98 protein-coding genes and 1 riboswitch (1 of these 99 running past the window's edge) are annotated in these 115,343 nt (G+C 44.4%); of the genes, 42 read left to right on the forward strand and 56 right to left on the reverse strand.

The window, feature by feature from the left end; genetic code table 11:
• The first annotated feature begins 492 nt into the window (after positions 1-492).
• A complete protein-coding gene (locus R7P64_RS13165; protein WP_017633488.1) occupies positions 493-1,296 on the forward strand; it encodes a MetQ/NlpA family ABC transporter substrate-binding protein in 804 nt (267 codons plus the stop codon).
• 95 nt (positions 1,297-1,391) lie between these two features.
• On the opposite strand, the gene R7P64_RS13170 is transcribed toward R7P64_RS13165, so the two are convergent.
• Complete coding sequence (locus R7P64_RS13170; RefSeq protein ID WP_005383040.1) at positions 1,392-1,667, reverse strand: hypothetical protein; 276 nt, start codon at positions 1,665-1,667, stop codon at positions 1,392-1,394.
• A gap of 229 nt (positions 1,668-1,896) precedes the next feature.
• On the opposite strand from R7P64_RS13170, the gene R7P64_RS13175 reads away from it, so the two are divergent.
• Positions 1,897-2,946: a DUF4382 domain-containing protein gene (locus R7P64_RS13175; protein ID WP_318123593.1), complete on the forward strand. Its 1,050-nt coding sequence runs from the start codon at positions 1,897-1,899 to the stop codon at positions 2,944-2,946.
• Between the two features lie 43 nt (positions 2,947-2,989).
• On the opposite strand, the gene R7P64_RS13180 is transcribed toward R7P64_RS13175, so the two are convergent.
• The gene (locus R7P64_RS13180) at positions 2,990-3,709 is read right to left on the reverse strand and encodes an SIMPL domain-containing protein (RefSeq protein ID WP_005379714.1); all 720 of its coding nucleotides are present in this window, start codon (positions 3,707-3,709) and stop codon (positions 2,990-2,992) included.
• 233 nt (positions 3,710-3,942) lie between these two features.
• On the opposite strand from R7P64_RS13180, the gene R7P64_RS13185 reads away from it, so the two are divergent.
• The 5 genes from R7P64_RS13185 to dhaR all read left to right on the forward strand — a co-directional run bounded on the left by R7P64_RS13185 (position 3,943) and on the right by dhaR (position 12,202).
• On the forward strand, positions 3,943-5,706 hold the full coding sequence (locus R7P64_RS13185; protein ID WP_258657542.1) for a lysophospholipid acyltransferase family protein: 1,764 nt from the start codon (positions 3,943-3,945) through the stop codon (positions 5,704-5,706).
• Positions 5,707-6,301: 595 nt separating this feature from the next.
• Positions 6,302-8,254 (forward strand): PTS mannitol transporter subunit IICBA, encoded by a 1,953-nt coding sequence (locus tag R7P64_RS13190; protein WP_167415667.1) that lies wholly within the window; start codon positions 6,302-6,304, stop codon positions 8,252-8,254.
• 111 nt (positions 8,255-8,365) lie between these two features.
• Positions 8,366-9,514, forward strand: coding sequence for a mannitol-1-phosphate 5-dehydrogenase (locus tag R7P64_RS13195; RefSeq protein WP_222712325.1), 1,149 nt, complete (start codon positions 8,366-8,368; stop codon positions 9,512-9,514).
• An 86-nt stretch (positions 9,515-9,600) separates the two neighbouring features.
• A complete protein-coding gene (locus R7P64_RS13200) occupies positions 9,601-10,131 on the forward strand; it encodes an MltR family transcriptional regulator (protein WP_005379708.1) in 531 nt (176 codons plus the stop codon).
• Positions 10,132-10,276: 145 nt separating this feature from the next.
• Positions 10,277-12,202: a dihydroxyacetone kinase operon transcriptional regulator DhaR gene (gene dhaR / locus R7P64_RS13205; protein ID WP_318118480.1), complete on the forward strand. Its 1,926-nt coding sequence runs from the start codon at positions 10,277-10,279 to the stop codon at positions 12,200-12,202.
• Positions 12,203-12,282: 80 nt separating this feature from the next.
• Here the strand turns inward: dhaR and ptsP are convergent, their stop codons facing one another.
• Genes ptsP through dhaK form a run of 3 tightly spaced genes read right to left on the reverse strand, consistent with a single transcriptional unit; the run spans position 12,283 to position 16,393 of the window.
• The gene (ptsP, locus tag R7P64_RS13210) at positions 12,283-14,682 is read right to left on the reverse strand and encodes a phosphoenolpyruvate--protein phosphotransferase (protein WP_318118481.1); all 2,400 of its coding nucleotides are present in this window, start codon (positions 14,680-14,682) and stop codon (positions 12,283-12,285) included.
• Position 14,683: 1 nt separating this feature from the next.
• Positions 14,684-15,319, reverse strand: coding sequence for a dihydroxyacetone kinase subunit DhaL (gene dhaL / locus R7P64_RS13215; RefSeq protein ID WP_005379705.1), 636 nt, complete (start codon positions 15,317-15,319; stop codon positions 14,684-14,686).
• 15 nt (positions 15,320-15,334) lie between these two features.
• Positions 15,335-16,393 carry a dihydroxyacetone kinase subunit DhaK gene (dhaK, locus tag R7P64_RS13220; RefSeq protein WP_054574262.1) on the reverse strand — a complete coding sequence of 353 codons (1,059 nt, stop codon included), beginning with the start codon at positions 16,391-16,393 and terminating at the stop codon, positions 15,335-15,337.
• A gap of 353 nt (positions 16,394-16,746) precedes the next feature.
• On the opposite strand from dhaK, the gene R7P64_RS13225 reads away from it, so the two are divergent.
• A complete protein-coding gene (locus R7P64_RS13225) occupies positions 16,747-17,829 on the forward strand; it encodes a glycerol dehydrogenase (RefSeq protein WP_206953639.1) in 1,083 nt (360 codons plus the stop codon).
• A gap of 213 nt (positions 17,830-18,042) precedes the next feature.
• Here the strand turns inward: R7P64_RS13225 and R7P64_RS13230 are convergent, their stop codons facing one another.
• The 6 genes from R7P64_RS13230 to R7P64_RS13255 all read right to left on the reverse strand — a co-directional run bounded on the left by R7P64_RS13230 (position 18,043) and on the right by R7P64_RS13255 (position 24,102).
• Positions 18,043-18,957: a hypothetical protein gene (locus R7P64_RS13230; RefSeq protein ID WP_318123597.1), complete on the reverse strand. Its 915-nt coding sequence runs from the start codon at positions 18,955-18,957 to the stop codon at positions 18,043-18,045.
• Between the two features lie 33 nt (positions 18,958-18,990).
• Positions 18,991-20,190, reverse strand: a complete 1,200-nt coding sequence (locus R7P64_RS13235; RefSeq protein WP_318123600.1) for an ImmA/IrrE family metallo-endopeptidase — start codon at positions 20,188-20,190, stop codon at positions 18,991-18,993.
• Between the two features lie 10 nt (positions 20,191-20,200).
• Positions 20,201-20,485: a type II toxin-antitoxin system HigB family toxin gene (locus R7P64_RS13240; RefSeq protein WP_318123602.1), complete on the reverse strand. Its 285-nt coding sequence runs from the start codon at positions 20,483-20,485 to the stop codon at positions 20,201-20,203.
• Between the two features lie 117 nt (positions 20,486-20,602).
• On the reverse strand, positions 20,603-22,114 hold the full coding sequence (locus R7P64_RS13245; protein WP_318123604.1) for a Tn7-like element transposition protein TnsE: 1,512 nt from the start codon (positions 22,112-22,114) through the stop codon (positions 20,603-20,605).
• Positions 22,115-22,145: 31 nt separating this feature from the next.
• Positions 22,146-23,741 (reverse strand): TnsD family Tn7-like transposition protein, encoded by a 1,596-nt coding sequence (locus R7P64_RS13250; RefSeq protein ID WP_318123605.1) that lies wholly within the window; start codon positions 23,739-23,741, stop codon positions 22,146-22,148.
• Between the two features lie 49 nt (positions 23,742-23,790).
• Positions 23,791-24,102, reverse strand: a complete 312-nt coding sequence (locus R7P64_RS13255; protein WP_318123607.1) for a helix-turn-helix transcriptional regulator — start codon at positions 24,100-24,102, stop codon at positions 23,791-23,793.
• Positions 24,103-24,207: 105 nt separating this feature from the next.
• On the opposite strand from R7P64_RS13255, the gene R7P64_RS13260 reads away from it, so the two are divergent.
• Positions 24,208-24,714 (forward strand): hypothetical protein, encoded by a 507-nt coding sequence (locus R7P64_RS13260; RefSeq protein ID WP_318123609.1) that lies wholly within the window; start codon positions 24,208-24,210, stop codon positions 24,712-24,714.
• Here R7P64_RS13260 and R7P64_RS13265 read toward each other — a convergent pair.
• The 10 genes from R7P64_RS13265 to R7P64_RS13310 all read right to left on the reverse strand — a co-directional run bounded on the left by R7P64_RS13265 (position 24,685) and on the right by R7P64_RS13310 (position 39,483).
• The gene (locus tag R7P64_RS13265) at positions 24,685-25,518 is read right to left on the reverse strand and encodes an ATP F0F1 synthase synthase (RefSeq protein ID WP_318123610.1); all 834 of its coding nucleotides are present in this window, start codon (positions 25,516-25,518) and stop codon (positions 24,685-24,687) included. The two genes, R7P64_RS13260 and R7P64_RS13265, sit on opposite strands and share 30 nt — an antisense overlap.
• Before the next feature lie 2 nt (positions 25,519-25,520).
• Positions 25,521-26,066 (reverse strand): hypothetical protein, encoded by a 546-nt coding sequence (locus R7P64_RS13270; RefSeq protein ID WP_318123611.1) that lies wholly within the window; start codon positions 26,064-26,066, stop codon positions 25,521-25,523.
• The gene (locus R7P64_RS13275) at positions 26,066-27,349 is read right to left on the reverse strand and encodes a restriction endonuclease subunit S (protein WP_318123613.1); all 1,284 of its coding nucleotides are present in this window, start codon (positions 27,347-27,349) and stop codon (positions 26,066-26,068) included. The genes R7P64_RS13270 and R7P64_RS13275 overlap by 1 nt, the downstream gene beginning before the upstream one ends.
• Complete coding sequence (locus tag R7P64_RS13280) at positions 27,342-28,976, reverse strand: class I SAM-dependent DNA methyltransferase (protein WP_318123615.1); 1,635 nt, start codon at positions 28,974-28,976, stop codon at positions 27,342-27,344. The genes R7P64_RS13275 and R7P64_RS13280 overlap by 8 nt, the downstream gene beginning before the upstream one ends.
• Before the next feature lie 33 nt (positions 28,977-29,009).
• Positions 29,010-32,123 (reverse strand): type I restriction endonuclease subunit R, encoded by a 3,114-nt coding sequence (locus R7P64_RS13285; RefSeq protein ID WP_318123617.1) that lies wholly within the window; start codon positions 32,121-32,123, stop codon positions 29,010-29,012.
• Positions 32,124-32,179: 56 nt separating this feature from the next.
• On the reverse strand, positions 32,180-33,769 hold the full coding sequence (locus R7P64_RS13290; protein WP_318123619.1) for an ATP-binding protein: 1,590 nt from the start codon (positions 33,767-33,769) through the stop codon (positions 32,180-32,182).
• The gene (locus R7P64_RS13295; protein ID WP_318123621.1) at positions 33,762-35,843 is read right to left on the reverse strand and encodes a Mu transposase C-terminal domain-containing protein; all 2,082 of its coding nucleotides are present in this window, start codon (positions 35,841-35,843) and stop codon (positions 33,762-33,764) included. Before R7P64_RS13295 ends, R7P64_RS13290 begins: the two co-directional genes overlap by 8 nt.
• Positions 35,833-36,639: a TnsA endonuclease N-terminal domain-containing protein gene (locus R7P64_RS13300; protein ID WP_318123623.1), complete on the reverse strand. Its 807-nt coding sequence runs from the start codon at positions 36,637-36,639 to the stop codon at positions 35,833-35,835. The genes R7P64_RS13295 and R7P64_RS13300 overlap by 11 nt, the downstream gene beginning before the upstream one ends.
• A gap of 139 nt (positions 36,640-36,778) precedes the next feature.
• Positions 36,779-38,611, reverse strand: a complete 1,833-nt coding sequence (gene glmS / locus R7P64_RS13305; protein WP_033906046.1) for a glutamine--fructose-6-phosphate transaminase (isomerizing) — start codon at positions 38,609-38,611, stop codon at positions 36,779-36,781.
• 110 nt (positions 38,612-38,721) lie between these two features.
• Positions 38,722-39,483, reverse strand: a complete 762-nt coding sequence (locus R7P64_RS13310; protein WP_005379701.1) for a DeoR/GlpR family DNA-binding transcription regulator — start codon at positions 39,481-39,483, stop codon at positions 38,722-38,724.
• Positions 39,484-39,916: 433 nt separating this feature from the next.
• Between R7P64_RS13310 and pykF the strand changes: the two genes are divergently transcribed.
• Entirely contained in the window at positions 39,917-41,329 is a 1,413-nt protein-coding gene (gene pykF, locus R7P64_RS13315; protein ID WP_005392243.1) for a pyruvate kinase PykF, read from the forward strand.
• 160 nt (positions 41,330-41,489) lie between these two features.
• A complete protein-coding gene (locus tag R7P64_RS13320; protein WP_080773736.1) occupies positions 41,490-42,176 on the forward strand; it encodes a GntR family transcriptional regulator in 687 nt (228 codons plus the stop codon).
• 54 nt (positions 42,177-42,230) lie between these two features.
• Here the strand turns inward: R7P64_RS13320 and R7P64_RS13325 are convergent, their stop codons facing one another.
• The 8 genes from R7P64_RS13325 to R7P64_RS13360 form a co-directional block, all read right to left on the reverse strand.
• Entirely contained in the window at positions 42,231-44,111 is a 1,881-nt protein-coding gene (locus R7P64_RS13325; RefSeq protein WP_318123625.1) for a diguanylate cyclase, read from the reverse strand.
• A 110-nt stretch (positions 44,112-44,221) separates the two neighbouring features.
• On the reverse strand, positions 44,222-44,716 hold the full coding sequence (ilvN, locus tag R7P64_RS13330; RefSeq protein WP_005379697.1) for an acetolactate synthase small subunit: 495 nt from the start codon (positions 44,714-44,716) through the stop codon (positions 44,222-44,224).
• 1 nt (position 44,717) lies between these two features.
• Positions 44,718-46,442, reverse strand: a complete 1,725-nt coding sequence (locus R7P64_RS13335) for an acetolactate synthase 3 large subunit (protein ID WP_005379695.1) — start codon at positions 46,440-46,442, stop codon at positions 44,718-44,720.
• A 449-nt stretch (positions 46,443-46,891) separates the two neighbouring features.
• On the reverse strand, positions 46,892-48,700 hold the full coding sequence (locus R7P64_RS13340; RefSeq protein WP_005383062.1) for an AMP-dependent synthetase/ligase: 1,809 nt from the start codon (positions 48,698-48,700) through the stop codon (positions 46,892-46,894).
• Between the two features lie 293 nt (positions 48,701-48,993).
• Positions 48,994-49,953 (reverse strand): LysR family transcriptional regulator CalR, encoded by a 960-nt coding sequence (gene calR / locus R7P64_RS13345; RefSeq protein ID WP_005379693.1) that lies wholly within the window; start codon positions 49,951-49,953, stop codon positions 48,994-48,996.
• A 555-nt stretch (positions 49,954-50,508) separates the two neighbouring features.
• Entirely contained in the window at positions 50,509-51,555 is a 1,047-nt protein-coding gene (locus tag R7P64_RS13350) for an MJ1255/VC2487 family glycosyltransferase (RefSeq protein ID WP_042522415.1), read from the reverse strand.
• Between the two features lie 3 nt (positions 51,556-51,558).
• Positions 51,559-52,107, reverse strand: coding sequence for a phosphatase PAP2 family protein (locus R7P64_RS13355; RefSeq protein WP_256903143.1), 549 nt, complete (start codon positions 52,105-52,107; stop codon positions 51,559-51,561).
• A 152-nt stretch (positions 52,108-52,259) separates the two neighbouring features.
• Entirely contained in the window at positions 52,260-53,057 is a 798-nt protein-coding gene (locus R7P64_RS13360) for an SH3 domain-containing protein (RefSeq protein ID WP_158157193.1), read from the reverse strand.
• A gap of 519 nt (positions 53,058-53,576) precedes the next feature.
• On the opposite strand from R7P64_RS13360, the gene leuA reads away from it, so the two are divergent.
• From leuA to R7P64_RS13385, 5 genes are all read left to right on the forward strand, one after another.
• On the forward strand, positions 53,577-55,124 hold the full coding sequence (gene leuA, locus R7P64_RS13365; RefSeq protein WP_005379685.1) for a 2-isopropylmalate synthase: 1,548 nt from the start codon (positions 53,577-53,579) through the stop codon (positions 55,122-55,124).
• An 82-nt stretch (positions 55,125-55,206) separates the two neighbouring features.
• Entirely contained in the window at positions 55,207-56,298 is a 1,092-nt protein-coding gene (gene leuB, locus R7P64_RS13370; protein ID WP_005379683.1) for a 3-isopropylmalate dehydrogenase, read from the forward strand.
• Positions 56,299-56,483: 185 nt separating this feature from the next.
• Positions 56,484-57,884 carry a 3-isopropylmalate dehydratase large subunit gene (leuC, locus tag R7P64_RS13375; RefSeq protein WP_005383069.1) on the forward strand — a complete coding sequence of 467 codons (1,401 nt, stop codon included), beginning with the start codon at positions 56,484-56,486 and terminating at the stop codon, positions 57,882-57,884.
• An 11-nt stretch (positions 57,885-57,895) separates the two neighbouring features.
• Positions 57,896-58,498: a 3-isopropylmalate dehydratase small subunit gene (leuD, locus tag R7P64_RS13380; protein ID WP_005379679.1), complete on the forward strand. Its 603-nt coding sequence runs from the start codon at positions 57,896-57,898 to the stop codon at positions 58,496-58,498.
• 335 nt (positions 58,499-58,833) lie between these two features.
• The gene (locus tag R7P64_RS13385; RefSeq protein WP_262637901.1) at positions 58,834-59,616 is read left to right on the forward strand and encodes a DUF547 domain-containing protein; all 783 of its coding nucleotides are present in this window, start codon (positions 58,834-58,836) and stop codon (positions 59,614-59,616) included.
• A 138-nt stretch (positions 59,617-59,754) separates the two neighbouring features.
• On the opposite strand, the gene djlA is transcribed toward R7P64_RS13385, so the two are convergent.
• Positions 59,755-60,609 (reverse strand): co-chaperone DjlA, encoded by an 855-nt coding sequence (gene djlA / locus R7P64_RS13390; protein ID WP_005383076.1) that lies wholly within the window; start codon positions 60,607-60,609, stop codon positions 59,755-59,757.
• Between the two features lie 266 nt (positions 60,610-60,875).
• Between djlA and lptD the strand changes: the two genes are divergently transcribed.
• The 6 genes from lptD to apaH all read left to right on the forward strand — a co-directional run bounded on the left by lptD (position 60,876) and on the right by apaH (position 67,636).
• Complete coding sequence (gene lptD, locus R7P64_RS13395; RefSeq protein ID WP_005379673.1) at positions 60,876-63,221, forward strand: LPS assembly protein LptD; 2,346 nt, start codon at positions 60,876-60,878, stop codon at positions 63,219-63,221.
• Positions 63,222-63,280: 59 nt separating this feature from the next.
• Positions 63,281-64,564: a peptidylprolyl isomerase SurA gene (gene surA, locus R7P64_RS13400; protein WP_005379672.1), complete on the forward strand. Its 1,284-nt coding sequence runs from the start codon at positions 63,281-63,283 to the stop codon at positions 64,562-64,564.
• Positions 64,554-65,552 (forward strand): 4-hydroxythreonine-4-phosphate dehydrogenase PdxA, encoded by a 999-nt coding sequence (gene pdxA / locus R7P64_RS13405; protein ID WP_005383085.1) that lies wholly within the window; start codon positions 64,554-64,556, stop codon positions 65,550-65,552. Before surA ends, pdxA begins: the two co-directional genes overlap by 11 nt.
• On the forward strand, positions 65,549-66,358 hold the full coding sequence (gene rsmA / locus R7P64_RS13410; RefSeq protein ID WP_005379669.1) for a 16S rRNA (adenine(1518)-N(6)/adenine(1519)-N(6))-dimethyltransferase RsmA: 810 nt from the start codon (positions 65,549-65,551) through the stop codon (positions 66,356-66,358). Before pdxA ends, rsmA begins: the two co-directional genes overlap by 4 nt.
• A 75-nt stretch (positions 66,359-66,433) precedes the next feature.
• Positions 66,434-66,814: a Co2+/Mg2+ efflux protein ApaG gene (gene apaG, locus R7P64_RS13415; protein ID WP_005379668.1), complete on the forward strand. Its 381-nt coding sequence runs from the start codon at positions 66,434-66,436 to the stop codon at positions 66,812-66,814.
• 15 nt (positions 66,815-66,829) lie between these two features.
• Positions 66,830-67,636, forward strand: coding sequence for a bis(5'-nucleosyl)-tetraphosphatase (symmetrical) ApaH (gene apaH, locus R7P64_RS13420; RefSeq protein WP_042522430.1), 807 nt, complete (start codon positions 66,830-66,832; stop codon positions 67,634-67,636).
• Between the two features lie 269 nt (positions 67,637-67,905).
• On the opposite strand, the gene folA is transcribed toward apaH, so the two are convergent.
• The 6 genes from folA to rplU all read right to left on the reverse strand — a co-directional run bounded on the left by folA (position 67,906) and on the right by rplU (position 71,841).
• Positions 67,906-68,385 (reverse strand): type 3 dihydrofolate reductase, encoded by a 480-nt coding sequence (folA, locus tag R7P64_RS13425; protein WP_005379666.1) that lies wholly within the window; start codon positions 68,383-68,385, stop codon positions 67,906-67,908.
• A 9-nt stretch (positions 68,386-68,394) separates the two neighbouring features.
• Positions 68,395-68,868 (reverse strand): threonine/serine exporter family protein, encoded by a 474-nt coding sequence (locus R7P64_RS13430; protein WP_005379665.1) that lies wholly within the window; start codon positions 68,866-68,868, stop codon positions 68,395-68,397.
• A complete protein-coding gene (locus tag R7P64_RS13435) occupies positions 68,868-69,668 on the reverse strand; it encodes a threonine/serine exporter family protein (protein ID WP_005383089.1) in 801 nt (266 codons plus the stop codon). The genes R7P64_RS13430 and R7P64_RS13435 overlap by 1 nt, the downstream gene beginning before the upstream one ends.
• Positions 69,669-69,863: 195 nt before the next feature.
• Positions 69,864-71,039: an Obg family GTPase CgtA gene (gene cgtA, locus R7P64_RS13440; RefSeq protein ID WP_005383091.1), complete on the reverse strand. Its 1,176-nt coding sequence runs from the start codon at positions 71,037-71,039 to the stop codon at positions 69,864-69,866.
• 212 nt (positions 71,040-71,251) lie between these two features.
• Positions 71,252-71,509 carry a 50S ribosomal protein L27 gene (gene rpmA / locus R7P64_RS13445; protein WP_005383095.1) on the reverse strand — a complete coding sequence of 86 codons (258 nt, stop codon included), beginning with the start codon at positions 71,507-71,509 and terminating at the stop codon, positions 71,252-71,254.
• Positions 71,510-71,529: 20 nt separating this feature from the next.
• Positions 71,530-71,841: a 50S ribosomal protein L21 gene (rplU, locus tag R7P64_RS13450; RefSeq protein WP_005383096.1), complete on the reverse strand. Its 312-nt coding sequence runs from the start codon at positions 71,839-71,841 to the stop codon at positions 71,530-71,532.
• Between the two features lie 256 nt (positions 71,842-72,097).
• On the opposite strand from rplU, the gene ispB reads away from it, so the two are divergent.
• The gene (ispB, locus tag R7P64_RS13455) at positions 72,098-73,069 is read left to right on the forward strand and encodes an octaprenyl diphosphate synthase (RefSeq protein ID WP_064353590.1); all 972 of its coding nucleotides are present in this window, start codon (positions 72,098-72,100) and stop codon (positions 73,067-73,069) included.
• Positions 73,070-73,162: 93 nt separating this feature from the next.
• Here the strand turns inward: ispB and R7P64_RS13460 are convergent, their stop codons facing one another.
• Together R7P64_RS13460 and mdh are read right to left on the reverse strand one after the other, a co-directional pair.
• Positions 73,163-73,354, reverse strand: coding sequence for a hypothetical protein (locus R7P64_RS13460; protein ID WP_005379661.1), 192 nt, complete (start codon positions 73,352-73,354; stop codon positions 73,163-73,165).
• Positions 73,355-73,467: 113 nt separating this feature from the next.
• Positions 73,468-74,403: a malate dehydrogenase gene (gene mdh, locus R7P64_RS13465; protein ID WP_005379660.1), complete on the reverse strand. Its 936-nt coding sequence runs from the start codon at positions 74,401-74,403 to the stop codon at positions 73,468-73,470.
• Positions 74,404-74,762: 359 nt separating this feature from the next.
• On the opposite strand from mdh, the gene argR reads away from it, so the two are divergent.
• The 4 genes from argR (at position 74,763) to R7P64_RS13485 (ending at position 79,961) form a co-directional block, all read left to right on the forward strand.
• Positions 74,763-75,233, forward strand: a complete 471-nt coding sequence (gene argR / locus R7P64_RS13470) for a transcriptional regulator ArgR (RefSeq protein WP_005379659.1) — start codon at positions 74,763-74,765, stop codon at positions 75,231-75,233.
• 405 nt (positions 75,234-75,638) lie between these two features.
• Positions 75,639-76,607, forward strand: a complete 969-nt coding sequence (locus R7P64_RS13475) for a TAXI family TRAP transporter solute-binding subunit (RefSeq protein WP_005379657.1) — start codon at positions 75,639-75,641, stop codon at positions 76,605-76,607.
• Between the two features lie 291 nt (positions 76,608-76,898).
• Positions 76,899-79,478: a TRAP transporter permease gene (locus R7P64_RS13480; protein WP_005383099.1), complete on the forward strand. Its 2,580-nt coding sequence runs from the start codon at positions 76,899-76,901 to the stop codon at positions 79,476-79,478.
• 45 nt (positions 79,479-79,523) lie between these two features.
• On the forward strand, positions 79,524-79,961 hold the full coding sequence (locus tag R7P64_RS13485) for a universal stress protein (protein WP_005379654.1): 438 nt from the start codon (positions 79,524-79,526) through the stop codon (positions 79,959-79,961).
• Positions 79,962-80,023: 62 nt separating this feature from the next.
• On the opposite strand, the gene R7P64_RS13490 is transcribed toward R7P64_RS13485, so the two are convergent.
• Positions 80,024-81,100: an alkene reductase gene (locus R7P64_RS13490; RefSeq protein ID WP_222712321.1), complete on the reverse strand. Its 1,077-nt coding sequence runs from the start codon at positions 81,098-81,100 to the stop codon at positions 80,024-80,026.
• Positions 81,101-81,192: 92 nt separating this feature from the next.
• On the opposite strand from R7P64_RS13490, the gene R7P64_RS13495 reads away from it, so the two are divergent.
• Positions 81,193-82,140, forward strand: coding sequence for a LysR family transcriptional regulator (locus R7P64_RS13495; protein WP_213867115.1), 948 nt, complete (start codon positions 81,193-81,195; stop codon positions 82,138-82,140).
• A gap of 18 nt (positions 82,141-82,158) precedes the next feature.
• On the opposite strand, the gene thiQ is transcribed toward R7P64_RS13495, so the two are convergent.
• The 5 genes from thiQ to mpl form a co-directional block, all read right to left on the reverse strand.
• Positions 82,159-82,863, reverse strand: a complete 705-nt coding sequence (gene thiQ, locus R7P64_RS13500; protein ID WP_005379648.1) for a thiamine ABC transporter ATP-binding protein — start codon at positions 82,861-82,863, stop codon at positions 82,159-82,161.
• Positions 82,863-84,449 (reverse strand): thiamine/thiamine pyrophosphate ABC transporter permease ThiP, encoded by a 1,587-nt coding sequence (gene thiP / locus R7P64_RS13505; protein ID WP_222712320.1) that lies wholly within the window; start codon positions 84,447-84,449, stop codon positions 82,863-82,865. Before thiP ends, thiQ begins: the two co-directional genes overlap by 1 nt.
• Before the next feature lie 41 nt (positions 84,450-84,490).
• The gene (gene thiB / locus R7P64_RS13510) at positions 84,491-85,483 is read right to left on the reverse strand and encodes a thiamine ABC transporter substrate binding subunit (RefSeq protein ID WP_222712319.1); all 993 of its coding nucleotides are present in this window, start codon (positions 85,481-85,483) and stop codon (positions 84,491-84,493) included.
• Between the two features lie 72 nt (positions 85,484-85,555).
• Positions 85,556-85,692: riboswitch (TPP riboswitch) on the reverse strand.
• A 37-nt stretch (positions 85,693-85,729) separates the two neighbouring features.
• Positions 85,730-86,368: a flavin prenyltransferase UbiX gene (locus tag R7P64_RS13515; protein ID WP_033906022.1), complete on the reverse strand. Its 639-nt coding sequence runs from the start codon at positions 86,366-86,368 to the stop codon at positions 85,730-85,732.
• 5 nt (positions 86,369-86,373) lie between these two features.
• Complete coding sequence (gene mpl / locus R7P64_RS13520) at positions 86,374-87,732, reverse strand: UDP-N-acetylmuramate:L-alanyl-gamma-D-glutamyl-meso-diaminopimelate ligase (RefSeq protein ID WP_213968492.1); 1,359 nt, start codon at positions 87,730-87,732, stop codon at positions 86,374-86,376.
• Between the two features lie 312 nt (positions 87,733-88,044).
• Here mpl and fbp point away from each other — a divergent pair, with 312 nt between their 5' ends.
• Positions 88,045-89,061: a class 1 fructose-bisphosphatase gene (gene fbp, locus R7P64_RS13525; RefSeq protein ID WP_005383114.1), complete on the forward strand. Its 1,017-nt coding sequence runs from the start codon at positions 88,045-88,047 to the stop codon at positions 89,059-89,061.
• A 127-nt stretch (positions 89,062-89,188) separates the two neighbouring features.
• Positions 89,189-89,719, forward strand: a complete 531-nt coding sequence (gene ppa / locus R7P64_RS13530; RefSeq protein ID WP_005379635.1) for an inorganic diphosphatase — start codon at positions 89,189-89,191, stop codon at positions 89,717-89,719.
• Between the two features lie 73 nt (positions 89,720-89,792).
• Here ppa and R7P64_RS13535 read toward each other — a convergent pair whose 3' ends face one another.
• From R7P64_RS13535 to R7P64_RS13550, 4 genes are read right to left on the reverse strand one after another with little or no spacing between them, the layout of a single operon-like run.
• Positions 89,793-90,155, reverse strand: a complete 363-nt coding sequence (locus R7P64_RS13535) for a DUF2799 domain-containing protein (RefSeq protein WP_017633454.1) — start codon at positions 90,153-90,155, stop codon at positions 89,793-89,795.
• Positions 90,156-90,204: 49 nt separating this feature from the next.
• Positions 90,205-90,552, reverse strand: coding sequence for a gamma-glutamylcyclotransferase (locus tag R7P64_RS13540; RefSeq protein ID WP_033906019.1), 348 nt, complete (start codon positions 90,550-90,552; stop codon positions 90,205-90,207).
• A gap of 44 nt (positions 90,553-90,596) precedes the next feature.
• Entirely contained in the window at positions 90,597-94,361 is a 3,765-nt protein-coding gene (locus tag R7P64_RS13545) for a translocation/assembly module TamB domain-containing protein (protein ID WP_213898416.1), read from the reverse strand.
• Positions 94,358-96,070: an autotransporter assembly complex protein TamA gene (locus R7P64_RS13550; protein WP_064353584.1), complete on the reverse strand. Its 1,713-nt coding sequence runs from the start codon at positions 96,068-96,070 to the stop codon at positions 94,358-94,360. Before R7P64_RS13550 ends, R7P64_RS13545 begins: the two co-directional genes overlap by 4 nt.
• A gap of 167 nt (positions 96,071-96,237) precedes the next feature.
• Here R7P64_RS13550 and msrA point away from each other — a divergent pair, with 167 nt between their 5' ends.
• Positions 96,238-96,876, forward strand: coding sequence for a peptide-methionine (S)-S-oxide reductase MsrA (msrA, locus tag R7P64_RS13555; RefSeq protein ID WP_005379620.1), 639 nt, complete (start codon positions 96,238-96,240; stop codon positions 96,874-96,876).
• 70 nt (positions 96,877-96,946) lie between these two features.
• Here msrA and R7P64_RS13560 read toward each other — a convergent pair whose 3' ends face one another.
• Positions 96,947-97,147, reverse strand: coding sequence for a DUF1107 domain-containing protein (locus R7P64_RS13560; RefSeq protein WP_005379612.1), 201 nt, complete (start codon positions 97,145-97,147; stop codon positions 96,947-96,949).
• 215 nt (positions 97,148-97,362) lie between these two features.
• On the opposite strand from R7P64_RS13560, the gene R7P64_RS13565 reads away from it, so the two are divergent.
• From R7P64_RS13565 to R7P64_RS13595, 7 genes are all read left to right on the forward strand, one after another.
• Positions 97,363-97,914, forward strand: a complete 552-nt coding sequence (locus R7P64_RS13565; RefSeq protein WP_005383122.1) for a YtfJ family protein — start codon at positions 97,363-97,365, stop codon at positions 97,912-97,914.
• Positions 97,915-98,141: 227 nt separating this feature from the next.
• Positions 98,142-98,441, forward strand: a complete 300-nt coding sequence (locus R7P64_RS13570) for a DUF2607 family protein (protein WP_080996158.1) — start codon at positions 98,142-98,144, stop codon at positions 98,439-98,441.
• Between the two features lie 134 nt (positions 98,442-98,575).
• On the forward strand, positions 98,576-99,220 hold the full coding sequence (zrgA, locus tag R7P64_RS13575) for a zinc uptake protein ZrgA (RefSeq protein ID WP_053349701.1): 645 nt from the start codon (positions 98,576-98,578) through the stop codon (positions 99,218-99,220).
• Between the two features lie 52 nt (positions 99,221-99,272).
• Positions 99,273-100,001 (forward strand): ABC transporter ATP-binding protein, encoded by a 729-nt coding sequence (locus R7P64_RS13580; protein WP_053349702.1) that lies wholly within the window; start codon positions 99,273-99,275, stop codon positions 99,999-100,001.
• Complete coding sequence (locus tag R7P64_RS13585) at positions 99,998-101,257, forward strand: ABC transporter permease (protein ID WP_053306844.1); 1,260 nt, start codon at positions 99,998-100,000, stop codon at positions 101,255-101,257. Before R7P64_RS13580 ends, R7P64_RS13585 begins: the two co-directional genes overlap by 4 nt.
• A 4-nt stretch (positions 101,258-101,261) precedes the next feature.
• A complete protein-coding gene (locus R7P64_RS13590; protein ID WP_005379600.1) occupies positions 101,262-101,756 on the forward strand; it encodes a DUF3299 domain-containing protein in 495 nt (164 codons plus the stop codon).
• Between the two features lie 322 nt (positions 101,757-102,078).
• Positions 102,079-102,984 (forward strand): TIGR03899 family protein, encoded by a 906-nt coding sequence (locus R7P64_RS13595; protein ID WP_005379599.1) that lies wholly within the window; start codon positions 102,079-102,081, stop codon positions 102,982-102,984.
• Positions 102,985-103,073: 89 nt separating this feature from the next.
• Here the strand turns inward: R7P64_RS13595 and cysC are convergent, their stop codons facing one another.
• The 5 genes from cysC to cobA form a co-directional block, all read right to left on the reverse strand.
• The gene (gene cysC, locus R7P64_RS13600; RefSeq protein WP_005379598.1) at positions 103,074-103,691 is read right to left on the reverse strand and encodes an adenylyl-sulfate kinase; all 618 of its coding nucleotides are present in this window, start codon (positions 103,689-103,691) and stop codon (positions 103,074-103,076) included.
• Between the two features lie 24 nt (positions 103,692-103,715).
• A complete protein-coding gene (locus R7P64_RS13605; protein WP_005379596.1) occupies positions 103,716-105,440 on the reverse strand; it encodes an SLC13 family permease in 1,725 nt (574 codons plus the stop codon).
• 251 nt (positions 105,441-105,691) lie between these two features.
• Complete coding sequence (cysN, locus tag R7P64_RS13610; protein WP_017633444.1) at positions 105,692-107,122, reverse strand: sulfate adenylyltransferase subunit CysN; 1,431 nt, start codon at positions 107,120-107,122, stop codon at positions 105,692-105,694.
• Between the two features lie 18 nt (positions 107,123-107,140).
• A complete protein-coding gene (cysD, locus tag R7P64_RS13615) occupies positions 107,141-108,049 on the reverse strand; it encodes a sulfate adenylyltransferase subunit CysD (protein WP_005379592.1) in 909 nt (302 codons plus the stop codon).
• A 59-nt stretch (positions 108,050-108,108) separates the two neighbouring features.
• Positions 108,109-108,984, reverse strand: a complete 876-nt coding sequence (gene cobA / locus R7P64_RS13620) for a uroporphyrinogen-III C-methyltransferase (protein ID WP_031780800.1) — start codon at positions 108,982-108,984, stop codon at positions 108,109-108,111.
• 275 nt (positions 108,985-109,259) lie between these two features.
• On the opposite strand from cobA, the gene cpdB reads away from it, so the two are divergent.
• Both cpdB and R7P64_RS13630 read left to right on the forward strand, forming a co-directional pair.
• Positions 109,260-111,221 (forward strand): 2',3'-cyclic-nucleotide 2'-phosphodiesterase, encoded by a 1,962-nt coding sequence (cpdB, locus tag R7P64_RS13625; RefSeq protein ID WP_262579997.1) that lies wholly within the window; start codon positions 109,260-109,262, stop codon positions 111,219-111,221.
• 97 nt (positions 111,222-111,318) lie between these two features.
• A complete protein-coding gene (locus R7P64_RS13630) occupies positions 111,319-111,897 on the forward strand; it encodes a Crp/Fnr family transcriptional regulator (protein ID WP_017820293.1) in 579 nt (192 codons plus the stop codon).
• A 54-nt stretch (positions 111,898-111,951) separates the two neighbouring features.
• On the opposite strand, the gene dbpA is transcribed toward R7P64_RS13630, so the two are convergent.
• A complete protein-coding gene (dbpA, locus tag R7P64_RS13635) occupies positions 111,952-113,331 on the reverse strand; it encodes an ATP-dependent RNA helicase DbpA (RefSeq protein WP_318118484.1) in 1,380 nt (459 codons plus the stop codon).
• A gap of 142 nt (positions 113,332-113,473) precedes the next feature.
• Here dbpA and R7P64_RS13640 point away from each other — a divergent pair, with 142 nt between their 5' ends.
• Positions 113,474-113,935: a GNAT family N-acetyltransferase gene (locus R7P64_RS13640; protein ID WP_017820295.1), complete on the forward strand. Its 462-nt coding sequence runs from the start codon at positions 113,474-113,476 to the stop codon at positions 113,933-113,935.
• Positions 113,936-114,026: 91 nt separating this feature from the next.
• Here R7P64_RS13640 and R7P64_RS13645 read toward each other — a convergent pair whose 3' ends face one another.
• Positions 114,027-114,623 carry a LysM-like peptidoglycan-binding domain-containing protein gene (locus R7P64_RS13645; RefSeq protein WP_017820296.1) on the reverse strand — a complete coding sequence of 199 codons (597 nt, stop codon included), beginning with the start codon at positions 114,621-114,623 and terminating at the stop codon, positions 114,027-114,029.
• 232 nt (positions 114,624-114,855) lie between these two features.
• Between R7P64_RS13645 and R7P64_RS13650 the strand changes: the two genes are divergently transcribed.
• Positions 114,856-115,343, forward strand: the 5' portion of a protein-coding gene (locus tag R7P64_RS13650) for an FKBP-type peptidyl-prolyl cis-trans isomerase (RefSeq protein WP_222712343.1). 133 nt of this gene lie beyond the right edge of the window; the window shows 488 of its 621 coding nt (coding positions 1-488); the start codon lies at positions 114,856-114,858; the stop codon falls past the right edge of the window.

Raw genomic sequence — 115,343 nt, forward strand, 5'->3', positions numbered from 1 at the left:
CTGTCTTTCCAACACAGTTTTCTACATTTCCTCGTCGGCGTCGTCGTACTAATCTCGGCCAACAATCCCCGTCGTCGACGTCAGTAAAATCATGCGGGTAATCAGGTGATGTGATTTTGCTGGTGAATTTCGGAGTGATTCGGAGCAGGGTTTCTATGTTGATTGTGCGGTGATATTGCGTCAGACCTTCGCTCATAATCGATTGGTCCGCAGTTCAAGTCTGCGAGGGGCCACCATATTTCGAAAGGCGTAGCAGGTTAATACCTACTACGCCTTTTTTGTATCTTATATCTTTGGGTACAGTTGCGGTAACTCGTCACTAACCTCGTAATAGCTTTTCCTCTTCCCCTCTTCTTTAACTATTATCTGGCTCTCTATACGAGCAATAGAAACAAAATGTCTGCTCGTGATTTAAACCATTGACCCTCAGACAACTTCTGATAGGATGGACATGCAAACGTATGGACGTCTAAAACAAAAAATGGAGCTACAATGAAAAGTATTGGTCACTTAAAGAAACTAGCTTTGATTCTCACGGCAGTAGTCGGCTTAAGCGCTTGTGGAGAAAAAGATGACTCTGTCATTAAAGTGGGAGCGACAGTTGGGCCACATGCACAAGTAGTCGAGGCGGTAGCGAAGGAGGCAGCGAAGCAAGGTTTGAATGTCGAAGTCATTGAGTTTTCTGACTACGTGACACCTAATGCCGCTCTTAGCGATGGTAGCATCGATATTAATAGCTATCAGCACCAGCCATTTTTAGACAACTTCAACAGTAGCCATAACGCCCAATTAGTATCAATTGGTCAGTCCATTCTTATGCGTATGGGGCTTTATTCCAATAAGTATCGCTCACTGCAAGAGCTTCCAAACAATGCACGTATAGCGCTTCCAAATGACCCTACCAACGGTGGTCGTGGTCTGTTGCTACTCGCCGATGCAGGTTTAATTGAGCTGAAACAGGGTGTTGGCCATAAAGCCGCCCTAACTGATATCACAAAAAACGCAAAATCATTTGAATTTGTCGAGGTAGATGCCGCTCAGCTACCAAGAACATTAGATGATGTGGACGCGGCTGCGATTACAATGAACTACGTAATGTCTTCTGGTTTAGATCCGAAGAAACAAAGTATCTATCTTGAAGCAAAAGACGCCCCATTAGCAGTCATGGTCATCGCCACTCGTGACGCAGACAAAAATAATGAAGCGTATAAAAAGTTCGTTTCTATTTATCAATCTCAAGCGATTCGTGATTATCTCGATCGCACTTTCAAAGGCACAATCGAAGCAGCTTTTTAATCAATAAAGCAGCGAATACTTTGCCCCACGAATCAGATAGAAAAGAGGCTAATGTTTTCTCATAGCCTCTTCTTTTCATTACTCACTAAATCGACTCATTGTCGACTTTCAGCCTCTAACTTCATTGCCAAATAAGCTTGGTCAGCAGAAACCAATTCAGGACGGTTAATCAACTTCCAGAGGAAGTATGGTGGGATTAAAAATACGATGAAGTAGAGAGATTCATGGAAGAAAACATCGGCTATCGTTTGCTGATGCTCCCAAAGTGCCGTCAGTGCAAAGAGCTCTAACATCACGCCTAATACGCCAAAGACGACAGAGACAACAATCGCTAAACCCAGTAGTTCTCTAATAAAGTGCTTGTATGCCATGATACTAATTCCTTCTAGCAATAAGTCATACTAACTTACGCTCATAAGAAAGAAGCCAGCTTGACTATCATCAAACTCCCCTCATCACAGTTAAGAACTTAGTTTTATAAAAAAGGACTTGTATATAGCACCATTGAAGATTGACCTCTCTATCACAATACAATGACATCATTTCTCGACTTTGAGACTAGCCTTTTACATTTATCAGCAGTGTAAACAAGAGGTCATAATGAAAAAATATACCTATCCTTTACTTGCTATCTCAGGTGGTCTTTTATTGACGGGCTGCGGTAGCGACGACTCTTCATCCGATACAGAAGCAGCCACTTTTTCTCTCAGCGTTTCCGATGCTCCTGTCGACGATGCCAACAAAGTCGTTTTAGCGTTTCAAGATGTTGTCCTTGTACCATTTGACCCTGAAACTGGCGAGCAAACTGGAGAACACATTCTGTTAGATGCTAGTGACAATGGAGCACTACACCAAGTTGATCTAATGGAATATCAGGGAAGCAACGCTAAAACGATCATTCACGAACAGGACATCGCTCCTGGTGATTATGCTATGTGTGTGTACGCTAAAGACGGCAAACAATTAAACGATACAACACTGTCATACGTAGAGAAGACAGACGGCAACATCAAAGGCTTAGTTGTACCTAGCCGAGGAAGCTGTTTTGGTTTTAAACCAGATACGAGCGATCAAGGTCGCTTAAAGTTTTCGCAAAAAGGTCAGTATGTAAAAGTTCATACTGGTCATAATAGCTATGTTGTCGAGTTTGACTTACGCAAAGGTCTGGCGGATCCAACAGGCAAAGATTACATGAACATGAACTCTAATGCGGTAAGCTTAGTAAACGCATCAGAATCAGGTCATATCGGTGGTGAAGTCAGTGAAATTCAGTATCAAGCGTGTGAAGCAGACAGTGCCGCATCAAATGCAATAAATGACGTTCCTGCCGTTCACTCTGTTTACCTATATGCAGGTTCAATGGATCGCTCAACCATGGGCGATATGGGTGCGGCAGATCCACTCAACGCGCCAGTTGCGGTAGCTAACGTGAATGAATCGCAAGACGAAGAAGGTAATACAACCTACAGCTACGAGTTTGGTTACATCGGCCCGGGTACTTACAGCATTGGCTACACATGTACTGCGTATATTGATACGCCAGACGCTCATGAAACTTCAGAAGACGGTTTCTTGATTTACCAGCACTACACGCCAGTTGATGTTGTCGAGGCAGAACTGACAACTCAGGACATTAATCCAATTCTTTAAGTCACCATATTAAAAAAGCCGCTCGTACTGAGCGGCTTTTTACTTAGTCAGAAAGGTAATATTGAACCGTCGATACCACTCGTACTTTCTTAATGTAAGGCGTGTTGCTGTCTCGGTCATAAATCGAGAACTGCCCTTGAGTTGCACGTTTGATCTTACCCAGTGAACTCTGTGAGTCTTTCGCAAATTTCTCAGCCACTTCACGCGCATTCTTAGTCGCTTCTTCGATCATGTCTGGCTTCACATCATTCAGCTTAGTAAAGCTGTACTCAACACGATTTGCATAAGGATCTTGGTTAAGCAAAACGCCTTGTTTTCCTAGCTCACCTATTTCATTGATTGCCGCTCGAACAACATCAACACTCTGGCTGTAAACCGTAACGGTTCGCGAGGCCAAATAACGATACTCAATGTCTTGCTCGCTCCCATATTGCTGTGCTTTTCTGTCAATGACCGCTGGGGAAGAGAGGGAAACGCTGGTTTCAGGAAGCCCTTTGGCACTTAGAAAGTCCAAAATCAAACGGGTTTGCTGGTCAATTTCATCAAACATGGCCCCCATATCATTACTCGCTAGAGTAAATTGAATCGGCCAAATCACCGTATCAGCAGGATACTCACGCTCCGACAAACCTTTTACTGTCACGACTCTTTCATAGGCTCGGTATTTCACCGCCGTCTGCTGCATAAAATAGCCAAGGATGCCAAGACCAAGTATCAAACTTAGCCCAATCCAAAGTGCTGCTTTATTGGAAACTCGTTCCATTATTTCCCCCTGATAAATATCAACTTAGCTTAATCTTTGTTCTAGATAAGATAGCCTATCTATTATTTTAAGAGGGAGACATAACGCGAGTTTTGATTCATAGCACAGTGATATACCGTTTTCTTTAGTCAATAAAGCTTCATTGGTTTGTCACCAAAGGCTCATGCTTTTGCCTCTTAACTGTCATCTGTAATTTCTACTATCCAATCAGCAACTTGTACGCTGAGGTAAATATGGATAGTTCAACCCCTTTTCGTCTCCCTCGTAAAACGCCGTTTGGCATTGGTGAAAACGTTGCTGAATGGGCAACCGGTTTAAACCAACTTGATAAGTTCTACGCCCAACGCCCCGTTAATGCCGATACCAAAACTTTTCTCCGCTTCACGCTGGATATCTTAGGTATCGATTATCGCATTGCTCATGGTTCACTCGACTCAGTACCTAAACAAGGAGCTACCGTCATTGTGGCGAACCACCCGCTTGGTTGTGTGGAAGGCGTCATCTTGGCCGAACTCTTGTTGATGGTACGAGACGATATCCAAATTCTAGCCAATCAATACCTGAAAACCGTACCAGAGTTAGATCAGCTCTTCATTGGTGTCGATGTGTTTGAAGGCAGAGACGCCGTCAAATCGAATATGAAGGCCCTCAGAGCGGCTAATAAACACCTCGCAAGTGGCGGCTTATTGCTTGTCTTTCCTGCCGGTGAGGTTTCCCAGTTAGTCGATGCCAAACAGCAACGCTTGGAAGACAAAGCGTGGAGTCGAAGCGTAAGTAGCCTGATCCGCAAAAACAAAGCAACGACAGTTCCAGTATTCATCAGTGGTCAGAACTCGAAACGCTTCTATATGGCAGGGAAAATCCATCCACTTTTGCGTACCCTAATGCTCGGGCGGGAGCTACTGAACAAACATGCACAAACCATCAACTTGTCTTTTGGCCAAGCGATTAAATTCAAAGAGCTCAACACACTTAACGATGATCAAGTGGTGAACTATTTGCGGCTCAACACTTACTTGCTCAATCGTGAAACCCAATCAGTTAAGCCTTCTTCTTCATCAGAACTGCTCTCTCCAATAGCGGCAGGGTTACCCGTAGGCGAATTGCTTGAAGAGCTGAACAACTTACCAAAAGAGTCCAAGCTGCTAACAAGTGGTGAGTTCGATGTTTACTGCACGGAGTCGCAGAGTATCCCTTCCCTACTGCATGAAATTGGTCGCCTACGTGAGCTCAATTTCCGACAAGTTGGCGAAGGGACTGGACTAGCAATAGACATTGACCATTTCGATCATGATTACCTGCATCTGTTTGTGTGGGACAGAGAGAACCAATGCTTGGTGGGCGCGTATCGTTTAGGTCTGGTTGATCAACTGATTGAAAAGCGCGGCGTAGCAGGTCTGTATTCACGAACGTTGTTTAACTATGACCAACGCTTTATCGACCAAATGGGTAAATCCATTGAGATGGGGCGCTCTGTGATTGCACAGCAATATCAAAAGAGCATGAGCGCGCTACTGTTGCTGTGGAAAGGCATCGCAACCTTCGTTCATCAAAATCCTGATTACACGCACTTATTTGGCCCAGTCAGTATTAGCAACGACTATAGCGATACTGCACGTCAATTACTGGCTCAATCAATGACACTGCACCACTACGACAACAACTGTGCAGAATACGTCACGCCTTCTAACCCACTTCCTGAGCACCACCGTGACTGGAATACCAGCATGCTCACCGCTCTGGGTGATTTACAGCTATTGTCACGTGTCATTGCCAGAATCGATGAAGGGAAAGGAGTGCCCGTTTTGCTGCGTCAGTACTTAAGCCTCAATGGCAAGCTGGTATGCTTCAACGTCGACCCTGCATTCAATAACGCTCTAGATGGATTGATTATGGTGGATTTGCGCGATGTTCAAGAAAAGACGTTGGCAAGGTATATGGGACGCGAGCAAGCTCATGACTACCTCGTCTATCATACTAATAGCAACGATGATTAAGAACAGTGATTAAGTAGAGAGTTGGGAATCACAAGAAGAACCGTGTGGCGACCCTCTTTATTTACCCTTTCATCAACTAATTAGGCGTGCTCCGTGAAGTGCGCCGAAAAGACTCTCATAGATACAATCTATCGAAAGATCTAGATAGCATTTATCTCACCAATTCCGTCACAAACTTTCACAAAAAACAAAAACAGATCCAGGTCACACTTTAAATCCACCACAACTCAACACAAAACGTGACATTGATCATTACAAGTATTTAATTCGAATTTCAAAAAAAATCAAAAGTGATCAAAGTCACAAAGTATTTTGATTTTAAATTTGTCAGAAGATCGGATTGATCACTAAGATTTTTATTGACAGATTTAAAAGTGGCTTTTTGTTATTAAGTTACAAGTTAATAAGTTGAACTTGGTCACTTAAAAACCGTTTCTCAGCCTAAGAAATGCGGGCGTAGATCACGAAAAACCCGTTGTCAGTTCCAATTGGAAAATGTGTGGTAAATTGATTGGGTACTAAGCAATCAAACAAACGGTTTTGGCGAACCGTTTACTACAACAAGATTCATCAGAACATCGAACGGGGAATTGTTATGATATCACCAGATGCCAAGATCAAGATACAAAATTTTGGTCGTTTTCTGTCAAACATGGTAATGCCAAACATCGGCGCGTTTATCGCGTGGGGCTTTATCACTGCTCTATTTATCCCAACTGGATGGCTACCAAACGAAACGTTAGCCTCTATGGTTGGCCCAATGATTACCTACTTGCTGCCACTACTTATCGGTTACACCGGTGGTAAATTAGTTGGTGGCGATCGTGGTGCGGTAGTCGGTGCAATCACAACAATGGGTGTGATTGTCGGCACAGACATCCCAATGTTTATGGGGGCAATGATGGTCGGCCCAATGGGCGGCTGGGCTATCAAGAAATTCGATAACTACATCGATGGTAAAGTAAAAAGTGGCTTCGAGATGTTGGTTAACAACTTCTCTGCGGGCATCATCGGCATGCTATGTGCGATCCTTGCCTTCATCTTTATCGGTCCATTCGTAAAAATTCTTTCTGGTGGCTTGGCGGCTGGCGTTAACTTCCTAGTTTCTGCTCACCTACTACCACTGACTTCAATCTTCGTTGAACCTGCGAAGATCCTGTTCCTAAACAATGCGATCAACCACGGTATTTTCTCTCCACTGGGTATCCAACAAGCGTCTGAAACAGGTCAATCGATCTTCTTCCTAATCGAAGCAAACCCAGGTCCTGGTCTAGGTATCCTGCTAGCTTACATGGTGTTTGGTAAAGGTACGGCTCGTCAAACGGCAGGTGGTGCATCAATCATCCACTTCTTCGGCGGTATCCACGAGATTTACTTCCCATACATCCTAATGAACCCTCGCCTAATCCTTGCGGCTATCGCAGGTGGTATGACTGGCGTATTCGTTCTAACTATCTTTAACGCAGGTATCGTTTCTCCAGCATCACCAGGTTCAATCTTTGCAATCTTGTTGATGACTCAGAAAGGCTCAATCGTTGGTGTTCTAGCGTCTATCGCAGCAGCAACAGGCGTGTCATTCGCCGTAGCAGCACTGCTAATGAAGACTCAAACGTCAACAGAAGAAGACGGTGATGAAGCAGCACTAGAAAAAGCAACATCACAAATGAAAGACATGAAATCTGCATCTAAAAACGATGCGGTGGTAAACAGCCAAAGCAAAGGTGACGTAGACCTAGCGACAGTACAAAGCATCATTGTCGCTTGTGATGCGGGCATGGGCTCGAGTGCAATGGGCGCGAGCATGCTACGCAAAAAGGTTCAAGACGCAGGTCTGAACATCCACGTAACCAACCTTGCCATTAACAGCTTACCAGAGAGTGCAGATATCGTGATTACTCATAAAGACTTAACGGATCGTGCACGTAAGCATGCTCCAAACGCACACCACATTTCATTGACTAACTTCCTAGACAGCGAGATGTACAACCAGCTAGTCACCAAACTACTAGCAGCGCAAAACCAATCCGCAGCCAATGACGACCAAATGGTAAAAGTTTCGCTCGTGGCAGCAAACGACGACAACTTCGAGCCACAGCAAACGTCGGTGTTCCAAATCCAGCGTGAAAACATTCACCTAGGTTTGAAAGCAGCCAACAAAGAAGAAGCGATTCGCTTCGCGGGCAACAAGTTGGTCGAACTTGGCTACGCAGAACCAGAATACGTAGACGCGATGTTTGAGCGTGAAGCATTGGTTCCAACTTACCTAGGCGAATCTATCGCAGTGCCTCACGGCACGGTAGAAGCGAAAGACCGCGTGAAGAAAACCGGCATTGTAATCTGCCAATACCCATCGGGTATCCAATTTACTGAAGACGACGATGATGTAGCGAAACTGGTTATCGGCATTGCCGCTAAGAACGATGAGCACATCCAGGTGATTACCACCATTACGAACGCGCTCGATGAGCCGGAGGCAATTGAGAAGCTAACCAGTACCAACGATGTGGAAGAGATTCTGAACATCCTTGGCTGTCAACAAGCGGCTTAATTACCCCTTTAATTTGCTCCTGAGGCAAATGAGGTCAGCTGTCACCCCCTATGCGGTTGGCCTCCCCCTAGTTTCGTAAGTCAACATTTTAGACATTGGTAGGTAAGAATTATGAAAAACGCAGTTCATTTTGGCGCAGGTAACATTGGTCGTGGCTTCATCGGTAAACTATTAGCAGATGCAGAAGTCGAGGTCACATTTGCAGATGTAGACGCACCACTCGTCGATCAACTGAGTCACAAGCAAGAATACAAAGTAAAAGTGGTCGGTACTGAGTGCCAAATCGACACAGTAACTCACGTCACCGCGGTAAACTCAGCCAGTGAAGATGTCATTGACCGCATTGTAAAAACCGACTTGGTCACAACAGCGGTTGGCCCTAACGTACTGGACATCATTGCAAAAACCATCGCTACCGGCATAGCTAAGCGCTTTGCAGCAGGTAACGATAAGCCATTGAACATCATCGCGTGTGAAAACATGGTTCGTGGCACCACACACCTAAAAGGTGAAGTGTACAAACACTTGGATGAATCATTGCACGCGAAAGCAGACGAATTGGTTGGCTTTGTCGATTCAGCGGTAGACCGCATCGTGCCACCAGCAGAAGCAGCGAACGATGACCCACTAGAAGTGACGGTAGAGAGCTTTAGCGAATGGATTGTGGATGAGCAGCAATTCAAGGGCGAAATCCCTGACATAGCTGGCATGGAAAGAACCAACAACCTAATGGCATTCGTAGAACGCAAGCTATTCACTCTCAATACAGGCCACTGCATTACCGCTTACCTAAGTTGCTTGAAAGGCCATCGTACTATTCGTGAAGCGATTGAAGACCCAAGTATTCATGATGAAGTAAAACAGGCGATGCAAGAGAGTGGTGAGGTGTTGATCAAACGTTACGGCTTCGACCGTGACATGCACAATGCTTACATCGAGAAGATTCTAGGACGCTTTGCCAACCCATACTTAGTGGATGAGGTTGATCGCGTAGGTCGTCAACCAATTCGTAAATTAGGTGCAAACGATAGATTAGTGAAGCCTTTACTCGGTACAATTGAGTATGGCACTGAAAATCAAACACTTTTGAAAGGCATTGCCGCTGCGTTGAAGTACACTAACGACACTGACCCACAAGCCGTAGAGCTACAAAACTCATTAAAAGAAGTGGGAGTGAAGAAGACGCTAGCGACATACACAGGTCTTGCAGAAGACAGCGATGAAGTGGCTCAAATCGAGACACTTTACAACCAACTTTGATTTACCTAGGGGAGCTCGGCTCCCCTTCTATGTCCTTCTCTGCTTGAAGAGTTGGGATAGCTAATAATTAGAAATGTATTCAGTATATGGCAGATAACATCAACGAAACCGAGATCATTGAGCGATTAAACAGCGCACCATCGGTACGAGGCTTTTTCATTGCAGCAGTCGACGTTTTTAACGATTCGATCGACGGGTTGGTGCAAAGAATCTTTCGTAAAGATAACTTCGCTGTTCAATCGGTTGTCGGTCCGCTGCTACAAGACTCTGGACCACTGGGCGATCTGTCTGTTCGTTTGAAGTTATTGTTTGGCTTGGGAGTGCTCCCCGATGACATTTACCACGACATCGAAGACATCATCAAACTCAAAAACCAACTCAATAGTGACGCTTCAGATTACGAATTCACTGACCCGAATATTCTAGAACCAATTAAGAAACTGCACTTGGTGAAGAAAATGGGCATGGTACAACTGGAAGTCAGCGAACCAGATGACGACATCGACCTTGAGTTTTATCAGCTACAACTGCAACGTCAACAACAAATCATTAAGTCAGGGCTCTCACTTGCCATTGTCGAGATTTGCAATGAGCTCGGCAAAGACAGCCCTTTTTAATCGAAAAACTGGCAAGGAAGCCTCCTCAACTCGCCCCTCTTTTTGCACATTCTTCTATACAACGTGCGTGAAAGCCATCACAGTCCATATTCCGATGTCTCTGTAACATCAGACCAATCTATCGCTAGTATTGAAACGGTATCGCATGCTTTCAATCGAAGACACTAAAACTAAGTGGGAGTTTTTCCAGAAACACCACTGGGTATCTCCAGAATTTTCCCGCACTCCCGTCCTCGAGTCGTGGGAGCGTTGCATAAAGCAATGCAGCCCTTACACCTGGTCAAAACCACATATTGCCTCTGGATTTACCTTCTCATCTCTAATGAAGCGCAACGAACATCTCATCGAATGCGCCACGACCGTACTTGAAGATACGTACGATATGCTTGGTGACGAAGACCTGGTATTGATGGTAACCGATGGCAACGGCTGTATTCTCTCCACCGTCGGGCACGACTCTATGCGACAAGAGATGCAAACGCTCGGCATAAAACAAGGCTGTTTTCTCTCCGAAGGAAAGATAGGCACAAATGCAGTCAATCTCTGTATCAACACTCATATCCCGTGTGAAGTTTTTGCTGCCGAACATTTCAATCGCCACTTGCACTCTTATGCCTCTGTAGCGGCGCCTGTTTTTGACCAATTTGGCAAATTACGCGGTACAACATGCCTTTTCAGAAAAGCGGAAAGCTATAAGAAAGAAGACTTAGTCATCATCGCGTCGAGCGCGAAAGAAGTCAGCTTGCAAATCCACATTCAGTCGGAACAAGAAAACATGAACCGCCTCACTTGTGCGCATAACGCAACGTTAGAGTGCATGGATGACGGCCTTCTAGCGTGGGATGAAGAAAATCGCATCACCATGGTAAATCACCAGTCCGAGCGTTTGTTAAACATTGAAGCCAGTCAGGTCTTGGATAAAGAAGTCTTTTCTGTTTTACGCTTCCCACCGAATGTCCTTACTAGTATTGAGTCAGGTGCGAGCATAAACCGTAAACTCACAACGGTAGAGGTTCGTGGCGAGTTTGTTGAAGCGATCATCACCTTGCGTCCACTCAACGACGGCACACACTTATTGTTCTTGCACCCTATCGATAAAATTCGCGAACTTGCTCAACAACAAATAGGTGGCAGTGCGCGCTATACGTTCAGCACTTTGCCCGTCATTTCACGAAAAATGAAGCATGTCATTACCGTGGCAAAACGGGCCATAAAGTCCAAATCACCGATTCTAATTACAGGTGAAGAAGGCGTAGGAAAAGCCACTCTCGCCATGGCGATTCATAACGAAAGCACCTACAAAGAAGGGCCGTTCATTACGCTCAACTGCCGCTCCATCAATACAGAGCAACTGGTCAAAGAAACCCTGGGGTATGACGAAGGGCAAGGCATGCCTTCAAAGTTTGAGCTCGCCCATGGCGGTACGCTCTTTTTAGAAAAGGTGGAATATCTGTCACCCGATTTACAAGCCGTGCTACTTAAGTTGTTAAAAACTGGGCTCGTCAGCCGCAGCGACAGTTTGCGATTGATCCCCGTAGATTTTCAACTTATTACCAGCACCGCTTCAGAGATCAGCGAGTATGTCACTCAGCGCTCATTTGGTCGGCAACTTTATTATGAAATCTCCTCGAACGAGCTGCATATTCCACCACTACGAAAGCGTAAAGAAGACATTGAATTTCTCGTCCAGCAGCTTATCAGCCATTACGAACGCCGCCACAATGTGACGATCTCGATAGAGCCAGTCGCACTGGAAGCGTTGATGAATTTTCGTTGGTCAGGCAATAACTCCGAATTAAGAAACCGAACTGAGCGAATTTTGCTGAACCGCAGTTCGAACTTAATCAAGCTGAACGATATTCCTGAAGACATTAAACTGAATTCTCGCCATACCGCAGAAAATACGCCAGTAATCACGTTAGAAGAAGCCGAGAGAAGAGCGATTGTTCAAGCTTGGAATCAGTGTGATGGCAAAATGCATGATATGGCGAAAGCATTGCAAATTGGCCGCACGACCTTATGGAGAAAAATTAATAAGTTTAGGCTACAGGAGCAAATGAAGCTGTATTAAGTCGTGAAATGGCGTTCCTATAACAAAAGTAAAACCGGCGTAAGCACGCCGGTACAGATGTACTAACGATAAGATATCGATTAAACATCGACAGACAACTGACGAATCTGCGCTTTTAGTCCCGGGAGCATACTCGAACTGGCGCTGAATTTTCGCAACCCCACGCGAAGCAATGTTTCTGTGGCATTTGGATCGCCAGCCATCTCACCACACATACTAACCGGTATGCCCGCGCGATCGCCTGCTGCACACGTGAGCTCAATGGCTTTTAGTACCGATGGTTCAAAGTAGTTCACCAATTCAGCAACAGCGGCGTTACCTCGATCGGCGGCCATAACATATTGAGTCAAATCATTGGTGCCAATAGAGAAAAAGTCGACTTCTTGGGCTAACGCATCAGCATTTAACACCGCGGCTGGCACCTCAATCATAATACCAACGGGCAAATGAGTCGCATCCAAGCCGAGTTGGTTTGCTTGATGCGCCAACAGCGCTTTTACTTTTCTCACTTCTTCAACCTGAGCCACCATCGGTATCATCAATTGAATATTCGGTTGCTCGTGAAAGGCTCTCAGAATGGCTCGAAGTTGAGCGGTAAACAATGACTCATGTTGAAGGCACAACCGCACCCCTCTCAAACCTAAAAATGGATTATCTTCTGCTGGCATAGGATAAGCGGCTAAAGGCTTGTCACCGCCAACATCTAGACTACGAATCGTAAGTGGCTTATCACCAAGTGCGGCAGCAATATCACGATACACTTGATATTGCGCTTCCTCAGTCGGCAACTCATCACTGTTTTGAAATAGAAACTCAGTCCGAAATAGACCAACGCCCTCAGCCCCCGATGTTAGTGCATCATCAATATCTTTCGGTCCACCAATATTGGCGAATACTGGAATATGGACACCATCACAGGTGACTGCGGCTTGCTGAGCACTCGCTAATGCACGTTGTCGGATGCTTTGCCACTCAATTTGCTGAGCTTCTAATTCCTGCTGTACGGCATCTGAAGGAGAGAACCATAAATGCCCTCGGAAGCCATCAATAGTCACCACTTGACCAGCACGCACAGCATCAAGGCAGCCCTGAGCTTTAACGATGGCAGGAATCCCCATCGCACGAGCAAGAATCGCACTGTGAGAGGTTTTCCCTCCCTCACTCAAACAGATACCAAGCACTTTCGATTTATCAAGCCCGGCCACATCAGAAGGCATCAGGTCGCGGCCCAACAAAATACTCGGTTCCTGAATGTCGATGGCATTAGGCGTTACGCCTGTCATTTCGACCATAACTTGGCGTGCGATATCATGCACATCTGCTTCACGCTCCCGCATGTACTGACTTTCTGCCTGGCGAAACTCTTCGGCCAACGTTTGCAGTGATTCTATCCAAGCTTGCTCGGCTATCATGCCCGTTTGAATTCGCGCCTCAACCGATGCCCATAACTCTGGGTCACTGAGCATCATGCTATGAGCAGAAAATATTTCCCCTTTCGGCTGCTTCGCTTGCTCCTGCAAATGTTGAACAACCACGCCTATCGCATGCTTAACCCGTTCAATTTCATCTTGTTCACTTTGGAAATCACGTTCAGGCACAGCTGGCATTTCATGAGTAAAAAGGACAACTGGAGCAGTAGCGATACCGTCATTGACTCGAATACCAACAACAGCACCTTCAATCTGATTTGGGACCATGTCATCGAGCAAAGTATCCGTGCTCTCTTCAGATTCGATAATGCCTTGCTCAACCGCCTCTTTTTCTCCGAAGTGCTCACTAGCTAAGGCTTCAAATGCCTTGATTGCTTCACTGGATTGAGGTCCAAGTGCGCACAGCGTGATCGTCTCTTGGCTACAAACGCCAAGTTTCGCAATGCTGTTTAAGCTTTTTGCGTTCACACGGCGCTCGCCTTTTTTCAACCATAATTGGCAGTCAAAAGGCGCGAGTGCACCAACAATGGCCGCAGCGGGACGAGCATGTAATCCATGCGGATTTTGCACCACCCAATCAAATGTCCGTTCTTGCTCAAAGTTCTCTGATACTGGCGCTATCTCAGCGGATGTTAGTGGCTGATCACCAAGGTGCTCTTGTTTTACGCTTAACGCATTCTGTGCCTCTTCGACTACCGTCGATAAAGGTAGTCCGGCAGCAGCAGCCACCGACGCCGCCATGGTCCCTTCAACAATAGGGGCCGAGATAAGGGTGACATTTTCCCTCACATGATCATCAACCAGATCCAGAGCCATTTCCGTGCTAAGCAACGCGCTGCCAAGATCCATCAACACAACAACCCCTTGTTGATCTTGTACCTGCTCAATCGCTTCCATCACGGCAATGGCATCGGTTCCGATCGGGTTCTCTGGATCATCAATCCCAGCAGCAATCGCAAGCTTGGCTTTGCCTTGCGTCATTTGGGTGGCAAGTTCTGCCACCCCTTCTGCAAGTCGACGACTATGAGATACAACTACAATTCCCACCATCTTAATTACCTGCTATTGCCTGCTGTAGTGCTTTAATCATTAACAAAGAAGAGGTTGCACCGGGATCTTGGTGACCAATACTGCGTTCACCTAAATAGCTTGCTCGCCCTTTTTTCGCCAACATTTCAATCGTGGCAACCGCGTTCGTTTCTGCTAGCTCAACCATTTCATTAAGTAAGTGATCGGCGCTCATGCCATTTTCTAACGACGCCTTCACGCTAACTAAAACGGGTAACCAAACATCACACATGGTTTTATCACCCAGCTCTGCTTTACCACGAGACACCACGCCATCCACACCGCTTTTTAGTGCATCGACCAACTCTTCAAACGTTAGTTGCTCTCGGGTTCCGACAGCGGCAGCCGTGCGAATAAACAGCGTGCCATACAGCGGGCCACTTGCCCCACCGACACTAGAAAGCAAGGTCATGCCCGTATTCTTGAGAATGCTGCCGATATTTTGGTCCGCAAATTGCGGCAGTTTTTCAGCAACTTTTTTAAAGCCACGGTTCATATTGAGACCGTGGTCGGCGTCACCAATATCACGATCAAGGTCGGTCAGAAAATCTTGATTCTCTTGATACGTTTTTGCACATAACTCTAGCCAGTGAACGATATGTTGTTTTTCAATTTGCATGTTTGCTCTCCCCTGTTACCACTTGATCGCGGCCGTATCGACAGGAGCATCAAACAGCTCCAACATCTCTTTGTCTGCCTTCAGCAACGTAATCGAAACGCCTTCCATATCGAGTGACGTACAGAAGTTACCAACCATATTACGCACGATACGGAACCCTGCTTGCTCACAGTTATGAGCCAGACGGCGGTACACTCCGTAAAGCTCTGAAGTTGGCGTACCACCCATACCATTCACCATCACGATGTAGTCGTGTTCAGCGGCGAAAGGCTCAATGCTGGATTCCACTTCATCCCATTCACCTTCGTCACGATTCCAAATACGCAATGTGCGCTGATAAGGCGTGTTTTCAGCAACTTCAGCAAACATCTCATCCACTAACGTATCGGCGTCGGTGTATTTCACTCGCTTGATACCTGGTTCACCATGGATACCAACACCAAACTCAACTTCATCATCTTCCAGAACAAAAGATGGTTTACCCGCCGCTGGTACAACACAAGCATTAAGTGCCACACCAAATGAACGACAGTGATTATTCACGCGACGAGCCAGTGCTTCACATTGCTCCAGCGAATAACCTTTGTTCGCGGCAGCCCCAACTAACTTTTCAACCAATACCGTTCCAGCAACGCCACGGCGACCAGCGGTGTATAGGCTGTCTTTGACTGCAACATCGTCATCCACCAACACCGACCCAACTTTGATACCATCGGTATGAAGCAGCTCCACAGCCGTTTCAAAGTTCAACACGTCTCCGGTGTAGTTTTTAATGATAAACAGCACCCCCTCACCGGTATTCACTTGGTTACCACATTCGTACATTTGATCAGGCGTAGGTGAAGTAAATACCTCTCCTGGGCAGGCGCCTGTCAGCATGCCTTTACCAATAAAACCAGCGTGCAAAGGTTCATGACCACAGCCACCACCAGAAACCAGTGCCACTTGCCCCGGCGTTTCCTCGTGCCACATGTAACGAGGCTCGTAGTTGGCTTTTAGCTCAGGGCGGGACAATGCCAGGCCTTCCATTTGCTGCAATACAACATCATCGACTTGGTTAATTAACTTTTTCATCGTTCTATCTCATTCCATTTATATTTTTATGTAGGGTATGAATTCATCTTAAACAGAGAAAAAACGTGCTCAACAAAAATCAATCTGTTTCATATTGAAACAACGACTTCGGTATTTTCGTTTCAATATGAAACGAAAAACGACAGATTCGCTTGAATAGTGATCGGCGCCATAAAGCATGCTGATGCTTATTACTTCTGACAGTCGGTTTGACACAGAGGTCATAAAAGCATGGAAAAAAACCAGAGATATCCTTCACCACCTACCACACCAAACCTAATATAAACCTTATCCCTACAATGGATATTCATTGCAGTCCAAAACACACATAAAAAAGGTTAAAGGTTTGAATTATGGACAAAATTATTATCAGCCCAAGCAAATACGTCCAAGGTGAACAAGTACTTACATCTATCGCTCACTATGTGAAAACATTAGGTGAACGTCCGTTAGTAATTGCCGATGAGTTCGTGACTAACCTGGTTGGTGATGACGTCAAGCAAAGTTTTGCTGACGAAAAGCTTCCACTCACTATGAACATTTTTGGTGGCGAATGTTCGCGCGTTGAGATTGAACGCATCACGGACATTTGTGCCACTCAAAAACACGATGTCATTGTCGGTATTGGTGGTGGTAAAACGTTAGATACAGCAAAGGCTGTTGCGTTTTACACCAAAATTCCTGTCGTGGTGGTTCCTACGATTGCCTCGACTGATGCGCCAACCTCAGCGCTTGCGGTGATATACACACCTGAAGGTGAATTTGCAGAATATTTGATGATCCCTAAAAACCCAGACATGGTCATCATGGATACGTCAGTCATCGCCAAAGCCCCTGTTCGCTTACTTGTATCGGGGATGGGCGACGCGCTTTCCACCTACTTTGAAGCTCGTGCCAACATGACTTCTGGTAAGGCAACAATGGCTGGTGGGTTAGCGACGCGTTCAGCACAAGCGCTTGCGAAACTTTGCTATGAAACCTTGCTTGAAGATGGTGTAAAAGCAAAAGCTGCGGTAGAAAATGGTGTGAGCACCAAAGCGGTAGAAAACATTATTGAAGCCAATACATACCTAAGCGGTATCGGTTTTGAAAGCAGTGGTCTAGCGGGTGCTCACGCTATTCATAACGGCCTAACTAAGCTTGAAGAGTGTCATCATCTCTATCATGGTGAGAAAGTCGCGTTCGGCACACTTGTTCAGCTGGTACTAGAAAACGCAGCGATGGAAGAGATTAATACGGTTCTTGCATTCTGCCGCTCTGTAGGTCTACCAACCAACTTATTTGATATGGGCGTTAAAGATCTTAACCACGCTAAGTTGCGCGAGGTCGCCGAAGCCTCAACGGCCGAGGGAGAAACCATCCACAATATGCCATTCCCAGTGACGGCAGAAAATGTCTACTCTGCAATTCTAACCGCTCACCAGTTGGGTCAATAACTCACCCCCTTAAAGTGGGCTTAAATAAAAAAGCGGCACATACTCTCGCATGTGCCGCTTGGTGTAGGCAGATAATATAGTTTGATCATAAATGGCCTCAATTTAAGGCCATTTATTGCTTCTTAACTGGTAAAGTTTGATCTTTTTTTCACAAAGACAACTATATAGAAATCAAATACAGATAATAAAGTTTGATCACTTCATAGCAACTTCTTACCACACTAGCTGGCCAGTGAACTCATTCATGTTGGCTATTTTTATATTCTCATAATTATAGAACCCATATCCATAATGTTCTCGTATAGCAACTTGACTAACACATTTATGTTCCAACTTTGCATCAACAGATTCCGGTTTGAGAGCAATCACTGGCTCACCCTTTGATGCAACTGAAGAGTAAACAATGCCGTCTATATTCTTTGAATCAAGCATAATTTGACTTGCAATAGACGTAACGCTGTATAACCTATCAGAACCATTCCTGCACATAATTTCAGCGAGAAATCTATCAGTTAATCTGTAAGCTAAAAGAAGTTCTTTGCTAAAAGCATTAGACATCTCTTTGAATGCTAACGAATAGTACTCATAAACATTTTCAGACATGTAGCTTGGTTTGATATTTTGTCGGATGTAATCCCAAACCCCAATAGATCTAAGATTGAGATCCATCCCTGATTTCTGATGTGAACGTAAAATGCTAAGTTGATCCATCTTATGTGCGTTAGCTTCTGATAAAACAACATGCAATCCTTTATCGCACTTAGAATCAATTATTGCTGCATAGAACAAAGGGATACCAGGAGCATTTAAACGACCTAATCGAGGGAAACTCACGCTTGGTTTATGAATATATGACAGCTCGCTTACATTTGAAAAAGGTTCTTTTTCACATTTTCTAGCTCTTAATAATTCTAATTCTACGTATGGTAAATCAAGAGTTAATGTCATGCATCCAATTAGAAAATCGAGTTTTTTCTCGATTTCACTAACTGATAATTCAATATTTCCACTTAGATAACTGTCTAGCTGTTTGATAAAACTTGAAACATATAAGAGATTAGTAACGCCACATTCTTTAGTGGCTTTTTCATGAATCTTACCTATCAGTCTTGACTCTAACTGTAACATTGACCTTTATCCCTCTGAGATCAATCACATCATTTAAGAAAAATGATGTCTGACTTTATCTCTAAACAATTGACCAAACATTGAGTGATTGCCTGACTCATGGCGAATTCTTCCTGAAATGATACAGGGGGATATCTCTAATTTTTGAGATAATTGCCTTACACTATCCGCATCAATGAGTGTTTGTGTTTTCCATACATCTGACGGAATCAAAGCCTCTCGCGCTAAAGCATCTGCTTCTTGCTCTATCTCACTCCCACCTAATGAGTCGAGATCATCAAGATACCAAGTTTCACTATGATCTAGATGTAAAGCTATGTGTGCCAATTCATGCATCAACGAAAACCAAAAACTATCTAATCGATCATACCTCAATGTTATTGCAACAACAGGATTACCATTAGGAGTTAAACATACAGCTCCATCAAGATAAGTTTTTGGCAAATGCTGTTCAATAATCAAATGGATACCGTTTCTATTTAGGTATTCAACAGCCAATAGAGGCCCTTGTGCTGACCAAGAAAGTCGAGCTAGTTTTTGCATCCATTCTAGAGTTACAGATCCTACCTTATAGTTAGTTTGTAATGTATTTTCTTTCGCTCTTTGAAGCACTCTAACTTGCCAAGCCCAGAGAGCATATGGATCAGCTTCTTTATCATTACAGTTAAGATTTGCAGACGACCTTAGAAGAGCAGGCTGAAGCTCTAGCCCCGATTTAACGGAAGAAAGAAACATCGTAATTTGTTCGGCTGCATATTCTTTTAGCTCGCCGAGAGTTCCACTAAACCCTTCAAAATAACCACGTTTACGCATATCAGCTAATGGGAAGGCATACCAATCAATCTCAGCTTCACATGCGCTTTTCTGCTCTGATGATTTAATCAAAATATCAGCTGAAATACCTAACCCTTGACTCAACTTACGAATCATATTCAAGCTAAGATTTCTTTTTCGATTCAGAACTTCCGATACCTTTGGTGCAGACCCGATATAAGGAACCAGATCCTTATTAGTTAGCCCCTGCTGATCCATTCTAAATTTTATAGCTTCTATAGGATCTGGTTGTTCGATAGGGTAAGTTTCTTCCTCAAATTTCTCAATTAATACAGCTAAAACGTCAATTTCATCTGATTCTATGCTATTTGGTTCAGGATCCATCTCCATAAGCGCCATCAAGCGAGCAAGCGCTTGTTCATGGTCTTGTTCTGATTTAATCAGCTTAATGTGATTCATGCCCTACTCCTTAAAAGTCCTGCTTGTCGTACTGCGCATGGGTTCCAACCCACTCAACAACAGCAATCCCATTTTGATACCTTACCTTGACTACCAACCTGTAATGATTACCTTTAATGTTAAAAATAACTTTATTATCAGCTAGAAAGTCTGCACTTCCGTATCTATTTTTAATATCCTGCGGTGTTTTCCATGCAGCTTTCTCCGCTTCGGCAAACCACGCTTCCAAAGCAGATTTAGCATTAGCATGCTTCTTGTAAAATTTTACTAACTTATCTCTTCCTAAGACTTTCATTTAACCCCGCAAGTTCCCTTCAAGGGAATTATATATACAGTTACCAAAAAGGGAATAAATAAAACTATATTTTTCTCTTCGAATTGTGAGATGGAATTGCACTTCAATCTAAGTGTCTTAATCGTGAACCATCTTCTGTATATCCCTCAACTTCCCACACAATATCTCAGCCCATGCTTCAACATATTCGTCAGCCGTGATATCACGCTCTACATCATTTTCCTTCTTGGTCTTTTTAGGATGACGGCAAAACTTGCTCACAGCAGTATTCTTTTTGATCCAATCATGATTCCAGCCTCGGGCTTGGTCGGAGTAATCTTGAAGAATTGATTTTAAAACCTGTTCAGGATTTGAGTCTGTCAAAAATGAAACCACCAATGTACTGACATTTGTCGGGCGATTTAAGCTATCCACATCAACCTCAATGACCACAGCCCCAACATCCAAATAGCTGATATTAGCCATGTGGTAACGAAGAAAATTACCATCTACCGTATTGAGTACCATTCGACTTCCGGTTTTTGGTGGCGGGAAAGATCCACATCTAACTCCATGTACCGTGAAATCTTTCTTTGTTTTAATAACCTCAATAGTTCTTTCAAATAGTCGGAATTTTTCCGTTGGCTCAGCATCGATGAGATCATTAGAATCCTCATCACCTTCATTCCGGTTTAATCCATAATCAAACTCTTGATTGTTTCCATCTTTGACAGCATGACCCACACTTGCCCCTTCAGATTTTTTTTCATTCGAAGGTAGATTTTTTGATTTACCAGGTCGTTCTTGCTCATCCTCAATTTCTAAACCGATGTTGCCAGCATTAATAAAATTAAAACTAAAAGCCTGATCGTCTTTCCTATGTAATCGCTTGCCTAGCTTTGGCAAATCCCCCATATCTAATTCAGGATTAGGATCGCTTGGTGGCAATTTCTGAACCTTACGTTCTTTATGAGGGACTGGCACTAAGTGCTTCAACTTTGGGTGCTTAATCTTCAATCCGACAGGAGTAACAAATGAATTGTCATTGATGGTAACAATCTCTGATACCCAGAAATTTTTTAGATCTTCAGAGTAAGAACCCGATAATTCAAACTCCCATCCCACAAGTGGTGGAGGAACAAAACCAAAATCGTACACATCATAAGAGTCGATTTCATTTACAGATTTAAATATGGAGAAAAAACTATTCGCAGCAGATAGATCTGTTAGTAACCATGCTAAATGTGATTTCGATTTTCTAGATCTGATATTCGAAACTGGGTAGTTGCTTGAATCCGGAAAAATGATTTTTGGGTCACTTGGATCTTGATTGTAATGCGCTATGTCCTTAACCCCACCGGAGCTAAATGCAGCTCTTATCAGGTACTGGTTATGGAAGAATAAAACTCGGGCCAACTCAAAATTAGTCACTGATATGGTAACGTCATGATTGGTTGTATAACGTCGATATACAGTGTTATCAACGGTTCGCCTTACTTGGCGTGGTAATTCACCAGTAATGGTTATAGACAGCTTCTCAAGCGATTTATCTGCCTGCCGTTCTTTATCTCTGTACGAACTTTGGCTGACCATCATACTGGCTAATTCAATTGGAACGGATTCCCAATCATCATGGCCATCCCAATCCAAGACTAAATGGGGACGTACCTTTTGCCTAAAATTACGATGAAGCGCTATTCCTACGATTTGAATTAACTTTGTATCCTCCGGTAATCCGCGCTTGGCGCGTGATTCTGAGGATGTCCACTCGGAGAATTTCTTTTGCAGGTTCCCGAATGCGTTCTTTACTGAGTCCAGCGCTACGTTCAAGTTCATATATTTGAGGAATTGCCTGTCCGTGATTAAGCTTATCGACAACGATAGCGAGTAATCGCCTTAATTGATACTCGTCTACCGATTCTTGATAACGATTTAAGAAACAATTACATAAAGGTAGTTTTCTTAGCTTATCAGGGATCAAATTCGTCGCATTAATCTGTTTTGCATACCATGGGCGAGACTTCCTAGGCAAATTCAAATCTAAGTAGGTATTCTTTTCTATACGTATAAGATTCTTGACCAATTCTCGATCTCTCTTGTCCCAATCTACACGACGATCCATGCGTCTTTTTTTCACATGAGCCAATGAATGCTGAATATGCCAATCACGATCAAACCGATATAACCATGAATAAACTCTCGCTCCCTCTCTAGTCGACCGAATATCATTGAGTGAGTTAAACGTCTTGAGAAATTTTAACCAAATCGAACGATACTCCCTTTTTCGTGCGTCGTATTCAGATGTGAAATAGCGTTTTTTCGGGCTCTTCTTATCTGGCAAATTATCAACTTTTAAACACTCATCCTCTATCAACATAGTCTGATCCAATAATGCAATCATGACAGCTAAATGATGCAGATACGAAAAAGATCTCTGGTGCTTGCGAAACATTGCAAGTAACCAGTTATTTTCAACTTCTAGATTTAATCCATTTTTGTTTAACCAGTTATCTCCCCAAGTGTTTCGAACCTTAGACTGAATCAATGAATGATCGATACGACCTCCAACTATTAAATTCAGCATTCGAGCTAGATTTTGATAATAGAGACTCCACTGGTTAGCCGAATGACAGGATGTTCTAATACATAGCAAACGATAAATCTGTTTGGAGAGAGCTGTTTGGTTGATATCTGACTCGACTATTACCGCGCCAATCGAGAGAAATTTTGATTTTTCGTAGTAAGGCACCACAAAAGCATGGCGTTGTGATGAATGAATACTGATGTCGCTCTCAGCTAAGAGGCACGAGTGAATGGGGCAGCAGGACATGCCTGGTAATTGAAAATGACGTCGCCAATAAGTTTCGCCGAGAGTGTCTAAATCATGTTTAAGACAAACAGGACAATATCGAAAGCACTGCGGCCAGATAAGCTTAGATGCGTTGATCCCTATACTTGTCAGGCTTTGGTTTTTATTTCCGACGATCAACTCTTGTTTTTGCGCATCGTACCTAGCTGCATCCATAAAAGGCTTAAATATACCAAGTAAAGAATGCTCATCAATTACTTGCTCAGGGGATATGTTCCAAATATGACCAACATTTGATAGTAAAAGCTGGATATGCCCCTGAAATATCGTAGATGGAACAATATTCCTAGAACCAAACAATAGCTCTAGTGCCTGCTTATCCGCATTAATCCCCAAGCGCTGAACAAATCGAGCCAAGACACTCGACAACAGTTCGTCCTCATAGGGAACTGGAAACTGCACGATCATAACGAATCTCATAAATTTGAGGTCGGTTATATTGAATTATGGCTGTTATCTATTTGCTCTTAGATTGCTTAAGGGACTCAATCAGCGACTTTTTATCGTCACTACTTAAATTAGCAATCAGCACAGCCAGTTCTGCACTTTGGTCATCTTCACAGAAAAAGTAGTTCAGCGGCACACCTAGCTCTTTTGCTAGCTTCCGCAAGGTTTCTACATCTGGTACATGTCTACCCTTTTCATAATGGTTCATTCGACCACTCGCAGAGCTTTCATCCATACCGACTCTTACACCAAGTTCTTTCTGTGAAATATCCACTTTTTTTCGCGCCTGCTTAAGGCGTTCTGGGATTGGATTGTTATACAACGTTTCTTCATCTTAAAAATCTCACATGCTTAGATTGTCTAAGTTTCTCTTAGTTGTGTATACTTAGCAATCCTAAGTATAGATGAGATTGAGATTTCAACCAGAATGAGTAAACAAATTAAAATTAATGAGAAATTTAGATCTCTACTGGGTTTGATTAAACGCAATACGGTAAGTCGAAAAGAACTGATACAACTAGCTATAGAAACAACGGGATTTGATAAAATTCAAGCCACGCGATTTGTAGCTCGAAATATTCACGCGCTAAAAAGTAAAGGGTTGATTACCGCCCTTGGTGAAAGAAAGCTACGTTACTATGATTTTTCACTGATCCGATCCAACAGCTATAGTCCGGTAGTGCTCGACCAAGCTACAAATGATTTATTAGCTATTGAATCACAAGTAAGTGAAGAAATTCGAATATTGGAATCTGAGATCAAAACTTACAATGAGTTCTACGAAAAATACCCAGAAAGGCGGAATCAAATCGATTTTTTGTTGGAGCAAGCAAAACGAGAACAATTTAACTTAGCTGGTAGAGAAAGAGCGTTGAAGCGTCTTATTATTTCTCATCAACTGCCATTAACCAAGGCTGACAACCGAGTTTGCTAAACGCTTTTCATGACCAAAAGGTGTGGTATAAAAACGTTGCTCGATGCCATACAGCAGGAGCTTTAGTTCATCGTCGGTAGAAATTTCAAACTTACTATTAGCCTCATCAAATGTTAATTTTTGATCGCAGTATTCATCAATGTAACCTAGCATATTAGCTTTATCATCATCAGTCATTGCATCAAGGGATGCCATGGCTAATGCTATACGCTTACGGTTAGGTTTTGACACTTTGTCCAGCCCATAGTCCCCTGCTAACTCGATATATGGCTCATCAAGAAACTCTTCAACCTCATCGTTAGTCGCTTCTTTGTAAAGTACATCTATTCCTTTAAAAATACTGGTTATGGTCGCTAAATTTTTAAATATCAGCGTATCTGCATTTTTATAATAGATAGCATCGGGTAACGTATTTATGACTAAACGATTTTGACTTTCTTCGACTTCAGCCGTTTCACCGAAGCCAATCATTTTCCGCTTGAGAAACACTGATGGTGTGACTTTTTGAAAATAGATATCCGTATTTTGAACGGAAAATAGATAAGCAATTTTTGAAAATTGAGCTTTGGTTAAGTCGTCATAATCTTTCGAATCGAAATCGCCTTTTAAAAAATCGAGACAATAGTTCTTAACTCTAAACTGCTCAATCTTAAACCAAGAGTCTTCATCCAAATTATGGTCCGGATCATAGTCAATACAGTGGGCAATATCGACAACAACAGCATCATAAAGCGTATGGTCAGAAATCAGTTTGAAATAGGGCTTTTTCCTTAATCCTTTAACTTTAGCCAACACATGATCCATATTTATTCTCGCTCCATAAATGTGTAGTTGTTAATACGGTATGCTTTGCTGATATCTATTTCATCTGGCTTTTTGTATTTACATCGACTGATCAGAAAAATCGCAGTGCCATTCGCCGTTTTGATGTCGTAAAACTCAAAGCCAAACAGCAAGAATAACGGATTAAAATAAAGCGCTTGCGATAAAAAAGTAAAGACAAACAGCACCCCATAAACAAACCATAGGGTTTCCCAGTTACTAATACTGAGCGCGACAAAGAAGTAGCCTAAATAACTTGGCAAGAAACTGTTATTTGCATGCTCAATGCTCTCAACAGTCCCTTTTTTGAACTCATCCCGACCAAGCCACTTACTGAACCAAATACTTAATCCGGTCAGTAATACCGGCACACTAAGATAAATAAGATAAGAATAAATGTTCGGCCATGCTGTTACATAGGTACAGTCAGGCAACAGCTTAACTAGTGTTAAACCTTTCTGTACCAGATAAATCAACAACAACAGAGATGTTGCATTGAACGTGAGCAATAGCCGAAACAATAAATTCATTATTTCACCGTTATCTGACCGTTCATTAGCATGGGAAGGAGCCAATCGCGGAGCTGAATTAACTGCTCATTTTCTGTCTCTCTTGCCGCTAATTCTGGTACAAGTGGAGTGACGAACTCTTCAAACCTTTTAACAATTGAGTCCGACGGGATAATGACGTCTATATCTTCCAAAAAGCTTTTGCTTAATTCTACTTGTCCTGTGGAGCCATTAGCTGCTGACTCAATTACTGGCTGATGCCTCATTAATTTCCAAGCCAGATACTGTGGTGGCAATAGTTCAGGATTCGCTCTTACAATAGATACGTGGGAATCAACTGTTGTTTTCTTTTCTGGCAAACGTTTTACGTATGCAACCCGACCAAGTGTGCCGACGCCAGTTGAGTTTACTACTACATCAAACGGTTTTAGCAACCGCTCGTCTTTATCATCAAGTTCTATTTTGTGTCTTCTCGCGTCTTCAAAAGATATCTTTTGATCACGTACACACTTCTGATTTAAAACGGAAATACCGCCTTCATCTGTATATTTAGGCGAAATGCCTCGTCGAATAAGGGAAGTAACATCTGCTAGCTTTTTAACTTTCCACCCCTCCGGTATTTCGCGTTTTAGGGTTGGGTTGTAGACCATTTTACCGCCAGAGGATTTGTAGGGGCTGCCGTTGCCGTCGGGGAAGTCGAACTGCACAAACCAGTAGTCGTACAAAGTTTTGGCCATGGCTTCCAGCTCGACGTTGATACGGTTGTTTAGTTCGATTTTTTGGTCTAAATGGCTTAATAATCTACCAATCTGTATCTGCTCATTTTTTTCAGGCAACTCAAATTCAAGAGCTTTTATCACACTTAAAGGGGGAAAGTTAGGAATAGTAGAATCACCCTTTTTTCCAACAATCATGTTGACGATAAGCGCCTTAAACAAATAGTAAAAATAGTTGTCATCAACTTTGTCTGAATCTAATCTAATCCTCAGAAGGGCTTGATTAATAACTCCTTTCTCTATGTTCTCACTAAGCTGATGGATAGCACCGTAATTAACGCCAGAGCATGAAACTAAAAAATCTTTTGGCTTTACTTCAAACCTATACATTTTCTTTTTGAAGTAATCATTTGAGATGTAATACCTGCCAATTCTTTCATCATTGTTGAGCACAACACCTTGTTCATATACTTTGTATGTATCACTCGACTTCTCGACAAAAATATCCTTTTTTAGATCGCCCCCAAAAGGCCCGCGAAGAAAGCCATCTTTCTTTTTTACAATATCTTGGAATCGAACTTTACTCATACTTCAACCCCGCCAACTGCTTTTTAATCTCCGTTTCCAATTCGCGAGACTGGTTAAACAGACTATCTAAACTGCTGGTAAAACCCTGCATCTTCTCAGCAAACTGTTCTGGGGTTATATCCACATATTCAATTTTCACATCGAAGTACTGACCTGCACTTAACGAATAGTTTTTGGCTTCGATGTCGTCATAACTCACTGCGACGGAAAAATCTTCTACTGCTTTCTTAGCGTTAAACGCTTTAATAATCTGTTGTTCTTCATCTGGTGTTAATACGGTTTTTTGGTTTTTGCCATCTTTAACTTTTTCGCCCAAGTTAGAGGCATCTACCAGAACCACATCGCCATCGTTGCTGGCGTCGATAAACAAAATGGATACGTTAGTACCTGTAGTGGCGAAGATATTGGACGGCATGGAGACCACACCTGCCAGCATTTTGTTTTTCACTAAATGCTGGCGGATTTTTTTATCAATACCTGATTGCGCAGTGATAAAGCCCGTTGGCACAACCACGGCTGCTTTGCCGTTTGGCTTAAGTGAAGCGATGATATGCTGTAAGAATAGCGAGTAAATTGCCATTTTATCTTTGGCTTTAGCTGGCGATTTTGGAATACCAGCAAAAAAACGTTCTTTGTTTTCTTTGTTATCCAGCTCATCACGAAAATCACTAAAATCAAGTTTAAACGGTGGATTAGAAACTATGTAGTCGAAGCTTTTTAACTCTTTACCGTCCTTATGATAAGGATGAAGTACTGTATTCCCCTGAATTACATTCGGGATGGAGTGCACCAAATTATTTAAGATCAGGTTTAAACGCAGCAAGTTAGATGACTTTTGCGAAATATCCTGGGTGTAGATGCTACAGCGGTTTTCACCAATGGCGTGGGCGACGTTCATTAATAAGGTGCCGGAACCTGCGGATGGATCGTAACAACTGACATTGCGTACAGTACCACGTTGTGCTTTGGGTACTAAGATTTCGGCCATAATGCGAGCAACAGCATGAGGAGTGAAATATTCCGCATATTTACCGCCTGAGTTGCTGTTATAGTCTTTGATTAAGTATTCAAAGATAGTCGCATAGAAATCAAATTTTTGGGTAAAGATACGCTCAAAGCTAAACTCAACCAGTTTATTAATAATTGCACGACAGAAATCATCTCTTTGAGACTCATCAGCGATATATTCACTAATACGGTCAAACAAAACAACCTTTGCACCACCATTCGTTTTTACCGCAAATACTTCGTTATTTGTCATAGCGATATCACGTAAGGTGTCATCAAATAACTTGGCAAAATCTGGTGCATTTTGTTGGCTAAAGAGATAGCTAATAAAGTGGTGTGGCTTTAAACGGGCAGTGTCACCTCCCATTTGAAGTTGCAGCATCTCAAGATCATCTTCGCTCATGGAACTCAGAACTTCTTCCCACTTTTCTGCCTGAGCTATGCTGTCATCAATTTTCTTTGCTTCATAGGCAAATTTATCGTTTAAAAACTTGTACAAAAACGTTTGGGTAATAATTTTGAATTCATTACCATCATTGCCCAAGCCATAGTTGGCGCAGATACTTTTTAAGCTATCAATCAAGGTTTTGGTTTTTTGCTGAAATTCTAATTCAACCATTGGATTTTAACTTCCTAATAAGTTCTACCAGCATCACCACGCTTGGCTGCCAGTATTAAATTCTTTTAAATATTCCGCGACGACGAGGTTGTTAATGTACCTTGAGGCGTCGGCATTGAGTTTTATTTTTTGCTCTTTCATAAAACGCGCGATCACCAGAGGCATCATTTGTCGTTCAAAATAACTTTCATTATCGAGCACTTGACTGTTGTTGAGCACCTGTTCGTCGGCATCTTGCTTCACACCCACCAATGCTTCAAATATTTTACGCTCTGACTCGCTAATGTCACTTTGAGTTTGCTGGCGTTCCTGTAAGCGTTTGTGGATACGAGTGTATTTGGTATCGCCTAGGTACTTTTGCCTTAGCAGGTTATTTTGGCGATTAAGCTCTTTCACACGGTCGTGAATTTTATTCAATGCATCTATATTGGCAACCATTTCGTCTTGGGTAACTTCGCTTAGGTTTTTCTTTTTAAATAAGCGCTCTAGCTCTTCTTTTAAGCTGATAAACTGCGGGTCTTGCTGGTCAAAGTTGCTGGCCAGTGCTTCGCGAGTTTGACGTAGAGTGTTTTTAAGTTTGTCGGCCAGTACCAGTTCTTCTTCGCCGATTTTTACAAACTTAAAGATCACGTCTTCTAAGGCGCGGCTTAGCAAGTTACTGGTGTCTTCGCCGCTTTCTAAATCGTTTTTAAGATTCAGTAAGTCCAAGTGGTTACTGGTTTCGCGATACAGCACATTCAGCTTGGCAAAATCCAGCTCATCGAGAAAGTCATACTCACCTTGTAAGCGGATCAAGTTATACAAGCTGCGAGCATCGGCTAAGGCTTTTTTTAGCGCAAGTACGGTATCTCGGTCTTGTATTTGGCTGATCTGATTGCAGAACTCTTCCATGTTGTCGGTATCAAAACGGAACAACACGTCTTTAATATGTTCGATTTCTTGCTTGATCTCTTCCTGAGATTTAAACAGGTGTGAGTAGTGCTCCATTTCATCGCCCAGTTCCGACTGTAACTCATCGAAGTAGGCCTTATTAGTAGCATCAAACTCCTTGCGAATATCGGCAAAATCCACCACATAGCCGTAGCGAAAATCTTTGTACGTTCGGTTTACTCGTGTAAGGGCTTGTAACAGGTTGTGCTTGCGGATCACCCGACCAAGATAAAGCTTTTTCAAGCGTTTGGCATCGAAGCCCGTAAGCAGCATGTTATAGACAAACAAAACGTCGATTTTGCCTGCCTTAAAGTCCTCTACCCAGTTTTTCCGTTCTTCTTTTGTGCCGATGTCGTGCAAAATCAAGGCTGCATTTTTTACCTTTTGAGCTTGTTTGGCGGACTCTGCATAACTGGTTGGCACAGGCTCAGCGACTTCGAGTCCCTGGCTATTTGAATTGGATGTTTGCGGTAGAGAAGGTGCATCGGCATAAACCTCATTGAAGATATCAAACATCTGTTTAGCTTGGTCTGAGCTATCGCAAATGACCATGCCACCAATCGTTGCATCGTTTAACACGCCACGGCTTTTTTCAAAATCGCTTACGATGTAAGTCAGCATGGGTTCAACAAAGCTTGGGTGGGCGTAAATCAGCTTACGATCCACATCGCCCATTTTTACTTCGGCTTCTTCAAGGGCTTTTTGCAATTCGATTTTATATTGGGTGCTGATCTCTTCACGAATTAGACGTAAGGTGTAACCGTCGGCAATAGACGCATTGTAGTAATACTTGTGAATATAATCACCAAACAAGGCGCGAGAGTTGTAGTCATCCCCCAATAGCGGAGTGCCAGTTAAACCAATTTTGATGGCATTACTGTCTGACTGACTAAGGTTGGCCAAAAAGCTACCTTTGGGGTTATAGCTACGGTGTACTTCATCTAAAAAGTACACGCGTTGTATCGCTACGTTGTAGTCTTTGGTGCTAACTACATCTGGGTCATCTTTAAATTTCTGAATGTTCACTACTGTTATTTCTGGCTTTCCAGAATGATTGTGGATGACTTGTGTCACTTTGATATCACGCGTAAAGGCATCTCGTGAATTTATGGTATGAACAGTTAAACCACGGGCGGTAAATTCTCTCTGCGCTTGTTGCAGTAAGTCTAAGCGGTCAACAATAAAGTAAAATTTAGGGATGACTTGCTGCTTTTGGAAGTAGTCGGTTAAAAATCGTACGTTATAAAACGTCAGAGCGGTTTTACCACTGCCCTGAGTGTGCCATATAATGCCTTTTTTAACGCCTTCACTTAACTTTTCTTCAATGGCTTTGGTGGCAAACAACTGAGGGTAACGCATGATGTGCTTTTGTAGCCCGTCTGACTCGGAAACATAAGCCAAGGCGTAACGCAAAATAAAGGCCAAGCGCTCATAACTTAATAATGAAGTACAGATGCGATTGGTTGGGCGTTCAGGCTGCTTGTTGGTTTGAAATTCAGGATTGCTACGGATCACTTCCAGATTATTGTCTTTTAAGACTCTCAGTTCATCTTCATCTGACACCGGTTTGAGCAAGGCCGTTAGGTTGAAAATTTCTTCTTCACGAAAATAGTTAAATACCGGTTTATGGTAAGAACTGCTGGCGTAGAAGGCTCCTTGCACGGGTTCAGGGTCGCCATCATCATACTCCATGTTATTGGAAAAAATCATAAACTGAGTGATGTTAGCAAAACGCTTGAACTTAGGGTTTTGGAAGCGTTTATTGATACGGTCACGCTCAGCCAAAATACCTTCGCGGTTATTGGGCTTTTTTACCTCAATAAACACCAGAGGCATACCATTAATTAGAAGCGTTATATCTGGGCGGAATTCTTCATCACCATTCTGGCACGTTAGTTCAGTTACAACATGGAAGGTGTTGTTATTAAAGTTTTCGAAGTCGATAAGTTTGGTATTAGAACGCTCCGACAAACGCTCAAAGAACGCTTTACCTAGATCTTCGTTATCAAGTAGTAGTTTTACATCATCTAATAACCGACCAGCCTCAGCATCTTCAATACCGGGGTTTATTTTATTAATCGCAGTTTTGAATAAATCAGGGAAGATATTGGTATCAAGATCCCAACTAGTGTCTTTAAGTGACAGATATTTATAGCCAAGTCGCATCAAATGCAAAATTGCGGGTATTTTCACCCGCGAGTCTTCATTAAATTTCATATTCCATTCTTTTTATTTTTACTAGCCAATGTACTGATGTCAGTAATGTTTCTTCACTAACTCATATATTGTATTAAATCTATTACCACACCGCTGTTCATTAAGTTCTGGTAAGTGGACTCAGGCTCATCCTCTCTCATCATTCTTAAGTCACTAGGGATATAAACCGGAGTGTAACCTGACTCTTTTTTCTGCTTTTTCTTTTTAACCTGAGGCGTTGGATCTTTCAGTTCTTTAACTTTTGCAACCAGACCAAAGAGATCATCGTTTGGAAACTGATCTATAGCTTGTTTGGCTAAAATAGGAGCCAAATCACTACCGATATTAAACTGCTGAAGCAACGCTACTAATTGGGATTGCTTATCAGAACATAATAAAGATTCTTCTTGTTCAATAGCATCTTCGATGACTTCATCAGATCCTTCAACAAGAACCAATACCTCTTTGAGTGGCAAATCAAGATCTGCGTATTTCAGAATCTCTTCTTCTCGCCCACCTCGCAAAGCATTAATCATAGGATGAACAATCGATAGCTCTTCGTTATACACTTTCTCGACAAGCTTTCTATCGATCAATTCTTTTCCGACGATAACTGCTCGCACTTGACAAAGATAAAACAGAACCACCGCAATATGCGCAATTCCTTGAGTATACTCCCAAAATAAGTCACGCATACCATCGGTTAACGGAACTGGTGATTGAAACCACTGAAGTTTCCATAAACGAGCAAAGAATTTTTCCCACTCATCGTCTTTTTGAGGTTGAGAAGAGCGGTTAAAACGCCCCCAATTCAAACTACCAAATTGGGCCGCACGCCTTGCACTCCGCATCGTTGGACTGAAGATCTCGTTCGCTTTCGGCGTACCGACAAAAAGAACGGGTATTTTGATAACGTTAGTTAACGCCACAAAAAAGTTTAGAATTTGGTCTGAGCCACCGGACTTAAATTTATCAAGATGCTGAATTTCATCAATAACCAAAATGCCTATCGAATGTAATGCAGCGACTCTGGCGATATCACCGAGTAAAGATTCTGCCGATGACTTAGGTTTCACGTAGGTTTCTTGATAATCAGTATTTAATGCGTCATCAACAGCTCTAAAGAAATTAATACATAAACTCTTAACCGAACCATCATGTGGGCATTCCAATTTTAACCATACGAGCTGCACATGCTGATAATCAGGGTGCAATATAGCTTGTTCATAACTATCTAGAATCGCTTCAACCGCTGTAGATTTACCTGCGCCCGAACATCCAATAACCGAGCTAACTAAAGCTTCGTTACCAGCATTTCTTCGCGATTTAACACTCTTGACTCTATCGACAGCATTTAATGATTCGACATAGCTTTTATCTGCAATATTTCGGCTCAAATAACCACTACGAATCATCCCAGATATCATTTGTTCAAGCTGAGAATGAGCTTTTGTCGGATACAAAAACTTATCTAATATTCTCATCATCGCATGACGTTTAATATGACCCGGTAAAGCCCTTTCTTCATTGGTGATCTTTGGGTATCGATACAATAACTTAGCAGTTTGTTCCGGAGAGTTAATTGGTGGCAATGCATTGATTAATGGATGGCCCTCATACTCTTGAATTTCAGCGTCAATGTAACATGCAGTACGAATTCTATTCATCATCATCCTCCAAGAATGAATCTAAATCTGGAAAATCAAAAGATTCATCCGAATCTGATGAGCGAATTGGAACAACTGGAGCAAGTTCTGGTTTTGTCGATTTATCAGCCAGCTCATCTCTATCTTTTTGTCGTTCTAATTCTTTTTCTGCATTGCGGTTCTCCCGAATGCTACGAAGCTTTTCAGTATTAGTCTTAGAAGATGGAGATTGTGCTTTTTTATCTCGCTCTTGTTTGACTATCTGCATGATCTCCTGCTGTAAATCTGGAGCTTGAAAATCTTCTTGTTGTTGATTAGTTGCTTCCGTTTTCTTAGCCTGAGACAGCAAAAGCTTAGCTTCAGCAAACGTCATATCACGGTATCTTCGGCTTTTATCCGACAATAGACAGACCCAATAAGAATCGAATCGAGCATCAGGTCTTAAGTAAATTACGTTGGTATTCCTAGGATCATAGGAAATATCAACTGATTCGGGTCTAGTCACTGATTTCGATCTATGAAACCACCCCATCTGCATAGCTTCACTACAGGTATAGGACATACCATTAAACTTGATTCCAGTAACAGAAACCGTTGCTTTACCTTGAGGAAGCATATTGATAAAAGCGAGTTCTTCATCCACAACTCTTAACTTACCAGTACGATTTTTCACACCCCAATTCCAAAGATCAATTGGCTTAGATGCAAGGTCTGTTGGCATATCAGAAGCAAAATCATATTCCGTAACAACGTGAGTGGTATTGTGATTAATTACATGATGAATAACGATTTTAGTAAATGCTGTAAGCGACAATTCAGCATCTAACTCATATCTATGTCCGGTACGCTTTTTTCCATTAAGAGGTTCGACAACACCTTGAGCATAAGGCTTTATATGAGCATGCATTTCCTTAAATGCTCGTTCAACAACACCTTTATCACTCCCTCGATATGCTCGGGTATTGGTTAGTGATATACCTAAACGGTTAACAAGAACGTCGGCTTGTCTACCTAACATTTCACCTCTATCAGCCGTAATCGTGGCTGGAATACCGACACTTGGCCACATTGATGAATCAATCTCGATCCCGAATTGTTGGCAATACTTCACTTTATCTGAAAAGGCATTCGCTAAAGCAATCGTAGCTGTCGCCCAGGATGGATTTTCTAGACCCACATATAGGCCGACTACCATGCGACTGAATACGTCTTTAACGTAATAAATAACGGGGCGCCCAACGATACGATGTCTATCTAATCCAGACACTAAATACAGATCTACAATTGTTGCATCAATTTCATATCTAGCACCGGGCCCAAAATTCAAATAAGCAGAAGTACTCGTTAACGGGCTTGTATCCTTATTGAATTGGATTTGTGGGGTTCGAGCTTTGAGAACATAGGTAGTCTGATAGTTGGTTTTGTAGAAATATTTAAATTGAGAGAGTGTTGGTATGCTCGTTTTATCCGCTTTAGGATAACTAGATTTGTAGAAACCTACAGCTCTGTCTTTAGCATCCTTGAGATTCACTTTTTCATTTTTCAAGTAAAAGCCATCTATTGCCAAACGAAATAGGTCTGCCACTTCGTCGGTAATAATAATGCCTTCACCATCAGAATTTTTGCGCTTTCGGCCAAGCTTGTTCTTAATATTACGCCTTGGAGTGCCTGCGCCCCCGCACTTCTCGTAATCAGGAGCTAAAGCATCGGGGGCCATTCCACGTTTCCAATAACGCCTGAGCTGACGAAGAATATAGATTCTTGGTTTATCAGTCTTCTCTACTTGTTCTCGAATTAACTGGTTTCGAGTCGCCTTATCAAAAAGTAAAGTGTAGTTATCAAGGAGATGTGAAATTGAACGATAAGCTTCATCTCTTTTTTCTGCCGAAATACTTCCTATTTCAACCGACGGTAATACAAATGGCTCACTAATTAGTGAAAATTGGCCAGGATTCAATAAGTCATCAATATCAAACTGAATCGGCCATGCGCTTTCATCATCAATATCGATCAACATACAAAAGTTCAGGTGCTCCCATACAACTCGATAGCGATGCTGAGTTAAATTATCTAAATACACTTGATTAAGATACATTGCCTCTCCTTAACTCTAAGGAGTGCTCGGTAATAGCCAACTCACTTGTTGTCCAGTGGTAAAATGATTGCGCCAATGGCGCTGAGACTATCTTTCTCGCAATTGCTAATCTAAATGCTTCTATATGAAAACCAGGTTTAACTTGGTAGCTATCATCAAGTTGAGCACATAAGCCACCGACTTTTACGTTTTGATGAGTTAACAGGCGTTCGACTATACTCAATAGTTCTTGGTTTGAGCGTTCACCGGAATCATTAACCAATGCAGGATGAATCCACTGGAGATTCTCTTTTAATCCAGGTTCAACTTGGCGCTCAGTGAATATACGCCAGTTAGCTCCATTATTGTCCCAGTACGCTTTTTCAATTTGAAGCTTATCGATAACTCGGGGATCTGCTAACTCATCAACATACTTAACGGTCAATGCCAATTGTTTCTGCTTTTTAAAATCAAACAGAAAATCAGTAGTTACAACTTTGAGTTTGCCTGAAATCTGAGGATGTTTAATTCCTAACTGACGACAAATATCCAAAGTATCTTCTATGGGAATGGGAAACTGCTCTCGAATATCGATGGTATTAGAGGAATAGTCAAATGAGAGGAAAGCTGCTAATTCAAGTCGAGATAGGAGGTGATGTACTCGACCAACCGTAGCGCTGTTGCTTCGACAACTTTCTCCCAAACTGCTTAACTCATGAATGTAGATAAAAGGCGCATAATCTTTCCCTATACCTTTTCCACGTGTTTTGAGCTTTTTGAGATCGGCTGGATGAACTGGTTTATTTAAGTCTGGCATAAAAAAACACCTCCTGATGTATTCAGCATACACCAAGAGGCTATTTTTCGATCAAACATTATTACTTTTGATCAAACTTTATTAACTTCGATCAAACTTTATTATCCAAATACACTTGGATTTTTGCTGTTAAGCGTAATTACTCAACCGTTACCGCTTTCGCCAGGTTACGTGGTTGGTCTACGTCCGTACCTTTGATCAGTGCTACGTAGTAAGACAGTAACTGCATTGGGATGGTGTAGTAGATCGCCGCCGTGATTTCACTAACGTGAGGCATCGTTATGATCTTCATTGTTTCATCGCCTTCGAAGCCTGCGTCTGCATCTGCGAATACGTATAGAAGGCCGCCACGCGCACGCACTTCTTCAACGTTTGATTTTAGCTTTTCAAGTAGGTCGTTGCTTGGTGCAACCACAACAACTGGCATGTCAGCATCAATTAGAGCCAGAGGACCGTGTTTCAGTTCACCCGCCGCGTACGCTTCTGCGTGGATGTACGAGATCTCTTTCAGTTTTAGAGACGCTTCCATCGCGATTGGGTAGAACTCGCCACGGCCTAGGAACAATGTGTGGTGCTTGTCTGCAAAATCCGTTGCTAGTGCTTCAATTTCTTTCTCGAAAGAAAGTGCCGCGTTGATTTGCTTAGGAAGTGCGTGTAGCGCTTCAACAATCTCTTTTTCTTTCTCTTTGCTGATGCGACCTTGCTCTTTACCCAGTGCCGTTACCAACATAAGTAGTGCAGAAAGTTGAGTCGTGAACGCTTTGGTTGAAGCCACACCGATTTCAACACCAGCGCGAGTCATGAATGCAAAATCTGATTCACGAACCAAAGAGGAACCCGCTACGTTACAGATGGTCATCGCCGCCATGTAACCTTTCTCTTTTGCTAGGCGAAGTGCTGCTAGGGTATCAGCGGTTTCACCAGACTGAGACAACGTGATCAATAGGCTGTTTGGACGAGTCACAAACTTGCGGTAACGGAATTCAGACGCAATTTCTACATCACAGCTAACGCCTGCAATGTCTTCAAACCAGTAACGTGCGGTCATACCTGCGTTGTAAGACGTACCACACGCCACGATTTGTACGTGTTCTACTTTGCTTAGAATGTCTGCCGCGTGCACACCGATCGCGTCTGTCACAACAGAGTCTGCCGTGATACGACCTTCCATTGTGTTGATCAACGCTTTAGGTTGCTCATAGATTTCTTTTTGCATGAAGTGACGGTATTGGCCTTTATCACCTGCATCATGCTCTGCGTTAGATTCAACAATTTCACGCTCAACTGGCTCACCCGTTGCATCAAACACAGTGACTTCACGGCGAGTAATTTCTGCTACGTCCCCTTCTTCTAGGTACATGAAACGGCGCGTAACGTTAAGTAATGCAAGTTGGTCAGACGCTAGGAAGTTTTCACCTACACCAAAACCGATCACGATCGGGCTGCCTGAACGCGCTACTACGATGCGTGAAGGATCTTTGCGATCCAACGCTACCGTGCCGTATGCGCCTTCAAGTTGTTTTGCTGTTTTTTGTACCGCTTCTAATAGCGTTTCTGAAGTACGAAGTTCCCACTCAACCATGTGTGCGATAACTTCTGTATCCGTTTGCGATTCAAACACGTAGCCACGAGATTGAAGCAGCTCACGCAGCTCTTCATGGTTTTCGATGATGCCGTTATGGACCACTGCGATATCACCAGACATGTGTGGGTGAGCATTGATTTCAGAAGGTTCACCGTGCGTCGCCCAACGAGTGTGCGCAATACCAGTTCCGCCGATCACTTTTGCTTCTTCTACTGCATCAGCCAATTCTTGTACTTTACCCAAGCGACGAACGCGCGTTAGGTTTGATTCGCCATCAACAACCGCAACGCCAGCAGAGTCGTAACCGCGGTACTCTAAGCGGCGTAGACCTTCAACCAAAATTTCTGCAACATCTCGTTGTGCTACTGCACCTACGATTCCACACATGTGTTTATCTCCGTTTGTAGTTTTGTTCTTCCCTAGCCATGATTTCAAATAGAGGCAGCAAGCAAAGGCCTTTATCCAGAGGGAAGTAAAATATGAAACTGATTACATTATTAGGCGCAAATGACTTTCACGCCATGTTGTTCAATCTGTACTTTATGCTCTGCTTGGATATCTGCATCGGTCACCAACACATCAACTTGATGCCAAGCGAGCTCTAAGTTTGGGATCTTACGGCCGATTTTTTCGGACTCGATCATTACGATCACTTCACGTGACGCTTCTGCCATTACCTTACTTAAGCCAACCAACTCATTAAATGTCGTGGTTCCACGCTCGAGATCGATGCCATCCGCACCGATGAATAGTTGGTCAAAGTCGTAAGCTCGTAATACAGATTCGGCCACTTTGCCTTGAAAGGACTCTGAGTGCGTATCCCAAGTACCGCCAGTCATCAGCAGTGTCGGTTCGCTCTCTAATTCATTTAGGGCGTTAGCAACATGCAACGAGTTGGTCATGACCACTAAGCCACGTTTGTCATTCAACTGTTGAATCAGCGCGGCAGTCGTGCTGCCACTGTCGATCACGATGCGATTATGATCGCGAATCAATGATGCTGCTGCTTTTGCTAAGCTTAACTTTCGAGTCGAAACATTAGCGCCCAATTCTTCGTGAATGACTTCCTTTGGGATAGCAATCGCACCGCCATAGCGGCGTAGAAGTTGGCCGTTTTTCTCTAAAGAAGCTAAATCCTTTCTAATCGTGACCTCTGAGGTTTCGAATTTCTGAGCAAGTTCATCAACGCTGACTTCTCCTAGTTCAGAAACCAAGTTAGAAATGGCGTGTCTTCTTAATTGAGTGTTTCGTTTCGACATTTAAGTTTTTATTTTAAGTTTCGATGTGAAACTTATTATAGTCAAACCGAAACTTTCAAGTCCATTTATTTCGATCCAAAAAATTAATATTTCTCGATAAAACCTTGTCCTAAGACAATTCTTAAACAGTGATATTGGATTCATTCAGTGGTAGAATTCGCCACCGAAAAGAAAAAAAATTACAGAATTGAAGGCTATTTTTTTGCAACTTTCTGCATATAAAGTGGGATTAGTCACAAAAAGGTAACCAAAATCGCCGATCTTTTAGTCATAAAATGACTAAACTTGGTGAAAGACTTTCAGAATCTGAAGTTCTAATAATGAGACGAAAAATCGGTGGGTGACAGGTACTAAATGTCATCAAAAACGTCCTGACTTCAGAGTAAATAACCGACTTTCAAATTGTAACTATACTTACCGGAGAGTATCTTCCATGAAAAAGACCAAAATCGTATGTACGATTGGCCCTAAAACAGAATCTGTAGAGAAGCTAACTGAACTAGTTAACGCAGGCATGAACGTAATGCGCCTTAACTTCTCTCACGGTGACTACGAAGAACACGGCACTCGTATCGCGAACTTCCGTAAAGTAATGGAAGCTACTGGCAAACCACTAGCAATTCTTCTAGATACTAAAGGTCCAGAAATCCGCACTATCAAGCTAGAAGGCGGTAACGATGTTGATCTAGTAGCAGGTCAAGAATTCACTTTCACAACTGACACTTCAGTTGTAGGTAACAAAGATAAAGTTGCAGTAACTTACGCTGGTTTCGCAGCAGACCTAAACGTAGGTAACACTATCCTAGTAGACGACGGTCTAATCGAGATGGAAGTTATCTCTAAGACTGAAACTGAAGTTAAATGTAAAGTTCTTAACAACGGTGCACTGGGCGAAAACAAAGGTGTTAACCTTCCTGGCGTTTCTGTAAACCTACCTGCACTATCTGAAAAAGATAAGAACGACCTTAAATTTGGTTGTGAGCAAGGCGTTGACTTCGTAGCAGCTTCTTTCATCCGTAAAGCGTCTGACGTTCAAGAAATCCGTGAAGTACTTGCTGCAAACGGCGGCGAGAACATCCACATCATCTCTAAGATCGAAAACCAAGAAGGTGTTGATAACTTCGACGAGATCCTAGAGCTTTCTGACGGCATCATGGTTGCACGTGGTGACCTAGGTGTTGAAATCCCAGCTGAAGAAGTAATCTTCGCTCAGAAAATGATGATCGAGAAGTGTAACCGTGCACGTAAGATGGTTATCACTGCAACTCAAATGCTTGATTCTATGATCAACAACCCACGTCCTACTCGTGCGGAAGCAGGCGACGTTGCTAACGCGGTAATGGACGGTACTGACGCAGTAATGCTTTCTGGTGAAACGGCGAAAGGTAAATACCCTGTTGAAGCGGTAACTATCATGGCTCAAATCGCGAACCGTACTGACTCAGCGCTAAAAGCTGAACTAGGTTCTCGTCTAGACAGCCCACGCCTACGCATCACTGAAGCAGTATGTAAAGGTGCAGTAGACACAGCTGAGAAACTAGCTGCTCCACTTATCGTTGTTGCAACTGAAGGCGGTAAGTCTGCACGTTCAGTACGTAAGTACTTCCCAACTGCAAACATTCTAGCGCTAACAACTAACAAGAAAACTGCTGCACAGCTAGTTCTAACTAAAGGTGTTACTCCTGTAGTTGTTGATTCAATCGAAAGCACTGACGCATTCTACGTAGCGGGTAAAGAACTTGCTCTAGAATCAGGTCTAGGTAACAAAGGCGATATCGTTGTTATGGTTTCTGGCGCTCTAGTTGCTTCAGGTACTACGAACACAGCTTCTGTACACGTACTATAAGACTGAACTTTTAACACTTCAGTTTCTTGAGAAGGAGGGCTTATGCCCTCCTTTTTTATATGGCTTTCTTGCTCTCATAATAGGCTAATTGTATTATTCACCTCTATCAGAATTTCGTACTGTTTAATTTTATCGTCACGATTAAAGTTTCTTCTATGAGGTGTATGTGTCTAGTCCCACTCTTACCGACAAAGTATTAAGAATGATCCGTCAGGATATTCTCGATGGCGAACTTAAACCAGGTCAAAAACTCGTGGTTGCCGAACTCAAAGAGAAGTACAACTTAGGAGCGTCACCCATTCGAGAAGCATTGGTGCAATTATCTTGGAGCAAATACGTCAAACTCGAGCCGCAAAAAGGCTGCTGGGTTGCACCTGTATGTAAAGATGAGTTACATGACTTGTACGAAAGCCTGCAAATGGTCTCCGCATGCTTACTCAGTAAGGCAATTATGATTGGCGATGAAAAATGGGAACTGGATGTACTAACTGCTTATCACAAGTTATCCCGAGTAAAACCTGGCGAAAGCTTTTGCTGGAGGGAATGGGAAGAGCGCCAAAATCAGTTTCTTACTGCGCTGTTTGAAGGTGCTGGCTCTGTCAATATGTTTGGGTTTTTCCGCGATCTACTCACGCAAATTAAACGCTACCAATACTTCGCGATGCAGATTTTAGGCACAGGGAACCCTGGGCACTGTAATCTCGATGAGCAAGAAATACTGATGAAGGCATCGCTAGACAAAAAGAGTCAGGATGCTTTAGGTTATCTAGAGCGTTATTTGAGACAGTCAATACAGTGTATCGAAGCCGCCATCGACAACCAATGTCGCATACTGGCTAGCGAATAACGCTCAGACTGAAAAAGCGGGGGCTATCCCCGTTTATTCATTTTTGCAAAAGCGCTAAGCAATATCATCATAACTATGACACAGCGATACGCAGTTACGCCCTGCACTTTTTGACTCATACAAAGCAATATCAGCACATTTATACGTTCTTGTACGATCAGAGGTTAAATCACTATATCCAGCACTGACAGTAATGCCTCTATCACTACGCATTTGAACCGCGACACGTAGCCTGTTCAATACAATTTCAGCCTCTTCTAGTGTTGTATGCGGCATAATCACTGCAAATTCCTCACCACCGACACGAGATACAAAGTCTGTGCTGCGGACTTCTTCTAGGAGGGTTTCTGCGACACTACAAATCACCTTGTCTCCTTCGTCGTGGCCAAGCTCGTCATTAATACGTTTAAAGTGGTCAATATCAAACAACGCCAAACAAGCAGGAGGGCTATCAGGATAGCGTTCAATAATCCCCGCATATTGCGCCAATTGCTCTTCAAATTTTCGGCGGTTCCACAACCCCGTCAAGCCATCTTTTTCGCTTAGGTTTCGTAATTTTTCTTCTAACTCTTTTTGCCCAGAGATATCCACCAGCGACGTAATGTAATAACTCACTTTACCTGATTTGGTTAAATTCGCCTGAATACGCATTATTGCGGTAAAGACTTGATTAAACTTAGTTCGACAACGAATCTCCCCTTCCCATACGTGTTCACTCTTCAGTGTTTTCCAGATACTCAGGTTTGCTTCGAAATCTTCAGGTAAGAGAATTAAATGATGTGCACTCCAACCTTGGGCATGCTTGGTTGAGTAACCCATCATGTTTTCAAACTCTTGATTAACCATGATGATTCTATGCGAAGCATCCGAGATCATCACCGCAGTCATACCATCAAGAGCAGCTCGAGCCAACTTCGATTCCATACTATGACGCCGATAATGCAGAGCAAGGGCTGCCGTCGGCAAAGTGAAGCCGAGCACCAAACTTAGAACAAAAAATGCTTCTTGGATTAAGTCATCAATGTCCCTCTGAGCTCGGGATAATAACTGCTCATTGGTAAGATCAATAACCAGATGAAGAGGTTCGCTAGAAACAAACTGGATGGTGCGATACGCGACCAAATTCGAACCATTGTAAGCATAGCCCGAATCTTTTGATTTTAAACTACGCCAAATGTTTGGGTACATCCGGCCAAAATTAAATTGAGAGCGAGCGGGAATTATATGGCCATATAAACGAGCTGATTTAGGGCTATCAATGTAAAATCCGTCACTCTTAATCAGCTCAATATGGAAATCAAGCACTGACGAATAGTTGAGTCGAGAAGATAAATAGTCAATATCAACATTAAGCACAAGATACCCTTCGCGCTTTCCGTTAAGCGAAATAGGCATCAAAATACGCAGTGACGGGCTATAGGGATAGACTAACTCGCCATACTCTCGTTCTAAACCTATCCCCCACGAAGCGATTTCGCCATCGTCTAAGTTCTTAGCGAATTGAAAGTAATCTCGCTCTGACTTATTTTGCAATTTGATCGCGGGCAACGCAGCGCCTGTTTCAATCTCATAATTAATCCTCACTTTTTCTCGACCAGAAACATCAAGAAAGCGAATTTGCTTATACAACTTTTGATTGATTGCGACCGAGATCCACATGTCTTCTAAGATGGAACGGTTCACCCGGTTAGGTTGGCGCAGATATTCATACAGACTTTGGCTGTGACCAAGTAGGTCACTGATCGTTTCGATTTGATCCTGAATATTGCTGTATTCACGGCCAGTATAGGCCAATTGATGTAACGCTTCTTGAGCGGTGTTCTCAACATTGTTTTCTAACAACGTCAGATATTTCTGATAGTAGTAAGCGGCAGTGAGTGCACTAAAAAATAGTGCTGTCGCCAATAAGGTGCCGACTCGCTTAGGTACTTTCACACGTCTAATGCCTATCATGCTTACTAAAACGACAATTATATCATTAATTGTTATTTTCTAAACAAAAAAGCCACTTAGATTAAGTGGCTTTTCTATATGCAATCAGAGAGTTAAGGTTTGAGGGCTCGCTCTCCTCGCGCAATGCCAACGACACCACTACGAGCAACTTCGACAACTTCGGTCACTTCGGATATCGCTTGAATGAAGGCATCTAGCTTTTCACTCGTACCCGCAAGTTGTACGGTGTATTGGGAAGCCGTGACATCCACGATCTGGCCACGAAAGATGTCTGCCGTCCGCTTCACTTCTGCTCGCGCAAAACCACTGGCTTTCACTTTCACCATCATCAGTTCACGCTCAATGTGCTCATACTCGGTGACTTCTTGCACTTTCAGCACATCGATCAATTTGTGTAACTGCTTCTGAATTTGTTCCAACTGCATCTCATCAGATGTCGTGGTAATGTTCATTCGCGACAGGGTTTCATCATCAGTCGGTGATACCGTCAAAGATTCAATGTTGTAACCACGTTGAGAGAACAAACCAACAACACGAGACAACGCTCCCGGTTGGTTTTCCAATAGCAATGAAATAATGTGTCTCATATTAAGTTCTCTCCGTTTTGCTTAGCCACATTTTATCCATACCCTCACCTTTGATTTGCATCGGGTATACGTGTTCGGTTTCGTCTACGTTGATGTCCACAAACACCAGACGATCTTTCATATCCAACGCTTTTTGTAGCCCTTCTTCGAGCTGATCAGGCGTTTCGATACGAATACCGACGTGACCATAAGCTTCTGCAATCGCTGCAAAGTCAGGAACAGAACTCATGTAAGAATTAGAGTGACGACCTTGATAAATAATGTCTTGCCACTGTTTTACCATGCCTAAGAATCGGTTGTTCAGGTTGATGATCTTCACTGGAATGTCGTATTGCATGGCTGTCGACAATTCTTGAATATTCATCTGAATACTGCCGTCACCAGTCACAACCACGACCTCTTCTTGTGGCATGGCAAACTTCACGCCCATGCCAGCCGGAAGACCAAATCCCATGGTGCCAAGACCACCAGAGTTTATCCAACGGCGCGGCTTATTGAATGGGTAGTACAGAGCCGCAAACATCTGATGCTGGCCCACATCAGACGCCACATATGCGTCACCATTAGTTAGCTTGTGCAGCGTTTCAATTACTTGCTGTGGCTTGATTCGTTCTGGAGACGTTTCATAAGACAAGCAGTTACGGTCACGCCATACTTGAATGTCATCCCACCATGCGGTGATAGCATCTTGATCATTTCCACTACCTTGCTCTGCAAGCAGCCCGAGCATGGTTGTCAGCACTTTTTCCGCAGAACCTACGATCGGCAAATCCACTTTCACGTTTTTCGAGATCGATGACGGATCGATATCAATATGCATCACTTTTGCGTTTGGGCAGTACTTTTCAAGATTGTTGGTTGTACGGTCATCAAAACGCACACCGATACCAAAAATAAGATCCGCTTCATGCATTGCCATATTAGCTTCGTAAGTGCCGTGCATACCCAACATGCCCAGTGAGTTTTTATGTGTACCCGGGAATGCCCCCAAGCCCATCAAAGTACTCACAACGGGTAGGTTCAGTTTGTCGGAAAGCTCTAAAATATGTTCATGAGCGCCAGAAATCACCGCACCACCACCGATATAAAGCACTGGTTTTTTCGCTTCTAATAGCGATTTAAGCGCTTTTTTAATCTGGCCTTTATGGCCCGAAGTTGTCGGCTTGTAAGAACGCATTGAAAGCGTTTCTGGGTATTGGTAAGGCAGTTTGATTTGCGGATTCATTACATCTTTTGGCAAGTCAATCACAACTGGACCAGGTCGACCTGTAGTCGCGATATAAAACGCTTTTTTGATTGTTTCAGGAATATCTTCCGCTTTTTTTACTAAAAAGCTGTGTTTGACCACTGGGCGGGAGACACCGACGATGTCACACTCTTGGAAAGCATCATTACCAATTAGGCTATTCGGTACGTTACCCGAGATAACGATCATTGGGATAGAGTCCATATACGCTGTTGCAATACCCGTAATGGTATTGGTCGCGCCCGGCCCCGAGCACACAAGTACGACACCCGGTTTACCGGTAGCTCGAGCGTAACCATCTGCCATATGAGTGGCGGCTTGCTCATGCCTTACAAGTACGTGTTTGATTTGATCGGTTTTGGCATGCAGTGCATCGTAGATATCCAAAACAGAGCCACCTGGGTAGCCAAAGATCTGCTCTACGTGCTCTTCTATCAGAGATTGAACCACCATCTCTGCGCCTGACAACATTGCTGTCATAATTGCTCTCCTTAGCCAGTTTCCTCACCGTAAGGTCAACGGATTGGTCTGGTTTTACATAGTCTAGGTCTTATTCGTAGCCTAATCGAAATACTTCCACGTTTTCGGCTATGTCTTGCGTTCGTCATAACATCCCGCAAGGTTACCCAACAAATGTAACGTTTTATTATCAAAGGGTCTAATGAGAGATTGATCTACTTTTTAAACAAGATACTAGTAATTAGAATGTTAGTAGGAATAGCAGCCACACATCTCCTATTTCACAGTACAACCTAAAAACTCAACGCTCAAAAAAAGAACATTATTTCATAAGCTTTTAGCTACAGAGGGCGAAATAGCGTTATTTGACGAGCAGAGCAGAAAAAATCAATACAAACAAAAATCCCCAGCAATGCGCGATCACATCGCTGGGGATTTTTTCATCAATATAAAATCTAAGTCAGCTTAAGTTACTTTTTATCCGACTTTTCCTTATACATTTCTTCAATTTCATCTTGGTATTTGTCATTGATGACTTTACGACGAAGTTTTTGAGTTGGCGTTAACTCACCATCATCCATAGAGAAAGCTCTTGGTAACAGTTTAAACTTCTTCACTTGTTCAAACTTTGCCAACTCTTTTTGAAGATCGTTCACCCGCTTCTCAAGCATTTCGACCACCTGGTGGTGCTTAATCAACTCAACGCGATCGTGATATTTGATATTCAGCTCTTTCGCGTACTCTTCTAGCGAGTCATAACAAGGCACGATAAGCGCAGAAACAAACTTACGAGTATCCGCAATAACTGCGATTTGCTCGATGAAGTGGTCTTTACCAATCGCACCTTCAATCATTTGTGGAGCGATGTATTTACCACCTGAAGTTTTCATCAACTCTTTGATACGATCGGTGATGAACAAGTTGCCATTTTCATCAATGTAACCAGCGTCGCCCGTTTTTAGGAAACCGTGCTCATCAAAGGTCTTTTCCGTCTCTTCTGGCATTTTGTAATAGCCACGCATCACCATTGGACCACGAACCAGAATCTCGTTGTTTTCGCCGATCTTAACCTGTGCGCCAGGCATCGACATACCAATAGAGTCGGGGTTAAAACATTTATCATCCCAACACGATACTGTCGCCGTGGTTTCAGTCATACCGTAGCCCAACTTAACGTTGATACCAATCGCATGGAAGAATCGACCGATGGTTTCATCCAACTTTGCACCGCCACAAGGCATAAAGTTGATTTGCCCGCCAAGTAGCGCACGCAGTTTGCTCAGAACCAACTTATCCGCCAAAGCGTATGACTTACGCAGCAAGAGCGATGGCTGACGTTTTTCTTGATGACAAGCGGCCATTTTTGCGCCCATGTTGACTGCCCAAGTAAACATGATCTTACGGTGAATCGGCGCGCGAGACACTTTCTCGTGAATCGCAGAGAAGATCTTCTCATAGAAACGCGGTACGGCACACATCACGGTAGGTCGCACCTGGCTCAGTGCATCACGTACTTGCATGGTGTCTTGCAAATAGCAGTTGGTCGCCCCTTTGTACAATACATAAAAGGTCCAAGCGCGCTCAAATACGTGTGACAACGGAAGGAAACATAATGACACGTCACTTTGAGAAAGGCTCAAGCGCTGATCGTGCCCTTCCAATTGCGCCGCAATGTTTGCGTAGTCCAACATAACGCCTTTTGGCTGGCCTGTTGTACCCGAGGTGTAGATCAGCGTGAGTAGATCATCTTCTTTTGCCTGATCTAAACGCGCGTCCAATTCAACTTGATATATAGCGTCGCCTTTGGCAACAAATGCTTGCCAAGAGATAACGAAATCATGATCGCCAAGTTCTATATCATCAGACATCGCAACAATGAGCTCTAACTGTTCGCACTGGTCGAAAATGCTCACTGCTGCATCAAATTGAGGCTGTTCACCAACAAACAGAACTTTTACGTCTGCATTGTTAATGATGTACGCCGACTGGGCGGCAGTATTGGTTGGGTAAATAGGTACTGTCACGCTGCGTAATTGCAGAGCTGCGATATCAGCGATCGTCCATTGCGGCATGTTGTTCGAGAAAATGCCGATCTTATCTTGGACTCCTAATCCCTGAGCCAAAAGTGCAAGTGATAAAGCATCAACTTGCTGACCAAATTGCGTCCACGTAATACCTTGCCACTCCTCACCCACTTTATGCTTGAGTGCAACGCGTGTACCACCGTTCGCAATTTGTTCACGAATACGTTTAACGATATGAAAATCTAACTTGGCCATTCTTTTACTTACCTTTTGGCTTACAGGCGTAAGCTAATTGAGCGAACAAGTGTACTCACGGCTTGCTAAAACGCAACTGACCAGTATCAAACTTATCACTAATAAGAGACAACTATCACTTATACGTCGCGAACGTACCTCAAATTGCTGAATGATTACTCTATTTAACTTACTGTTTCGATTGTTGATTACGAAAACAAAAAGCCCCGAGAGACAAAAATCGCTCGGGGACCAATGAATTGTAAAAATTGATGATTACCAATATGGTCTAATCGAGAAGACCAAACGTCATCTTATTTTGCGGCAACGACTTCACCACAAGTGATCATCAGTTGATCGCGTAGCCAAATGTGGCCTTTATCTTTTTCACTTGATTCATGCCAGCTTAAGAAGCCGCTGATTTCTTTGTTTGCAAATGGGAAATCAAGAATTTGCAGTTGATCGCTGTTTACCGCATTTTCCGCCATCCAACGTGGTGCAATAGTCACAAGCTCAGATTGACCCACCACGTATAGTAGGTTGCTTAAACTAGAACCTTCATACGCCGCTTGGCAATCCAGTTCACGGTACGCTTGCTCTGAGAAACTACGTTGGCCATGCACTTTCGATAACTTCGCATGCTTTTCGTTAAGCAGTTGCTCAGCCGTCACACCACCTTGAATGCGTGGGTGGGTTTTTGATGCGATAACCACTAATTCATCTTTGAAGATTTCAGTACTTGAGAAACCTTGCTCATCAAAACGAGCGTAGTCGATCACGAAATCAATTTCTTGGTAGCGCATACGCTCAGACAACAAACGGTCAAATTCTGCATCTAGGTGAAGCTGAACGTTTGGTGCTTGTTGATTCACTTTTGCCATGATCTTCGGAGCAAAACGCATGTCACAAGGGCTGCAAATCGCAAGCTTGAATAAGCGAGTCGAGGATTCTGGTTGGAATACAGAGCTAGGAAGTTCATTGCGAATCAGCTGTAGTGCTTGGCGAATAGGGCCAAACAGTTGACGAGCTCGTTGCGTAGGCTGAATACCACGGCCTTGGCGCATGAATAGCTCGTCGTTAAACATCACTTTTAAGCGTGCCACGGCGTTACTTACTGCCGGTTGAGACATGCCTAGGTTATGTGCTGCACGAGTAATATTTTGCTCTTGCATTACAGCATCAAATACAGTCAGTAGGTTTAAATCTACACCACGCAAAGTGCTTTCCATACGGTAGCTAGCAATTGCGCTCATCGCGTCTTTCTTCTCTAACATTGAGTGCGCCTCTTTTGTAATCGTCAACTTTGTTCATTAAATTCATAACGAATAGAATCCCATCTCGCACAAAAGACGGCGGCTGGATTCGAATCATTTTACGAATAGATAACCTAACTTTTTATTATATTTATCGTCCGGATACTTCCGGCTCGAACTGTACTATCAACTAATCGATTGCGGTTTCGCAACTAGATTGATATTTAATCAGTAAATTTTAGCCAATTAGGTATTTATTCGTTAAATAACAAAAGCTTGATAAAAACATAAAAAACTATAAAACACGTAAAAATGCATTCTTTGAGGACGTATTTAGCAAATTGATAGGACAGGCGGTCAACACAAGCATGCATTTAGCTCAGTTATTAGTTGAAATAAGAACAACAGATGACAGCTATATCTCTGATTGAATTTTGCACTTATCAGTCAAATTATCAGCAAATACACACTGAATAGAAATTAGAGAGGAAGAATAAAAATGCAGCCTTCCAAACAGAAAGGCTGCAACAAAATCGTGTCAAAAATGGAAGGAACAATGTACTTAGAACAACGTACTTAAATGTTCGACACGTAACTTGGAAAATCAACCTGCTCCCACAGTTGTCTGGATAACTCTGCTTTTGAATCCCATGCACCTTGCAGTACCCAATGAACAATAGCCTGAGCAACATCTGGGTATTTCACACTTTCGGCTTGTTGCTCCTTTAGCCACTGGCGTACTGCGGAAATGTCTAAGCTCTCCATCGACATCGCAAGCCCTAAATCTTCTAAGGTCGCAACATTGCTCTGCTGCTCGAATTGACCCGCGAGTGGCTTTAGTAACAATTTTTTCCCCAAAGACAAGGCTTCTGAAGGAAGCTCAAACCCACCATTAGCAATGACACCACTACAGCGATGCAAATGATGCTGGAAGTTGCTGTGGCATAAAGGGCGCAGTTCTATGTTTTCTACCAGCTCACATTCGATCACATCCGGGTGATAACAGATAAACGCTTGTTGATTAAAGTGGAACAATAAGTCTGAGATATCTTCAATCGATTCGAACGGTAGATACACCAACACGAAGTCGTCGTTTTCTGCTTGGCTATCGACGGTATGCACTATCGGTGGTAACAAAGGTTGATCAAAATGATGCCAATGCAAACCAAGGTGATGTTGAGAAGGCGCAAAGTATTCAATGACGGATTTATCTAACCAACTTGCTCCCTTTAGTGGCACCGGATAACGGAAAGCATTTTGGTGGCTGATACCAATAGAAGGCTTATTTTGTTGTCTCGCTGCCCACGCAGTCACAGGTTCGAAATCATTAATGATAAGATCGTAGGACGACAGATCGAGTTGCTTAACTTCTTTGAAAAACTGCACCAAATTGTTATTCAATGCTGTTTTCGCGTAGTTTACAGAGCCTTTTTCGGTAATAAAGGTGAAGCCTCGGCGAGTCTGGTAATCGCCAAATGCTTCCATTGAAAAGTATTTTTCCGGCGCTCGCCCAGAAAACAAAAAGTCGACCTCAACATCGTGCTCTTTAAACGCATGACTCATCGCCCTTGCGCGTGCAATATGTCCGTTTCCTGTCCCTTGAACACCGTACAAGATTTTCATCAATTAGCCTCCCAACATCGCAATCGCTAATCCACCACAAAGACTGCCAAGCAGTGCACCAATGATGACATCAGTAAAAAAGTGCACACCCAATAAGATTCGCGCGGTTCCGATTAAACTTGCCCAAAAGAATGCAGCAACGCCTAGGCTCGGATAGTAATGGTCAATCAGCGTCGCCATGACAAACGCAGCGGCAGTGTGTCCTGAAGGAAGACTATAGCGATCAGAGGGGGTAATAAAAGCAGGAAGGAGTGCACTAAGCTCTTCAGGGCGACGACGCTTAAAACTATTTTTCAGCGTCCAATAAATTGGTAGCTCGATAGCAAAAGCAAGTAAACCCGCCAGTAAAAACCAGACTCCTTGCTCCTTATCTAAATACCAAGCTAATAACCCCAACACCAAGTAAAGATGCCCGTCACCACTGTGGGAAACTCCTTTACTGATATTGGCGACTTGTTGATTAAAACGGTGCTTAAGACAAACACTAGAGAGCGCTAAATCAAACTTAGCAATGGTTGCAATTGGCTGTGTAATTGTCTCTATGGTTCGCATGTGACCTTTCCTTACTTTGACAACGCCTTTGTGTGAAAAGTAGGAGGTTTAGGTGACAACAGCATGACGGGAGTTTGGACAATTAATGACAAAGGCCAAATTAAGGTGTGCCCAACAATTTATCTATTGGGCATAACCATAAAAATAGAACATTAAGAACGGTTTGATGGTTGCGGTTGAGGGGTGTCTATATACCAGACTTTTCTCTTCTTGCGGCAGGCGCGCAAAGAGCCTGTCGTAATGTCGCCATCTTTTGTAAGCTCATAGCTCAGTGAGCGGCAAGTATAGTTTCCCGACAGTTCATGCTCTATACTCGTTTTCTCCGTTTTACTCGAGTTAGGCTCTAGTAGAGGGTTAGGCTGAGTAGATAAAATGTCACGATTTATCACATTGCTGCGCGCATAATCCTTATGGACATAACCTTTTATCACTCCTTTCTGTTCAACGAGAAACCAAGGTTGATCAACCACTTTTGCTAGCACATTAAAGACTTCCCCTTTCGATAATACGCCAAGCTTTGCCCCTTCAAGACTCGGTTTGGAGCGTAGGTTTAATGTGGTCTTAGAGCGGTAAGAAACATCCATAAACTCTACTGGGTTTGAGGTATCGACACCTTCAGTGGTTGGTCGGAAAACTTCCGCTTGCTGTTTCTCACTAGGTTGAACACGGATCTTCCACCAAGAATACGTTTCCGGATCTTTACCTTTAAACTTATTTCGGCTGTCAGACTCAAGGGCAACAAGCATCTGATTCAAGAAAGATTCGCGTCCCTCATAACTCAAAAATCGATCCATTTGATCATTGATAACCATGACGCTCTGTGAGTGATCATTCATAACAACGGGGGAAGCCACTTCCACATAGGTCTGCGATTGAAACAGCTGACAACCCGACAAGCTGACCAGAGTAAATACTATGGCTGAACGTCCAAATTGTTTTGTTAACCTCATTCTTTCCCTAACCCTTATATTTCTTTTACCTAGTGCAACTGCACTACTATAAATGGTCATTCAAAACTTTTGCCAAACAATTCGGACCTTTGTGTGACAAGTCGCAATCCCGATGCTTGTTTTGGTAATGAAACGTCGCAAACTTGATGAGAACTTACTTCTTCTAGCACGTTTCTATCGCATCATGTCGTTTCACTTAGTGCATCATTTTTTTCAAGCAAACGAAAAGACTCATCCGATATGAATAAAAAATCGACTTTAGGGTTGACGCGCTTCATGGAGTGCGGTACTAATTTGTTAACTTAATTATGTGGAAAGCTTAACAACTATGTCAGCTCATTTTTCTATCCTGCTTAGCCTCCTCCTGATCGTGACCAGTTCGCGCGGGTAGGCTGTGGAAGAAAAATAACCACACCAATTTCTAAGAACCCGCATGAGAATGCGGGTTTTTTTATATCTAAATACTGGAAGTAAACGATTCACTTGCGCGAAAGTGCAGAAATCAGGAAGGAAGCAAACATGAACGATCAGGTCATTATATTCGACACCACATTGCGTGATGGCGAGCAAGCGTTGTCAGCAAGCTTGACGGTTAAAGAAAAACTGCAGATTGCCTATGCGCTGGAAAGACTCGGCGTTGATGTTATCGAAGCCGGCTTCCCAATCTCTTCACCAGGTGATTTCGAGTCTGTACAAACCATCGCAAAAAACATAAAAAACAGTCGAGTTTGTGCCCTTTCGCGTGCCGTTGCGAAAGACATTGATGCTGCCGCTGAAGCCTTAAAAGTGGCCGACCAATTCCGTATCCACACGTTTTTAGCCACTTCCACCATTCACGTAGAAGACAAACTACGCCGCAGCTACGACGATGTACTAGAAATGGCAGTCAACGCCGTTAAACATGCGCGTAACTACACTGATGATGTCGAGTTTTCTTGTGAAGATGCAGGTCGTACTCCTATAGACAACCTATGTCGCATGGTAGAAGCCGCCATCAATGCAGGTGCGAGTACAATCAACATTCCAGATACCGTTGGCTACACCGTACCAAGTGAGTTTGGTGGGATTATTGAAACCCTATTTAACCGCGTTCCGAACATTGATAAAGCGATCATCTCCGTTCACTGTCACGACGATTTGGGGATGTCAGTTGCCAACTCTATTGCCGCAGTTCAAGCTGGCGCACGTCAGATAGAAGGCACGATCAATGGCATTGGAGAGCGAGCGGGTAACTGTTCACTTGAAGAGATCGCAATGATCATCAAGACGCGTCAAGAGTTTTTGGGCGTTCACACTGGCATTAAGCATGATGAAATTCACCGCACCAGTAAGTTGGTTAGCCAGCTATGCAATATGCCTATTCAAAGCAACAAAGCAATTGTGGGTGCAAATGCGTTTAGCCACTCTTCAGGCATCCACCAAGATGGCATGTTGAAGAATAAGAATACCTACGAAATCATGACCCCTGAGTCTATTGGCCTAAAAAACCAAGCTCTGAACCTAACCAGCCGCAGCGGTCGCGCTGCCGTGAAGAGCCATATGGACACCATGGGTTACAACGAAGATGAGTACAACCTAGACGCGCTGTATGCGGATTTCTTGAAACTTGCTGACCGCAAAGGCCAAGTGTTCGATTACGACCTAGAAGCCCTAATGCACTTCTCGAACTTACGTGAAGAAGATGACTTCTACAAATTGAGCTACCTAAGCGTGCAGTCTGGCAGCGTAATGGCTACCACCAGCATCAAAATGCAATGCGGTGATGAAGAAATGTGTGAAGCAGCGGTCGGTAATGGCCCAGTTGATGCGCTATACCAATGTATCTACCGCGTGACAGGCTACGACATCGTTCTGGATAAATTCGACCTAACCGCGAAAGGTGAAGGTGAAGATGGTTTGGGTCAAGCAGACATCATTGCCAACTACAAAGGTCGCAAATACCACGGTACGGGCGTTTCTACCGATATCGTTGAGGCTTCCGGCCAAGCATTATTGCACGTTATTAACAGCATTCATCGTGCAGATAAAATCGAAGAAATGAAGCAGAAAAAGATTGCGACTGTGTAATAACAACCGGGCTACACGGCTCAGGAAAGAACACGCTCGTTGAAATAATTAAGCTCAAAATTAGAAAACTTAAAGGATTAACATGACAGACAAATCGTACAAAATTGCCGTCCTACCCGGTGACGGCATTGGCCCGGAAGTAATGGCGCAGGCACATAAAGTATTGGATGCAATCGAAAAGAAACATGGTATTGCGTTTGAGCGTGACGAGCATGATGTCGGTGGTATCGCGATCGACAATCACGGTTGCCCACTTCCAGAGAGCACAATAAAAGCATGTGAAGAGTCTGATGCAGTCCTATTCGGCTCGGTTGGCGGCCCTAAGTGGGAGCACTTACCACCAAATGACCAACCTGAACGCGGTGCCCTACTGCCACTACGCAAACACTTCCAACTGTTCTGTAACTTACGTCCAGCGCAAATTCACTCAGGTCTTGAAGCTTTCTCACCGCTACGTGCAGACATCTCGGGTCGCGGCTTTGACATCGTGGTAGTCCGTGAACTGACGGGTGGTATCTACTTCGGCCAACCGAAAGGTCGTGAAGGTGAAGGCGCAACAGAAAAAGCATTTGATACTGAGGTGTACCACCGCTTTGAGATCGAACGTATTGCAAAAATCGCTTTTGAATCTGCTCGTCTACGTCGCAAGAAAGTGTGCTCTATCGACAAAGCGAACGTTCTACAAAGCTCTATCTTATGGCGTGAAGTAGTCGAAGAAATCGCAAAAGACTACCCAGATGTCGAGTTGTCACACATGTACATTGATAACGCGACTATGCAGCTTATCAAAGACCCTGCTCAGTTCGACGTAATGCTGTGTTCAAACATCTTCGGCGACATCATTTCTGATGAATGTGCGATGATCACAGGCTCTATGGGTATGTTGCCATCAGCAAGTCTAAACGAAAGCAAATTCGGTCTGTACGAGCCAGCAGGTGGCAGTGCACCAGATATCGCAGGTAAGAACATCGCTAACCCTGTGGCACAAATCCTGTCTGCGGCACTGATGCTACGTTATAGCCTAGGTGAGGAAACGGCGGCACAAGACATTGAAGCGGCAGTTTCAAAAGCACTATCAGCGGGTGAGCTTACGGGTGACCTTGCTGGTGACAACCCAGCACTTTCGACGTCTGAGATGGGCGATAAGATCGCTGAGTACATCTTAAACTCTTAATACAGAACAGATTCATAATAAATACTAAATCCTCGGTCAACCAATGGCTTTCCTCTAAGTCATTGGTGCAATAGCAAGGCAGCAAGCCCATTTATATTAAGGCGTTTAGTTCGCTAAATAACTGGATAAATGGGTGTCGCTAACGCAGTTATTGCGGCAAAGGCGACGAGGAAAGGAAGCAAACAATGGGCAAAACATTATACGAAAAAGTCTACGACGCACACGTTGCCGTCGCAGCAGAAGGGGAAAACCCAATCTTGTACATCGACCGTCACTTGGTACATGAAGTGACGTCTCCGCAAGCATTTGACGGCTTGCGTGAAAAAGGTCGTAAGGTGCGTCAGGTCAGCAAAACTTTTGCCACCATGGACCACAACGTTTCAACAACCACCAAAGACATCAACGCATCCGGTGAGATGGCTCGTATCCAGATGGAAACGCTATCGAAAAACTGTGAAGAGTTTGGTGTTACGCTTTACGACATTAACCATAAGTATCAAGGTATTGTGCACGTTATGGGCCCAGAGCTTGGTATTACCCTACCGGGCATGACCATTGTTTGTGGTGACTCGCACACTGCTACACACGGTGCGTTCGGCTCGCTAGCTTTTGGTATTGGAACATCTGAAGTTGAGCACGTATTAGCAACTCAAACGCTAAAACAAGCGCGCGCTAAAACGATGAAGATCGAAGTGAAAGGCAAAGTGGCTCCGGGCATTACTGCGAAAGACATTGTGCTAGCCATCATCGGTGAAACGACAGCAGCAGGCGGTACAGGCTACGTAGTTGAATTCTGTGGTGAAGCGATCACTGACCTTTCAATGGAAGGCCGCATGACCGTATGTAACATGGCGATAGAGCTAGGTGCGAAAGCCGGTTTGATTGCGCCAGATGAAACCACGTTCGAATACATCAAAGGCCGTAAATTCTCACCTCAAGGTGCCGACTTTGATGCAGCAGTAGAATACTGGAAGACATTAAAAACTGACGATGATGCTCAGTTTGATGCAGTCGTGACACTAAACGCAGCGGATATCAGACCACAAGTCACTTGGGGTACTAACCCAGGCCAAGTGATCGCAGTAGATCAACCTATCCCAGCACCAGAAAGCTTTGCCGACCCAGTAGAAAAAGCATCGGCAGAAAAAGCATTGGCTTACATGGGCCTAGAGGCAGGCAAGTCATTGTCTGATTACAACGTCGATAAAGTCTTCGTTGGTTCTTGTACTAACTCACGTATCGAAGACATGCGCGCAGCCGCTGAAGTAGCGAAAGGTCGCAAAGTCGCGCCTCACGTTCAAGCGCTAATCGTTCCTGGCTCTGAGCAAGTAAAAGCGCAAGCAGAAGCGGAAGGCTTGGACGTTATCTTTAAAGAAGCGGGCTTTGAGTGGCGCCTACCAGGTTGCTCGATGTGTCTAGCAATGAACAATGACCGTTTGGGTCCACATGAACGTTGTGCGTCTACTTCAAACCGTAACTTTGAAGGCCGCCAAGGTCGTGATGGCCGTACCCACCTAGTGAGCCCTGCGATGGCAGCGGCAGCAGCAATTGCTGGTCACTTTGTAGATATTCGTGAACTAGACTAAGGAGCAAACCAATGTCAGGCTTTAAACAACACACAGGCTTAGTTGTTCCTCTAGATGCAGCGAACGTTGATACTGATGCCATCATTCCAAAGCAGTTCCTACAAAAGGTCTCCCGCCTAGGGTTTGGTAAGCACCTATTCCATGACTGGCGCTTCCTAGACGATGCTGGCGAACAGCCAAATCCAGAGTTCGTGATGAACGCACCTCGCTACCAAGGCGCGTCTATCTTGCTGGCTCGTGAAAACTTCGGCTGTGGCTCATCTCGTGAGCACGCACCGTGGGCACTAGCGGATTACGGCATCAAAGCGATGATCGCACCAAGCTTTGCCGATATTTTTTACGGCAACTCGATCAACAACCAAATGGTGCCAGTTCGTTTGACTGAACAAGAAGTGGATGAAATCTTCCAGTTTGTTGAGGCAAATGAAGGTGCAGAAGTCGAGGTCGACCTAGAAGCGAATGTCGTTCGTGCCAACGGCAAAGAGTACAGCTTTGAAATCGATTCGTTCCGTCGTCATTGCTTGCTAAACGGTTTGGACAACATTGGTCTAACCCTTCAGCACGAAGATAAGATTGCCGAGTACGAAGCGAATATTCCAAGCTTCTTGCGTTAAGACGCGTTAGTAAATACACAAATCAAGGGCTGGCAATTGTCGGCCCTTTTAATGTTTTGGGTAACCGTTCTCATATCGCTTTGCTTACAGAATACCGAACGCCTCTGTTGAAATTCGTCATCCTGAACAGCGACGAAGGAGTGTAATTCAGGATCTACTGCCAGAGCGCACTGTGCAGATTCATACTGTCTTTACTCAAGAGTTTGTGGGTATTAGATTCCTGATATCGCTTATGCTCCTCGGAATGACGGCGAATAAAGGCCACTGATTACTGAAAGAAAACAAGCACTAAACTGGTCTACACTATCAACAATATCTCATTCAAAGGTATCTCTATGAAGCGTCTGTTATTGCTGTTGTGTACTCTGGTTTCTTTCTCGACATTTTCCGCGCCTAAATCCGACTTATGGCCATATTGGAAACAATCGAATCAAGCCAACCAAACCCAAATTTCTCATCAAGAATGGCAACAACTGCTCGATACTTATTTAGTTGAACAAGGCGAGAATACCTTGTTTCGTTACAGCCAAGTCACCTCAGCCGATAAAACTAAGCTGAAACAATACATCCAGCGTTTGGCAAAACTAGACCCTCGACAATACAGCCAAGCAGAGCAATATGCCTATTGGGTAAACCTTTACAACGCCATCACGGTAGATCTTATTTTGGATAACTATCCAGTCGAATCAATCACCAAGCTAGGTGGCTTATTTAGCTTTGGTCCTTGGGGAGACGATGTGGTCGTAGTCAACGGGAAGGATCTAACTTTAAACGATATTGAACATCGCATTTTACGTCCAATTTGGAATGACCCGAGAACACATTACGCGGTTAACTGTGCCAGCTTGGGATGCCCTAATCTGCAGTCTCAAGCATTCACTGCTGACAACACGCAAGTTCTACTGGATAGTGCCGCCAAAACATTTATTAACAGCAGCAAAGGCGTATCTATCCAAGGTAACACGGCACAGCTGTCTTCTATTTATGATTGGTTTGCAACGGACTTTGGTGGAGAAAAACAAGTCTTCAACCACATCGCAAAGTACGCACCGCAATACAAAAATTTCTCTGGTAAAGTGAAATACGAATACGATTGGGACTTGAATCAAGCCAACTAAACTGGAGAGATTTGAGGTCAATTAGCGTTAGGATCATGATAGGCCAAAAGCTAAAGACACCGGCAACTCAAAAACTAAGACATAAAAAAGGGCACTGAGTGCCCTTTTTAAATCCAATACTTGATAGAAAACGTCCGACTACTTGAAGCCTTTGACTTTCTTAATCAGATCGTAAGCGTTTTGAATCTCTTGAGATTTCTCTTTCGCGACGTTCATCATCTCTGGTGGTAAACCTTTAGCCATCAATTTGTCCGGGTGATGCTCGTTCATCAGTTTACGATAAGCACGCTTAACGGTTTTACTGTCGGCATCTGAAGACACATCCAGAATTTTGTACGCGTCAGCCAGTTGATCTGCTTGTGAAGCTTGTTGCCAGCTACCACCTGAAGATTGGCCTTGATGCTGACCATGAAAACCGCCCTGGCTTTGGAAACGAAATGCGGCTTCTTGCATTTGCAAACGACGCTCTAATTGCTCAGAAGAGAAACCCAAACCACGTGCAATTTTGTGTAGTACATTTCGTTCACTCGGGTGGATCGAGCCATCTGCAAAGGCCGCCGAGATTTGCAGCTCTAAGAAAAATTGCAACAAGTCAAAGCGACCAGCTGTCGAAATTTTCACACGAACAAGAACATCTTCTAACGGAAAGTCGCTGTCTTTACCTTCACGAAACGCGTCTTGCGCTGCGCGACGCTGTTCGCCATGCAAATTCATGCGGTCCATCATGGCTGAAGCCAGTTGGATTTCCTCTTTGGTGACTTGGCCTTTCGCTTTTGCCACATGTCCCATTACCGCAAACGCCGCTTTAAAAAACTCTTCTTGGCGCTGAGCTTGACTTGGCCCTTTTCCAAAGCCGCCAGTAGAGAACCCGGCTTGACTCAAGCGACGTGCTTTATCGAATTGATGGCCAATAAATAAGCCAAAGAGTAAACCTAGCGGCCCGCCAAGTAACAAGCCAAAAAAGGCACCCAGAATTTTGCCAAAAATATGCATTATGTGTTCTCTATCAATGAATTTTTATCGACGACGGCGGTCTTATAGTGCCGGATGCAACGATTTCCTTTATGATAATGGAATTAGTTTTATTTCGGCTAGGCCATTTCGCCTGCTTATCTTTGCAGCTATTTTGTCGTCATTATGCCACAGTGAATCAATACGCTGGGATAAATGCGACTATAGTTGATTCATTTGGCTATTACGCTAGGGTACAACAAGCCCTATAGCCATCGAGTAGTAGTGACACAGGAAAGTTCAATTCAATGCAACATTTCTCCCGCACATTTTTAGCGGCCTCTATCAGCACCGCCTTGTTTGTACCCACCACTCAAGCTGAAGCGAATATCCATGATAGTGTGCAGGAAATGCCCGCCACAGATCAATGTTTGGTCGATACAAGTGGCGAGGAGGACGCTCTTAATACCCCAGTAGTGGTAGAAGCTGACACCCTGCAAGCCATCAATGGTGACAAAGCTCAGTACTCAGGTAATGTACAAGTCACCCAAGGCCAGAAGAAAATTACCGCAGATAGCGTAACGCTGCACCAACAAGACAACGTCGTGGTTGCCGAAGGCAACGTGACTTTCAATGACGGCCAAGTCAAAGCTCGATCTGATCGTGTTACTAACGACATTAATCAAGATACGTTTTCACTTGAGAACACCGATTATCAGTTCCTTTGCCAACAAGGCCGAGGCACTGCAGCCTATATCGCTCGCACAGGTCAGTCGGTTTATGAACTCGAAGACGGCTCTATCACATCGTGCCCTCAAGGCGATAATTCATGGCGATTGGTTGCGTCAGGCATCGATGTTGACCAAGATGAAGAGACAGCGACGCTGCACCACCCTCGATTTGAAGTGTTAGATGTGCCTGTTTTCTATGTGCCGTATCTAACCATGCCAATTGGAGATACGCGTAAAACGGGTTTCCTCTTCCCTTCTTTATCGTATGGTTCTAGTGATGGTATGGAAGTCGAGGTGCCATTCTATTGGAACATCGCGCCTCAATATGACATGACACTCACCACGCTCTATATGCAGCAACGTGGTACAAAACTCGATACTGATTTCCGCTATCTAACAGATGGTTGGGGAAATGGGGAAATCAAAGGCGAATACCTCAATAGTGATCGCAAATATCAGGACGAGTCTCGTTGGGGCTACCAAGTTAAACACGACGGTATCATCAATAAACAGTGGATAGTCAAAGTCGATTACTCAAAAGTGAGTGATATTGATTACTTCCTCGATCTCGACTCCGACATTGGTAACCGTGAAGATGGTCAACTGGTCCAAGAAGGACAAGTACAATATCGTTCTGACTTCTGGGATGCCTCGTTAACCGTTCGTGACTTCCAAATCTTATTGAAAGAAGAGAACCGCCCTTATCGCCTGCTTCCTCAGTTAGACTTGAACTACTACACGCCGTTGTGGGGAGATTACCTTAACTTTGACGTGAAGAGCCAAGTCAGCCGCTTCGATACCAGCGATGCTGCGCGACCAAATGCGACCCGTGTTCACATTGAACCAGGGCTTACATTACCACTCTCAAACTCATGGGCAACGTGGACAACAGAAGCGCGTGTGCTCTCTACGTATTACTCTCAAGACTTAACGGGTTTGACAGATGTAAACTTGCAAAACCAGTTGGATGATGAAGTTTCTCGTGTTATTCCTGAGTTCCGTACGCATGCGCAACTTTACTTAGAGCGAGATACAAGCTGGATCAAGGGCTACACACAAACACTGGAGCCTCAGCTGCAGTACTTGTACGTACCTGAAGAAGATCAAACCAACATCTACAACTACGATACCACCTTGCTACAAACCGACTACTACGGGCTATTCCGCAGTCGTAAGTACAGTGGCATTGATAAAATCGCCTCGGCGAACCAGTTAAGCTACGGTGCGAGTACTCGCTTCTTTGATGATGACTATAAAGAGCGTCTTAACGTTTCATTTGGTCAGATTTACTACTTCGATAAAAAGACCAAACTGAGCAACAGCCCAAATCTTCCGGATGAGACAACCAATTACTCATCATGGGCAATTGAAGCTGATTTCAACTACAACGATTACTTGTTCTATCACGGTGGAATTCAATACGATATTGATTTGAGCTCCATGCAGTTGGCAAACAGTACCTTGGAATACCAATTCAACGGCGGCTTTATTCAGGGTAACTATCGCTACGTTACGCGTGAATACATCGAAGATACGATCATTCTCGAAAACCTAGACACAATTACTCGTAAAGGTATTTCTCAAGCAGGTATTGTAGCGGCCTACGAGTTCAACCCGAACTGGTCTGCGAGTGGTCAATACTACTACGACCTCAATGAAAATGCGGACCTAGAATGGTTAGCGAGCCTACGTTACCAATCTGACTGTTGGTACATTGGCGTCACTTACTCAAACCAATTGCTTGGTTGGGAAGACCAAGCTATCGGCAGCACCGGGGCATCACCTGAATACGAAAATAACTTCAGCGTTAACTTCGGTATTCAAGGCTTTGCGACCAACCAGCGTGAAGACACTGCTGTCAAAGAACTGGATGGTTCTGACAACGCGATTAAGTACGGCCGCCCATTCTATCTGAACAATTAATCAAAATAGGCGTCTTAAATGAATAAGACGCCTATTCAAAAATACTGACGGAATTTTAAATGAAAATTTGGAAATCAATCTTATTCACGACCCTACTCTCTTGCGGAGCGGTTGCAGCACCAGTAGAGATCGATAAGGTTGCGGTCATCGTGAACGACGGTGTAGTTCTACAAAGCGACATCGAAACAGCGATGAAAACGCTGCAAGCCAACGCACGTCAAAGTGGAAAGAGCTTACCTTCCACCAGCGTGTTAAAAGAACAAGTCGTTGAAAAACTTATCATTGATACGTTGCAAGGCCAAGAAGCAGACCGTATTGGTGTGCGTATTGACGACAACCGTTTAAACCAAGCGATTGCAGAGATCGCACGTAATAATGAGCAATCGGTAGAACAACTCGCCGCTTCTGTAGAAAGTGAAGGTTTAAGTTACCCAGAATTCCGCGAACAAATTCGTAAGGAAATCGCCGCATCAGAAGCTCGCAATGCACTGGTTCGTCGCCGTATTAATATCCTTCCAGCAGAGGTCGATAGCCTTGCTGAGCAACTATCACAAGAAACCAATGCGACTGTTCAATACAAAATTGGACACATTCAACTGCGCTTCTCTGACGATAAAGAAAAGTCAGCTGTAGAAGCAGAAGCTAAAGCGCTCGCGAAAAAGCTAAACGAAGGTGCAGACTTTACGGAGATGGCCTACACCTACTCAAAAGGTCCTAAAGCTTTACAAGGTGGTGACTGGGGCTGGATGCGTAAAGAAGAGATGCCAACCATCTTTGCTGATCAGATCAAGATGCAAAACAAAGGCAGCATTATTGGTCCATTCCGTAGTGGCGTTGGTTTCCACATCCTAAAAATAGAGGATGTAAAAGGCCTAGAAACGGTTGCGGTAACGGAAGTAAATGCGCGTCATATTTTGATTAAACCAACCGTGATTCTGAGCGACGAAGGGGCGAAGAAGCAACTGAATGAATTTGTACGCCGCATCAAAGCCGGTGAAGCAACGTTCGCTCAATTGGCAACACAATACAGTCAAGATCCTGGCTCGGCAGCACAAGACGGTGAACTAGGTTATCAAACACCAGATCTTTACGTGCCAGAATTCAAGCACCAAGTAGAAACTCTGCCAGTTGGCTCAATCAGCGAACCGTTCAAAACCGTTCACGGCTGGCATATCGTTGAAGTGTTGGATCGTCGCCAAGTTGACCGCACTGACTCAGCGATGAAGAACAAAGCTTACCGTATTCTATTTAATCGTAAATTTAATGAAGAAGCGGGCGCATGGATGCAAGAGCTACGCGCAAGTGCGTTTGTTGAAATCGTGGATGACAACAATGACAACTAATACAATTCGTAGAATTGTCGTAACCGCAGGGGAACCTGCGGGTATCGGCCCAGACTTAGTGCTTGCCCTATCGAAAGAAGATTGGGCGCACCAAATTGTCGTCTGTGCCGATAAGAATATGCTGACGGAGCGAGCCAAGCAGCTTGGCATCGAAGTCCAACTGTCTGATTACAATCCAGAAGAAGCACCTAAAGCACAAAAAGCGGGCACGCTTATCGTTGACCATATCCAAATATCGGAACCTGCGGTCGCAGGCGAGCTCAATGAAGCGAATGGCCACTATGTACTAAAAACGCTAGAAAGAGCGGCTTTAGGCTGTATGAATGATGAATTTGATGCTATTGTCACCGGCCCTGTTCATAAGGGGGTGATTAATCGCGCAGGTGTTGCATTCAGTGGTCATACTGAATTTTTCGCCGAGAAGTCACAAACGCCGCTAGTCGTAATGATGCTAGCAACGGAAGGACTACGCGTGGCGCTGGTTACAACACATATTCCTTTAGCTTATGTGTCCAAAGCCGTCACCGAAGAGCGATTAGAAAAAATCATCGATATTCTTCATAAAGACCTTGTAGAAAAGTTTGCTATCGCACAACCAAACATCTACGTTTGCGGGCTTAACCCTCATGCTGGCGAAGATGGCTGCTTAGGTCGTGAAGAGATCGAAACCATCACTCCGACACTGGAAAAAATTCGACAAGAAAAAGGTATCAACCTGATCGGCCCTCTGCCGGCTGATACCATTTTCAATGAAAAATATTTAAATGATGCTGATGCTGTTTTAGGCATGTACCATGATCAAGTGTTGCCAGTATTAAAATACAAAGGCTTTGGTCGTTCAGTAAACATTACTCTTGGTCTACCTTTTATTAGAACATCGGTGGACCACGGTACTGCATTAGATCTGGCAGGGACAGGTCAAGCGGATACAGGGAGTTTCCGAACAGCGCTCACGCATGCGATAGATTTGGTAGAGAAGAAACAATGAGAAATGATGTCCATTTAGGACACAAAGCGCGTAAACGTTTTGGTCAAAACTTCCTGAACGATCCATACATTATTGATGGAATCGTATCAGCGATTAACCCAAAACCAGGTCAAAACCTGGTTGAAATCGGTCCTGGTCTTGGTGCAATCACTGAGCCAGTAGGTCGTGAAGTAGATAAGTTCACAGTTATCGAATTAGACCGCGATCTGGCGGAACGCCTACGTACTCACCCTGAACTGGCAGATAAGTTGACCATCCATGAGGGTGACGCTATGCGTTTTGACTTTACTCAACTAGTGAAGCCAAACAACAAGCTGCGCATTTTTGGTAACTTGCCGTACAACATCTCTACACCATTGATGTTCCACCTTTTCGAGTTCCATAAAGACATTCAAGACATGCACTTTATGTTGCAAAAAGAAGTGGTAAACCGCTTAGCCGCCGGCCCTGGCAGCAAAGCTTACGGCCGTTTAACGGTAATGGCTCAGTACTACTGTAAAGTGGTACCGGTACTGGAAGTACCGCCAACGGCATTCGTTCCACCACCGAAAGTGGATTCTGCCGTTGTTCGTTTAGTGCCTTACGAAGAGCTGCCATGCCCGGCGAAAGATCTGCGTTTGCTCGATCGCGTTTGTCGTGAAGGCTTTAACCAACGTCGTAAAACAGTTCGTAACTGCTACAAATCGTTGTTAAGCACAGAAGTACTAGAAGAGCTAGGTGTTAATCCAAGCATGCGTCCAGAGAACCTGACGCTAGAACAATTCGTCGCAATGGCGAACTGGCTTGCGGATAACCCGCAGCACTAAGAACTCAAACAATGAGCCAAACCCTTGTAGGTTTGGCTTATTATTATTGGGATATTACGTTTCTGAGGAGTGCACATGGACGTCATTCAACCTTGCATCAAAATTCAAGTTCACACCAAATACATCGAAGAACAGTCCAACCCAGAGCTACAACGCTACGTTTTCGCTTATATCATCACCATCAAAAACCTTAGCCAGCAAACCGTACAGTTAGTGAGCCGCCGCTGGCTAATCACAGACTCGAATGGCAAGCAAATGACGGTTGAAGGTGACGGAGTGGTAGGCCAGCAGCCCTTTATTCCAAGCAATGATGAATACACGTACAGTAGCGGAACCGCGTTAGAAACCCCTGTCGGCGTTATGCAAGGACACTACAAAATGCTGGATGAGAAAGGGCAAGAGTTCATCACCGAAATCGAACCATTTCGCTTGGCTGTTCCAAATGTTTTAAATTAGTAAATTGGAGATTCAGTGGCTACCTATATTGTTGGTGACATCCAAGGCTGTTTTGATGAATTGCAGCGACTACTAGAAAAAGTATCTTTCTCTGCGAAAAAAGACCAACTTTGGCTTGCTGGTGATTTGGTCGCCAGAGGGCCTAAATCACTAGAAACGTTACGCTTTGTGAAGTCACTTGGCGCAAGCGCAATCGTGGTGCTTGGTAATCACGACCTTCACCTTCTAGCAGTGGCTCACGGGATAAAAAAGGTCAAAGACAAAGATAGAACCGCACCTATTTTCACGGCCCCTGACAAAGAGGAACTACTGACATGGCTAGCTCAGCAACCTCTAATGGCCGAGCATGACGAGTTCGTGATGTGTCACGCTGGCATATCACCGCAGTGGAATCTAAAAACAGCGAGAAAGTGTGCCCGTGAAGTTGAGCGCATCATCCAAAGTGAAGAGCTGCCTTGGCTATTAAAAAACATGTACAGCAATCAACCGGATTCCTGGGATGACTCTCTACAGGGTTTGGACCGATACCGCTATATTATCAATGCTTTTACGCGGATGCGCTTTTGTTTCCCTGATGGTCGTTTGGATATGGATTGTAAATTACCACCGCAACAAGTTTCTGGTAACGAACTTATTCCATGGTTTGATGTGCCTAAACGTATCCACTTAAACAAAGCGGTGCTCTTTGGGCACTGGGCTGCACTGCAAGGTTATATGAACAACGAAGTCATCGGGCTAGATACTGGCTGTGTTTGGGGCGGAAGCCTAACCATGATCCGTTGGGAAGATAAGAAAATTTTTACTCAGGATGCGTTAAGTTAAACACTGAATAACAGTCGATAATCCATAGTAGGAGGAATACCTGTCACTTAACACCTCCTGTAGGGTCATTCCAACGAGCCTTAACGAGACTAGAAATCTAATATCCTCGCGCTGCGAATAGATAGAAATACCTTTGACAACAAAGTACTCGTATAGAGGCTCCTGAATCTCGCTCTTTCGTCGCTTTTAAGGATGACGGTAGGTTGGGATGGCCGCTCGCTGTTATACGAGCGGCATTACCGTATTAACTATGCGGTGTTAATCTCGAATTACTTTTCTAACACAGTAAAGCGCATGTTGTAGGCGTTCTTCTCATCGGCTTGATACATTTCTGAGTAAGTTTCCTTAAACTCGTCTCCCCAATCTGGGAACTGAGTATCACCATCAATCGCGGCTTCAATGTGTGTTACATACAGTTTATTGGCCATAGGCAGACAAGTGGTGTAAATCGCACCACCACCAATGATCATCACTTCTTCCACATCACCTGCGACTTCCAGAGCCTGCTCAATCGATGTTACGGTAGTGACACCTTCGATCTTTAGTGTCTCATCACGGCTAATAACAATATTCAAGCGACCTGGTAAAGGGCGACCAATAGACTCATAGGTTTTGCGTCCCATCACAACCGGTTTTCCCATGGTACAACGCTTAAACCAAGCGAAATCGGCGGGAAGATGCCAAGGCATTTGATTGTCTTTGCCAATGATGCGATTGTCGGCCATCGCGGCAATCATACTAATGATCATGTTAGGTCCTTATACAATTGGTCTGCGGCGATAGAATAACAGCCCTGGAACCGCAAGACCAACAGCTAAACCTGCAATAATAAACATGGCCTTAAGAAAGTTTTCCATACAGGTTGCGACAAGCTCGGGTGAGTAGCCAACATGATTGATTTCTACCATAGCGATCATTGCTTTGTACGCAAACACACCCGGCACCATCGGGATCAAAGCAGCCACAGTAAACACTTTTGGATGCGCGAGAAAACGGTGAGACCAGTACACACCAATCATCCCAACTAACGTCGCAGCAAAAAAGGTTGCCCACTCAATAGGAATGCCAAACTGCATCATCAAGTAGCGGCTACCATGACCAATCGCGCCACCAACAGCGCAATACACTAAAGCTCTTTGTGGCACGTTAAAAACCAATGCAAATCCTACGGCGGGAATCGCCGCAAAAAACATGTCATTCAACAGGCCAAACATCAAATCAAATAAACTCATTAGATTGCCCACCCCCAAATTCCAGTTACACTCATCGCAGCAACGATCCCCAAACATGTCGCCAACGTTAGTAAACTAGCCATCACAAATCGAGCAATCCCCATATTAATGTGGCCTTTCAACATATCTGCGACAGAGTTAATGAGTGGGAAACCAGGTACAAGCATTAATACTGACGATGCCATTGCTACGGTAGGTAGATTACCGATTTGGTAAATTTCCGCCTGTGCTGAAATTAAGGTAGTCACAAAAGCGGTCGCAGCAAAGTTCAATAGAGGGTTGAAATGACGATGACCAATTTCTTGGCGAACGATCATGCCACCAGCTGAAGCTAAAAAGGTCATGATGAAGACTCCCCAATCACCACCAGCTAGATGACTGAATGCCGCACAAGACAAGCCAATCATAAACACCACCAACCAGCGGTTATAACGCTCTGGACTGATAGCGTTCAGCTTTTTCTGCGCCATGGTTGCATCGAGCAAACCACGCTCCATCATGATACAGATTCGTTGAATTTGCGTAATAACGCGCATATTGATGCCACGATCAGCGCAGCTTCGGGTGGTGGTGATGCAATGCCCATCCATTACCGTCGTCACAACCAATGCATTAGCTGATAGTGCTACCGCAACTTCATTCACCCCACAAGCTAGGCCAATACGACGCATAATATCGCTCACAAGAGTACTTTCAGCACCATGAGCAAGTAGCATTTGTCCGGCTTGGGCGACAAGACGAGAAATCGATCGTTGAGTAGATACCGCCAACTCTCTAGGCGGTATGGTTTCTAGAGTCATAAATAAGTCTAATTCCTTTTAGGGTGTTACTCATTCATACGCGCGAGGGCCAAACTAACCCTCAAAAAACACGACGTATCGGTTATTGTGCCGTAAATCACATCACCTAAATATGATTTAGATACAAAAAAAGCCGCAATAAATAATTGCGGCTTAATGAATTATAGGCAAACAGGCATTGTTTGACCGTTCTGATTAGTCACGAACGTAGACAACGTGACCGTCATCTTCTTCATCGTCCCAGTCATCCCAATCGTCGTCGTCATCTTCAGTGATAACGTCTTTACCCGCCATCGCATCTTTATGGTAATCATCCCACATGAAGTTAACTTTATCTTCTTCAGCCACTTCTTCCTCTTCGCGAGGTAGGTTATCCATAAAGTCAGCCAGTTTGTAACAAAGCTCTTTAGTACCGTTACGATTGATCGCCGAGATCTTAAAGTACTCGTCTTCCCAACCTAGTGCGTCTAAGATTTCTTGGATCTTCTCATTCGCTTCTTCTTCAGGCATTAGATCAACTTTGTTGAACACTAACCAGCGCGGCTTACTTGCCAGTTTTTCGCTGTATTGTTCTAGTTCATCAATGATCGTCAATGCATTTTGCACCGGATCGGACTGATCAATTGGCATAATATCGATCATGTGCAGCAACACTCGACAACGCTCTAAGTGCTTCAAGAATCGAATACCAAGGCCAGCGCCATCTGCTGCACCCTCGATCAAACCAGGGATGTCTGCAACAACAAAACTTTTCTCTGGTACGACACTTACGACACCCAAGCTTGGGATCAAAGTCGTGAATGGGTAATCAGCGACTTTCGGTTTTGCTGCTGATACTGCGCGGATAAAGGTTGATTTACCAGCATTAGGTAGACCAAGCATACCCACATCAGCAAGAAGCAATAGCTCAAGGCGAATTTCGCGTACTTCACCTTTTGTACCCAATGTTCTCTGACGAGGCGCGCGGTTTACTGAAGATTTGAAACGCGTGTTACCTAGACCGTGCCAACCGCCTTTTGCGATCATCACTTTCTTACCGTGTTCAGCAACTTCCGCCACGATTTCATTTGTGTGGATATCCACAGCGCGCGTACCCACAGGTACACGAAGAACGATGTCTTTACCACGCTTACCTGTACAGTTACCACCGCGACCGTTTTCACCACGCTCAGCTTCGTAGAAGCGCTGGAAACGGTAATCAATCAGAGTATTTAGGTTTTCATCAGCTTGGATATAAACATCACCACCGTCACCGCCATCACCGCCATCAGGGCCACCTTTAGTGATGAATTTTTCACGCCAGAAACTGACAACGCCACTACCGCCATCACCAGCCTGAACTTTTACTACCGCTTCATCTACGAACTTCATCTTTTACTCCGACTACTTCGTGCGTGGATTAAATCTTACTATGTCATCCGACAATTTTAGCAGATGACAGATCTAAGCTCCCAGATTCAAATCGCTTAGGATCTTAGCGAGAAACTTCGATATGTCGACTGCCACAAATAAAAAACCCCGCCGATTCGGCAGGGCTTTTGAATTCAGCTTAAAGCTATTAAGTAATTTGGTTAAAAACCTAATTACTCAGCTTCGATGCTTACAAACTTACGGTTCTTAGGACCTTTCACTTCGAACTTCACTTTACCTTCAGTAAGAGCGAATAGAGTGTGGTCTTTACCGATACCTACGTTGTTACCAGCGTGGAACTTAGTACCACGTTGACGAACGATGATGTTACCTGCAAGTACAGATTCACCACCGAAACGCTTAACACCTAGACGTTTGCTTTCTGAATCGCGGCCGTTACGAGTAGAACCACCAGCTTTTTTGTGTGCCATTGTTAAACTCTCCTAATAGATTAAGCGTTGATACCAGTGATCTTCACTTCAGTGAACCACTGACGGTGACCCTGTTGCTTACGAGAGTGCTTACGACGACGGAACTTAACGATTTTAACTTTATCGCCACGACCGTGTTGTACAACTTCAGCAACAATTTTGCCGCCCTCTACAAGAGGAGCACCAACTTTGATGTCTTCGCCGTTAGCAACAAGAAGAACTTTATCAAATTCTACAGTTGCACCAGTTTCAACGTCTAATTTCTCTAAACGAAGAGTTTGACCTTCGCTTACACGGTGTTGTTTACCACCAGATTGGAAAACAGCGTACATATTTTACTCCGCTTTTTCCGCACAGCCTTTCTTGAGGGTGTGCGCTAAACTAATCATCAATAGGGCGCAGATTCTACAGAATAGATGCTCCTATGACAAGCCATATTTTGAAAAAATTGGCGAAAAGCTAATCGCCAAAGAAAAGTGCGGCAATCATGCCCTTTAGTAATGTATTAATCAACGTTTTTTAGTGTATTATTCGACAATTATATAAATCGAATAAGCCTTGCAGGGTCTAACTTCAGCCGGATATACGATGGATTTTAAAACTATCCAAGCGCTTACTGCCGATGACATGGCAAAAGTGAATGAAACAATTCAAGCCCAACTTAATTCTGATGTCTCTTTAATCAACCAGCTCGGTTTTTATATCGTGAGTGGTGGAGGCAAACGTCTAAGACCGCTTTTAGCGATACTGTCAGCCCGTGCACTTGGTTACCAAGGCAATGGTCATACAATGGCAGCTGCGTTTATTGAGTTCATCCATACAGCGACTTTGCTGCATGATGACGTGGTAGATGAATCAGACATGCGCCGTGGTAAAGCCACTGCGAATGCAGCATTTGGCAATGCGGCTAGCGTATTAGTTGGGGACTTTATCTATACACGCTCATTTCAGATGATGACAGAACTAGGATCCATGAAGATCCTTAAACTAATGAGCAATGCCGTAAACGTGATCGCCGAAGGTGAAGTACAGCAGTTGATGAACTGTAACGACCCTGACACGACAGAAGAAAGCTACATGCAAGTCATCTACTCTAAGACTGCGCGCTTATTTGAATCCGCAACTCAAATCGGTGCAATCTTAAATGATGCTCCTGAGCATGTTGAAATCGCAATGCAAAATTACGGTAAGTATCTAGGCACTGCGTTTCAGCTCATTGATGACGTCATGGATTACACTTCTGATGGCGAAGACATGGGTAAAAATGTGGGTGATGACTTGGCCGAAGGCAAGCCAACTTTACCTCTACTCCATGCTATGCGTAATACCACACCAGAAAACGCCATCATGATTCGTGAAGCGATTGAGAAAGCGAATGGAATGGAGCGCTTAGAAGAAATTCTTGCGGTCATGAAAGAAGCAGGCTCTCTGGAATACACAACGCAAAAAGCTCTAGAAGAAGCAGACAAAGCAATCGCAGAACTATCAGTGTTGCCAGAGTCTGAATACAAACAAGCGCTTGTTACTCTGGCTCATGTCGCAGTACAACGCACGAAGTAATCAATAGCTACCCGTAACGCAAGGCTTATAGCGAAAAGGAAGAGCACGCTCTTCCTTTTTTACGTTTGATACCTAATGACGACGCCCGGGGCGCTAGTAATATCTGTCACTACCGCCATGCAGTTGTGGATCATCTTCTATTTCATCAAAGCTAACGGCGAGTTGCTGTTCAGTCCCTTGTTTGGACAACAATACCGTCTCTGCTTCATGGTCGACCACTAATATCGTACCGACGCCTTGTTGGCACTCAACAACCATGCCTTTACGGATTCGACTCGCTTCCATCATCTTCTCCTTCACTACGTGGTTTTGTTCGACCATTTTTACGAAGTTGAGAAATCAAGGATCAAAAAAGCCGATCAAAATGATCGGCTTTCTTCTTATATAGGCTTTCTAGGTTACTTTGCGAATTCAACACCAATGTTGATGTCGCCATTTAGTGTTTCTAGCATACCGTCTAATGCAGACTTTTCGTAATCGCTGAGTTTGCCGTAGCTTAGTACTTCTTCAACGCCTTCTTTACCCAGTTTTACAGGTTGCGCGAAGTAAGTCGCGTGTTCGCCGTCGCCTTCAACGTAAGCGCACTCAACTACGCCTTCTTCACCTTGAAGAGCACGAACCAGAGACAGACCAAAGCGACATGCAGCTTGGCCCATTGATAGTGTTGCACTACCACCACCCGCTTTCGCTTCTACAACTTCAGTACCTGCATTTTGAATACGTTTCGTTAATGCTTCTACTTCTTCAGCTGTAAACTCAACACCTTCTACTTGAGACAGTAGAGGTAAGATCGTTACGCCAGAGTGACCACCAATTACTGGCACGCGAACGTCACCTGGATCTTTGTCTTTTAGCTCAGCAACAAACGTTTCTGAACGGATAACATCCAACGTTGTTACACCAAATAGACGACGCTTATCATAAACACCCGCTTTTTTAAGAACTTCAGCAGCAATTGGCACTGTTGTATTTACAGGGTTTGTGATGATACCAACACAAGCTTTCGGACAAACAACCGCAATCTTCTCCGCTAGCGATTTAACGATACCAGCGTTTACATTAAATAGATCCGCACGATCCATACCTGGCTTACGCGCAACACCAGCAGAAATTAGCACAACATCCGCGCCTTCTAGTGCTGGAGTAGGATCTTCACCAGCGTAACCTTTGATAGAAACTGGCGTAGGGATGTGGCTAAGATCAGCGGCCACACCTGGAGTTACTGGAGCAATATCATATAGGGCTAGATCAGAACCAGCAGGAAGACGGTTCTTAAGTAGAAGGGCCAGGGCTTGACCGATGCCACCAGCGGCACCAATAACGGCTACTTTCATGTAGTTCTCCTTGAGAGTATTTCTCTTATAAACGTATTCGTAGGGTAGTTTGTAACCAACTTAAATAAAGCTATCGGAATCACAACTTGATTACAATCAATTAACGCTAGCTTTGCGACCTCGCGCAACTCGCTGTTACCGTGCTACAAATGGGGCTTGGATTATTCTTTTATTCTGTTGAAATGACAAGGAATTCAAGAAAACAGATACAGCCCTACTTCAGCGCGCTAAAGAATTCTATGTGGTATATAGTTTACAGTGACGCATCTAACATAATCCTGGGACTCTTTGGCACCGCCTGAATATATATGCGAGAATATGCAAAATTGCTGACCCGTAATAAGAGATTTGTAATGACTATGCGCAATTCAGAAAAACAAGACAACTTAGTTCGCGCCTTTAAAGCCCTGTTAAAAGAAGAAAGCTTTGGCTCACAGGGCGAGATTGTTGACGCACTCAAACAGCAAGGGTTTGAGAGTATCAACCAATCTAAAGTCTCACGTATGCTGACTAAATTTGGCGCCGTCCGTACGCGCAATGCAAAAATGGAAATGGTTTACTGTCTTCCTGCTGAGCTAGGTGTCCCAACAGTCAGCAGCTCTCTGCGTGAACTGGTACTAGACATCGATCGTAACGCAGCGTTAGTGGTAATTCACACCGGCCCAGGTGCAGCACAGTTGATTGCTCGCTTGCTTGATTCACTCGGTAAATCCGAAGGTATTCTTGGTGTTGTCGCAGGTGACGATACCATTTTCATTACGCCAACCATGGCAATTACGACTGAGCAACTCTTCAAATCAGTGTGCGAGCTGTTCGAATATACAGGTTAAGTTCTATAAAGCTTCAATCAGCTAACTCATTGTGGGTTATAAAAGAAGTCTCATTTTGTAGCCCATAATTTATGTAAATTTTTTGCTTACTCCGCTCATTCTTTAACCATCCATTTTGTGATTAACATCACGCAATTGATCTTTTTCATTTCAGTCACTAAACGTTAATTAAGTAATTGTTATAAAAAGAATTAAATCACAAATTGAATCCTATCCCCTGATACAAAATTCAGACTTATCAACTATAACATTTAACAATTGGATAATTTTCTGCCAATTTTTTGTTATGATTCGCTCGCTTTTTCAAACGATTGGATTGAAAAAGGTGCCGTTTCCAAATAGGAAACTCCAGAAGTGATTTATGGTTATTTCCGGGTAAATAATGAATATAAGGAAGGGAAATTCATGGCATTTAACAAACTTCTCAAAGTAGGCGCTATCGCTGCAGCCGTAATGGGCGCAGGCGCAGTTAACGCTCAAGAGTTTATTACCATCGGTACTGGCTCTGTGACTGGTGTTTACTACCCAACTGGTGGTGCTATCTGTAAGTTGGTAAATAAAGGTCGTAAAGACCACAACATCCGTTGTTCAGTAGAATCGACTGGTGGCTCAATTTACAACGTTAACACTATCCGTGCAGGCGAATTAGATTTTGGTATCGTGCAATCGGATTGGCAGTACCACGGCTACAACGGTACGAGCAAGTTTGAAGAACAAGGCCCGTACAAGAAGCTACGCGCAATGTTCTCTCTTCATACAGAACCTTTCAACATCATTGCGCGTGCAGATTCAGGTATTGAAAACGTTGAAGACCTGAAAGGTAAGCGTGTAAACATCGGTAACCCAGGCTCTGGTGACCGTGCAACGATGGGCGTTGTCATGGAAGCGATGGGTTGGACAAACGACAGCTTCAAATTGGCGTCTGAGCTAAAAGGCTCTGAACGCTCTCAGGCACTTTGTGATAACAAAATTGACGCCTTCATTTACATGGTCGGCCACCCGAACGGTTCAATCAAAGAAGCAACCACATCATGTGATGCGAAGCTAGTTTCAGCAACAGGCCCTAAAATCGATAAAATTGTTGCCGACAACCCATACTACGCCTTTAGCTCAGTACCGGCTGGTATGTACCGCGGTACAGACAAAGACGTAAACAGCTTTGGTGTTGCAGCAACAATGGTAACGACCTCTGATGTTTCAGACGATGTCGCTTACAACGTGGCAAAAGCTGTGTTTGAAAACTTTGATACCTTCAAACGTCTACACCCTGCATTCGCAAACTTGAAGAAAGAAGACATGGTGAAAGCTGGTCTTTCTATTCCTCTTCACCCAGGTGCAGAAAAATACTACAAAGAAATGGGTCTAATTAAGTAATTTCCTCAGACTCTACATACAGGCAGGAAAGAATATTTTCTGCCTGTTTGTGCATACAGGTTGTAGCACGTTCTAACTGTATGCTTCATTCGCCAGTTTTCTTCTGAAAACTGCGAGCTCATACCCAAGAAAACTTAAACGCCGCCTAACAGAGTATCCAACAATCAACACTTTGAGTTCAGGCAGCAAAATACTCGAAAGCAAACTTCGCTCCATTCACTACACTGATAGAGGCGAAGTGTGGTTCTCGATAAAAATCAGACAGGACCATCAATAATAAGGAAAAAGTACATGGCGACGAATCAAGCTCCGTCACAAGATGTGCAAGAAATGGTGGCTCAGGCAGACACAGGTGCACGTAGCCCTTCGGGAATGCAAGGACGAATCCTTTGGTTTGTTCCTCTGTGTTGGTCACTATTTCAATTATGGTACGCATCCCCGTTACCATTTATTTTCAATTTTGGCGTACTGAACGACACGGAAGCGCGATCTATCCACCTTACTTTCGCGATCTTTTTGGCTTTCACTGCTTATCCAGCGATGAAGAATTCTCCTCGCGATCATATCCCTCTTGTTGATTGGATACTCGCGTTGGCTGGCAGCTTTTCAGCAGCCTATATATACCTTTTTTATACCGAGCTAGCAGGACGCTCAGGCGCACCGACAACGGTTGATATCGTTGTTGCTGTTATCGGTATGATCCTCCTTTTAGAAGCAACACGCCGAGCTCTTGGTCCACCATTGATGGTCGTGGCTGCTGTTTTCCTTACTTACACCTTTGCAGGCCCTTACATGCCTGACGTTATCGCACACAAAGGGGCAAGCTTGAACAAGGCCATGTCTCACTTGTGGCTAACAACAGAAGGCGTATTTGGGGTTGCGCTAGGTGTTTCTACCTCTTTTGTCTTCTTGTTTGTATTGTTTGGAGCAATGCTGGAACGCGCTGGTGCTGGTGCTTACTTCATTAAAGTTGCCTTCTCGTTACTTGGCCATATGAAAGGTGGTCCAGCTAAAGCGGCCGTTGTTGCATCAGGTTTATCTGGTCTGGTTTCTGGTTCTTCAATCGCAAACGTAGTAACAACTGGCACCTTTACGATTCCACTGATGAAGCGTGTTGGCTTTCCCGGCACAAAAGCGGGTGCGGTAGAGGTAGCGGCTTCAACCAATGGTCAGTTAACACCGCCAATCATGGGTGCAGCAGCATTTTTGATGGTGGAATACGTCGGTATCTCCTACGTTGAGGTGATTAAAGCCGCCCTACTTCCAGCGCTAATCTCTTATATTGCTTTAATTTACATTGTTCACCTTGAAGCGTGTAAAGCAGGCATGACAGGCCTTCCTCGTCGCCACAACCCAACACTAGTACAAAGTCTGCTGTCCTTTACTGGCACAATCTTAGGATTGTGTGTGATCAGCGCATTGGTTTACTACGGAGTGGGTTGGACAAAGGACGTCTTTGGTGATGCCGCGACACCAATTGTTACCGTCGCACTATTAATCGCGTACGTTGGGTTGGTGAAAGTCTCAGCAAATCACGTGCAAGATGGCGCAATTGAGATTGATGCAGAATTAACAGAAGTACCTGATCCTGGCCCAACCGTTAAGTCAGGCTTGCACTACCTACTCCCTATCGTCGTATTGGTTTGGTGTTTGACTGTCGAACGTTTCTCACCTGGCCTTTCGGCATTCTGGGCAACGGTGTTCATGATTTTCATTTTGCTGACTCAACGTCCGTTGATTGCACTGCTGTCAAAGCAAGGTGACATGCTTCAGCAAACCAAAGATGGCTTTGTCGATCTTGCCGAGAGCTTAGTTTCTGGTGCGCGCAATATGATTGGTATCGGCGTTGCAACCGCGGCAGCGGGCACCGTTGTTGGTGTTGTTACACTAACGGGTATCGGCCTAGTGATGACCGACTTCGTCGAGTTTATCTCTGGTGGCAGCATCATTCTTATGCTGCTCTTTACCGCCATCATTAGCTTGGTTCTGGGGATGGGTCTGCCAACAACGGCGAACTACATCGTGGTCTCTACGCTAATGGCGCCGGTTATTGTTACGCTCGGCGCAGCGCATGGCTTGATTATTCCGTTGATAGCTGTGCACTTGTTCGTTTTCTACTTTGGTATTTTGGCCGACGATACCCCACCTGTAGGTCTTGCGGCTTTTGCAGCAGCAGCAATTGCGAAATCAGATCCAATTCGTACCGGTATCCAAGGTTTTACTTACGATATTCGAACCGCTATTTTGCCGTTCATGTTTGTGTTCAATACCCAGCTATTGTTAATGGGGATCGACTCTTGGTGGCATTTGGCACTCACGGTCATCTCATCGATCATTGCAATGCTGATATTCTCTGCGGCAACTCAAGGGTGGTGGTTCACGCGTAACAAGTGGTGGGAAACAGTCCTATTATTAGTACTGACGTTTTCGTTTTTCCGTCCAGGTTTTTGGTGGGACATGCTGTACCCAGCGAAAGTTCTTTCTCCTGGCGTTGAGGTAGCTCAAATCACGGAAACACTAAATGTAGGAGAATCATTGGAGTTACGTGTTGCCGGTGAAAACCTTGAGGGCGACTACATTGAGAAAACGGTTCGTCTTCCATTCGAAGACAGTGCGACAACAGCAGACGCACGTATTTCATCTATGGGTCTGATGCTGACCGAAAGTGACAACAAAATGATTGTCGATATGGTTGAATTTGGTAGTCCAGCAGAGTCCGCAGGTATCGACTTTGATTGGGAAATCAAGTGGGTTATCCAGGATGCAGACCGTCCGATGAAAGAGTGGGTGTTTGTACCATGCTTAATGATTTTGCTGGTGCTTGCCATGAACCAAAAACGTCGTGCTCGTAAGGAACAATTGAGCGCATAACCGATTTGGCCCCGAGGATAAAGGGGCCTTAATGAGAGACATTGAATGTACAAACAAATTCTTGTTCCGGTTGATCTAAATGACCAAGGCTTTTCAGACCGAGCAGTTGAACTAGCGGTTTGGCAGGCAAAGCAAGCAAATGCTCAAATCCATCTTCTGACGGTACTACCTGGTATTCACATGTCGATGGTTGCAACATACTTTCCGAAAGATGCTGCAGCCAAAATGAAGCAAGACGTGAAGCAGCAACTAAAAACTTTCGCTAATGAGCATATTGCTGAAGATGTGGTTTACCAAGTGCATGTTGCTGAAGGCAAGGCCTACGCGACCATTCTTGATTATGCAGAACGTTTAGGCGCTGATCTCATCATTATGCCAAGTCACAAGCGCTCTAAAATCAATAAAGTAATGCTTGGCTCTGTCGCGAGTAAGGTTGTGGAATATTCTCCAATCAATGTGATGGTCGTAAAACCGCAAGGCTAAGTAAATACAGAAACAAAAAGGACGCTAACATTAGCGTCCTTTTTATATTAAACAAGTAAGGGTTATGCCATCACTGGGTAATCGGTATAACCTTCTGCTCCACCCAAATAAAAGTGTTCTGGTTTCGCCTCATTAAGAGGTGCATTTTTCTTAAATCGCTCAACTAAATCTGGGTTTGCGATAAAGGGAACGCCAAATGCGACCACATCAACTTGATTTTCTGCAATTGCCGTTGTCGCTTCTTGTGCACTGTAGCCCACGTTGGCCATTAGGTAACCTTGATAGTTTTCGCGTGCTGGCTTGAGAACATCTGCTTTTTGTACGCCTTTCAGATCCGCACGCATCACGTGCCAATAAGCAAGATCGAAAGAATTAAGTTGCTCTGCTAAGTAACGCACCAAGCCAACTGGATCACTGTCTTTCATGTCATTAAATCCATTTAGCGGAGATGTACGCAGACCGACTCTTCCAGGTCCCCACACCTCAACGACTTCTTTCACTATCTCAAGTAAAAATCGAGCACGATTTTCAACCGAACCACCGTATTCATCGGTACGTAAATTTGAACCGTCACGAAGGAAGTTATCAATAAGATAACCATTGGCGCCATGTATCTCGACCCCATCAAAGCCTGCTTTCTTGGCGTTTTCTGCACCTTGTTTAAACGCCGCAACAATGGAAGCTATCTCATCCACTTCGAGTGCTCGTGGTACCGTATATGCTTGCTTACCCGAAGGGGTATGGACTAATTCATCACGAATGGCCAATGCGCTCGCCGCTACAGGTGTTTTTCCTTCATTCAGATCAGGATGACAAGCTCGTCCCGCATGCCAAATTTGCAGTACAATCTTACCGCCTCTCTCATGAACCGCATCCGTTACCTTTTTCCAAGCTGCGATTTGCTCTTCGTTGTAAATACCCGGCTCTGCCATGAAAGCAGACGTACCTTCCATCACCATGGTGCATTCAGCAATGATAAGTCCGGCACTCGCACGTTGAGCGTAGTATTCAACCATAAGGTCATTAGGAATATGGTCTGCGCCAGCACGAGCTCGCGTTAAAGGCGCCATAATGGCACGGTTATCTAATGCTAATTGACCGAGTTCGATAGGAGAAAATAAGTCTACAGAGTTGGACATGTTGTTTACCTCAAATGACAATAACTTGATGGCTAAGGATGAGGTGCCAGACTATAATCAGATTAATATTGAAACAATATGGATAATTGAAAGTGATTGTTCGCAATTTAGAAACAATTGACTTTAGAACGCTTTCTATCTTTGTCACAAGCTGTCGACTACTGAGCTTAACCAAGTGCGCGCTGGAGTTAAACCTACCAAAATCTACTGTTAGTAAAGCCATAACCAAACTCGAACAACACTTTGAAGCCAAACTGATAGAGCGCACAACCCGAAAGTTAGTGATCACCGAAGCTGGCCAAATGGTTTTAGAGCGTGCTGCAAGCTTAGTTGAGGAATTCCACTCAATTGGCCATGACGTACAGGAGATGGAACAACAGATCCAAGGCCGGCTGCGTATTTCCGCGCCACCAGCGTTGGATGCGTATATGGCGGAACACATCTTTTTGCCATTTTTAAAACAATGGCCAAAAGTACAAATTGCGTTAGAAGCATCGAACGATTTTGTTGATCTGTTTTCACACGGCTTTGATATGGCAATTCGAGTCGGTCAGATAGTTGATGATCGATTGATCGCAAAAAAATTAGGCTATACCACTCGAGTCCTGGCTGCTAGCCCTGAGTATTTAGCTGAGTTCGGCGTACCTGAAACGCCAGAAGATCTGACAAAACACAACTGTTTGAGGTATCAATATGTTTCAGAAATAGGACCTTGGACGCTGATCTCACACGATAATACCGTCAATGTTTCAATAACCAGTAACTTCTCAAGTACAACTGTAGAAGCAATATTAAAAGGCGCACTTAAAGGACTAGGCATCGCGAACTTACCTGTGCAGAACATGACGCAAGAGCTAGAAAGTGGCACCTTAGTCAGAGTGTTACCGCAATGGCACACGGTACCAATGCCTATTTATTTAGTCTATCGTCCTGGAGCAAACCGCCCACGGCGTGTACAAGCAATGATTGACCATATCATGAGCTTAAGATCTCAATTTGAATTTGGCCCTCGGCATGGTTTGTGTTGCGGAGAAGCATAACCTAGCAACTATCAGGCACTAGCATGCTGCTCGGATAAATGCCGCAAGTTTCTCACTAGCATGCTGTTCACTCAATGCAGACATATCACCCGCGGCTTCCACTTTACCATCTGCCACAAACACAAAGTGGCTGGCAATCGCTTTGGCATCGCTTAAATGGTGCGTGACCATCAATACGGTTATTCCCCGCTCTGCTGCGAGTTTTTTTACCAAGCTCAGCATCTCTTCACGCAACACCGGATCAAGCGCCGAGAACGGCTCATCCAATAGCCACATGGGATGAGGCTGAACAAAACAACGCGCTAAGGCAACACGTTGACGCTGGCCACCAGAAAGATGCTCTGGCAAACGGTCGAGGTACTCTGCAACACCAACTTGCTGCGCGGCTTGTTCAATCTGACGATTTTGGTCCACCGTGAGCTTTAGCCCCGGGTGTAAGCCCAAACCGATGTTGTCACGCACCGATAAGTGAGCAAACAAATTGTGCTCTTGGAACAACATAGAGAACGGACGCAGATAAGGCTCTTTACGCACAATGGACTCACCATCAACACAAATATCACCACGGTCAGGATGGATGAATCCTGCCACCAACGCCAGCAAGGTTGACTTCCCTGCCCCACTTGGTCCCATCAGCGATACAATCTGTCCTTGCTCAATCGTTAAGTCAAAACGAAACAGTTCACGTTGGTAGGTGTACTGCACATCATCCAACACTAACATTACGCTCTCTCCTTCGTTTTCAATACTTTCTCAATCAAGGCAAAACAGCCCACACTCAACAACAATAGGGTCACCGATACCACCGCAGCTGCGTCCATCTGATAACTGCCAAGCAACTGGAACAAATACAGAGGTAAGGTACGAAACTCTTGTCCACCAAACAGTGCGATGGCACTTAAATCCCCTATTGCAAACATAAAGCTGATCGCAAACGCATGTGCAAACGGCTTGCGTAGCGCCTGCCACTCCACCACTTTAAACCGTTGCCAGCCACGCATGCCTAAGCTGGCACATACATACTGATACTGTTGTTCAATGTGCAGCATTGGCTGCGCTAGCGTTTTGATCACGTAAGGCAAAGCCATCAAACCGTTCACCAAAATCACGACAAAAAATGCCAAGCTAAAAACATCGGTAAATGCGCGCAGTAGTAAGAATAAACCGGTGCTAATCACCAGACCTGGAGTCACCAAAATAATGGTGCCGATTAACTCTATCTGATCGGCTCGCGTGTTTTTGTACTGCAACCGCCAACGGCGACTGGTCAATAGTATGGACACCCCTGCAGCGACCGCAAGCGCGCTAGCGACACAGGCGACTTTGAGAGAGTTCAATAGCGCAGACCAAAAACGCTCATCGGTTAATACTGTCCAAACTTGTTGGTTGATGCCACTCAGTAACACCATCAATAACGGCGGTATTACCAGTAAAAAGGCACCTATGATCCAAAAGCTATCCCAAGCTTTTGACCACCCATGATCCTTCGTTAAAAATTGCTGTACCGATGTGCTGCCAGCACTGATAGCAACAGGCTTTGTTAACTTCTGCACACCAATAGCAAGCAGTCCACATAACAGCATCTGCCACAGCGCCAATAACGCCCCAGCTTGTAAATCAAAATCAAACTTAATCGCTTGGTAAATGGCCAATTCAATGGTGGTGGATTTTGGCCCGCCCCCCAACGCCATTACAGTGGCAAAACTGGTAAAGCACAACATAAACACCAACCCACAAACGTGGGGAAGCTGCTGCCTTAAACGCGGCCATTCTACCCAGCGAAACTTATCCCAATGGCTCATCCCAAGATGCGCGCAAAGCTTATGCTGCTCGGCAGGAATAGACTCCAAGGCTTGCAGAAGCAATCGCGCCGCGTAAGGTAAATTAAAGAACACATGGGCGAGTAAAATACCGTTCAAACCGTAAATAGAGAATGGCAGTTTAGTATCGAAACTTTGCAACCACTGCGCCAACAAACCACTGTTGCCATAAATCGCTAACAACCCAAAAACACCAACCAAAACCGGTAAAACCAGTGTCGATGCAAACAGCTTAAGCAGTAATGATTTACCAATAAATTGGCGACGCGAAAGTGCGTGCGCTACTGGAATGGCAAAGCCAACACTGAGCAATGTGGAAAGAAAAGCTTGGTAAAAGCTGAACTTGGTGACATGTTGATAGTAAGGGTCGCCCCATACCACAGACACATCAAGTGAAGGGGCTTGAACAATCAAAGCACCTAGGGCAGAAATAACAAAGGTCGCGATGATCATCGCGACCCCTAAACCTATTTTTGGAACAGAATTCAAAGGTAAAACCTATCTCATTCAGATGAGAGTGGAAACGTCAGCTAAAACGTCAATGCGCTTTGCCATTCGCGAATCCAAGACTTACGCATTTTTGCCACTTCATCAGCACTAAAGCTCAACGACTTGCTTGGAACATTCAAGGTTTCAAAACCTTTAGGTAATTCAACGTCAGTGACTGGGTACATCCAGTTACCCGTTGGCATCGCCGATTGGAACTCATCACTTAAAATGAAACTCATAAATTGATCAGCAAGTTCTGAATTTTTTGCCCCTTTCACTTTGGCGGCGACTTCAACTTGCATGTAGTGGCCTTCAGCAAAATTCGCCGTCGCAAACTTCGAGTCGTTTTCCGCAATTAAGTGGTACGCAGGTGAGGTGGTGTAAGAAAGCACTAAATCGGACTCACCATTGAGGAACATAGAATACGCCTCAGACCAACCTTTCGTGACCGTTACGGTTTTACTCGCTAGCTTCTGCCACGCTTGCGTCACATCGTCGCCATAAATAGATTTCATCCATAGCATCAAGCCTTGGCCCGGCGTTGAAGTCCGCGGATCTTGGTAAATCACTTTCAGATCGTCGCGCGTTTCCACCAGCTCTTTCATGCTTTTCGGCGGATTAGCCAGTTTCTCTTTGTTGTACACAAACGCGAAGTAGCCGTAATCGTACGGTACAAACGTCGTGTCGCTCCAACCGTTTGGTAACACTGTATTGGACGTATCTACATTGTGCTCGGCAAGCAGACCGGTTTTCTTCGCTTCTGCCATCAGATTGTTATCCAAACCTAATACGATGTCCGCTTTGCTATTACCGCCTTCAAGACGAAGACGATTCAGAATCGACACACCATCGTCCAACGCTACGAAGTTAACGTCACAGCCACATTTTGCTTCAAAAGCTTGCTCGATTTTAGGACCCGGCCCCCAATCTGCGGCAAAAGAATCGTAGGTATAAATAGTTAATGGGTTTTCAGCAGCAAACGCTGAAGTTGAAGTAATTGCAGCTAGGGCAATCAGATTTAGAGTGGGTTTCACTGCTCGCTCTCCATGAGTATTTCAGAGAAATAAGTTGAGCGGCACAGGGTTTGAGGCGGCTATTAAGGACTTCCAATATCCAGACTCAATTCCTACGCCAGCATTATCTGGTTCAGGTAATACGGGTCCCTAGTTAAACACTTAGGTCTCAGCGCCCCAATGCATTGATTGACTCAATGCTAAATGGGTTTGCTCCCCGATGAGTTGGATGGATTGTAAAGGTATTTGAGTGGTTACACAATCAGCTCACGAGCGCTGGTCATAACCCCAACGAGGCACCAAACCTTGCTCAATACCTAAGTGGTCAAGAATTCTCGCCACCATAAAATCCACTAAGTCTTCAATACTCTTTGGCTGATGATAGAAGCCTGGAGCTGCTGGCATGATGGTGACGCCCATTTGCGACAGTTTGTGCATGTTCTCCAGATGTAGCGTTGAAAATGGTGTTTCGCGAACCACGAGCAACAGCTGCCCGCGCTCTTTCATTACCACATCAGCGGCCCGCTCGATCAAGTTATCTGACATACCATGCGCAATAGCTGCAACGCTTCCCGCAGAACATGGGCAAACCACCATTTGCTTTGGTGCAGCAGAACCAGACGCAACCGGTGAGAACCAGTCATCTTTACCGCAAACGGTGATGTTATCGGGATTGCAGTTCAGGTGCTCTACCAATGCTTGCTGCGCCGCTTCTGGGCCACTTGGTAGCTTAAGATTATGCTCGGTTGCCATCACAACACGAGCCGCCGAAGAAATCAGAACGTAGACATGATAATCCGCCGCAACCAAGCATTCTAAAAGACGAAGGCCGTAGGGAGCACCAGAAGCACCCGTTAATGCCAACGTGATGGCTTTTTTATGAGAGGGTTGTGTTTTGTTTTGCATATCAATCAGGCTTTTTGTTTTAACTGCTCAAGAAGTTTTCCGTGAATACCACCAAAGCCACCGTTACTCATGACTAGAATTTGATCACCTGGTCGCGCACGTTCGACGATCTTGGCTACAAAGTTATCTATATCCGCATCGACAAACGCTGGCTGTGTGCATTGGTCGGCAATGTCTTGCACAGACCACTCGATATTATCTGGCTGGAACAAGAAGACTTCATCTGCACTGTGTAGTGATTCTGCAAGTGTGTTTTTGTGTACGCCACGCTTCATGGTGGCAGAACGCGGCTCTAACACAGCTAGGATGCGTTTTTCACCTACCTTGTTACGCAAACCACCGACAGTAAGTTCAATTGCCGTTGGGTGATGCGCAAAATCATCGTAAACCGTCACACCTTGTTCTTCACCTTTCAGCTCTAAACGGCGCTTGGTATTGATGAAACGCCCTAATGCTTGGCAAGCAAGATCCGGAGTGACTCCAACATGTCGTGCAGCAGCGATTGCCATCAGCGCATTATCCACATTGTGGTCACCCACCAAATTCCATTCGACGGTACCAACCTTCTCGCCTTTCAACGCAACGTCAAATTTTGAGCCATCAAGCACTAATTTGTGCGCTTGCCAGTCGCCATCAACACCTGAAAACTGCTTTTCTGTCCAGCAGCCACGCTCTAATACATCCGCTAACGCTTGATCTTTCCTCGGCGCTAAGATCAATCCATTGCCCGGTACAGTTCGCACTAAATGATGGAATTGGCGCTTGATCGCTTCTAGATCATCGAAGATATCAGCATGATCGAACTCAAGGTTATTCATGATTAAAGTGCGAGGATGGTAATGCACAAACTTAGAACGCTTATCGAAAAAAGCACTGTCATATTCGTCGGCTTCAACGACAAAAAACATGCTTTCACCCAAACGAGCAGACACTCCGAAGTTACCGAGTACCCCACCGACTAAGAAACCCGGTTGATAACCACAATCTTCAAGTATCCAAGCAAGCATGCTCGACGTGGTCGTTTTCCCATGTGTACCCGATACCGCCAATACCCAACGATCATGCAGCAAAAACTCGTTGAGCCACTGCGGGCCAGAGGTGTAACGCATGTTAGTGTTGAGCACATGCTCGACACACGGGTTGCCACGGCTCATCGCGTTACCAATCACCACAAGATCTGGTTGGGGGTCGAGTTGAGACGGGTCAAAGCCTTCAATAATTTCAATACCTTGAGACTCAAGCAGTGTGCTCATTGGCGGATAAACGTTGGCATCAGAACCAGTGACTTTATGTCCTAATTGGCGCGCTAGAATCGCTGCGCCGCCCATAAATGTGCCACAGATACCCAAGATATGAATGTGCATAAACTAAACCTTGTAATGCGTTTTTTAATGCTTTCATTATCGCGATTACCGCCTGAAAAGCGAGTGACTTTAGCCTTCTTCTTGCAGTCCCTTTCACAAATATGACAAGGTTGAACACAGACTGTACAACCTCTTGCTTACTGATGAATCCCTCAAACAAGTCTACAAATAAATTGAGATCTCAAACAGTTACTTCATTACCATTAAAAAGATCTGCGACTTAAACTTACATCCAGCGCAATCGTTTAACATCCATAAAGAGATGCTCACTTGCGCACTACCCCCAATGAAATGAAAATGTAAGGATTAACCATGTCAGGACTGCGCACCCTAGGCGAGTTCATTGTCGAAAAACAAGCGGATTTCCCCCACGCTAGCGGTGATCTATCATCCCTTTTAGCCTCCATTCGTTTAGCTGCAAAAATCGTTAACCGCGAAATCAACGCAGCGGGTCTCGGTGATATCACTGGTGCTGTAGGCACGGAAAATGTCCAAGGTGAAGATCAGCAAAAGCTCGATGTTTACGCGAACGATAAGTTCAAAGCCGCGCTTGAAGCTCGTGACCAAGTGTGTGGCGTTGCCAGTGAAGAAGAAGACGAAGCAGTTGCGTTCAATAAAGAACTCAACCAAAACGCCAAATATGTAGTACTGATGGACCCACTTGATGGTTCTTCTAACATCGATGTGAACGTCTCTGTTGGTACTATCTTCTCGATTTACCGTCGTGTTTCTCCAATCGGTACTCCACCAACTGAAGAAGACTTCCTACAACCTGGTCACAAACAAGTGGCTGCGGGCTACGTAATTTACGGCTCCTCCACCATGTTGGTATACACAACTGGTAACGGTGTAAACGGCTTTACTTACGACCCATCTATCGGCAGCTTCTGTCTTTCTCATGAAAACATGATGATTCCTGATGATGGTAAGATCTACTCCATCAACGAAGGTAATTACATTCGTTTCCCTCAAGGGGTGAAGAAGTACATCAAGTACTGCCAAGAAAACGTGCCAGAAGACGGTCGCCCATACACTTCTCGCTACATTGGCTCGCTGGTTGCTGATTTCCACCGCAACCTACTGAAAGGTGGTATCTACCTTTACCCAAGCACACAAAGCCACCCACAAGGCAAGCTACGCCTGCTTTACGAATGTAACCCTATGGCATTCCTCATTGAGCAAGCTGGGGGCATTGCATCGGACGGCGTGAATCGCATTATGGACATCAAGCCTACTGAGTTGCACCAGCGTGTACCTTTCTTTGTGGGTTCGAAGAACATGGTTCGCAAAGTTGAAGAGTTCCTTGAACTGCACCGCGACGAAGAATAATTTCAGACCTTTGTCCAACGCGGCAGGTGTTTACCTGCCGCGTTTTTGTCGCTAAAGTGAAACGCGAATTTATCATCAGATGAAACCGCTTTTGTGTGACTCATCGTTAATGAAAAGGAATATTCTAATGAGCTTAAACCATGTACCAGCAGGCAAGTCGCTGCCTGAAGATATCTATGTCGTTATCGAAATTCCTGCAAATGCAGATCCAATCAAGTACGAAGTAGATAAAGACTCTGGTGCTGTATTTGTCGACCGTTTCATGTCTGCACCAATGTTCTACCCATGCAACTATGGCTATGTGAACAATACCCTGTCTCTTGATGGCGACCCAGTCGACGTATTGGTACCAACACCATACCCACTCATGCCAGGTTCAGTCATTCGCTGCCGTCCTGTTGGCGTTTTGAAGATGACAGATGAATCGGGTGAAGATGCAAAAGTGTTTGCGGTTCCCCACTCAAAAATCTCGAAAGAGTACGAGCACATCCAAGATGTGGACGATATCCCAGAACTACTGAAAGCGCAGATCACGCAATTCTTTGAGCGTTACAAAGAGCTTGAAGCAGGCAAATGGGTGAAAGTGGATGGTTGGGCAGATGTTGCTGCCGCCAAAGCTGAAATCCTAGAATCTTACGAGCGAGCTCAGAAAAAATAAGTATCACTGCTGATACAAAATTAAAAAGAGCTGCTCTAGGGCAGCTCTTTTGCTTTCATCTTACCTGTGTCAACTAGATAGGTGCGCCTGCTGAAGACATTCGTCCAGCGTCGTAGTCATGTTGAAAGAAGGGGTCAACATCATCACAAATGCCAAAATATGGCCGCCCGATAACACCGAGCATATAAGCACTTTGCTCACAATACTCTTGTTTGCCTTGCTGGTAACCCGCTTGATAAGCCATTATCAGTTCTGGCGTCGCATGATTAACATCATCCAGCTTCGCAATTCGCTCCTCAGATAACTCCCGTAATCCATCTAAAGCTGACTGCTTACCAAACACTTGCCAATCGGTCACATTATTCGAAGTCGGTAGTGTTGTTTGTGCGCATGCAGCAAGAAGCAACGCCATTACTCCAATTACGAATGCTTTCATCGTGACTCCTTAGTGTTTAGCTCGTTGCTATTGATAATGTCAGTATAGCTCACACCTTTTGACACCAATCGCCGGAAGCGATTTCTTCGGTTAATTGCTCAGTATCTTGATATAAGTAGATCCAAGCTTGGCCAAACGGCGTAACGATGCTCTCTCGGCGATATTCCACTGGCACATCTTCTAACCTATCTAGCTCGGATAAGGTTTCATCATCAATCAGATACACTTCACCTTGAATCGAGCGTTGCCCATCAGACAACGCTGGATAAGGGCCTAAGTCATACATTGCAAATTGAGCATCCGTTTCATGTAAACCAAGAAACTGCGCCGAGCGCAAATACTGATGGTTGTACTCTCCCTTGCGTAACGTGCCGTAGACAAAAATCAAATGCTGCATAACCACTCCTTAGTCATGACTGTATATGCTTAGGTTAAAGCACTTTAATCGAACTCAAACTGATAGAGTAGGTCAACGGCGCTATCTACACCAGATACTGCTTCTAAATACAAGTCTTGCATCAATCGGTAACGCACAGTGAACTCACCTAGGGAGTTAAAGATGCCGACACCATATTTCACCTGCAAACCTGGCAGAATATAACCACTCACCGTCACTTGCGAATCATCGCCCGACCCAGCAGTGTCCAGCTGTAAATCTTGTACGCCAAAGGCTTCACCGATTTCACCAACCACACGACCACTCTTCGCCAAGCTTAAACCAATTAAGGTAGTCGTCATTGCATTACCACCGGCTTCACCATCAATATCTTGACCACGAAGTAGATAAGAAAGTGCATTGGCTTGGTTCATCGCGGGCTCTGAGAAAATTTCTATACTCGGATCAGATGCTGGGCCTGACACTTGTACCCCCGCAATGACATCATCTTGGGTATTGTCTGGATTACGAATCGCTTTGATAGACAAGTAAGGTTGATCCGGTGGACCATTCATCAGAATCTTACCTTCTTTAATCAATAAGTCCTGACCAAACGAACGATAAGAACCGTCGACAACATTCACTTCACCAACGATGAAAGGACCTTTGTCTTTTTGTGTCACGTTTAGGTTCCCTTTCAACCCACCTTTTAAACCAAAAGCGGCAAGTTGGAAGTCATCACCAATTTTAATGTTGATGTTCGTTTCCACATCAAACGGCATCGCAGCCACATCGTCCACTGGCTGCAAGTTTTTATCGAGAATAACGGTATCACTCGATACGCCTACCGCACTTGGTGGAAGCTCTTCGACGACAATTCTGCCCCATGGCAAATTAATATCACCCTCAATTTTCGCAAGCTGAGGAGTCACATCTATTGTCATGTCAGGCTCAACTTTGATTTTTACCATTGGGGGCAAATCAACATTGAGCTCTTTAGCAAATACACGCGCTTTAGTGCGCCAGTTCTGTAAGTCCTGCCAGTCGGCATCACCGGTAACGTTCAACTCACCATCCGGGGTTAAAATTCCGGCATCCAAGTCCGCTTGATGACCTTTAAAGTTGATGACGACCTGTCCTGAGTTTATATCTATCGGTGTGACTTCACCCTGTAGCTTCATCTGGTCAATCAAGAACTGGCCGTTCACCTTCGGATGCATGACGTCACCTGATATCGCTAGGTCAGTATTCATGTTTGCTTTAAACAAGCTGTACTCACCAATCAACGGTGCCAAGAAATCCAAGTGGAACGTAGAGAGTGAAACCTTACCATCAATAGTGGGCTTTTCAGACGAGACATTCAGTAAAGAAACCTTACCAGACAAGTCACCGTTATCTTTCACATCAAATAGCCACTCGGCATCAAGCTTGTCTTTCGCTAATGCCGCTTTAAAGTTGAAGCTTTCCCAACCGACTTTAATTGGCTGCTCAAGCGCTTGTTCAACTTGGCCTTTTGGCATATTGACACTTAAGGTTACTTCAGGCTTTTTCTCTGGTGCCCATTTAGCAAAAGCCTGTGCATTAACCGAGCCTTGCAGCTTGGTTTCTGGCGGCAGGAATTGTTTGATTTGGTCAAAATCAAAATCATTGATGGCTAACTTCGCCTGGCCACTCTTACCGACACTAATGTCTTCGGTTAGACATACGCTCGACTCAGCTTGCAACCAACAATGCGCTTGAACGTTCGCGATCTGTTTGTCGATATTGACCTTCACCGCGGTCGATTTTTGCAACGCCCACGGGCCTTGTTGCGAGCTCAGCGTCAAGCGGCGCAGCGCCCCATCCCAAATCATTTCTGGTTTCTGCTGGAATGTCCCTTCAATTTCTAAACTGGTCGACACTAGGTCAGACACTACATCGAGCGTAAGTTGATGCAGTTTTTCATCCCCAGAGACTTCAAGGTCAGCACTATCAACTTTTATGTCGTCATAGGTAATGTTGTTCGCAATAAGGCTTATATTCGCTTTTGGTGCTGGCAGAGGCTTCACATCGCCCTTTAAGGTGATCGTTTCTACGTTCGCCTGTTGCTGCCAGTTAATCTGATTTAAAGCGAGATCAAGATTGATGTTTGGTTCTTTCAAGCTACCACGTAGTGCGACTTTACCTTGCATCTTACCTGCAAGGTCCGGAACACTTTTCGCAAAATCAGGGAAGTTAACCTCAACATCCATCAGAATTTGCTTATCGATCTTACCCTTTGCACTCAGTTGGTTCGGGCCATGAGAAAGCGCTAAACCCTGAGTGGTAAGTTGGATGTCTTCGCCTTTGCCGTTCTTATCAGACGCTTCAAGTTGCCCTTCAACATTCAGCGGATAACCTCGCAAAATGCCGTCAATGTCTAACTTAGGCAAACTGACTTGCCAACCGCCTTGTTCTGTTAACAACCCCGAAGTCGAAAGATTACCGCTGATATCCCCTTCGGCTTCTTTCCACTGCAATCCTGGTTGAATGTTCTTCAGGTTTAAGTCAGCTTGCCAGTTGATTGGCGCGGCCCAATTGGCCATGACTTTCCCAGAGAGTTCGCCCCCTAAGGTTTTCACTACAAGGCTTTCGAGGTCAATTTGCTCTAACGTACCTTTGCCGTTTAGTGCGACATCAACGGCGGGAATATCTTTGCCTGACGCTTTGGTTTCTAATGCGACTTCGTAGCCGTCAAGTGAGCCTTTTGCCGCCAAGCTTGGTACAGAAACCTGGTAATCGCTTTGTCCAAATAGCGGCCATTGCGCTTGTACATTTTTAATCGCGACATCAAACGGTAACTGTGTTTTAAGCGGTTGAATATCACCTTTGATCTCCGCTTGTATAAGCTCAGAAAGCGTAGCATTTAGTGACAAATCACCAACCGAACCCGAGACCGAAAGCGACAGTTTTTGTCCCTTCGCATCCGCTTGCTTCACTAACGCGTCCAATTGCGCTTTGATAGGGTAATCAGAAGAAAGCGTCACTTGTGTGCTCAACTTGCCCTCCACTTCTGGCATGTCGAGCTCTAACGTTTTGACATCAACACGCTCACCGCCTGCTCTTGCAACCAAACCAAGATGATTGACGATCACTGGCGTTTCACCTGCCAGTTTGAAATTGTGAATATCAAGACGACGCGCTTCCACCGTCAGCGGAATCCATACTTCGGGTAACACAATATCTTGCGGCGTAGCATCGGCTTCTTTCGGCTCTTCAACAACCGCTTCAGGTTCAGCTTCACTTGGTGCTAAAGCCACATTAATGTCTTTCAACGCGGTAGGTGCGATCACCAAACGATCGCCTTGCATCGACAAAGCGGTCGAGAACGTTTGCCAATCAATTTGATTGCCCAGCACATTGACATTGATATCATTAAAGCTGACTTTATTAACAAAAATTGGCACTGGCGTACTGATAGAACGCAGTGGTGGTGTTTCCTCTTGCTCCTCGCTTGCTGGCGGTAGCTCAGGCATCTTAAAGTCAAGCCCCTGCAGTCTTAACTCATCGACACAAACCTTAGGGTCAAAGAAACAGCGGAAGTTCACTGCCAAAGCTAAACGCTCGACTTTGGCATCGATATTCAAAGACTCATCGACAAAACTGACGTTATGCAGTTCGAAGCGAGGAAACAATGAACCCTGCACTTTTTCAATCTGCAATTGTGGTAGTGCTTTTTCGGCTCCCCACAAGGCAAATTTGAGGCCTGGGTGGGTAAATAAAACTGTCGCGACAATAATGATGAGCAACAGCAATAGACCAATCAAACTGAGCGACAGCCATTTGGTCCACTTAAACATCATTTTGATCATAGCTCAGGCCCCAATGAGAAGTGGATACGAAACTCTCGTTCTGGTTTTGCATCCAACCCCCATGCAAAATCAAAACTAACAGGGCCCACCGGAGACGCCCAGCGGATACCAACACCAGCACCTGATTTCCAATCTGGTGTTTCATTAAACGCATCACCAATATCGTAAAACGTTGCAGCCCACCAGTTTCCATAAACACGATATTGGTATTCTAATGTACTGCTAACAATGTATTTACCACCCGTCAAAGCACCACTCTCATCCACAGGTGAAATAGATTCATAGCCGTAACCACGAATATTATTGTCACCACCTGCGAAGAAACGCAGCGACGGTGATAGCTTTTCAAGTTCATCGGTAATATTCGCACCACCTTCTAAGCGGAACAAACCACGATGATTCTCTCCAATACCACGAATCCAAGAAGTCGAGCCAATCAAGCGGAGCACTCTAGTTTCAGAAAGCATAGCGGTATCACCATACTCAACAGTGATGCTTTGCTTGTCTCCCCACATTGGCATATTGCCCCCTCGAACCCTAGTCCGAGAAAATGTCGCACCTGGAAGTACGAAGTTGAATTCATCATCTTGTAAACCTTGCGTAAAGCTCTCGTACAAATGACGAACATAAACGGTATTATGCCAACCACCGTCTGCTAACCAATGACGTTCCACTGCAAGGTTAGACTCGATACTCTGCGTGTCACGGTTGTCTAGGTTTTTAAGCCCATATTGAACTTGATAATAATCGTTAGCGACATCTTCTAAAGGAATTTTGTAAGAAGCAGTCACGGTTTGCTCTGGCTTAGATAGGGATAAAGCAGTGTTGAAACTGTGCCCTCGGGAGCTCACCCAAGGTTTCTTCCACTTCAACGTTCCTCGAACGCCGACATCCGTTGAGTAACCAATACCCGTCTCGATCTGATTCTTCGAAGCAGGAGATAAAGACACTTTAATTGGCAAGTCTCGGCCATCATCAAGCCTATCCAATTCAGGCTCAACAAAAACTGAGGAAAACCACTCCGTATTTGATAGCTTCTGGTTAAACTCGCCCAGCTTCGAAACGTTGTATGGGTCCCCTTCTTTAAAAGGTTGTAGTGATGCGACACGGTCTTCCCAGATGTGGTTGCCAATAAAAGAAACGTCGCCAAAATTGAAACGTATTCCACTGCTGTAGTGCAAACGGACATTAGCTTCGTTCAGATCAGGGATAACCTCTAATCGACTTAGCGTAAACTCACCATTGAAGTAACCACGCTGAAGCGCCAAGTTACGAATGCCTGACTTAAGGCTGTCGTATTGGCCTTGATTCAAAACTTGGCCAACTTTGAGCGGAGAGCGCTCAATAAGTTTTGCAAACTCTTCATCGTCCTTGGCCTCTCCAGTGATGACCACATCCATGACTTTCACTTTCACTGGCAAGCCCGGCTTGATGAGCACAATTAACTCATCATTCGCTTCAGGAATAGAGTATGAAATTTTTGCATGATAATACCCAAGCGCGTTAAGCGCTTCAGTGATACTTTGATCTAATCTCGCTTGAAAACGCAGAGAAGTGGAGTAATCCTTCTCTGGAATAGATGATAGATACGCACTGACATTCTCTTCTAAAGCGCCATCAATGCCTTTCAAAGTCAAAGAAACATCGGCATAGGCACCATGAGAAAAGGCAAACAGGCCAACAATGGTGGGGAGAGCTTTTTTTATCATGCTTTTATGGCTGAATGAGGTTAAGTAAACGTAAATAATGATAACGCCAATTAGGTTCTAAGTCTGTAATATTAATAGGTTTAACGCGGTCTATGTCATCACAGCATCAGATACAGACGAAATGAAAAAGTTCGCAAATTTAAGACACGTATTGAAGGACAAATACCATGCTCAACAAACAAACATTGATCAGTATAGAAGATGCCTTGCCAGGTAGAGATCAACCAATGCAGATTGACGATCATCATTTTGTAAATAAATCTAACCTAAAGGCGCCTCTGGCGTCACACCAACAGCAGATTTTGCTCGGAATGGGCTGTTTTTGGGGCGCTGAGCGCGTATTTTGGCAACTCGACGGCGTTGTATCTACTTCGGTCGGTTACGCTGGGGGGTACACACCCAATCCCACCTATGAAGAAGTCTGTACGGGTAAAACGGGTCATACAGAAGTCGTACGAGTCGTTTTCGATGAACGCGTCATCTCATTAGAAAAGCTACTGGCTGTTTTTTGGGAAAAACACGACCCAACTCAGGGAATGCGTCAAGGTAACGACTTAGGTACTCAATATCGTTCTGCAATTTACACTTATTCGACGGAGCAACTCGAGAGCGCAGAGAAATCGAAACTCTTGTATCAGCAAGCACTGCAAGAAGAGCAGCGCGCGAACATCACCACCGAAATACAACCAGCAGGTCCGTATTACTTTGCGGAAACCTACCACCAGCAATATTTGGCGAAAAACCCTGATGGTTACTGTGGCATCGGAGGAACGGGAGTTTGCTTCCCACCAAGCCTCCAAGGATAAACCTAACCAGCAACAAAAAGAGCGACCGATATGGTCGCTCTTTTCTAAATCTAAGTGGGTACCAAGCTAACTAAGCCGATAATGATGCTATCACTTGGTTGACTTCTTTAAAGATGGTGAGCCTTTTATGATCGTTGACGTCAGGTAGTAACACTTTGCCATTGTCGAACTGAAAACAGCCAACCCCAACAATAAAAAATTGACCTTTGAACAACGTTTTAACAAAACGGGCCACTTGTAATGGTCGATATACAGCAAACTCACGTAGCATAACTCACCTCAATTCCTTTGAGAAAACACGGATTGCTTATTTTTCCTCTGCAATCTTAATGCGCAATTTGCGACGGAAATCATTTTAGCAAATTCTAAATATAACGCAAGATTACACCACTCCATACGTTAAATAAATGTTATCACCGGTCCTACAAATTTCTAAGATCTGGATATATACTGGAAGCTTCCAAACCTCGTACGGAATATAACAATATGAAAACTAAGACTCTCCTACCTCTACTACTGGCCTTAACGCCAAGCTTGACCTTTGCACACAACTTGTCAGTGGGTAAAAGCGTTCCTCCTGTCAATGTTGCCGCTTACGGCGAGATTGTTTTACAAGGCGAAGGCGTTGCATACCAACCCTGGGCAACTCAACATATGCAAGGCAAAGTTCGTGTTATTCAAGCCATCGCAGGCCGTAGCAGTTCAAAAGAGATGAATGCCCCTTTAATGTCGGCAATAACAGCGGCAAATTTTCCACAAGAAAGCTACCAGACGACGACTATCATCAACCAAGATGATGCAATTTGGGGGACAGGCTCTTTCGTGAAGTCTTCAGCTCAAGACAGCAAAAAAGAGTTTCCTTGGTCATCCATGGTTCTTGATGAAAATGGCGTAGTTGCTAATACTTGGGACCTGAAAGAAGAAAGCTCGGCCATTATTGTTCAAGACAAAACGGGCAAAGTTCTGTTTGTCAAAGAGGGCGCACTTGAGCAAGATGAGATAACAAAAGTCATTGAGCTTATTAAACAGAACATCTAGCTTCATTGAATGGCTCCTTGTTCCTGTTGTAAGGAGCTATATGAATTTGATTAGAAGCATGGGCAGTGATAACTCTGCTCTTTATAAGTGCGACACTTCCATCAGAGAGTATTACCAATATTTTTCGGCACGTATGTGTTGAGTTAAATTTTTCTGCTAGCCAACAAAAGAGTGAACTTTTATTCATTATGGGTGTTATATTATAACAGTCGGTAAGAGGAGCTCAGATGTACCACCACCAGCAAAAAATACTAAGATATTGGTATCGCACTGCTTTATTTTTCAGTGTTGCGTTGCTGATCGCTTGGAACTTTGCGGTTGTACTTCATCAAGTTGATCTGACGCCCGACCATCATACCCATCATCATTGCCAATTATTTTCTGGTGTTCAGCACGGTATAGCAAAGGTACAACCTACCCTCTCTACACCGACTTTTACGCGCGCCCAGCATCATCATGTTTTTTTGCATCTCGTGTACGGCGAAGAAGTTCTTGGCGCTGCTCGTGCCCCTCCTTATTTTGCTTAATTTCCAAACTATTCCACACTCAAAATTATTGAGTTCATTTCCGCACCTAGTGTGTCAGGGAACAATAACTTAGTGAAACTCGAATCTGAGCAATACCGCCTTTGGTTAATGCCAGTAAAATTAGGAAAAATACAATGTCATCAAAACACGTTTTAGCCCTTGCTATTGGCCTCACTTTATCGACAGCAGCGAATGCAAACGAATACCGCCAGCATGGTGCTCATGTGCATGGTCACGTCGAGTTTAATATCGCCCAAGATGGCAAAGATCTGTTAGTAGAGATCACAGCTCCTGGAGCTGATGTTGTGGGTTTCGAGCATGCTCCAGAAAACGCGCAACAAGAGCAAGCGCTTAAACAAGCCGTCGCTACACTCGAAGACAGCAACGCATTGTTCGCTATTAACTCACAAGCTGATTGTAATATTGAAGAAGCTTACGTGAGCCACAACCTAAGCGAAACTCATGAGGAACATGATCATAGTGAGCACGACCATGATGACCATGCACATCACGATCATGAAGGGCACGAACATCATGATCATAATGATAAACATGACCACCATGACGATCATGATGAGGCGCACGATCATGGCGGTCACGGTGAATTTTCGGTGCAATATCGCTTCAGTTGCGAACAAGTTAATCAGCTTAGCCAAATCCAAACCGATTGGTTTAACCAATTCCCAACTACAGAGTCCATCAGCGTCAATATATTCACTGATACCATGCAATCAGCAATTAAATTAAGCAAAGATAACACCCAAATCGTAATCAAATAACACGAGTGGCGTGTAAGTACCCACTTACACGCCACAGCTTTGGTGATTTAATATGACTGAAACCACACCAAATGTTGTCGAGCTAGAGGATGCCCAATTTTTCTGGCCCGGTTCAACCAACGCAACCATCCGCATCCCCAAATTACACATTACACAAGGCGAGCATGTGTTTATCAAAGGTCCAAGTGGCTGCGGTAAATCGACCTTGCTCGCTTTGTTGACGGGGATTAACACATTAACTTCAGGCTCTCTATCTGTACTCGATACTGACCTTGCTAGTTTAAGTGCCAGTCAGAGAGACCGCTTTCGCGCCAATCATATTGGCTACATCTTTCAACAGTTCAATTTATTGCCGTACCTTAACGTACTTGAAAACGTATTATTGCCATGTCAGTTCAGTAAAATACGACGTGACCGTGCCCATTTAGGTGCCTCATCTCAAACGTTAAATGAACAGGCTCAGGCCCTACTAGAACGACTGCACTTGCCAAACGAGCTTCATACACGCCCTGTCTCTGAATTGAGTATTGGTCAACAACAACGTGTGGCTGCGGCTCGAGCTCTGATAGGACATCCAGAGTTAGTGATCGCTGACGAACCAACCTCAGCTTTAGACTATGACAATCGTAAAGCATTTATTGAGCTCCTTATGGAGCAAGCGAATCAAGCCAATGCCACACTGGTATTCGTTAGCCACGACCCAACACTCGAACCCTTATTCGATCGCACGCTCAATCTACCCGACATTAATCAAGTATCTAGCCTAGGAGCCATATCATGAGTGCTGTTGTAAAGCTCGCCTGGAAAAGCTTGATGAACCGCAAAGCGACGGCAATTCTAACCATCATGACCGTTGCGATTTCAGTGGTACTCCTCTTGGGCGTCGAGCGTATCCGAACTCAAGCCAAGGATAGCTTCGCCAATACAATTTCAGGCACAGACCTCATTATTGGTGGACGCTCTGGGCAAGTGAACCTATTGCTCTATTCTGTGTTTCGTATTGGTAATGCGACCAACAACATCGATTGGAAAAGCTACCAAGAGTTTGCCAATCATCGTTCAGTCGATTGGGCTATTCCAATCTCGCTTGGCGACTCGCATAAAGGCTTCCGAGTTATGGGAACCAATCACAGTTACTTTGAGCATTACAAGTTTGGAAGTAAGCAACCACTAACATTTGGCAAGGGTAGAGAATTCAATGGTTTATTTGAAACCGTGCTAGGTTCTGATGTCGCTAAACAACTTGGTTATGATATCGGTAGCGAAATCATCATTGCCCACGGCATTAGCGACGTTGGCTTTAGCCGTCATGACAATCTGCCATTTAAAGTTGTCGGTATCCTTGCACCTACAGGAACACCAGTCGACAAAACTGTCCATGTATCATTGGAAGCCATCGAAGCCATTCACGTCGGATGGGAAAGTGGTGCGCGTTTGGGCCCGACACCCAAGGCACAAGATCTCAAAAACAGAGACTTTCAGCCCAAACAAATTACCGCTATGCTCGTTGGTTTGAAATCTCGTATTCAAACTTTCGCCCTGCAAAGACAAATTAACACCTACCCCAAAGAGCCGCTCAGCGCCATTATGCCCGGCGTTGCGTTGCATGAGTTATGGGGAATGATGTCGGTTGCAGAGCAAGCCCTAATGGCAGTATCTGGTTTTGTCGTGATCGCAGGGTTGTTAGGTATGTTAAGCAGTCTATTAACTAGCCTACAGGAACGCCGCCGTGAAATGGCGATTTTGCGTGCCATGGGAGCAAGGCCTCGTCATGTTTTCTCACTCTTAATTAGTGAAGCCAGCTTGCTTACTGCTGCTGGTATTATTACTGGCGTTACTGGGCTGTATGCCATTCTTGCTATCGCGCAGCCGATCATCCAACAGCACTATGGAATACATCTCACCTTAAGCATCTTATCTACTTATGAGTGGATGCTATTAGGTTTCGTACAATGCGCTGGTATTGTGATTGGTTTCATTCCCGCACTCCGCGCCTACCGACAGTCACTGAGTGACGGAATGACAATAAGGATTTAATAAAATGTGGAAAAAAATACTCGCAAGTTGCTTGCTGGTCGTCGCATTCACAGCGCCTGTTATGGCCAGCGAAGAACCATTAAAGCTTGACTGGATTGACCTTGTTCCAGAAAAAGAGCGTAAATTGTTCGACAGTATAGGCATGCCCGCATCTGATCACAGTGGTGGCGCAGCCCAGCAGTCCAAGATTGGTAACGTTCGACCAGAACTGAACGGAAGCCAAGTTAAAATTCCGGGGTTTGTTATCCCACTTGAAGGTGATGCCGATACCGTCACCGAATTTTTATTGGTGCCATATTTTGGAGCTTGTATTCACGTGCCACCACCGCCTCCAAACCAGATCATTTACGTGAAGTTTCCGAAAGGCGCGCCTGTTCAAGAGTTGTGGGATGTTATATATGTGGTTGGAACGTTGAAAACCGAGACGATAAACCACGAACTGGCAGAAACGGCTTACGTTATTGAGGGATCAGAAATAGAAGCCTACGACGATATGTAATTTAAGTCGTCGATAAGCCTCGCTACACCTAAGGCGTCACACTGGCGCCTTTTTTAGCTTTGTGCTACACGATATAACGAGATAAATACGCTAATACGCCCACATAAATAACCAAAAGAAACGCTATCGACAGGTGCTTTTTGAGTTTACCTGCTTCTGAGAACTTCATAGCCCCTCCAAAATAACGATAACAATTTTAACAACTCATTATCATTTTGAATAGCCCTATTCGTTCAAAAACTGAGAACTCCTGTCTGGTCGCTTGGTCAGATAAGGTGTAAATTTAAACGTGCGAACCACGCAGTTCTTGGTAGGAAAACGAATGGCAGACCCGACAAAGCAACCTGTTGTCATCGAACATCAGTCAGACACAAAAAAAAATACGCAACAAGAAAAGAAACAAGGCTACATAAAAGACAGTGCTAGTAAGGTAAAAACCATAGCCCAAATACACGGTCTTGACGCCTTACTGCAAACCGAACCGCCAGCCAAATCTGCGTTTGAAAGAGCCCAATTGCGAGAGCAACGACGCCAAGAACAGCGACAAAAAAACTTAGAACAGATTTTAAAATTAGCGCACAGTTCATGCCGAGATGAGACAGCGGGAGAGCCAGACCAAGATTGGTTGCATCGATTTTTTGAGATGGCTCAAGACATCCATAACAGCGCGATGCAAAAGCTATGGGCTCAAGTGATGAAGCGTGAAGTGACCAATCCGGGCTCAACATCCATGAAAGCGTTGAAAACCCTCAAAGATATGTCACCAAAGGAAGCACAAACTCTGCAAAGAGCCGCCTCTTTAGCGTGCAGTTTTGGAGGGGATCACAGCAGAAAACTGTTGATTGGTTACAAAGCGCAAGGAGGCATATTTAGCTTCGGCAAGCGAGACGTCGCCAACAGCCTAAATATGGGAAGTTTTCAACTGCCGTATTCAAGCTTGTTGCTCTTAATTGAATTAGGGCTGCTGCACAGTGCCGAACTTGAATCTGGCGAAATTAGTATCGAGACACCGTTGGTCCTCACCTACCAAGGTAAAAACTTGTCACTGAACGTAAACAGTAAAGGTGTCCGCCTTTTATATTACCGCTTCACACCCACAGGTAATGAGCTCTGTACCTTGCTCGGAAACAAACCACATGCCGAATACTACGATCAAATGCTTGCACTGTTAAATCATAGATTTAGTGTCCATAGTGAAGCTAAAAGTACGGTTCATCATACCGTCTAGCCAGCTTGAGAAGCATTTGATCACCTATGATCCAAATACTTCTCAAGCAGCTCAAAGAGCTTTAGGTCACCTATGATCTAAATGCTTTTTTATCGGATCACACCGCGTTGTTTAAGATCGATTAAGCACAAATCCACCAGCTCATCGACACTCTTTTCTCCCGCGGGCAAATCGATTTCAGGGTTCTCTGGCGCTTGATATTCCGAATCAATACCAGTGAAATTAGGAATCTCTCCCGCACGGGCTTTACGGTATAAACCCTTAGGATCTCGACCTTCGCAAACCTCTAGAGATGCATTGACATACACTTCGATAAACTCGCCTTCTGGCAATAAATCGCGCACTAACTTCCGCTCTGCACGATGCGGTGAAATAAACGCCGACAGAACAATTAAACCCGCATCTGCCATCAACTTCGCCAGTTCACCAATGCGACGAATGTTCTCGCGACGGTCCTGTTCAGAAAAACCTAAATCGCTACACAAACCATGCCGTACATTGTCACCATCCAATAAATAGGTGTGGTAACCCAATGCTGCAAGGCGATTTTCCAACGCACCTGCTACGGTTGATTTACCCGCTCCAGATAAGCCGGTAAACCACAATACGGCAGGTTTTTGCTTCTTTAATTCAGCACGAAACTGTTTATCAACCGAATGCTGGTGCCAAACAATGTTTTCATCTTTTACCGTCGTTTCGGCAGTCATAACGTATCCTTGTAAATATCGGAATTAAAACGGGAAAAAGACCGGGATCAAAGTAAGTACTAATACAGAGTACACAATCGAAATTGGCACTCCAATTCTCACGTAGTCGGTCAATTTGTAATTTCCTACGCTGTACACCAGCAGGTTAGTTTGGTAACCGTAGGGAGAGATAAAGCTCGCACTCGCGCCGAACAAAACCGCCATGATGAATGGCATCGGATCCACGCCATAACCCACCGCCATACTATAGCCGATAGGAAAAGAAAGCGCAGCCGCGGCATTGTTTGTCACCAATTCAGTGAGTACCAATGTCATGATATAAGTCGCCACCAAGGCACCAAATACTCCCCAGCCATTAAACGCTTCAATAAACATCACTCCCATTCTTTCTGACAATCCAGAAGAGATCATCAGTTGAGCAATAGACAAAGCGGAACCTACAATCACGACGATATCGATCGGAAAACGGCGGCGCAGTTCTGAAATCTGCACAATACCAAACGCAATAAGCGCGATAAGGTACGCAGCTAGACCTTTAATAATCGGTACTAACTCTAATAGAGCGCATCCAATTACGGCTGCAAAGCCCAGTAATACAATGGAAGACTTATTCGTATCAAGCCGAGCGCTAGAGTCCAAGTCATGCACTAAAACAAACTCTTTACGATGAGCTCGGCGTTCAGACTCAAAACGCTTGCCTGGAACCAGAACTAACGTGTCCCCAGGCGCTAAGGTAATGCTACCCAAGCCACCTTCTAGGCGTTCGTGGCCTCGGCGAATCGCCACAACAACGGCATCGAATCGGTCGCGGAATCGGCTCTCTTTGAGGGTTTTGTAGCAAAACGTCGCCGACGAGCTCACCACAACTTCGATAAAGTTTTGCCCATTTAAGTGCTGCTGACCAAACAACTTGAGGCCCGGAATTTCTTGCAGGGTCGCGACGCTCTCAACATCGCCACAAAATAACAGGCGGTCTTTTGCATTGAGCACAAAATCCGGTCCCACAGAAGAAACAGTAACACCATCGCGCACCACTTCTGCAAGAAACAGTTTGCGCAGCGCACGTAAATTATTCTCGCTGATCGTACGCCCAACTAGCGGTGAGCCTGGCTCAACGCGAGACTCAAGAAAGTAAGGTAAATCTTCTTGGTTTTGATCATCATAATTCGGTAGCAAGTAGCTCAGTGGGATAAGAATCAGCATCCCTCCCACCAGCACAGCCAAACCTATCATCGTAGGTGTAAAAAAACTCAGGCTCGGTAAGCCTGCGTCTTCGACAAAGCTGTTGATGATTAAGTTAGTCGACGTACCAATCAAAGTTAACGTGCCACCAAAAATGGCGGCGTAAGACAAGGGAATAAGTAATTTCGAAGGTGCATGTTGCTGATTACGCTTAATCGCCCCAATCAATGAGACAACCACAGCGGTATTATTCGTAAATGAAGAAAGCAAGGCGGTCGACACACCGAGCTTAGCAATCACGCTGCCTAACTGGCCCTCAGAGATACTTCGGCTCACCCAACTGATCAGCAGTGTTTTTTCTAGAGCACAGGATGCAAGAATCAATAGAACCAGAGTTAACAATGAAGAGTTGGTAAAATTGGATGCGATAGTGGCTGAATCCATCATCCCAGCCATGAATGCAATAAAAGCGGCACCCGCAAAGACATAACTAGGCTTAATTTTCGTGACAAGCAAGCAAGTGATAATGCCAAGCAAAATCGCTAACACAAACCCTTGTTCCCACATAGCCTTTCCTTACCAAATAGCCCTAAAGGGCACAACAACGACTCATTTATCCATGAATCACCGACAAACGAGCAAACAGACAAAAATCAGCGCAAGCGAAAAGAACATCAGAATGCTCGGTTTTCTTGGGCTCCACCGAAGCATTCTGGTATTAGGAGAATACCTAACGACATTTCGCAATTCAGTTAGGTAGCGACGCCCCAAGTACAACAGCAGACAGAGCCTGAAATTATCGTACTTGGGTAAGCCAGTTACTTTTTCAGAAACTGGCTGACGTCTTTTGCTTCCCAGTGTGGGAAGTGTTTACGGACAAGCGCATTAAGCTCAACTTCAAACGCAGAGATGTCCGTCAAATCGCGCTCAACCACGGCGAGGCTCTCTTTAACCATGCCAGCACCAACCGTCACGTTTGTCAGACGATCGATAATGATAAAGCCACCGGTATCTGCACAGTCTTGATAATTGTCCAGCGCGACTGACTCATTAAGAGACCATTCACACAAACCAATACCATTCAATGGCAGCTCTGCCGAGCTATGAGTCGAGAGATTATTAATGTCATATTGATGACGAATCGCTTCAACATGACCTACGGTTTTCTTACCTGCGATTTTGATGTCATAGTCACGACCCGGTTGCAGGGGTTGCTCTGTCATCCACACCACATCGGCAAGCAAATGGTTTGTGGTTTCCACTTGAGCATTATCTAGAACAATCAAATCTCCACGGCTAATATCGATCTCATCGCTTAGCGTCAGAGTGACAGCTAATCCGGCACGAGCTTCTTCAATATCACCATCAAATGTCACAATACGTGCCACAGTTGACGTTTTACCCGATGGCAATGCTTTAATGGCATCACCGACTTTGATCGAACCAGAAGAAATGGTCCCCGCAAAGCCACGGAAATCGAGGTTAGGACGATTAACGTATTGCACAGGGAAGCGGAACTCACCCGCGCCTTTTTCTTGATCCACATCGACCGTTTCAAGAAGCTCAAGCAATGATGGGCCTTTAAACCAAGTCAGGTTTTGGCCTTTATCCACCACATTGTCCCCTTCAAGCGCTGAGATCGGGATGATTTGAATATCAATATCCCCTGTCAGATTCTCAGAGAACTTCAGATACTCGTCGCGGATCTCTTCAAAGCGCTCTTGGGAGTAATCCACTAAGTCCATCTTGTTGATCGCCACAACAAAGTGCTTCAAACCCAACAGGTTGGAAATGAAAGAGTGACGACGAGTTTGATCGAGAATGCCCTTACGTGCATCAACTAGAATCACAGCTAAGTCACATGTCGATGCACCTGTAGCCATGTTACGTGTGTACTGCTCGTGTCCAGGAGTATCTGCAATGATGAATTTACGTTTCTGCGTCGAGAAATAGCGGTAAGCCACATCAATCGTGATCCCCTGCTCGCGCTCAGCTTGTAAGCCATCGACCAACAACGCAAGGTCAGGCTTTTCACCCGTGGTACCCACACGTTGGCTGTCTGAGTGCACTGCCGCTAGCTGATCTTCATAAATTTGTTTTGAGTCATGGAGTAAGCGACCGATTAATGTACTTTTACCGTCATCCACCGAGCCACAAGTCAAGAATCTAAGTAACGACTTGTACTGGTGTTGTGTTAAATAGCCTTCGATACCAAGCTCGGCTAATTGAGCTTCAACTGCACTGTTCATTATCTTTCCTTAGATCCTTTAGAAGTAACCTTGACGTTTCTTAAGCTCCATCGATCCTGACTGATCGTGGTCGATCGCTCGGCCTTGGCGCTCACTCGACGTTGCCACCAGCATTTCTTCAATAATGCCAGTTAAAGTGTTCGCTTCAGACTCGATGGCCCCGGTCAATGGATAACAACCAAGGGTACGGAAGCGCACACTCTTCTCTTCAATCACTTCACCCGGTTGAAGCTCCATACGATCATCATCAACCATGATCAGCATGCCATCGCGTTCAACAACTGGGCGTTTGTCCGCGAGGTAAAGCGGCACGATCTCGATGTTTTCTAAATAGATGTATTGCCAGATATCAAGCTCAGTCCAGTTAGACAGTGGGAATACACGAATGCTCTCACCCTTATTAACCTGACCGTTGTACGTCTTCCATAGCTCAGGACGTTGGTTTTTAGGGTCCCATGTATGGTTCTTATCGCGGAATGAATACACGCGCTCTTTCGCCCGTGATTTCTCTTCGTCGCGGCGCGCACCACCAAAGGCAGCATCAAAACCGTACTTGTTCAGCGCTTGTTTTAAGCCTTGAGTCTTCATGATGTCAGTGTGCTTAGAAGAACCATGAACAAACGGGCTACAGCCCATGGCTAGACCTTCTGGATTCTTATGTACCAAAAGCTCAAAACCGTATTTGGCCGCGGTGCGATCACGAAATTCAATCATCTCGCGGAACTTCCAATCGGTGTCAACATGCAGCAATGGAAATGGAATCTTACCTGGGTAAAAAGCTTTACGCGCAAGGTGCAGCATCACTGATGAGTCTTTACCAATCGAATACATCATGACTGGGTTATCAAACTCAGCCGCAACTTCACGGATGATGTGGATACTCTCCGCTTCGAGTTGTTTAAGGTGAGTTAAACGTTGTTGGTCCATGTTTTGTATTTCCTTTTTAAGCTTGAAGGCGCATTACGTCTCTAATCTTTGGTCTGAAATTATATGGAGTTGGCAATAGCACTTTTGTTGAATTCAGTACTAGACAAAAACCAGTCTAACTTTTGAGACAGTCGCACTACCTCTCCGACAACAATCAAAGATGGCGACTGTGCTTCCTTCGATAAATCAGAGAGTTGGGAGAGTTCTCCCGTAAATACTTTTTGTTGAATCTGCGTGCCACGCTCAATAATGGCAATCGGAGTCGACGCTGAACGACCATGCTTAATGAGTTGATTCTGAATATAGTGTGATTTCATCAGCCCCATGTAGATCACTAAAGTCTGATTCCCACGCGCCAACGTGGACCAATCCATCTCATCACTTTCTTCTTTCAAGTGGCCAGTCACAAAGATGGCCGATTGCGCATAATCACGATGAGTCAGTGGAATACCAGCATAAGCGGTTGCGCCAGCTGCTGCGGTAATGCCAGGGACAACTTGAAAACGAACGCCGGCATCAGCAAGCACTTCTAACTCTTCACCACCACGACCAAATACAAACGGATCACCACCTTTAATGCGCACTACTTTGTAGCCCTGCTTGGCAAAATCCACCAAAAGCTGATTCGTCTTCTCCTGCGGCACACTGTGATGCCCAGCTCGCTTCCCAACGCACACCAAAATCGTATCGCTTGGAATCAATGCCATGATTTCTTCAGACACCAAGTAGTCGTACAAAACCACGTCAGCTTGCTGCAAGCAGTTCAGTGCTTTCACCGTCAGAAGTTCAGGATCGCCTGGTCCTGCACCTACTAAGGCGACTTCACCAGGCTGTAGCGATTGCTTTGCAAAACGAGTAACACCAGCGACTGGGTTGTCAGAAACTAACCGGGGCTTTGGTTTAGGAAAAGAAGTGACTGAATCGTTCGTTGCCATGTGCTTGCTCATCGTCCATTGATATCGTTATGTAAGCATTATGGCGGGGCGTTTATATTACCTGAAATTCTAAAATTTCATTTTTTATTCAAAAATCTGCTAAGAAGTTTTTGTTTGGTCTCATTCAAAAGCGTGCAAAAGTCGGCGGTTAATATGAATAAGGTTCAGTAAACTGATTAATGTTCACAGTTTTCTGTATCTTTATCATCGAGTTGCACCTGTGTTTGATACATTACGCAGTACGATTTCCCCTTATCATCGAATTGGAGCACCAAATGAAAGTGGCAGTTCATCCTATTTCCCTCGCAGTATTAAGTGGCATGCTAACGCTTGCTGGCCCAGCAATGGCCGATACCATCAAGCTTCGTATTATCGAAACCACCGACATTCACACCAACGTAATGGATTACGATTACTACAAAGACCAACCATCACAGCAAATCGGTTTAAGTCGCGCAGCAACAATAGTGAAACAAGCTAAGTCCGAGGCAGAAAACTCGGTACTAGTAGATAACGGTGATTTAATTCAGGGCAGCCCAATGGGCGATTACATGGCGGCAAAGGGGATTAATCCCGGCGACGTGCACCCAGTCTACAAAGCGATGAACAAGCTAGACTACGATGTGGGCAACATTGGCAATCATGAGTTCAACTATGGCTTAGATTTCCTACAAACGACGTTGAAGGGGGCAAACTTCCCTTACATCAATGCAAACGTATTTGATAAACAAACCGGTGAGCATTACTTCAAGCCTTACCTCATCAAAACTCACACATTTAAAGACACAGACGGCGAAGCGCATCAAATAAAAGTGGGTTACATCGGCTTTGTACCACCACAAATTATGGTATGGGATAAGAAGAACTTAGAAGGCAAAGTCTTTGCTAAAGACATTAAGGAAACCGCAGAGAAACTGATTCCTCAAATGAAGAAAGAAGGCGCAGACGTGATTGTGGCGATTCCACACTCGGGCATTTCTACTGATCTATACAAACTAGGCGCTGAAAACTCTGTTTACTACCTCACAGAAGTTGAAGGTATTGATGCGATTGCTTTTGGCCACTCTCACGCCGTCTTCCCAGGGAAAGACTTCGCAAACCTACCTGGTGTTGATATAGATAAAGGGACCATCAATGGTGTAACGTCCGTGATGCCGGGCCGCTGGGGAAGTCACGTAGGTGTGATGGATTTGATGCTGAAAGAGAAAGACGGCAGATGGCAAGTCGTCGAAGGCCAAGCAGAAGCACGCCCTATCTTCGATAAAGTAAATAAGAAGTCTTTAGCTAAAGCCGATGCAGATATTGTGAAAGCGTTAGAAGAAGATCACAAAGGCACTCGTGAATTTGTAAACCAACCAATCGGCAAAGCAAATGATGTCATGTACAGCTTCTTGGCATTAGTGCAGGACGACCCCACCATTCAAATCGTTAACCTTGCTCAGAAAGACTACGTAGAACGCTTTATTCAAGGCGACCCAGACCTTTCTGACATTCCAGTACTGAGTGCGGCAGCACCATTTAAAGTCGGCGGTCGTAAGAACGATCCGAATAACTTTACAGAAGTAGAATCCGGTCAGCTCACCTTCCGTAATGCGGCCGATCTTTACTTATACCCAAACACCTTGGTTGCGATGAAAGTGAAAGGTAAAGAAGTTCGCGAATGGCTAGAGTGCAGTGCGGGTCAATTCAACCACATCGACATCAACAATCCTAAACCGCAATCTTTGATTGATTGGGATAATTTCCGTACTTACAACTTCGATGTTATTGATGGGGTTAACTACCAAATCGACGTTACCCAACCGCCGAAGTACGATGCGGATTGTAAAGTGATTAATCCGGATTCTCAGCGTATTGTGAACCTGACGTTCAATGGTAAGCCTGTCAATCCGAAGCAAGATTTCATCATCGCAACCAATAACTACCGTGCTTATAGCAATACTTTCCCTGGTACAGGCCCAGATTTCATTGCATTTGACGCACCAGATGAAAACCGCTCTGTCGTCGCCACTTATATTTCTCGCGTGAGTGAAGAAAAAGGAGAAGTGACACCAAGCGCTGACAACAACTGGTCTTTCGCACCGATTAAGTCCGATAACAAGCTAGATATTCGTTTCGAAACCTCCCCTAGCGATAAAGCGGCGCAATTCATCAAAGAGAAAGGACAATACCCAATGAAGCGCGTGTCAACAGATGACATTGGTTTCGCGATTTATCAAATCGATTTGAATAAATAAGGTTGATTTGACAGCAACACTAAGCGGCTCTCATGAGCCGCTTTTTTGTTATCAATAAAACCCGTTAAAATAAAGAAAACCGTTTCTGAGTTATCACATGCACAGCGATCTTTTTTCAGACTTAGTCAAACATGGCTTTTTAGAGACAGAAGCAAACCAACTTATTGAAAATGGTGAGTTGCTCGAACTGCCTACACGCCACATTCTTAATCACCAAGGGGAGTTTAGCTCACACCTTTACTTCATCATTGAGGGGTTATGCCACGCAAGCTATCTTACTGAGCACGGCAAAGAATTCAGTAAAGAATTTTATTGGGAGAAGGACTGGGTTATCGGGTTTGAGAGCATAATAAAGGACCAACCTTCGCCTTACTTATTGGAAACGCTGAGCGCTTGTCAGCTATTTTGCTTGCCAATTGAAACGTTGCATCACTGGCGAGCAGAAAAGCACGCCATTTACTTAAAGCTACTCGAAAACCAACTGGTTAATAAAGAGAACAAAGAACGCTTTATGTTGCTCTACTCTCCAGAGGAACGATATCAATTATTTTGCGCTCATTACCCAGATTTAAAGCAACGTATTACCGATAGTCAAATTGCGGCCTACCTGGGCATTACGCCAATCAGTTTGAGTCGAATCAAAGCACGCTTAACCAAAGATCACACTCTCAAATAAACTCAAAAAAGAAAAAAGCTCTTCAAACGAAGAGCTTTTTCTCTGCTATTTGAGCTATTTAAGAATTCGCGCCCGGAACTGGCGCCCTTTCATCTTGCCGTTACTAATGGTTTGTAGAGCCTTTTTAGCTACAGACTTTTCGACGGCAACATAAGCGCGCACAGGGAACAGGTGAATCTTTCCGACTTGAGAGCCTGGAATACCATTTTTTCCTGTCAAACAACCTAAAATATCACCCGGTCGTACTTTCTGTTTCTTACCGCCATCAATGTTAATCGTCACCATTTTCGCTTGGTATGGCTGCTGATTTGATTTGGCAGGCAATGTTGCTGGTACCACGTCCATCTCTAGGTATTCTTCAATACGAGCTACACGTAAACCGTCTTTCTCACCAAAAAAGTTGAACGCTAAACCTTTACTACCCGCACGACCTGTACGACCAATACGGTGCACATGAACCTCAGGATCGCGCGATAGCTCACAGTTAAAGACAGCGTCAAGATTATCAACGTCCAAACCACGCGCCGCAACGTCTGTTGCAACAAGGATAGACACACTCTTGTTAGCAAACTGCACCAATGCTTGGTCGCGTTCACGCTGCTCTAAGTCCCCATGGATATCGATAACGCTGAATCCTTTGTGATGCAACTCATCTGCGACACTTTGAACTTCTTTTTTGGTATTACAAAAAACCACCGCGGACTCTGGTTGGTGAGTCAGCAGCAAATTCGCCAACGCTTCATCACGTGCTTCCGAGCCTTCAACTTTATAGAAGTACTGCGCAATGCTTGAGGTATCATGCGTCGATTCCACCTTAATCACTTCCGGTGTCTGCATTATACGCTGCGCAATTTGCTCAATTTTTTCTGGAAAAGTAGCACTGAAAAGTAGAGTTTGACGCTGCTTTGGCGCTGCATCGATGATTGCATCTAATGCGTCTTGGAAACCCATGTCCAACATGCGATCAGCTTCATCTAGCACCAAGGTATTCAGTTCGCTAAGATCAATTCGGCCTTTCTCAAGGTGATCCAAAATACGACCAGGTGTACCAACTAGGATATGCGCACCATGCTCCAGCGAACCAATTTGTGGCCCCATTGGCATCCCACCGCAGAGAGTAAGCACTTTAATATTATGAATGCCGCGACCTAAAGTACGAATTTCCTTCGCTACTTGGTCTGCAAGCTCACGTGTTGGACACAATACTAATGACTGGACACGAAAGCGTTTGACGTTGAGGTTCGATAAAACCCCTAAACCAAATGCAGCGGTTTTACCTGAGCCCGTTTTACCCTGCCCGATGACATCACGATGTTTTAGGATTGCAGGCAAGCTCAAAGCTTGAATTGGCGTCATGTGGGTATAGTTCAGGGAATCAAGTGTGGCGAGTAACGCTGGATTCAGCCCAACTTGATCGAATGTTTGTTTGCTCACGGGGATATCCTCAGGTGAGATGGAAAGAGGGCACATTATCACCAGATTTGGTGGGAAAACCAGTGCTAATTAACCTTTGTTAATGAGTATGAGCTCAAAACAAAGTAAAGTCAGTCACTCTATTCTCATTACGGATAACAACATGCTCACTTGGATTACTTTGCCCTTTGCTCAGCTAACAACCACACAGCTGTATGAAATGATGAAATTGCGTGTGGATGTATTCGTTGTTGAACAAACCTGCCCTTATCCTGAACTTGATGGTAAGGACACACTCGAAGGCGTTTATCATCTAATAGGCTATCACGGTGATGAACTGGTTGCTTGCGCACGATTACTGCCCGCAGGCACTACGTATGACAATGTGAGTATTGGTCGAGTGGTGACAAAGCAGACCGCGCGAGGCGGTGGCTTAGGTCATAAGTTATTGGACAAGGCATTGGCACAATGCGAAACATTATGGCCAGGGCAGACAATAGATATAGGTGCTCAAGAACACCTCATCCAGTTTTATGCAAGTCATGGATTCAAGGTTATCTCAGAGTGCTACCTTGAAGATGGTATCCCTCATGTGGATATGCGGAAAGAATCCGTAGCGCTATAAGTTTCAATTCGATTGGTTACTATGAAAACTAATCGAATTAAAAAACTAACTAAAAAGACGCGATATATTCGCGTCTTTTCATTTGAAGCGTTTACTTGTTACGCCCAAAGGTCCCATCCGACAAACGGAAAAACATAACGGACCGCCCGCTTTTTTCCAGCTGTAGCATATCTAACTCGCCTTCGTCACTAAGCTTAAAGCGAATCAACTGTCCCTGCTTTATTTGGCTTAGCGGCTTATCACTGCCTTCTATTTTGACCAGAGCGCTAAGATCCGCCATAGAGAGCTGATTACTTCTGAAAACCTGCGCTAATGTATCACCATTTTTAACCGTGTACTCTTTCCAGTCTTCAGATTTCGGTCCAGAGTTCTGAGAGGTTCTCTGCTGGCTTAAACTCTGCGCGTTCAGCTCAATCGCTACGCGTTGATGATCGACCTCAGTCTGCTCAACTGGTTGATCTGTTTTATTTGGCAAAGGAATAACAAGGAGTACCAGAATCAATGGCACTAAGACCATCAAAGCACGCTGATGAAATTTAGGCAGACGCAACCAAAACTGCTTAACAGGCTGTATACGCTCCAACCATTGCTCTTTGTTGAACGGCTGCTTCCAGTCGATAGCAGCGAATTTTTGTTTAACCAATTCGACATAGTCGACTTGCTGCTTTTTCTTTCTGCGACGATTCATTGTAATGAGTCCCTTAATACTTCTACGGCCAGTATAAAAATACCGACGCGGAGAGTATATGTTTTTCACCAAACTAAAATGGAATTGGGATTAAATTAGCAGAAATTTCACTTGGAGTAAGAGATAAGTCACAACCTGGCCGCCTCAATTAAGCATTCAGTCGCAATCATTTAAACCTAAGCTCGAAACTGATATCCTGTTACCTTTATCACTCCTAATAAGAGCGACATTCATGTCTGAAATTAAATTTGAAACTGTAGAACAAAAAGCAAGCTACGGCATTGGTCTGCAAATGGGTCAGCAACTTGCAGGCTCTGGTCTTGAAGGTCTTAGCGTTGATGCTATCGCAGCGGGTATTGCAACAGCACTAACTGGTGACATGCCATCAATCGAAATTGATGAAATCAACAAAGCACTACAAGAACTTCACACTCGTGCAGAAACCGCTCGCCAAGAAGCAGCAAAAATTGCAGCAGCAGAAGGCGAAGCGTTCCTAAAAGACAACGCTCTACGACCTGAAGTTAACGTTCTAGACTCTGGTCTTCAGTACGAAATCATTTCTGAAGGTACTGGTGCAGTTCCTACAGCAGAAAGCTCAGTTCGCGTTCACTACCACGGTGAGCTAACTGACGGTACTGTATTCGATAGCTCTGTATCTCGCGGTCAACCTGCTGAATTCCCTGTTACAGGTGTAATCAAAGGTTGGGTAGAGGCACTACA

It is taken from the genome of Vibrio sp. 2304, assembly GCF_033339475.1.
Classification (GTDB): Bacteria; Pseudomonadota; Gammaproteobacteria; order Enterobacterales; family Vibrionaceae; genus Vibrio; species Vibrio alginolyticus.

Excerpts from the sequence above, each read along its gene's own strand:
- zrgA (WP_053349701.1), top strand. The coding sequence starts at position 98,576 with ATGTCATCAAAACACGTTTTAGCCCTTGCTATTGGCCTCACTTTATCG.
- cysD (WP_005379592.1), bottom strand. The coding sequence starts at position 108,049 with ATGGACCAACAACGTTTAACTCACCTTAAACAACTCGAAGCGGAGAGT.
- pykF (WP_005392243.1), top strand. The coding sequence starts at position 39,917 with ATGAAAAAGACCAAAATCGTATGTACGATTGGCCCTAAAACAGAATCT.
- rsmA (WP_005379669.1), top strand. The coding sequence starts at position 65,549 with ATGAGAAATGATGTCCATTTAGGACACAAAGCGCGTAAACGTTTTGGT.
- R7P64_RS13240 (WP_318123602.1), bottom strand. The coding sequence starts at position 20,485 with ATGAAAGTCTTAGGAAGAGATAAGTTAGTAAAATTTTACAAGAAGCAT.
- R7P64_RS13355 (WP_256903143.1), bottom strand. The coding sequence starts at position 52,107 with ATGCGAACCATAGAGACAATTACACAGCCAATTGCAACCATTGCTAAG.
- pdxA (WP_005383085.1), top strand. The coding sequence starts at position 64,554 with ATGACAACTAATACAATTCGTAGAATTGTCGTAACCGCAGGGGAACCT.
- R7P64_RS13565 (WP_005383122.1), top strand. The coding sequence starts at position 97,363 with ATGAAAACTAAGACTCTCCTACCTCTACTACTGGCCTTAACGCCAAGC.
- R7P64_RS13190 (WP_167415667.1), top strand. The coding sequence starts at position 6,302 with ATGATATCACCAGATGCCAAGATCAAGATACAAAATTTTGGTCGTTTT.
- R7P64_RS13605 (WP_005379596.1), bottom strand. The coding sequence starts at position 105,440 with ATGTGGGAACAAGGGTTTGTGTTAGCGATTTTGCTTGGCATTATCACT.
- R7P64_RS13170 (WP_005383040.1), bottom strand. The coding sequence starts at position 1,667 with ATGGCATACAAGCACTTTATTAGAGAACTACTGGGTTTAGCGATTGTT.
- R7P64_RS13490 (WP_222712321.1), bottom strand. The coding sequence starts at position 81,100 with ATGTCCAACTCTGTAGACTTATTTTCTCCTATCGAACTCGGTCAATTA.
- R7P64_RS13295 (WP_318123621.1), bottom strand. The coding sequence starts at position 35,843 with ATGTATCTTAATCAAGTGTATTTAGATAATTTAACTCAGCATCGCTAT.
- thiQ (WP_005379648.1), bottom strand. The coding sequence starts at position 82,863 with ATGTTAGTGTTGGATGATGTGCAGTACACCTACCAACGTGAACTGTTT.
- mdh (WP_005379660.1), bottom strand. The coding sequence starts at position 74,403 with ATGAAAGTAGCCGTTATTGGTGCCGCTGGTGGCATCGGTCAAGCCCTG.
- R7P64_RS13165 (WP_017633488.1), top strand. The coding sequence starts at position 493 with ATGAAAAGTATTGGTCACTTAAAGAAACTAGCTTTGATTCTCACGGCA.
- R7P64_RS13385 (WP_262637901.1), top strand. The coding sequence starts at position 58,834 with ATGAAGCGTCTGTTATTGCTGTTGTGTACTCTGGTTTCTTTCTCGACA.
- surA (WP_005379672.1), top strand. The coding sequence starts at position 63,281 with ATGAAAATTTGGAAATCAATCTTATTCACGACCCTACTCTCTTGCGGA.
- R7P64_RS13195 (WP_222712325.1), top strand. The coding sequence starts at position 8,366 with ATGAAAAACGCAGTTCATTTTGGCGCAGGTAACATTGGTCGTGGCTTC.
- R7P64_RS13235 (WP_318123600.1), bottom strand. The coding sequence starts at position 20,190 with ATGAATCACATTAAGCTGATTAAATCAGAACAAGACCATGAACAAGCG.
- R7P64_RS13640 (WP_017820295.1), top strand. The coding sequence starts at position 113,474 with ATGCTCACTTGGATTACTTTGCCCTTTGCTCAGCTAACAACCACACAG.
- R7P64_RS13570 (WP_080996158.1), top strand. The coding sequence starts at position 98,142 with ATGTACCACCACCAGCAAAAAATACTAAGATATTGGTATCGCACTGCT.
- msrA (WP_005379620.1), top strand. The coding sequence starts at position 96,238 with ATGCTCAACAAACAAACATTGATCAGTATAGAAGATGCCTTGCCAGGT.
- R7P64_RS13265 (WP_318123610.1), bottom strand. The coding sequence starts at position 25,518 with ATGGATCATGTGTTGGCTAAAGTTAAAGGATTAAGGAAAAAGCCCTAT.
- glmS (WP_033906046.1), bottom strand. The coding sequence starts at position 38,611 with ATGTGTGGAATCGTAGGTGCAGTAGCACAACGAGATGTTGCAGAAATT.
- R7P64_RS13590 (WP_005379600.1), top strand. The coding sequence starts at position 101,262 with ATGTGGAAAAAAATACTCGCAAGTTGCTTGCTGGTCGTCGCATTCACA.
- cysC (WP_005379598.1), bottom strand. The coding sequence starts at position 103,691 with ATGACTGCCGAAACGACGGTAAAAGATGAAAACATTGTTTGGCACCAG.
- R7P64_RS13550 (WP_064353584.1), bottom strand. The coding sequence starts at position 96,070 with ATGATAAAAAAAGCTCTCCCCACCATTGTTGGCCTGTTTGCCTTTTCT.
- leuA (WP_005379685.1), top strand. The coding sequence starts at position 53,577 with ATGAACGATCAGGTCATTATATTCGACACCACATTGCGTGATGGCGAG.
- R7P64_RS13545 (WP_213898416.1), bottom strand. The coding sequence starts at position 94,361 with ATGATCAAAATGATGTTTAAGTGGACCAAATGGCTGTCGCTCAGTTTG.
- leuB (WP_005379683.1), top strand. The coding sequence starts at position 55,207 with ATGACAGACAAATCGTACAAAATTGCCGTCCTACCCGGTGACGGCATT.
- R7P64_RS13360 (WP_158157193.1), bottom strand. The coding sequence starts at position 53,057 with ATGAGGTTAACAAAACAATTTGGACGTTCAGCCATAGTATTTACTCTG.
- R7P64_RS13580 (WP_053349702.1), top strand. The coding sequence starts at position 99,273 with ATGACTGAAACCACACCAAATGTTGTCGAGCTAGAGGATGCCCAATTT.
- cpdB (WP_262579997.1), top strand. The coding sequence starts at position 109,260 with ATGAAAGTGGCAGTTCATCCTATTTCCCTCGCAGTATTAAGTGGCATG.
- leuC (WP_005383069.1), top strand. The coding sequence starts at position 56,484 with ATGGGCAAAACATTATACGAAAAAGTCTACGACGCACACGTTGCCGTC.
- R7P64_RS13290 (WP_318123619.1), bottom strand. The coding sequence starts at position 33,769 with ATGAATAGAATTCGTACTGCATGTTACATTGACGCTGAAATTCAAGAG.
- R7P64_RS13335 (WP_005379695.1), bottom strand. The coding sequence starts at position 46,442 with ATGACAGCAATGTTGTCAGGCGCAGAGATGGTGGTTCAATCTCTGATA.
- R7P64_RS13430 (WP_005379665.1), bottom strand. The coding sequence starts at position 68,868 with ATGAGTTTATTTGATTTGATGTTTGGCCTGTTGAATGACATGTTTTTT.
- R7P64_RS13540 (WP_033906019.1), bottom strand. The coding sequence starts at position 90,552 with ATGCAGCATTTGATTTTTGTCTACGGCACGTTACGCAAGGGAGAGTAC.
- cysN (WP_017633444.1), bottom strand. The coding sequence starts at position 107,122 with ATGAACAGTGCAGTTGAAGCTCAATTAGCCGAGCTTGGTATCGAAGGC.
- R7P64_RS13250 (WP_318123605.1), bottom strand. The coding sequence starts at position 23,741 with ATGATCGTGCAGTTTCCAGTTCCCTATGAGGACGAACTGTTGTCGAGT.
- R7P64_RS13300 (WP_318123623.1), bottom strand. The coding sequence starts at position 36,639 with ATGCCAGACTTAAATAAACCAGTTCATCCAGCCGATCTCAAAAAGCTC.
- R7P64_RS13225 (WP_206953639.1), top strand. The coding sequence starts at position 16,747 with ATGGACAAAATTATTATCAGCCCAAGCAAATACGTCCAAGGTGAACAA.
- R7P64_RS13270 (WP_318123611.1), bottom strand. The coding sequence starts at position 26,066 with ATGAATTTATTGTTTCGGCTATTGCTCACGTTCAATGCAACATCTCTG.
- ptsP (WP_318118481.1), bottom strand. The coding sequence starts at position 14,682 with ATGGTGGGAATTGTAGTTGTATCTCATAGTCGTCGACTTGCAGAAGGG.
- dhaK (WP_054574262.1), bottom strand. The coding sequence starts at position 16,393 with ATGAAAAAGTTAATTAACCAAGTCGATGATGTTGTATTGCAGCAAATG.
- lptD (WP_005379673.1), top strand. The coding sequence starts at position 60,876 with ATGCAACATTTCTCCCGCACATTTTTAGCGGCCTCTATCAGCACCGCC.
- R7P64_RS13340 (WP_005383062.1), bottom strand. The coding sequence starts at position 48,700 with ATGGCCAAGTTAGATTTTCATATCGTTAAACGTATTCGTGAACAAATT.
- R7P64_RS13460 (WP_005379661.1), bottom strand. The coding sequence starts at position 73,354 with ATGGAAGCGAGTCGAATCCGTAAAGGCATGGTTGTTGAGTGCCAACAA.
- leuD (WP_005379679.1), top strand. The coding sequence starts at position 57,896 with ATGTCAGGCTTTAAACAACACACAGGCTTAGTTGTTCCTCTAGATGCA.
- fbp (WP_005383114.1), top strand. The coding sequence starts at position 88,045 with ATGTCAGGACTGCGCACCCTAGGCGAGTTCATTGTCGAAAAACAAGCG.
- apaG (WP_005379668.1), top strand. The coding sequence starts at position 66,434 with ATGGACGTCATTCAACCTTGCATCAAAATTCAAGTTCACACCAAATAC.
- rpmA (WP_005383095.1), bottom strand. The coding sequence starts at position 71,509 with ATGGCACACAAAAAAGCTGGTGGTTCTACTCGTAACGGCCGCGATTCA.
- ppa (WP_005379635.1), top strand. The coding sequence starts at position 89,189 with ATGAGCTTAAACCATGTACCAGCAGGCAAGTCGCTGCCTGAAGATATC.
- R7P64_RS13435 (WP_005383089.1), bottom strand. The coding sequence starts at position 69,668 with ATGACTCTAGAAACCATACCGCCTAGAGAGTTGGCGGTATCTACTCAA.
- djlA (WP_005383076.1), bottom strand. The coding sequence starts at position 60,609 with ATGCATATTTTTGGCAAAATTCTGGGTGCCTTTTTTGGCTTGTTACTT.
- R7P64_RS13310 (WP_005379701.1), bottom strand. The coding sequence starts at position 39,483 with ATGTCGAAACGAAACACTCAATTAAGAAGACACGCCATTTCTAACTTG.
- R7P64_RS13180 (WP_005379714.1), bottom strand. The coding sequence starts at position 3,709 with ATGGAACGAGTTTCCAATAAAGCAGCACTTTGGATTGGGCTAAGTTTG.
- R7P64_RS13535 (WP_017633454.1), bottom strand. The coding sequence starts at position 90,155 with ATGAAAGCATTCGTAATTGGAGTAATGGCGTTGCTTCTTGCTGCATGC.
- R7P64_RS13275 (WP_318123613.1), bottom strand. The coding sequence starts at position 27,349 with ATGAGTAAAGTTCGATTCCAAGATATTGTAAAAAAGAAAGATGGCTTT.
- R7P64_RS13480 (WP_005383099.1), top strand. The coding sequence starts at position 76,899 with ATGGCGACGAATCAAGCTCCGTCACAAGATGTGCAAGAAATGGTGGCT.
- R7P64_RS13585 (WP_053306844.1), top strand. The coding sequence starts at position 99,998 with ATGAGTGCTGTTGTAAAGCTCGCCTGGAAAAGCTTGATGAACCGCAAA.
- R7P64_RS13485 (WP_005379654.1), top strand. The coding sequence starts at position 79,524 with ATGTACAAACAAATTCTTGTTCCGGTTGATCTAAATGACCAAGGCTTT.
- R7P64_RS13175 (WP_318123593.1), top strand. The coding sequence starts at position 1,897 with ATGAAAAAATATACCTATCCTTTACTTGCTATCTCAGGTGGTCTTTTA.
- R7P64_RS13645 (WP_017820296.1), bottom strand. The coding sequence starts at position 114,623 with ATGAATCGTCGCAGAAAGAAAAAGCAGCAAGTCGACTATGTCGAATTG.
- R7P64_RS13260 (WP_318123609.1), top strand. The coding sequence starts at position 24,208 with ATGAGTAAACAAATTAAAATTAATGAGAAATTTAGATCTCTACTGGGT.
- R7P64_RS13350 (WP_042522415.1), bottom strand. The coding sequence starts at position 51,555 with ATGAAAATCTTGTACGGTGTTCAAGGGACAGGAAACGGACATATTGCA.
- R7P64_RS13200 (WP_005379708.1), top strand. The coding sequence starts at position 9,601 with ATGGCAGATAACATCAACGAAACCGAGATCATTGAGCGATTAAACAGC.
- R7P64_RS13185 (WP_258657542.1), top strand. The coding sequence starts at position 3,943 with ATGGATAGTTCAACCCCTTTTCGTCTCCCTCGTAAAACGCCGTTTGGC.
- rplU (WP_005383096.1), bottom strand. The coding sequence starts at position 71,841 with ATGTACGCTGTTTTCCAATCTGGTGGTAAACAACACCGTGTAAGCGAA.
- cgtA (WP_005383091.1), bottom strand. The coding sequence starts at position 71,039 with ATGAAGTTCGTAGATGAAGCGGTAGTAAAAGTTCAGGCTGGTGATGGC.
- R7P64_RS13230 (WP_318123597.1), bottom strand. The coding sequence starts at position 18,957 with ATGTTACAGTTAGAGTCAAGACTGATAGGTAAGATTCATGAAAAAGCC.
- R7P64_RS13515 (WP_033906022.1), bottom strand. The coding sequence starts at position 86,368 with ATGCAAAACAAAACACAACCCTCTCATAAAAAAGCCATCACGTTGGCA.
- ilvN (WP_005379697.1), bottom strand. The coding sequence starts at position 44,716 with ATGAGACACATTATTTCATTGCTATTGGAAAACCAACCGGGAGCGTTG.
- mpl (WP_213968492.1), bottom strand. The coding sequence starts at position 87,732 with ATGCACATTCATATCTTGGGTATCTGTGGCACATTTATGGGCGGCGCA.
- folA (WP_005379666.1), bottom strand. The coding sequence starts at position 68,385 with ATGATCATTAGTATGATTGCCGCGATGGCCGACAATCGCATCATTGGC.
- R7P64_RS13475 (WP_005379657.1), top strand. The coding sequence starts at position 75,639 with ATGGCATTTAACAAACTTCTCAAAGTAGGCGCTATCGCTGCAGCCGTA.
- cobA (WP_031780800.1), bottom strand. The coding sequence starts at position 108,984 with ATGGCAACGAACGATTCAGTCACTTCTTTTCCTAAACCAAAGCCCCGG.
- dhaR (WP_318118480.1), top strand. The coding sequence starts at position 10,277 with ATGCTTTCAATCGAAGACACTAAAACTAAGTGGGAGTTTTTCCAGAAA.
- calR (WP_005379693.1), bottom strand. The coding sequence starts at position 49,953 with ATGTTAGAGAAGAAAGACGCGATGAGCGCAATTGCTAGCTACCGTATG.
- R7P64_RS13280 (WP_318123615.1), bottom strand. The coding sequence starts at position 28,976 with ATGGTTGAATTAGAATTTCAGCAAAAAACCAAAACCTTGATTGATAGC.
- R7P64_RS13285 (WP_318123617.1), bottom strand. The coding sequence starts at position 32,123 with ATGAAATTTAATGAAGACTCGCGGGTGAAAATACCCGCAATTTTGCAT.
- ispB (WP_064353590.1), top strand. The coding sequence starts at position 72,098 with ATGGATTTTAAAACTATCCAAGCGCTTACTGCCGATGACATGGCAAAA.
- R7P64_RS13560 (WP_005379612.1), bottom strand. The coding sequence starts at position 97,147 with ATGCTACGTGAGTTTGCTGTATATCGACCATTACAAGTGGCCCGTTTT.
- dhaL (WP_005379705.1), bottom strand. The coding sequence starts at position 15,319 with ATGCAAATTGAAAAACAACATATCGTTCACTGGCTAGAGTTATGTGCA.
- argR (WP_005379659.1), top strand. The coding sequence starts at position 74,763 with ATGCGCAATTCAGAAAAACAAGACAACTTAGTTCGCGCCTTTAAAGCC.
- R7P64_RS13630 (WP_017820293.1), top strand. The coding sequence starts at position 111,319 with ATGCACAGCGATCTTTTTTCAGACTTAGTCAAACATGGCTTTTTAGAG.
- R7P64_RS13595 (WP_005379599.1), top strand. The coding sequence starts at position 102,079 with ATGGCAGACCCGACAAAGCAACCTGTTGTCATCGAACATCAGTCAGAC.